At 67.9% G+C, this 113,527-nt stretch carries 100 protein-coding genes and 1 pseudogene (1 of these 101 cut by a window edge); 50 read left to right on the forward strand and 51 right to left on the reverse strand.

Translation table 11 applies throughout. The annotated features are described in order from the left end of the window. Window positions 1–33: 33 nt before the first annotated feature. Window positions 34–237 carry a hypothetical protein gene (locus CBM2588_RS27125; protein WP_115665100.1) on the reverse strand — a complete coding sequence of 68 codons (204 nt, stop codon included), beginning with the start codon at window positions 235–237 and terminating at the stop codon, window positions 34–36. A 308-nt stretch (window positions 238–545) separates the two neighbouring features. On the opposite strand from CBM2588_RS27125, the gene flhC reads away from it, so the two are divergent. From flhC to CBM2588_RS27140, 3 genes are all read left to right on the forward strand, one after another. Further along, entirely contained in the window at window positions 546–1,157 is a 612-nt protein-coding gene (gene flhC / locus CBM2588_RS27130; protein WP_439897468.1) for a flagellar transcriptional regulator FlhC, read from the forward strand. 113 nt (window positions 1,158–1,270) lie between these two features. Further along, window positions 1,271–1,651 (forward strand): hypothetical protein, encoded by a 381-nt coding sequence (locus tag CBM2588_RS27135; RefSeq protein ID WP_115683349.1) that lies wholly within the window; start codon window positions 1,271–1,273, stop codon window positions 1,649–1,651. Window positions 1,652–1,934: 283 nt separating this feature from the next. Continuing rightward, on the forward strand, window positions 1,935–2,813 hold the full coding sequence (locus CBM2588_RS27140) for a lipid A biosynthesis lauroyl acyltransferase (RefSeq protein WP_115683350.1): 879 nt from the start codon (window positions 1,935–1,937) through the stop codon (window positions 2,811–2,813). A 5-nt stretch (window positions 2,814–2,818) separates the two neighbouring features. Here the strand turns inward: CBM2588_RS27140 and CBM2588_RS27145 are convergent, their stop codons facing one another. Further along, a complete protein-coding gene (locus tag CBM2588_RS27145) occupies window positions 2,819–3,655 on the reverse strand; it encodes an IclR family transcriptional regulator (protein ID WP_115683351.1) in 837 nt (278 codons plus the stop codon). A 109-nt stretch (window positions 3,656–3,764) separates the two neighbouring features. Between CBM2588_RS27145 and CBM2588_RS27150 the strand changes: the two genes are divergently transcribed. The 4 genes and pseudogenes from CBM2588_RS27150 to CBM2588_RS27165 all read left to right on the forward strand — a co-directional run bounded on the left by CBM2588_RS27150 (window position 3,765) and on the right by CBM2588_RS27165 (window position 7,988). After that, window positions 3,765–4,535, forward strand: coding sequence for an enoyl-CoA hydratase/isomerase family protein (locus tag CBM2588_RS27150; protein ID WP_115683352.1), 771 nt, complete (start codon window positions 3,765–3,767; stop codon window positions 4,533–4,535). 11 nt (window positions 4,536–4,546) lie between these two features. Beyond that, entirely contained in the window at window positions 4,547–5,737 is a 1,191-nt protein-coding gene (locus CBM2588_RS27155) for a CaiB/BaiF CoA transferase family protein (RefSeq protein ID WP_115683353.1), read from the forward strand. A gap of 20 nt (window positions 5,738–5,757) precedes the next feature. Further along, entirely contained in the window at window positions 5,758–6,924 is a 1,167-nt protein-coding gene (locus tag CBM2588_RS27160) for an acyl-CoA dehydrogenase family protein (RefSeq protein ID WP_115683354.1), read from the forward strand. A gap of 62 nt (window positions 6,925–6,986) precedes the next feature. Next, window positions 6,987–7,988: pseudogene (locus tag CBM2588_RS27165) on the forward strand (tripartite tricarboxylate transporter substrate binding protein). 9 nt (window positions 7,989–7,997) lie between these two features. On the opposite strand, the gene CBM2588_RS27170 reads toward CBM2588_RS27165, so the two are convergent. Further along, the gene (locus CBM2588_RS27170) at window positions 7,998–8,891 is read right to left on the reverse strand and encodes a LysR family transcriptional regulator (RefSeq protein WP_115683355.1); all 894 of its coding nucleotides are present in this window, start codon (window positions 8,889–8,891) and stop codon (window positions 7,998–8,000) included. A 133-nt stretch (window positions 8,892–9,024) separates the two neighbouring features. Between CBM2588_RS27170 and CBM2588_RS27175 the strand changes: the two genes are divergently transcribed. From CBM2588_RS27175 to CBM2588_RS27190, 4 genes are all read left to right on the forward strand, one after another. Beyond that, complete coding sequence (locus CBM2588_RS27175) at window positions 9,025–10,578, forward strand: acyl-CoA synthetase (RefSeq protein ID WP_115683356.1); 1,554 nt, start codon at window positions 9,025–9,027, stop codon at window positions 10,576–10,578. 27 nt (window positions 10,579–10,605) lie between these two features. Then, entirely contained in the window at window positions 10,606–11,787 is a 1,182-nt protein-coding gene (locus CBM2588_RS27180) for an acyl-CoA dehydrogenase family protein (protein WP_115683357.1), read from the forward strand. Between the two features lie 77 nt (window positions 11,788–11,864). Next, the gene (locus tag CBM2588_RS27185; RefSeq protein ID WP_115683358.1) at window positions 11,865–12,857 is read left to right on the forward strand and encodes a tripartite tricarboxylate transporter substrate binding protein; all 993 of its coding nucleotides are present in this window, start codon (window positions 11,865–11,867) and stop codon (window positions 12,855–12,857) included. 81 nt (window positions 12,858–12,938) lie between these two features. Further along, window positions 12,939–14,033, forward strand: a complete 1,095-nt coding sequence (locus CBM2588_RS27190; RefSeq protein ID WP_115683359.1) for a CaiB/BaiF CoA transferase family protein — start codon at window positions 12,939–12,941, stop codon at window positions 14,031–14,033. A 168-nt stretch (window positions 14,034–14,201) separates the two neighbouring features. On the opposite strand, the gene CBM2588_RS27195 is transcribed toward CBM2588_RS27190, so the two are convergent. Then, complete coding sequence (locus tag CBM2588_RS27195) at window positions 14,202–14,444, reverse strand: hypothetical protein (protein WP_010812795.1); 243 nt, start codon at window positions 14,442–14,444, stop codon at window positions 14,202–14,204. A gap of 190 nt (window positions 14,445–14,634) precedes the next feature. Here CBM2588_RS27195 and CBM2588_RS27200 point away from each other — a divergent pair, with 190 nt between their 5' ends. The 3 genes from CBM2588_RS27200 to CBM2588_RS27210 are packed head-to-tail and all read left to right on the forward strand — an operon-like array spanning window position 14,635 to window position 19,041. Further along, on the forward strand, window positions 14,635–15,600 hold the full coding sequence (locus CBM2588_RS27200) for an alpha/beta hydrolase (protein ID WP_115683360.1): 966 nt from the start codon (window positions 14,635–14,637) through the stop codon (window positions 15,598–15,600). 44 nt (window positions 15,601–15,644) lie between these two features. Then, a complete protein-coding gene (locus tag CBM2588_RS27205; protein ID WP_115683361.1) occupies window positions 15,645–17,753 on the forward strand; it encodes a penicillin-binding protein 1A in 2,109 nt (702 codons plus the stop codon). Window positions 17,754–17,787: 34 nt separating this feature from the next. Then, a complete protein-coding gene (locus CBM2588_RS27210; protein WP_115683362.1) occupies window positions 17,788–19,041 on the forward strand; it encodes an arsenic transporter in 1,254 nt (417 codons plus the stop codon). Window positions 19,042–19,051: 10 nt separating this feature from the next. On the opposite strand, the gene CBM2588_RS27215 is transcribed toward CBM2588_RS27210, so the two are convergent. Then, window positions 19,052–19,243, reverse strand: coding sequence for a hypothetical protein (locus CBM2588_RS27215; RefSeq protein ID WP_062803446.1), 192 nt, complete (start codon window positions 19,241–19,243; stop codon window positions 19,052–19,054). A 297-nt stretch (window positions 19,244–19,540) separates the two neighbouring features. On the opposite strand from CBM2588_RS27215, the gene folE reads away from it, so the two are divergent. Both folE and CBM2588_RS27225 read left to right on the forward strand, forming a co-directional pair. Beyond that, window positions 19,541–20,299, forward strand: coding sequence for a GTP cyclohydrolase I (folE, locus tag CBM2588_RS27220; protein ID WP_115683363.1), 759 nt, complete (start codon window positions 19,541–19,543; stop codon window positions 20,297–20,299). Window positions 20,300–20,350: 51 nt separating this feature from the next. Beyond that, window positions 20,351–20,794, forward strand: coding sequence for a BLUF domain-containing protein (locus CBM2588_RS27225; protein WP_115683364.1), 444 nt, complete (start codon window positions 20,351–20,353; stop codon window positions 20,792–20,794). A gap of 18 nt (window positions 20,795–20,812) precedes the next feature. Here CBM2588_RS27225 and CBM2588_RS27230 read toward each other — a convergent pair whose 3' ends face one another. Together CBM2588_RS27230 and CBM2588_RS27235 are read right to left on the reverse strand one after the other, a co-directional pair. Then, on the reverse strand, window positions 20,813–21,067 hold the full coding sequence (locus tag CBM2588_RS27230; RefSeq protein ID WP_115683753.1) for a hypothetical protein: 255 nt from the start codon (window positions 21,065–21,067) through the stop codon (window positions 20,813–20,815). A gap of 144 nt (window positions 21,068–21,211) precedes the next feature. Further along, a complete protein-coding gene (locus tag CBM2588_RS27235) occupies window positions 21,212–21,376 on the reverse strand; it encodes an FmdB family zinc ribbon protein (RefSeq protein ID WP_018008406.1) in 165 nt (54 codons plus the stop codon). 420 nt (window positions 21,377–21,796) lie between these two features. Between CBM2588_RS27235 and CBM2588_RS27240 the strand changes: the two genes are divergently transcribed. The 3 genes from CBM2588_RS27240 (at window position 21,797) to CBM2588_RS27250 (ending at window position 27,390) form a co-directional block, all read left to right on the forward strand. Beyond that, the gene (locus tag CBM2588_RS27240) at window positions 21,797–22,444 is read left to right on the forward strand and encodes a response regulator transcription factor (protein ID WP_115683365.1); all 648 of its coding nucleotides are present in this window, start codon (window positions 21,797–21,799) and stop codon (window positions 22,442–22,444) included. Window positions 22,445–22,455: 11 nt separating this feature from the next. Continuing rightward, window positions 22,456–25,860, forward strand: a complete 3,405-nt coding sequence (locus CBM2588_RS27245; protein ID WP_115683366.1) for an ATP-binding protein — start codon at window positions 22,456–22,458, stop codon at window positions 25,858–25,860. Between the two features lie 138 nt (window positions 25,861–25,998). Then, window positions 25,999–27,390 (forward strand): MFS transporter, encoded by a 1,392-nt coding sequence (locus CBM2588_RS27250; protein ID WP_115683367.1) that lies wholly within the window; start codon window positions 25,999–26,001, stop codon window positions 27,388–27,390. A 97-nt stretch (window positions 27,391–27,487) separates the two neighbouring features. On the opposite strand, the gene CBM2588_RS27255 is transcribed toward CBM2588_RS27250, so the two are convergent. From CBM2588_RS27255 to CBM2588_RS27265, 3 genes are all read right to left on the reverse strand, one after another. Continuing rightward, the gene (locus CBM2588_RS27255) at window positions 27,488–28,465 is read right to left on the reverse strand and encodes a Bug family tripartite tricarboxylate transporter substrate binding protein (protein ID WP_115683368.1); all 978 of its coding nucleotides are present in this window, start codon (window positions 28,463–28,465) and stop codon (window positions 27,488–27,490) included. Between the two features lie 95 nt (window positions 28,466–28,560). Then, complete coding sequence (locus tag CBM2588_RS27260; RefSeq protein ID WP_115683369.1) at window positions 28,561–29,373, reverse strand: SDR family oxidoreductase; 813 nt, start codon at window positions 29,371–29,373, stop codon at window positions 28,561–28,563. A 49-nt stretch (window positions 29,374–29,422) separates the two neighbouring features. Further along, on the reverse strand, window positions 29,423–30,352 hold the full coding sequence (locus CBM2588_RS27265) for an IclR family transcriptional regulator (RefSeq protein WP_115683754.1): 930 nt from the start codon (window positions 30,350–30,352) through the stop codon (window positions 29,423–29,425). Between the two features lie 462 nt (window positions 30,353–30,814). Between CBM2588_RS27265 and fdnG the strand changes: the two genes are divergently transcribed. The 5 genes from fdnG (at window position 30,815) to CBM2588_RS27290 (ending at window position 37,409) form a co-directional block, all read left to right on the forward strand. After that, window positions 30,815–33,904 (forward strand): formate dehydrogenase-N subunit alpha, encoded by a 3,090-nt coding sequence (fdnG, locus tag CBM2588_RS27270; protein ID WP_115683370.1) that lies wholly within the window; start codon window positions 30,815–30,817, stop codon window positions 33,902–33,904. Next, on the forward strand, window positions 33,901–34,791 hold the full coding sequence (fdxH, locus tag CBM2588_RS27275; protein WP_115683371.1) for a formate dehydrogenase subunit beta: 891 nt from the start codon (window positions 33,901–33,903) through the stop codon (window positions 34,789–34,791). Before fdnG ends, fdxH begins: the two co-directional genes overlap by 4 nt. Further along, window positions 34,788–35,453: a formate dehydrogenase subunit gamma gene (locus CBM2588_RS27280; RefSeq protein WP_197717976.1), complete on the forward strand. Its 666-nt coding sequence runs from the start codon at window positions 34,788–34,790 to the stop codon at window positions 35,451–35,453. Before fdxH ends, CBM2588_RS27280 begins: the two co-directional genes overlap by 4 nt. Then, a complete protein-coding gene (fdhE, locus tag CBM2588_RS27285) occupies window positions 35,450–36,313 on the forward strand; it encodes a formate dehydrogenase accessory protein FdhE (protein WP_231942291.1) in 864 nt (287 codons plus the stop codon). The genes CBM2588_RS27280 and fdhE overlap by 4 nt, the downstream gene beginning before the upstream one ends. A gap of 118 nt (window positions 36,314–36,431) precedes the next feature. After that, entirely contained in the window at window positions 36,432–37,409 is a 978-nt protein-coding gene (locus tag CBM2588_RS27290; protein ID WP_115683757.1) for a Dyp-type peroxidase, read from the forward strand. Between the two features lie 17 nt (window positions 37,410–37,426). Here the strand turns inward: CBM2588_RS27290 and CBM2588_RS27295 are convergent, their stop codons facing one another. The 15 genes from CBM2588_RS27295 to CBM2588_RS27365 form a co-directional block, all read right to left on the reverse strand. Further along, window positions 37,427–37,624: a hypothetical protein gene (locus CBM2588_RS27295; protein WP_115683372.1), complete on the reverse strand. Its 198-nt coding sequence runs from the start codon at window positions 37,622–37,624 to the stop codon at window positions 37,427–37,429. A gap of 43 nt (window positions 37,625–37,667) precedes the next feature. After that, on the reverse strand, window positions 37,668–40,442 hold the full coding sequence (locus tag CBM2588_RS27300) for an ATP-dependent Clp protease ATP-binding subunit (RefSeq protein ID WP_115683373.1): 2,775 nt from the start codon (window positions 40,440–40,442) through the stop codon (window positions 37,668–37,670). A 114-nt stretch (window positions 40,443–40,556) separates the two neighbouring features. Next, window positions 40,557–42,830 carry an FdhF/YdeP family oxidoreductase gene (locus CBM2588_RS27305; protein WP_115683374.1) on the reverse strand — a complete coding sequence of 758 codons (2,274 nt, stop codon included), beginning with the start codon at window positions 42,828–42,830 and terminating at the stop codon, window positions 40,557–40,559. Window positions 42,831–42,978: 148 nt separating this feature from the next. Beyond that, window positions 42,979–44,016 (reverse strand): class II fructose-bisphosphate aldolase, encoded by a 1,038-nt coding sequence (gene fba / locus CBM2588_RS27310; protein ID WP_115683375.1) that lies wholly within the window; start codon window positions 44,014–44,016, stop codon window positions 42,979–42,981. A gap of 38 nt (window positions 44,017–44,054) precedes the next feature. Beyond that, on the reverse strand, window positions 44,055–45,293 hold the full coding sequence (locus CBM2588_RS27315) for a phosphoglycerate kinase (RefSeq protein ID WP_115683376.1): 1,239 nt from the start codon (window positions 45,291–45,293) through the stop codon (window positions 44,055–44,057). Between the two features lie 9 nt (window positions 45,294–45,302). Next, window positions 45,303–46,313, reverse strand: coding sequence for a type I glyceraldehyde-3-phosphate dehydrogenase (gene gap / locus CBM2588_RS27320; RefSeq protein ID WP_115683377.1), 1,011 nt, complete (start codon window positions 46,311–46,313; stop codon window positions 45,303–45,305). A gap of 55 nt (window positions 46,314–46,368) precedes the next feature. Next, on the reverse strand, window positions 46,369–47,073 hold the full coding sequence (gph, locus tag CBM2588_RS27325; RefSeq protein ID WP_115683378.1) for a phosphoglycolate phosphatase: 705 nt from the start codon (window positions 47,071–47,073) through the stop codon (window positions 46,369–46,371). Next, window positions 47,073–49,094, reverse strand: coding sequence for a transketolase (tkt, locus tag CBM2588_RS27330; protein WP_115683379.1), 2,022 nt, complete (start codon window positions 49,092–49,094; stop codon window positions 47,073–47,075). The genes gph and tkt overlap by 1 nt, the downstream gene beginning before the upstream one ends. Window positions 49,095–49,103: 9 nt before the next feature. Then, on the reverse strand, window positions 49,104–49,982 hold the full coding sequence (locus tag CBM2588_RS27335) for a phosphoribulokinase (RefSeq protein WP_115683380.1): 879 nt from the start codon (window positions 49,980–49,982) through the stop codon (window positions 49,104–49,106). Between the two features lie 11 nt (window positions 49,983–49,993). Continuing rightward, window positions 49,994–51,088: a class 1 fructose-bisphosphatase gene (locus tag CBM2588_RS27340; protein WP_115683381.1), complete on the reverse strand. Its 1,095-nt coding sequence runs from the start codon at window positions 51,086–51,088 to the stop codon at window positions 49,994–49,996. 52 nt (window positions 51,089–51,140) lie between these two features. Beyond that, window positions 51,141–51,857 carry a ribulose-phosphate 3-epimerase gene (rpe, locus tag CBM2588_RS27345; RefSeq protein ID WP_115683382.1) on the reverse strand — a complete coding sequence of 239 codons (717 nt, stop codon included), beginning with the start codon at window positions 51,855–51,857 and terminating at the stop codon, window positions 51,141–51,143. Window position 51,858: 1 nt separating this feature from the next. Then, window positions 51,859–52,620, reverse strand: coding sequence for an HAD family hydrolase (locus tag CBM2588_RS27350; protein WP_115683383.1), 762 nt, complete (start codon window positions 52,618–52,620; stop codon window positions 51,859–51,861). 3 nt (window positions 52,621–52,623) lie between these two features. Further along, on the reverse strand, window positions 52,624–53,583 hold the full coding sequence (gene cbbX / locus CBM2588_RS27355) for a CbbX protein (protein ID WP_115683384.1): 960 nt from the start codon (window positions 53,581–53,583) through the stop codon (window positions 52,624–52,626). A 161-nt stretch (window positions 53,584–53,744) separates the two neighbouring features. Then, the gene (locus CBM2588_RS27360; RefSeq protein WP_115683385.1) at window positions 53,745–54,164 is read right to left on the reverse strand and encodes a ribulose bisphosphate carboxylase small subunit; all 420 of its coding nucleotides are present in this window, start codon (window positions 54,162–54,164) and stop codon (window positions 53,745–53,747) included. Window positions 54,165–54,212: 48 nt separating this feature from the next. Further along, entirely contained in the window at window positions 54,213–55,673 is a 1,461-nt protein-coding gene (locus CBM2588_RS27365; protein WP_115683386.1) for a form I ribulose bisphosphate carboxylase large subunit, read from the reverse strand. Window positions 55,674–55,841: 168 nt separating this feature from the next. On the opposite strand from CBM2588_RS27365, the gene CBM2588_RS27370 reads away from it, so the two are divergent. Further along, the gene (locus CBM2588_RS27370) at window positions 55,842–56,795 is read left to right on the forward strand and encodes a LysR family transcriptional regulator (protein WP_115683387.1); all 954 of its coding nucleotides are present in this window, start codon (window positions 55,842–55,844) and stop codon (window positions 56,793–56,795) included. Window positions 56,796–56,810: 15 nt separating this feature from the next. Then, window positions 56,811–57,152 carry a YciI family protein gene (locus tag CBM2588_RS27375; protein ID WP_172583675.1) on the forward strand — a complete coding sequence of 114 codons (342 nt, stop codon included), beginning with the start codon at window positions 56,811–56,813 and terminating at the stop codon, window positions 57,150–57,152. A gap of 156 nt (window positions 57,153–57,308) precedes the next feature. Here CBM2588_RS27375 and CBM2588_RS27380 read toward each other — a convergent pair whose 3' ends face one another. Further along, the gene (locus tag CBM2588_RS27380) at window positions 57,309–58,370 is read right to left on the reverse strand and encodes a VWA domain-containing protein (RefSeq protein ID WP_115683759.1); all 1,062 of its coding nucleotides are present in this window, start codon (window positions 58,368–58,370) and stop codon (window positions 57,309–57,311) included. 711 nt (window positions 58,371–59,081) lie between these two features. Then, window positions 59,082–60,050 (reverse strand): AraC family transcriptional regulator, encoded by a 969-nt coding sequence (locus tag CBM2588_RS27385; protein WP_115683388.1) that lies wholly within the window; start codon window positions 60,048–60,050, stop codon window positions 59,082–59,084. Window positions 60,051–60,239: 189 nt separating this feature from the next. Here CBM2588_RS27385 and CBM2588_RS27390 point away from each other — a divergent pair, with 189 nt between their 5' ends. The 8 genes from CBM2588_RS27390 to CBM2588_RS27425 all read left to right on the forward strand — a co-directional run bounded on the left by CBM2588_RS27390 (window position 60,240) and on the right by CBM2588_RS27425 (window position 67,845). Continuing rightward, on the forward strand, window positions 60,240–61,799 hold the full coding sequence (locus CBM2588_RS27390; RefSeq protein WP_115683389.1) for a long-chain-fatty-acid--CoA ligase: 1,560 nt from the start codon (window positions 60,240–60,242) through the stop codon (window positions 61,797–61,799). A gap of 26 nt (window positions 61,800–61,825) precedes the next feature. Continuing rightward, the gene (locus tag CBM2588_RS27395; RefSeq protein ID WP_115683390.1) at window positions 61,826–63,010 is read left to right on the forward strand and encodes a lipid-transfer protein; all 1,185 of its coding nucleotides are present in this window, start codon (window positions 61,826–61,828) and stop codon (window positions 63,008–63,010) included. Between the two features lie 2 nt (window positions 63,011–63,012). Then, window positions 63,013–63,453 carry a MaoC family dehydratase N-terminal domain-containing protein gene (locus CBM2588_RS27400; RefSeq protein ID WP_115683391.1) on the forward strand — a complete coding sequence of 147 codons (441 nt, stop codon included), beginning with the start codon at window positions 63,013–63,015 and terminating at the stop codon, window positions 63,451–63,453. Between the two features lie 9 nt (window positions 63,454–63,462). Then, the gene (locus tag CBM2588_RS27405; RefSeq protein WP_115683392.1) at window positions 63,463–63,882 is read left to right on the forward strand and encodes a MaoC family dehydratase; all 420 of its coding nucleotides are present in this window, start codon (window positions 63,463–63,465) and stop codon (window positions 63,880–63,882) included. Window positions 63,883–63,966: 84 nt separating this feature from the next. Continuing rightward, complete coding sequence (locus tag CBM2588_RS27410; protein ID WP_115683393.1) at window positions 63,967–64,797, forward strand: SDR family NAD(P)-dependent oxidoreductase; 831 nt, start codon at window positions 63,967–63,969, stop codon at window positions 64,795–64,797. Window positions 64,798–64,808: 11 nt separating this feature from the next. Beyond that, window positions 64,809–65,960, forward strand: a complete 1,152-nt coding sequence (locus CBM2588_RS27415; RefSeq protein ID WP_115683394.1) for an acyl-CoA dehydrogenase family protein — start codon at window positions 64,809–64,811, stop codon at window positions 65,958–65,960. Further along, a complete protein-coding gene (locus CBM2588_RS27420; protein ID WP_115683395.1) occupies window positions 65,957–66,991 on the forward strand; it encodes a CaiB/BaiF CoA transferase family protein in 1,035 nt (344 codons plus the stop codon). Before CBM2588_RS27415 ends, CBM2588_RS27420 begins: the two co-directional genes overlap by 4 nt. A 65-nt stretch (window positions 66,992–67,056) precedes the next feature. Next, window positions 67,057–67,845, forward strand: coding sequence for an enoyl-CoA hydratase/isomerase family protein (locus CBM2588_RS27425; RefSeq protein ID WP_115683396.1), 789 nt, complete (start codon window positions 67,057–67,059; stop codon window positions 67,843–67,845). 407 nt (window positions 67,846–68,252) lie between these two features. Here CBM2588_RS27425 and CBM2588_RS27430 read toward each other — a convergent pair whose 3' ends face one another. Together CBM2588_RS27430 and CBM2588_RS27435 are read right to left on the reverse strand one after the other, a co-directional pair. Beyond that, on the reverse strand, window positions 68,253–69,467 hold the full coding sequence (locus tag CBM2588_RS27430; protein WP_115683760.1) for a M20 aminoacylase family protein: 1,215 nt from the start codon (window positions 69,465–69,467) through the stop codon (window positions 68,253–68,255). A gap of 8 nt (window positions 69,468–69,475) precedes the next feature. Then, window positions 69,476–70,480, reverse strand: a complete 1,005-nt coding sequence (locus CBM2588_RS27435; protein WP_115683397.1) for a Bug family tripartite tricarboxylate transporter substrate binding protein — start codon at window positions 70,478–70,480, stop codon at window positions 69,476–69,478. Window positions 70,481–70,604: 124 nt separating this feature from the next. Here CBM2588_RS27435 and CBM2588_RS27440 point away from each other — a divergent pair, with 124 nt between their 5' ends. The 3 genes from CBM2588_RS27440 (at window position 70,605) to CBM2588_RS27450 (ending at window position 73,463) form a co-directional block, all read left to right on the forward strand. Next, on the forward strand, window positions 70,605–71,516 hold the full coding sequence (locus CBM2588_RS27440; RefSeq protein WP_115683398.1) for a LysR family transcriptional regulator: 912 nt from the start codon (window positions 70,605–70,607) through the stop codon (window positions 71,514–71,516). Window positions 71,517–71,870: 354 nt separating this feature from the next. Further along, complete coding sequence (locus tag CBM2588_RS27445; protein WP_115683399.1) at window positions 71,871–72,884, forward strand: 1-aminocyclopropane-1-carboxylate deaminase; 1,014 nt, start codon at window positions 71,871–71,873, stop codon at window positions 72,882–72,884. A 414-nt stretch (window positions 72,885–73,298) separates the two neighbouring features. Then, window positions 73,299–73,463, forward strand: a complete 165-nt coding sequence (locus CBM2588_RS27450) for a DUF1484 domain-containing protein (protein WP_231942292.1) — start codon at window positions 73,299–73,301, stop codon at window positions 73,461–73,463. 59 nt (window positions 73,464–73,522) lie between these two features. Here the strand turns inward: CBM2588_RS27450 and CBM2588_RS27455 are convergent, their stop codons facing one another. Together CBM2588_RS27455 and CBM2588_RS27460 are read right to left on the reverse strand one after the other, a co-directional pair. Further along, the gene (locus CBM2588_RS27455; protein ID WP_115683400.1) at window positions 73,523–75,571 is read right to left on the reverse strand and encodes a sensor histidine kinase; all 2,049 of its coding nucleotides are present in this window, start codon (window positions 75,569–75,571) and stop codon (window positions 73,523–73,525) included. Beyond that, entirely contained in the window at window positions 75,568–76,959 is a 1,392-nt protein-coding gene (locus CBM2588_RS27460; protein ID WP_115683401.1) for a sigma-54-dependent transcriptional regulator, read from the reverse strand. The genes CBM2588_RS27455 and CBM2588_RS27460 overlap by 4 nt, the downstream gene beginning before the upstream one ends. Window positions 76,960–77,447: 488 nt before the next feature. On the opposite strand from CBM2588_RS27460, the gene CBM2588_RS27465 reads away from it, so the two are divergent. From CBM2588_RS27465 to moaA, 9 genes are all read left to right on the forward strand, one after another. Next, window positions 77,448–78,875 (forward strand): L-lactate MFS transporter, encoded by a 1,428-nt coding sequence (locus CBM2588_RS27465; RefSeq protein ID WP_172583676.1) that lies wholly within the window; start codon window positions 77,448–77,450, stop codon window positions 78,873–78,875. Window positions 78,876–78,910: 35 nt separating this feature from the next. Next, entirely contained in the window at window positions 78,911–79,033 is a 123-nt protein-coding gene (locus CBM2588_RS31400) for an MFS transporter small subunit (RefSeq protein WP_258400839.1), read from the forward strand. 500 nt (window positions 79,034–79,533) lie between these two features. Next, window positions 79,534–80,988: a cytochrome ubiquinol oxidase subunit I gene (locus CBM2588_RS27470; RefSeq protein ID WP_115683402.1), complete on the forward strand. Its 1,455-nt coding sequence runs from the start codon at window positions 79,534–79,536 to the stop codon at window positions 80,986–80,988. A 13-nt stretch (window positions 80,989–81,001) separates the two neighbouring features. After that, on the forward strand, window positions 81,002–82,009 hold the full coding sequence (cydB, locus tag CBM2588_RS27475; RefSeq protein WP_115683762.1) for a cytochrome d ubiquinol oxidase subunit II: 1,008 nt from the start codon (window positions 81,002–81,004) through the stop codon (window positions 82,007–82,009). Then, window positions 82,009–82,158 carry a DUF2474 family protein gene (locus CBM2588_RS27480; protein WP_115683403.1) on the forward strand — a complete coding sequence of 50 codons (150 nt, stop codon included), beginning with the start codon at window positions 82,009–82,011 and terminating at the stop codon, window positions 82,156–82,158. The genes cydB and CBM2588_RS27480 overlap by 1 nt, the downstream gene beginning before the upstream one ends. A 4-nt stretch (window positions 82,159–82,162) precedes the next feature. Then, complete coding sequence (locus CBM2588_RS27485) at window positions 82,163–84,235, forward strand: FUSC family protein (RefSeq protein WP_439897469.1); 2,073 nt, start codon at window positions 82,163–82,165, stop codon at window positions 84,233–84,235. Next, window positions 84,222–84,434, forward strand: a complete 213-nt coding sequence (locus tag CBM2588_RS27490) for a DUF1656 domain-containing protein (RefSeq protein WP_115683405.1) — start codon at window positions 84,222–84,224, stop codon at window positions 84,432–84,434. Before CBM2588_RS27485 ends, CBM2588_RS27490 begins: the two co-directional genes overlap by 14 nt. Beyond that, entirely contained in the window at window positions 84,431–85,261 is an 831-nt protein-coding gene (locus tag CBM2588_RS27495) for an HlyD family efflux transporter periplasmic adaptor subunit (RefSeq protein WP_115683406.1), read from the forward strand. The genes CBM2588_RS27490 and CBM2588_RS27495 overlap by 4 nt, the downstream gene beginning before the upstream one ends. Before the next feature lie 111 nt (window positions 85,262–85,372). After that, window positions 85,373–86,485 (forward strand): GTP 3',8-cyclase MoaA, encoded by a 1,113-nt coding sequence (moaA, locus tag CBM2588_RS27500; RefSeq protein WP_115683407.1) that lies wholly within the window; start codon window positions 85,373–85,375, stop codon window positions 86,483–86,485. Window positions 86,486–86,511: 26 nt separating this feature from the next. On the opposite strand, the gene CBM2588_RS27505 is transcribed toward moaA, so the two are convergent. The 6 genes from CBM2588_RS27505 to CBM2588_RS27530 form a co-directional block, all read right to left on the reverse strand. Further along, entirely contained in the window at window positions 86,512–86,772 is a 261-nt protein-coding gene (locus CBM2588_RS27505) for a helix-turn-helix domain-containing protein (RefSeq protein ID WP_115683408.1), read from the reverse strand. Between the two features lies 1 nt (window position 86,773). Continuing rightward, window positions 86,774–88,219: a PLP-dependent aminotransferase family protein gene (locus CBM2588_RS27510; RefSeq protein ID WP_115683409.1), complete on the reverse strand. Its 1,446-nt coding sequence runs from the start codon at window positions 88,217–88,219 to the stop codon at window positions 86,774–86,776. Between the two features lie 71 nt (window positions 88,220–88,290). Next, window positions 88,291–89,502 (reverse strand): molybdopterin molybdotransferase MoeA, encoded by a 1,212-nt coding sequence (locus CBM2588_RS27515; protein ID WP_115683410.1) that lies wholly within the window; start codon window positions 89,500–89,502, stop codon window positions 88,291–88,293. Next, the gene (fdhD, locus tag CBM2588_RS27520) at window positions 89,496–90,341 is read right to left on the reverse strand and encodes a formate dehydrogenase accessory sulfurtransferase FdhD (protein WP_115683411.1); all 846 of its coding nucleotides are present in this window, start codon (window positions 90,339–90,341) and stop codon (window positions 89,496–89,498) included. Before fdhD ends, CBM2588_RS27515 begins: the two co-directional genes overlap by 7 nt. A gap of 129 nt (window positions 90,342–90,470) precedes the next feature. Next, window positions 90,471–92,801 (reverse strand): FdhF/YdeP family oxidoreductase, encoded by a 2,331-nt coding sequence (locus CBM2588_RS27525; protein ID WP_115683412.1) that lies wholly within the window; start codon window positions 92,799–92,801, stop codon window positions 90,471–90,473. 191 nt (window positions 92,802–92,992) lie between these two features. Beyond that, window positions 92,993–93,673, reverse strand: a complete 681-nt coding sequence (locus tag CBM2588_RS27530) for a carboxymuconolactone decarboxylase family protein (protein ID WP_231942293.1) — start codon at window positions 93,671–93,673, stop codon at window positions 92,993–92,995. Window positions 93,674–94,055: 382 nt separating this feature from the next. Between CBM2588_RS27530 and CBM2588_RS27535 the strand changes: the two genes are divergently transcribed. Then, a complete protein-coding gene (locus CBM2588_RS27535; RefSeq protein WP_231942294.1) occupies window positions 94,056–94,376 on the forward strand; it encodes a lactate/malate family dehydrogenase in 321 nt (106 codons plus the stop codon). Here CBM2588_RS27535 and CBM2588_RS27540 read toward each other — a convergent pair. After that, on the reverse strand, window positions 94,357–95,898 hold the full coding sequence (locus CBM2588_RS27540) for a transglycosylase SLT domain-containing protein (RefSeq protein WP_115683414.1): 1,542 nt from the start codon (window positions 95,896–95,898) through the stop codon (window positions 94,357–94,359). The two genes, CBM2588_RS27535 and CBM2588_RS27540, sit on opposite strands and share 20 nt — an antisense overlap. Window positions 95,899–96,063: 165 nt before the next feature. Here CBM2588_RS27540 and CBM2588_RS27545 point away from each other — a divergent pair, with 165 nt between their 5' ends. Next, window positions 96,064–96,615 (forward strand): GNAT family N-acetyltransferase, encoded by a 552-nt coding sequence (locus CBM2588_RS27545; protein ID WP_115683415.1) that lies wholly within the window; start codon window positions 96,064–96,066, stop codon window positions 96,613–96,615. 30 nt (window positions 96,616–96,645) lie between these two features. Here the strand turns inward: CBM2588_RS27545 and fabI are convergent, their stop codons facing one another. The 9 genes from fabI to CBM2588_RS27590 all read right to left on the reverse strand — a co-directional run bounded on the left by fabI (window position 96,646) and on the right by CBM2588_RS27590 (window position 107,418). After that, window positions 96,646–97,428 (reverse strand): enoyl-ACP reductase FabI, encoded by a 783-nt coding sequence (fabI, locus tag CBM2588_RS27550; protein WP_115683416.1) that lies wholly within the window; start codon window positions 97,426–97,428, stop codon window positions 96,646–96,648. 77 nt (window positions 97,429–97,505) lie between these two features. After that, entirely contained in the window at window positions 97,506–98,696 is a 1,191-nt protein-coding gene (locus CBM2588_RS27555; RefSeq protein WP_115683417.1) for an acetate/propionate family kinase, read from the reverse strand. Window positions 98,697–98,700: 4 nt separating this feature from the next. Beyond that, on the reverse strand, window positions 98,701–99,639 hold the full coding sequence (locus CBM2588_RS27560) for a phosphate acetyltransferase (protein WP_115683418.1): 939 nt from the start codon (window positions 99,637–99,639) through the stop codon (window positions 98,701–98,703). Between the two features lie 75 nt (window positions 99,640–99,714). After that, entirely contained in the window at window positions 99,715–102,030 is a 2,316-nt protein-coding gene (locus CBM2588_RS27565; protein ID WP_115683419.1) for a DUF3141 domain-containing protein, read from the reverse strand. A 396-nt stretch (window positions 102,031–102,426) separates the two neighbouring features. Continuing rightward, window positions 102,427–103,260, reverse strand: coding sequence for a poly(3-hydroxyalkanoate) depolymerase (gene phaZ / locus CBM2588_RS27570; protein WP_115683420.1), 834 nt, complete (start codon window positions 103,258–103,260; stop codon window positions 102,427–102,429). A 63-nt stretch (window positions 103,261–103,323) separates the two neighbouring features. Beyond that, window positions 103,324–103,764: a phasin family protein gene (locus CBM2588_RS27575; protein WP_115683421.1), complete on the reverse strand. Its 441-nt coding sequence runs from the start codon at window positions 103,762–103,764 to the stop codon at window positions 103,324–103,326. A gap of 84 nt (window positions 103,765–103,848) precedes the next feature. Further along, entirely contained in the window at window positions 103,849–105,558 is a 1,710-nt protein-coding gene (locus CBM2588_RS27580; RefSeq protein ID WP_115683763.1) for an alpha/beta fold hydrolase, read from the reverse strand. Between the two features lie 125 nt (window positions 105,559–105,683). Continuing rightward, complete coding sequence (locus CBM2588_RS27585) at window positions 105,684–106,148, reverse strand: MaoC family dehydratase (protein WP_115683422.1); 465 nt, start codon at window positions 106,146–106,148, stop codon at window positions 105,684–105,686. 250 nt (window positions 106,149–106,398) lie between these two features. Beyond that, the gene (locus tag CBM2588_RS27590) at window positions 106,399–107,418 is read right to left on the reverse strand and encodes an AraC family transcriptional regulator (protein WP_115683423.1); all 1,020 of its coding nucleotides are present in this window, start codon (window positions 107,416–107,418) and stop codon (window positions 106,399–106,401) included. A gap of 248 nt (window positions 107,419–107,666) precedes the next feature. Between CBM2588_RS27590 and CBM2588_RS27595 the strand changes: the two genes are divergently transcribed. Beyond that, complete coding sequence (locus CBM2588_RS27595; protein ID WP_231942295.1) at window positions 107,667–108,425, forward strand: DsbA family oxidoreductase; 759 nt, start codon at window positions 107,667–107,669, stop codon at window positions 108,423–108,425. Window positions 108,426–108,525: 100 nt separating this feature from the next. Here CBM2588_RS27595 and CBM2588_RS27600 read toward each other — a convergent pair whose 3' ends face one another. Further along, window positions 108,526–110,277, reverse strand: a complete 1,752-nt coding sequence (locus CBM2588_RS27600) for a SulP family inorganic anion transporter (RefSeq protein ID WP_115683425.1) — start codon at window positions 110,275–110,277, stop codon at window positions 108,526–108,528. A gap of 221 nt (window positions 110,278–110,498) precedes the next feature. Between CBM2588_RS27600 and CBM2588_RS27605 the strand changes: the two genes are divergently transcribed. Continuing rightward, window positions 110,499–110,846, forward strand: coding sequence for a hypothetical protein (locus tag CBM2588_RS27605; RefSeq protein WP_115683426.1), 348 nt, complete (start codon window positions 110,499–110,501; stop codon window positions 110,844–110,846). Between the two features lie 46 nt (window positions 110,847–110,892). On the opposite strand, the gene CBM2588_RS27610 is transcribed toward CBM2588_RS27605, so the two are convergent. The 3 genes in view from CBM2588_RS27610 to CBM2588_RS27620 are tightly spaced (at most 18 nt apart) and all read right to left on the reverse strand, a layout consistent with a single transcriptional unit that may run on beyond the window. Further along, window positions 110,893–111,303 (reverse strand): hypothetical protein, encoded by a 411-nt coding sequence (locus CBM2588_RS27610; protein ID WP_231942296.1) that lies wholly within the window; start codon window positions 111,301–111,303, stop codon window positions 110,893–110,895. Further along, the gene (locus CBM2588_RS27615; protein ID WP_115683427.1) at window positions 111,300–112,217 is read right to left on the reverse strand and encodes a DUF2950 domain-containing protein; all 918 of its coding nucleotides are present in this window, start codon (window positions 112,215–112,217) and stop codon (window positions 111,300–111,302) included. Before CBM2588_RS27615 ends, CBM2588_RS27610 begins: the two co-directional genes overlap by 4 nt. A gap of 18 nt (window positions 112,218–112,235) precedes the next feature. Next, window positions 112,236–113,527, reverse strand: the 3' portion of a protein-coding gene (locus CBM2588_RS27620) for a DUF3300 domain-containing protein (RefSeq protein WP_115683428.1). Its footprint extends 43 nt past the window's final position; 1,292 of the gene's 1,335 nt are visible here — the last part of the coding sequence; its start codon lies beyond the right edge, outside the window — the gene reads right to left on this strand; its stop codon occupies window positions 112,236–112,238.

Raw genomic sequence — 113,527 nt, forward strand, 5'->3', positions numbered from 1 at the left:
GGATTGCCGCGGGATTGCCTCTGGGTTACCTCGTCATGCGGCCAGGGGAGCGAGGCCGCGCGGGGCATCGTCCTCGTCTTCATGCACGATCAGCACCACACCGCGCCGCTTTGCCGCGGCCATGCCGATGTTGACGGCGACGTCGCGGTCGTCGCATTGGACCAGGCCCTTGCGCGCGCTTTCGACCGTCAGTTCCCAGCCCTGAGCGGTCTGCCTGATCAGGAAGTTTGCAGCCATGGGTTGCTCCCTGTCGTTGGTGTTCTTGCAGCGTAGCCGATGGGCAGAACCGTTAAATCGGCGTCTGTCCGATAGCTTGTGGGCGCTTCTCCTACAGTCGTCCCGGATGGCATGCCGGACACCGGCAAATTGCGCCAACAACAGGCCCCGGCAAATTTGTGCTGTCGATCGTGGAATTGCGATTGTTGACAAGAATCACGGATATAAGCCGACTGCGATCGAAGAATCGTCCTCCATCACGCAAAGCCGGACCCGCGGGACGCAGGCGGACAACGCCGCACTGCGGCACGCCCCGGCAGGAGGAGACCATGGACGCAAACCCTGTCGCCGCCGTTGGCGGCCCCGGCGGGGCGGCTTCCCGCCCTGCACTTGTACCTGTACCGGCCCCCGCCCGCAAAAGCGTGCTGCACGACCTGGAGCAAACCCGGCTCGCGATCGAGATGATCGGCCTGGGGGCGCGCCTGCAGGTGCTGGAGGCGGAGGTGTCGCTGCCGCGCGAGCGGCTCACCCGCCTGTACAAGGAGCTTTGCGGGGCGTCGCCGCCCAAGGGGATGCTGCCGTTCTCGACCGACTGGTTCCTGAGCTGGCGCCCCAACGCCCATGCCTCGATGCTGCTCGGCGCCTACCGCTTCATGATCCGCGCCGGCCACCTGGACGGCATCCGTGCCACCCTGGCCGGCTTCCGCATGTATCGCGAGCACCTGAGCGCCACCGGCGAGACCGCCCAGCTCAGCTTTACCCGCGCCTGGATGCTGGTGCGCTTCTATGAGCGCGGCATGTTGCGGCTGGCGCGCTGCCAGTGCTGCCGCGGCGAGTTCGTGGTGTGCGCCCACGATGCACGCCAGCGCTACACCTGCGGCCTGTGCCTGCCGCCGGCACGCGCGGGCAAGTGCCGCAAATCCGGTCCCGCCGGCGCATGAACGCCGGTGCCGCACCGGCTCCATTGTCTGCTGCCGCACAGTCCGGCCACCCGCACCCTTCCATGATGGATGCACTCGACCACCCCGCCCCCGGCGCATCCGGAGCCTCGCCCATGTTCAAGATCCCCATGCTCGGCAAGATGCTCGGCACACCCGCGCCCGAGGCTGGCGGCAAGGCCCGCGCCGAACCGCCGCCCGCGCCGTCCGGCGCCGGCGCGCCGCGCAAGGGCATGCCGGAACAGCTTGCGCAGAACCTCAAGACCCAGGGCGACGCCATGATCCAGTACGGCGCCCGGCTGCTGGTGATGCGCGAGATGCTGTGCGCCATGGCGGTGGCGCTGCCGCCCGATGCACGCGCCGGCGCCCAGCGGCAGTTCCGGCAGCGCATCGACCAGTTGCTGTCGCTGACCGACGACCACGTGCTGCCGGCCGAATTCCACACGGCGCTGCTGGCCGAGGTCAATTACTATCTCGGCGAGCTGAAGCAACGCTGACGGCACAGGCTTGCGCATTGCCCGGCATCGGTTGCCGGTTTGATACGGGTCGTAACTGCCGTTCCGGGGCCCCCTGCCATCGTGCTACAGTGCGCCCTCAGCACAAAGCTGCGCAGCGACGCATAGCGCACTCCAGCGGCCCGCAACCGGGGCGCCGCCGCAGGGGCGGCGCGCCAGCGTAGCGCGCGCTTGCCGCTCGCCAACCCTTTGGCGCCGAACCATTGCCGCGCAGCCGCCTGTCCGCGGGTCCGCCCCGACCGCCGCTGCCGCCCCCAGGATCTTCATGACGCACCAGCTCCAGGCTGCGCTCACCATCGCAGCCTTCAAGCTCTTTGCCGCCTTGCCCTACGGCGTGACCGCCCGCCTCGGCGATGCCCTTGGCAAGCTGCTGTACCGCATCCCCAGCCGCCGCCGGCGCATCGTCCATACCAACCTGGCGCTGTGCTTCCCGGACATGGATCCGGGCGAGCGCGAGCGGCTGGCGCGCGACCACTTCGGCCATGTGCTGCGCAGCTACCTGGAGCGCGGCGTGCAGTGGTTCGGCAACGCCGAGCGGCTGGGCAAGCTGGTAGAGCTGGATTCGCGCATCGACCTGGCCTCGTGCGCGGAGCATCCGACCATCTTCATGGGCTTTCATTTCGTCGGCATCGAGGCCGGCTGCATGTTCTATTCGATGCGCCACCCGGTGGCGTCGCTGTACACGCGCATGTCGAGCCCGCTGCTGGAGCAGATCTCGCGCACCCAGCGCGGGCGCTTCGGCGCCGAGATGATCCCGCGCAACGGCAGCGGCAAGCAGGTGGTGCGCACGCTGCGCGCCGGCTGCCCGGTAATGCTGGCGGCAGACATGGACTTCGGCATCAACGATTCGGTGTTCGTGCCGTTCTTCGGCGTGCCGGCGTGCACGCTGACCTCGGCCTCGCGCCTGGCCAGCATGACCGGCGCGCGCGTGGTGCCGTTCACCACCGAAGTGCTGCCCGACTACCGCGGCTACCGGCTGCGCGTATTCGACCCGCTGGAGGGCTTTCCCTCCGGCAGCGTCGAAGAGGACTCGCGCCGCATGAACGCCTTCCTCGAAGCCCAGATCGCCACCATGCCGGAGCAGTATTACTGGATCCACCGGCGCTTCAAGAACCGCCCGGAAGGCATGCCGCCGGTGTACTGACGCGGCTAGCCGGCGGCGCGCCGCCAGGCTTGCTGGATCTCGGCCACCAGCCGCTCCAGCTGCGCGGCATAGCGGGCGTGGTCGCGGCGGCGCTCGGTGTCGTTGAACGGATAGCTGATATTCAGCCCGTACAGCTGCTGGTCCGGGCCGGAAAACGCCGCGCCCACGGCCAGCAGATGCCCCGGCTGGTAGGCCGCGGTGCAATGGCCGTGCCGCTGGGCCTGCGCGATGCCGCGCAGCACGCGCGCGCGCATGCCGGGCCAGGCCTCGCCCTGGCGGGCGGCGATACCGGCCAGCAGGTCCCTGCGCACCTCCTCCGGCTGCGCCGCCAGCCATGACAGGCCGATCGCCGTCAGCTCCATCGGCACGCGCGAGCCCGGCACCACGCGGCGCGTGCGCGACACGCTGTCGCGGCTATGCCGGATCGACGCCAGGTACACCATCTCTAGCTGGTCCCCCACCGCCAGTCCCACGTTGACCTTGCCGGCCTCGGCCACCTTGCGCATCAGCGGCAGCGCAATCTCCGGCGCGCGGCTGGACTGGTGGAAGGCATCCGCCAGGCTCAGCACCACCGGCGCCAGCCGGTAGGCGCGCTCGTTGACGTCGTAGCGCAGGAAGCCGGCATCGACCAGCGAGCGCGTCAGCCGGCTCACGGTCGGGCGCGGCAGGCCGGTGCGCGCGGCCAGTTCCGCGTTGGTCAGGCTGGTGGTGCCGACGCGGAAGGCACGCAGCAGCACCAGCCCGCGCTCCAGCGACTGGCTGCCCGCGGTGTCCCGGGTAAAGCGGCCGGTCCGATGGGTCACGCTGCGCGTGGAGTCAAGCGGCCGGATGGCGTCAGGCATCGTTGGCAATTTCAGTAAGTGAAATTCGAGTATAGCGGTGCGGCGGCACGGCGCGAATACTGTGGGCACGCGGCCCCGAGCCGGCCGACCACAGAGGAGCACCCCCCGCATGTCATCCGATGCCGAGATCCATGTCACCCGCGACGGCCACGTGGCCCGCGTGGTGCTGTCCCGCCCGCCGCACAACTTTGTCGATGCCGAGGTGATGCGGCGCCTGGCCGATACCCTGCTGGCCCTGGACGACGACCACCACTGCCGCGCGATCGTGCTGGCCTCGGGCGTCGGCGCGTTCTGCGCCGGCGCCGACTTCAGCGGCGCGGGCCAGGGCGAAGTCGCCACCGACCCCGCCGCCTTCTACGTGCATGCGATGAAGCTGTACCGCAACCGCAAGCCCATCGTCGCCGCGGTCGCGGGCGCCGCCATCGGCGCGGGGCTGGGGCTGGCGCTGGTGGCGGATTTCCGCGTGACCTGCGCCGAGGCCCGCTTCAGCGCCAACTTCAACCGGCTCGGCTTCCACCCCGGCTTCGGCCTGAGCCTGACGCTGCCGCGCCTGGTGGGCGAGCAGCAGGCAGCGCTGCTGTTCTACACCGGCCGGCGCATCACCGGGACCGAGGCGGTCAGCATCGGCCTGGCCGACGAACTGGTCGCAAAAGACGAGGTCGATGCCCGTGCCATGGCGCTGGCGCAGGAGATCGCTGCCTCGGCCCCGCTCGCGGTGGAAACCACGCGCGCCACGCTGCGCGACGGCCTGGCCGAGCGCATTGCCGAGGTCAACCAGCGCGAGCTGGCGATCCAGCGCGGACAGTTCCGCAGCGAGGATTTCCGCGAGGGCGTCGCCGCCATGGCCGCGCGCCGCGCCCCCGTGTTCCAGCGCCGTTGAAGGAGAGATCAATGAGCGAAGCAGACAAGCGCGCGGCACCCGCCGGCCCGCTCGACGGCATCCGCGTGCTCGACCTGACCGCCGTCGTGCTCGGCCCGCTGGCGACGCAGGTGCTGGCGGACTTCGGTGCCGACGTGATCAAGGTCGAAGGCCCCGAAGGCGACCTGATGCGCGCCAATGGCGTGTCGCAGCATGCCGGCATGAGCTCGATCTACCTGGCGCTGAACCGCAACAAGCGCTCGGTGGTGCTCGACCTGAAGACCGCCGAGGGCGCGGCGGCGCTGCGCGGCCTGATCGCCACCGCCGACGTGCTGGTGCACAACATGCGCGTTGCCGCGATCGAGCGGCTGGGCTTCGGCTATGCCGAGGTGGCGCGCATCAACCCGCGCATCGTCTACTGCCTGGCCACCGGCTTCGGCCAGGACGGCCCGCACCGCGACAAGCCCGCCTTCGACGACATCATCCAGGCCGGCTGCGGCCTGGTCGCGCTGGGCTGCGCCGGCGGCGAGCGCCCGCAATACGTGCCCAGCCTGCTCGCCGACAAGACCACCGGGCTGGCGCTGGCCAATGCCGTGCTGGCCGCGCTGCTGTACCGCGAGCGCCACGGCGTGGGCCAGATGGTCGAGGTGCCGATGCTGGAAACCATGACCGCCTTCGTGATGACCGAGCATCTGGGCGGCCTGACCTTCGACCCGCCACCGGCCGGCGCCGGCTACGCCCGCCTGCTGCAAGGCGGGCGGCGCCCCGCGCCGACCCGCGACGGCTGGATCTGCGCGCTGCCCTACACCGAACGCCACTGGCAGGCCTTCTTCCGCGCGGTGGGCCGCGACGACCTGGCCGAGCGCTACCACGTGGGCGACCGCGCGCAGCGCAACGCCAATATCCGCGCGCTGTACGGCCACCTGGCCGAACTGACGCCGGCACGCACCACGGGCGAATGGATGCAGCTGTTCGAGTCGCTCGACATTCCGGCCACGCCGATCTACGGCCTCGATGCCCTGGCCGACCATCCGCACCTGCAAGCGGTCGGCCTGTTCCAGCCAACGCACCACCCTACCGAAGGCCCCCTGCGCGAACTGCGCCCGGCCGCGCGCTTCTCGGCCACGCCGCTGTCGCTGCGCCGCCATGCGCCGGCGCTGGGCGAGCACACCGAGGAGGTCCTGCGCGAACTGGCCATGGCGCAGGATGCGCGGCAGTCATAACGAATCAGGAGAAGACCGTCATGAACTTTGAACTGGACGAAGAACACCGGATGCTCAAGGACCTGGTCGCGCGTTTCGTGCGCGAGCAGCTGATCCCGCTGGAACCCACGGTGCTGGCGCGCGAAGCCGCCGGCGGCCAGACGGCGCTGCTGCCGGAAGAGCAGGCACGCCTGGACGCGATGTCGCGCGAACTGGGCCTGTGGGGCCTGGACGCCCCCGCCGAGCTGGGCGGCTCCGCCCTGCCGACGGTGGCGATGGTGGGCGTCAACGAAGAACTGGGCAAGACCATCACCCCCTATGACCTGCCGCCGGATTCGCCCAACCTGCGCATGCTGATGCTGACCGCGAGCGCGGCCCAGCGCGAGCGCTACCTGGCGCCGTATGCCCGCGGCGAGACCGTGTCGGCCATCGCCATCTCGGAACCGGGCGCCGGCGGCGATCCGGCCATGATGGCCACGCGCGCCGAACGCGATGGCGACCACTGGGTGCTGAACGGGCGCAAGATCTGGATCAGCCGCGCGGCGCGCGCCGACTGGACCATCGTCATGGCCGTGACCGACAAGGCCCGTGGCGCGCGCGGCGGCATCTCCGCCTTTATCGTCGAGCGCGGCACGCCCGGCCTGCGGGTCGAGCGGCGCATCCCGATGATCGGCGGCGCCTCGACTTATGAAGTGGTGCTGGAAGACTGCCGCATCCCCGCCACGCAACTGCTCGGCGCCGAGGGGCAAGGCTTCGCGCCGATGCAGGCGCGGCTGTCGACGCGCCGCGTGCAGATGGCGGCGTGGTGCATCGGGCGCGCCCAGCGCGCGCTCGACATGATCTGCGAATACGCACCGCAGCGGCAGACCTTCGGCGCGCCGCTGGCGCAGCGCCAGGCGATCCAGTGGTGGGTGGCCGACGCCGCCACGCGCATCCACGCCTGCCGGCTGATGACCTACGAAGCCGCCACCCGCATCGACGCCGGAGACGAAGCCCGCACGCAGGTGTCGATGATCAAGGTGTTCGCCACCGAAATGGCCTGGGACGTGATCGACCAGGCCATGCAGACCTTCGGCGCGATGGGCATGACCAAGGAGCTGCCGCTGCAGCAGATGGCCAACGAGACCCGGCTGATGCGCATCTACGAAGGTCCCAGCGAAGTGCATCGCTGGGTCATTGCGCGCGACCTGCTCGGCCTGCGCCGCTAGGCCCGCATCGATCCCTTGCACCGGCGGAGACACGCCGGACATGCCACCATCAGGAGACCACCATGCAACAGCCTTTCCATTCCCGGCGCCGCTTCCTCGGGCTCTTTCCGGCCGCGCTGGCGCTGCTCGGCGCGGCCGCGCTGCCGGCGGCGCGCGCCGCCGATGCCGACGCCTTCCCGGCGCGGCCGATCCGCTTCATCGTGCCCTTCCCGTCGGGCAGCGGCACCGATACCACCGCGCGCATGTTCGCCAAGAAGATCGGCGAGCTGACCGGCCAGGGCGTGGTGGTGGAAAGCAAGCCCGGCGGCAACGGCTTTATCGGCGTGCAGACCGCGCTGAATGCGCCGGCCGACGGCTACACCGTCTTTATCGGCAGCAATTCCACGCTGTCGACCAACGCGGCCACCTTCCGCAAGCTGCCGTATGACCCGTTGACGGACTTTGCGCCAATCACGCTGCTGTCGCGCGGGCCGTGCGTGATCATCGTGCCGGCCGGCTCGCCCTACCGCACGCTGGCCGAGCTGCTGGACGACGCGCGCAAGCGTCCCGGCGCGCTCAACTACGGCACGGGCTCGATCTCGTACACGCTGTATTCGGAATGGCTCAACGAGCTGGCCCGCATCAAGACCACGGCGGTGCCGTACAAGGGCGCCGGCGATGCCATCAATGGCGTGATGGCGGCCAATGTCGATTTCGCCGTGGTCGATGCCACCGGCGCGATCGAGCTGGCCCGCGGCGGCAAGGTGCGCGCGCTGGCCTACACCGCGCCGCAGCGCTCGCCGCTGCTGCCGGACGTACCGTCCATTGTCGAAGCCGGCCTGCCGGACTTCCTTGCCTACAACTAGGTCGCGGCAGCGGTCTCGGCCAGGACGCCGCCGGCGCTGGTGAAGCGGCTGCAGGACCTGTTCACGCAGGCCGGCAATGCCCCGGACGTGCGCGAGTACTACACGCGCCAGTCGACCAAACTGATCCTGTCGTCGCCGGCCGAGATGCGGCAATACCAGAAGGACGAGATCGAGCGCTGGAAGCGGCTTGCGGCCGTGGCCAAGATCCCGCTGCAGTAATCGCGCCCCCTAGCCGCTGTGCTCGCGCAGCAGCACCGTCAGGCGCTGGGCCAGCGGCGACAGGTAGGCGCCTGCGCGCGTGACCACGCCGATGCGCCGGCGCAGGTCGAGCTCTTCCACACCCAGCGGTAGCACGCGCAGCCCGCGCTGCATGGCCTCGCCGCCGGCATTCGCGATACTCAGCATCTGCGTGCCCTGCATCAGCGCGAACAGCGAACTGCTGCCGAAGTCGATCTCGATGCGCGGCTGCGGCTCCGGCAGGCCGCGCTGGCGGAACGCCGCGTCGACCTGCTGGCGCAGCGTGATATGCCGTTCGGGCAGCAGCCATTCCTGCTCGGCGAGGTCGGCCAGGCGCAGCTTGCGCCGCCGCAGCAGCGCGTGGCCCTGGTCCGCCACCACCACCAGCCGGTCGTCGAACAGCGGCTGCACCGCGAAAGTGTCCGCCAGCGCGCCGGACGGGGTCGGCGCCACCGCCATGTCCACTTCCCCGGCCGCCAGCAGATCCAGCAGGTCGCGCGCCAGCCGGCGGCGCAGCCGCAACCGCGCCACCGGCCGCTCGCGCACCAGCTGCTGGCACGCGCCCAGGATCACATCGCCCGGGATCGACGGTGAATAGCCTACGCGCAGGATGCCCTGCTCGCCGGTGCGGATGCCCAGCATCTCCTTGATGCCGTCCTGGTACTCCAGCTGGATGCGCCGCGCGCGCTCGAGGAAGCGGGTGCCGGCGTAGGTGGCGGCGATGCCGTTGGCGGTGCGCTCGAACAGCGGCAGCCCCGCCTGCGCTTCCACCCGTTGCACCGCCTTGGTCAGCGCCGGCTGGCTGATCCCCAGCGCCTCGGCGGCCCGCCCGATGCCGCCGTGCGCCGCCACGGCGAGGATGTATTCGATATCCCGCGTCTCCATTGCCTCACATTCCCGACGGTTATGGCTTTATAGCCAATACCTCATTGTGGTGATGCCCGCCATCTTACAGACTACAGCGCACGAGCACACCACCGAGCGTGCAGCAAGATCATTCAGCCTACACGGAGACAGCATGGGTTTCGCGTATTTCCTGCGCCGCGCCGCGCGTTACTGGGGCGACCAGCCCGCCATCCTCTACCAGGACCAGGTGGTGACCTATCGCCAGCTCGACGAACGCTCGACGCGGCTGGCCAATGCGCTGCTGGCGCTGGGCCTGCGCCCCGGCGACCGCGTCGCGGTGCAGTCGCGCAACCGGCCCGAGCTGGTCGAACTGGAATGCGCGCTGTACAAGGCCGGCCTGGTCAAGGCCGCGCTCAACCCGCGCTTTACCGCGGCCGAGGCCAGCGACGTAGTCGACAACTGCACCCCGCGCGTGCTGATCGCAGGCCCCGGCTATACCGGCTACGACCGCGCCACGGCAGGCTTCGGCAGCATCGAGACCTTTATCGCCATCGGCGCGGCGCCCGCCGGCTACGTCGAATACGAGGCGCTGCTGGCCAACGCCGGCACCACCGCACCCGACATCACCCCGGCGGCCGACGACCTGGCCGTGCTGCATTTCTCGTCGGGCTCCACCGGCAAGATCAAGGCGGCCATGCAAAGCTACGGCAACCGCATCGCGGCGCTGCGCAAGATGGTGTCCGGCATGGACCGCCCCGCCCGCCCGGGCGACCGGCTGGCGCTGATCGGCCCGGTCACGCACGCCTCCGGCATGCTGATGCAGCCCTACCTGTATGTGGGCGCGACGCTGGTGCTGTTCGAAAAATTCGAGCCGGCGCACTTCCTGGCCGAAGTCGCGCGCCTGCGCATCACCCATGTGTTCATGGTGCCGGCCATGATCAACATGCTGCTGGCCGAGCCCACGCTGGCGCAGGCCGACCTGTCGAGCCTGAAGACGCTGGCCTACGGCGCTGCGCCGATGGCGCCGGCACGCATCCGCGAGGCCTGGGAGCGCATCGGCCCGATCCTGTCGCAGGGCTATGGCGCCAGCGAATCGACCTCCGGCGTCACGCGGCTGTCCACCAGCGACCATGCCGACGCCATTGCCAACCATCCCGAGCGCCTGGCCTCGTGCGGCCGCGCGCTGGGCGAGACCGAAGTGCGCGTGGTCGACGAGCACGGCAAGGAAGTGGCCGTGGGCGAGATCGGCGAACTGGTGATCCGCGGCGACGACGTATTCCACGGCTACTGGAACGAGCCCGCGCTGACGCGCGAGACCCTGGTCGACGGCTGGCTGCATACCGGCGACATGGCGCGCGTGGACGAGGCCGGCTATCTCTACCTGGTCGACCGCAAGAAGGACATGATCATCTCCGGCGGCTTCAACGTCTACCCGACCGAGGTCGAGGCCACGCTGTACCAGCACCCCGACGTGCTGGAGGCCTGCGTCATCAGCGTGCCGGACGACACCTGGGGCGAAAGCGTCAAGGCCGTGGTCACGCTGCGCCCCGGCCGCGAGGCCACCGCGCAGCAGCTGATCGCGCACTGCCGCGAGCGCATCGCCGACTACAAGTCGCCGCGCTCGGTCGACTTTGTCGCCGAGCTGCCCAAGAACGCCAGCGGCAAGCTGGCCCGCAAGATCGTGCGCGAACGCTACTGGCAAGGCGTCGGACGCCGCGTCAACTGAAGCCGGAAAGGCACCGAGGAAACCGCCATGTTCGACCACCTGACCAACCCCGTCCTGCTGGAAACCCGTGCCGGCATCCGCCGCTTTATCGACGAAGAGCTGCGCCCGCTCGAACAGGAGCTCGGCCTGGGTTCCGAGGACCCGTGGCCGCGCGAGACCCTGCGCCAGGTCTGGCGCCGCTCCAGCGAGCTGGGCTTTTACGCCGCCTGCCTGCCCACCGCGCTCGGCGGCAAGGGCCTGAACATCCAGGAACAATGCGCGCTCAAGGCCGACCTGGCCGCGAGCGGCTCGACCCTGGCCGCGCACGTGCTGGGCGACCTGGGCGGCCCGCCGCGCGTCGGCAACATGCTGAAGTACGCCACGCCCGAGCAGCTCGAGCGGTATTTCAAGCCGGTGATCCGAGGCGAGAAGTCGACCTGCTTCGCGCTGACGGAAACGCATTCGGGCTCCGATGCGCAAAGCATCAAGACCGCTGCCGTGGCCGACGGCGATGAGCTGGTCATCAACGGCGGCAAGCACTACATTAGCGGCGCGCCCTTCGCCGACTTCGCCATCGTCATGTGCGTAACCGACGCCACCGCCACGCCGCCGGCCATCACCGCGGTGCTGGTCGACCTGGACCTGCCCGGCGTAACCGTGACCAACGAATACGTGCCGATGTCCGGCCAGCATATCGATGGCGATATCCGCTTCGACAATGTGCGCGTGCCGCGCGCCAACGTCTTCGGCGGCGAGGGCAACGGCTTCAAGCTGGGCATGTCGCGCATCAACGTGAACCGCCTGCTGCACTGCCCCAGCATGCTGGGGCTGGCCATGCGGGCGTATCAATCATCGGTGGAATATGCCGGCCAGCGCCGCCAGTTCGGCGGCCCGATCGCGCGCTTCCAGGCGATCCAGCACATGCTGGCCGACATGGCAGCGGCGCTGTGGGCCTGCGAAAGCATGATCGCGCACACCGCGGCGCTGGCCGACGCCGGCGCCGACCTGCGCATGAAGGCCGCGGCGTGCAAGCTGTTCGTCTCGGAGCGCTGCTTCGAGGTGGCCGACAAGGCCGTGCAGATCCACGGCAATGTCGGCGTCACGCGCGGCCATCCGGTCGAGCAGACCTTCCGCAAGCTGCGCATGTTCCGCATCTTCACCGGCACCAGCGAGATCCAGCGCAACACCATCGCGCGGGCTATCCTGGAACCGCTGCAGCAGAAAGCCTGACCGTGCCGGCGGCGCGGTCGCCGCCAGCATCCGGTTCCCGGCCACAGCACAATACGACAAGACCACGGAGACCAAGCATGAACCGCCGAAACTGGCTTGCCACCGCCGGCGCCGCCGCGCTGGGCAGCCTGCTGCTGCCGGCCCGCGCCGCCAGCGCCGCATCCCCCTACCCCACCCGCCCGATCCGCCTGATCGTGCCGTTTATCGCCGGCAGCACGCCGGACAACACCGCGCGCACGCTGTCGGCAGAGCTGGGCAAGAAGCTCGGCCAGCCGCTGGTGGTCGAGAACATGCCCGGCGCCGGCGGCATCATCGGCGCCGGCGCGCTGCGCCGCGCCGCGCCCGATGGCTACACGCTCGGCATCCTGGCCAACTCGCACGTCATCAACGTGCACATGTACCGCAAGATGCCGTACGACCCAACCCAGGACTTCACGCCGATCACGGCGTTGTCGGGCGGGCCGTCGGCGCTGGTGGTGCCCATGTCCTCGCCCTACAAGACCGCGGCCGAGCTGGTCGCGGCGATGAAGAAGGAGCCGGGCAAGTTGAACTACGGCTCCGGCGGTAAGGGCAGCATCGCCCATCTGGCGGTGGAGACCATGCTGCACCAGACCGGCTGCGACGCGGTGCATATTCCCTACAAGGGCGCGCCGGAGATCCTCACCTCGATGCTGACCGGCCAGACCCAGTTCGGCATGCCGGTGCTGGGCACGGCGACCCAGTACGTGCGCAACAACCAGGTCAGGGTGCTGGCCGTCACCGCTGCCGCGCGTTCGCCCTACTTCCCCGACGTGCCGACCATGGCCGAAGCGCTGCCGCCTGGCTTTGTCATCGACAACTGGAGCGGCCTGTTCGCGCCGGCCAACTTCCCGGCCGAGCTGGCGCAGAAGCTGCACGCCGCGGTGCGCGCGCTGCAAACCGCCGGCGTGTTCGACGCCCAGCTCAAGGCCAATGCCGGCGAGCTGCGCCGCAGCGCGTCGCCGGCGCAGTTCGGCACCATGGTGGCCAGCGACAACGCGCGCTATGGCGACCTGATGAAGTCGATCGGCATGACCGGCGACCTGGGCTGATACAGCTGGCCTGCTCCCTGCGCCGCACGCCACGCCGCGCATGCGGCGCTTGTGTTTTCTCCTTTTCCCCTGAGGCTCCGCATGAAGCCAGCATGGTCTTGCCTGAACGACGTCACCATCCTCGACGTCAGCCAGTTGCTGCCCGGCCCGCACGCCTGCAGCCTGCTGCGCCAGCTTGGCGCGGAGGTGATCAAGGTCGAGCCGCCCGGCAGCGGCGACACCGCGCGCCAGCTGGGCGCGCATGTGTATGCGCAGTTCAATCGCGGCAAGCGCTCGGTGGCGCTGGACCTGAAATCGGACGCCGGCCGCGCCGCGTTCCTGGACCTGGTGCGTGATGCCGACGCCGTGGTCGAAGGCTTCCGCCCCGGCGTGATGGCGCGCCTGGGCTTGGGCTACGAGGCGCTGGCGGCGGTCAATCCGGCCATCGTGCTGTGTTCGGTCTCAGGCTTCGGCCAGACCGGACCGTACGCCAGCCACGCCGGGCATGACCTGAACTACCTGGCGCTGGCCGGGTACTGGGCCACGCCGGTACAGGTCCACGATGCAGTCTCGCGCCCGCGCGTGCGGGTGTCGGATTACGCAGCGTCGGGCTATGCGGCGTTATCGCTGGCCGTGGCGATCATGAGCGCGCGGCAGCACGGACAGGGGCAGCATCTCGATGTGTCGATCCACGATGCCGTGCTGTCGTGGACCGCCCCTGGTGCGTGGACTGCGCGCGCACACGAGGATTGCCCCCGGGCCTCACCCACCGTGATGCCGGAAAACGATTTGTTCGAAACCCGCGACGGGCGGCACCTGGCGCTCGGCATCCTCGAGAACAAGTTCTGGGACAACCTGTGCGCGGCGCTGGGCGACGCGTTCCCCGCGCTGCGCGATCCGCGCTTGGCCACGCGCGCCGGGCGCGGTGGGCACAAGGTGGAGGTCAATGACCTGCTGGCGGCGGTGTTCCGCACGCGCGACCTGGCGGAATGGGAGGGCTTCTTTGCACCGCTGGATATCCCGTTCTCGCCGGTGCTGGGTGCTGGCGAGTTGTTCGAGGATGCGCATGTGCGGGCGCGGGGGGTGGTGCGGCAGCTTGAGGGCGGGATTGCGGTGAGTTTTCCGGTGAAGTTTTCGTTGGGCTTGCCGGAGGGGGACGATTTTGTGGCGGAGGTTGGGCAACACAATCCGCGGTAGCGGCGTCACGCCGTTCCGCTCATGATCGTCATTCCCGCGAAGGCGGGAACGACGGTCGTGATGCTTTTCCGCCGAGGGCCGCCGCCGCGTACTACGCAGCCTGCCAGGCCGATGCGGGCCCAAAAGCCCAAAAGCTCAAAAGGCCCTGCGGCCCTGCGGCCCTGCGGCTCAGCGTTTCTCGTCGAGCAGGTCGTTCAGGATCTCGTCGAAGGTCGCCTGCGCGTCCTCCAGCGCCTGCAGTGCCGCGTCGAAGGTCTGCAGCGCCAGTTTCGACGGCTTGCCGCTGCCCTGCGGCGGATAGTGGGCCTGCAGCGCCGTGAAGGCGACCTGCACCTGCCGCGTGGCCGCAACCACGCGTTCCATGGCCTGCGCCTCTTCGGCGCGGTATTGCTCGTGTTTCTGTTCGCTCATGCCGGTTGGCTCCCTGAAGGCGCGTCGTCTCGGTGGGGTGCGCGCGCCCGAATGAGGCATATCGTACAAGAACTGCGCGGGCCGGCTTGCGCCGCGGCCACGCCGCCGGCAAAAATAAGGTAGGCTGCGCGGCTGGGCGGCAAGGCCGGCGCACACGCGCCACGCCTGGCCGCGGCCACTGACGAATGCCATGCCATTGACCACCCGCCGCGCGCTGGCGGCCGCGCTGATGACCGCCAGCGGCTTCGCCTGCTACTGGACCTACCTGACGCTGAACCAGGACCGGCTGCTGTTCGACGCGCGCCGGCGGCCGCCGCGCGACCTGCCCGACGGCATCATCGGCTATTCGCACCTGATTCCCGGCGGCGTGGTGCGCGGCTATATCTACCACGCGCCCGGCGACACCGTGCGCGACCTGCTGTTCTACCTGCCCGGCCGCGGCGAGGATGTGCTGGAAACGCTGCAGTACGCGCGCTGGCTGCCTGCCGGCATGGGCTTCGCCACCTACGATTACCGCGGCCTGGGCCACTCCGACGGGCGCCCGTCCGAGGGCGCCGCGGTGGCCGACGCCAGCCAGTTCCTGCTGCATGTGCGGCGCGTGTTCCCCGACACCCGCGTGCATGTGGTGGGCCGCAGCCTGGGCACCGGCGTGGCGATCCAGCTGGCCGACCTGCAGGATTTCGAGAGCCTGCAGCTGATCACCCCCTACGACTCGCTGCTCGAGCTGGTGCGCAAGCGCTTTCCGCTGGTGCCGCTGCGCCAGTTGATGCGCCACCACTTCGACTCGATCTCGCATTGCAAAAAGGTCGTGCAGAGCACCAAGGTGCTGCTGGCCGCCACCGACGAAGTGGTGCCGCACGCCTGCTCCGAACGGCTGATGGCGGCCTGGCCCGGCCCGGTGGCGCTGCAGACCGTGCCGGATACCGATCACTTCACCATCATCGAACGCGAGGAAACCTGGTTGTCGCTTTGCGACTTCGCGCGCCAGCACAGCCAGGCGCGCCTGCGCATGGCCGCGGTCCAGGCCGGGCCTCAGCCGGTGGAGCCAGGGCCACCGGCCCGGCCGGCACCGCAGGCCGCGCCAGCGGCGCCCGCACCGCAGCCGGTCGACCATGACGAGCTGGGCAATCCGCTGCCGCTGGCGGCCAACCGCTGAGCCGGCCGCCGGGTCGGTCAGTTGCAGCGGGTAAAATGCGGCCCATGAAAAAATTCGCAGTCAAGGCAGGCGGCGCCGCACTGGCGCTGGCTGCGGCCGGTGCCTTGCTGGCCGGTTTTGCCGCCGTGGTCAGCCTGCGGCAGCTTCCCCCCGTCGATGCGCTGCGCGACTACCGGCCCGATGTGCCGCTGCGCATCTACACCAGCGACAACGTCCAGATCGGCGAGTTCGGCAGCGAGCACCGCGAGTTCATTCCCTTCGAGCAGATCCCGAGGCAAATGGTGCAGGCTCTGCTCGCGGCCGAGGACGACCAGTTCTACCAGCACCAGGGCATCGACATCCCCGGCGTGTTCCGCGCCGCGCTGGCCAACCTCGGCCAGGGCTACGCCCAGGGCGCTTCCACCATCACCATGCAGGTGGCGCGCGCCTTCTACCTGTCGCGCGAGAAGACGCTGGCGCGCAAATGGTACGAGATGCTGCTGGCCTGGCGCATCGACCACGCGCTGCCCAAGGACCGCATCCTGGAGCTGTACATGAACCAGGTCTACCTGGGCGAGCATGCCTATGGCTTCGGCAGCGCCGCGCATGCGTACTTCGGCAAGCCGCTGGCGGCGCTGTCGCTGGCCGAGGCCGCAATGCTGGCGGGCCTGCCGAAGGCGCCTTCGGCGGTGAACCCGGTGGTCAATTTCGCGCGCGCCAAGCGGCGCCAGGAGTATGTGCTGGGGCGCATGCTGGCGCTGGGCATGATCAGCCAGGACGATTACCGCGAAGCCCGCGCCGCGCGCCTGGCCATCAGCGACGACAGCCCCGGCAGCTTTGCCGGCCATGCGGAGTACGTCGCCGAGCTGGCGCGCCAGCTCGCGCGCGAGCGCTTCGGCGACGACGCCTACACGCGCGGCCTCAATGTCTACACCACGGTGTCGTCGGTGCGCCAGACCCTGGCCTACGATGCCGTGCACGGCGGGCTGGAGCGCTACGCCCGCCGCCACCGCAAGTTCGTCAAGGACCTGTCGCAAGGGCCGCAGGCCGCCCTGGTGTCGCTCGACACCGGCACCGGCGCGATCGAGGCCATGGTCGGCGGCGCCGATTTCGCCGCCAGCCGCTTCAACCACGCCACCCAGGCGCTGCGCCAGCCGGGCTCGACCTTCAAGCCCTTCGTCTATGCCGCGGCGCTGGAGCGCGGCGTGTCGCCCGGCACGCTGATCAACGACGCGCCGCTGCCGGCTGGTTCGCGCTGGCAGCCGTCCAACGACGACGGGCGCTTTGTCGGCCCGATCAGCGTGCGCCAGGCGCTGGCCGAATCGCGCAACCTGCCGGCGATCCGCACGCTGCAGGCGATCGGCATCCCCTATGCGGTGGAATTCGCCAGCCGCTTCGGCTTCTCGCCCAGGCGGCTGCCACGCTACCTGCCGCTGGCGCTGGGCTCCGGCACCACCTCGCCGCTGCGCCTGGCCGCGGCCTATGGCGTATTCGCCAACGGCGGCCACCGCGTCGAGCCCTACCTGATCGAGCGCATCACCGACAGCGACGGCAAGGTGCTGTTCAGCGCCGCGCAGGACGCTGAGGAACGCCCCGCGCCGCCGCCCGTGATCAGCGCGCGCAACGCCTTCGTGATGGACAGCCTGCTGCGCAGCGTGGTCGACACCGGCACCGGCACCGGCGTGCGCCGCTACCTGCGCCGCCACGACGTGGCCGGCAAGACCGGCACCACCAACGACTCGGTCGACGGCTGGTTCGCCGGCTATGGCGGCGGCGTGGTCACGGTGGCGTGGATGGGCTATGACGACAACCGCAGCCTGGGCGAGCATGAGTTCGGCGCCACCACCGCGCTGCCGGTGTGGGCCGCCTACATGGAGGGCCGCCTGGCCGGCGTGCCGGAGGCCGACATGCAGGCGCCCGCCGGCCTCGTGCAGGCGGGCGGCGACTGGATGTACGCAGAGAATGCCGACGGCAGCCAGGGCAGCGCCGCTATCGGCTTCCCGCCGCCGGCGCCCGCCACGGCGCCAGCCAGCCAGCCGTTGACGGATCCGGTCGCAAGCAACCTCGACGGCACCTCGCAGGCGTCGCCGGCGGCTCCGGCGACACCCACTCCCGTCACCAGCGCGGCGCCAGCCGCCGCCACGCCGGCAGCGCCTGCCGAGAATCCGCTGTAAACTCCCGGCTTTCCCGATTTCCGTCCCGTACCCGATGTCCAGCCACAGCCCGCTGCTGATCTGGTCGGTCGCCGCGCTGACCACCGCTGGCGTCCTGTTCCGCCCCTTCCGCCTGCCCGAAGCCTTCTGGGCTGCCGGCGGCGCCCTGCTGCTGTGCGCCACCGGCCTGATGGCGCTGCCCGAGGCCTTCGCCGCGGTGCTGCGCGGCTACGACGTGTACCTGTTCCTGGCCGGCATGATGCTGATCTCGGAACTGGCCCGCAAGACCGGGCTGTTCGACCACGTTGCCGCGCTCGCCGTGCGCCTGGCGCGCGGCTCGGCGCCGCGGCTGTTTTTGCTGGTGTACGGCTTCGGCACGCTGGTGACGGCGTTCATGTCCAATGACGCCACCGCCGTGGTGCTGACGCCCGCAGTGCTGGCCGCGACCCGTGCCGCACGCGTGCGCCAGCCGCTGCCCTACCTGTACGCCTGCGCCTTTATCGCCAACGCGGCCAGCTTCGTGCTGCCGATCTCCAACCCGGCCAACCTGGTGATCTTCGGCGAGCGCATGCCGCCGCTGGCCGGATGGCTGGCCAGCTTCGCCCTGCCGTCGCTGGCCGCGATCCTGGCCACGCTGGCGGCGCTGTGGTGGACCCAGCGCGCGGCGCTGGCCGAACCCATCGCCCATGACGTGCCGGTGCCGCCGCTGTCGCGGCAAGCGTGGCTGAGCGCGCTCGGCATCGTGCTGACGGGGCTGGTGCTGCTGGTGGCCTCGCTGCGCGGCAACGCGCTGGGCTGGCCCACCTGCGCCGCGGGCGTGGCCACGCTGCTGCTGGTTTGCGCTACCCGGCGCGAACTGCTGTGGCCGACGCTGCGCGAGGTGTCGTGGAGCGTGCTGCCGATGGTGGCCGGCCTGTTCGTGCTGGTGGCGGCGCTGGAGCAGACCGCGGTGATTCGCCATCTTGCCGACGCGGTCGCGGCGGCCTCGCGCGACGGCGGCGCGCTGGCACTGCTGGGCGTTGGCGCGGTGGTGGCGCTGGCGGGCAATGTCGTCAACAACCTCCCGGCCGGACTGATCGGGGCTTCGGCGCTGGCGGCGGGGCAAGCCTCGCACGCGGTCAGCGGCGCGGTATTGGTCGGCATCGACCTGGGCCCCAACCTCTCGGTCACCGGCTCGCTCGCCACGCTGCTGTGGCTTACTGCGCTGCGGCGCGAGGGGCATATGGTCAGCGCCGGCCAGTTCCTGCGCGTGGGCGCGGTGGTGATGCCGGCGGCCATGCTGCCGGCACTGGCGCTGCTGCTGCTTTAGGCGGTCGGCCTCAGCCGCTGGCGGGAACCTGCGCCGCGGGACTGCGCGGCGCCGGCGACAATGGCCGGCGCAGTCCGCCCGCGCCGTGGCGCACGGCACTGGCATGGTGTTCCGCGACACCGGTTTCCACCGGCGTGGCCGGTACCGGCACTGTCACCACATGGAGCAACATCAGGCTGCTGCACGGAAAGGCGATCGGCATGATGAGGTGGATCCCGACAAAGCGTCAGGCCGCGCTTGGCCGCGGCCGGGTGCCGGCAGCCTGCAATGGGCTGCCTGGGTGTTATGCGGACATTATGTGGGCTTGTCGGCGCCCTGCGTGGCGGGCTTGAGCGATGTCACGAACTCTTCATGGAAAGCCCTTTCGTTGTGGCGTATCCGGCCCACCGGGACCTCGTTTTCCTGCTACCGCGCGGGTTGTGAGGCCACGGCATCTGCCATATAGTGAATCCGGCACACACCCGCTGCGCAGCCATTCACGTCATCACCAACCCAATCCATGAACAGCAAGGACGCAGCGCACCGCGCAAAGGACAGCAACGCCGACGAAAGGGTCGGCGAAAAGGCCGGTCACGCCGCCGCCAGTGTCTCGGCCCGCATCCGCGCGCGGCTGGAAGCCGCGCAGGAGCGCTTCCACGCCAACGACAATATCGCCCGCTATATCGAGCCGGGTGAAATGGAGCAGCTTCAGGCCGAGGTTCAGGCCCGGCTGCAGGACGTGCTGCGGGCACTGGTGATCGACGTCGACAACGACCACAACACGCAGGAAACCGCGCGCCGCGTGGCCAAGATGTACCTGAAGGAAATTTTCGCCGGCCGCTATGCCAAGGCCCCGCCGGTGACGGAATTCCCCAACGTCGGCCAGCTCAATGAACTGATGATCGTGGGCCCGCTGCGCGTGCGCAGCGCCTGCTCGCACCACCTGTGCCCGATCATCGGCAAGCTGTGGATCGGGGTGATGCCGAACCAGCATTCCAACCTGATCGGGCTGTCCAAGTACGCTCGGCTGGCCGAATGGATCATGTGCCGTCCGCAGATCCAGGAAGAGGCGGTGGCGCAGGTGGCCGACCTGCTGCAGGAAAAGATGAGTCCCGACGGCCTCGCCATCGTGATGGAGGCCGAGCACTTCTGCATGCACTGGCGCGGCGTGCGCGACACCGACGCCAAGATGACCAACAGCGTGATGCGCGGCTCGTTCCTGAAGGACGACAGCCTGCGCCGCGAATTCCTCACGCTGCTGAACAATAACCGGGGCTGACCGTCCGGGCCCTGCCGCCACACGGAGCGCCATTACCGGAGCGCCACGACCATGCTAGTCCGCCTGCTCTATGCCAGCCGTGCCCGCCAGGCCATCGATGCCGCCCTGCTCGATGCCATCCTGGCCGCCAGCCTGGAACGCAATCCGCGCCACGGCATCACCGGCGTGCTGTGCCATGGCAACGGCATCTTCCTGCAGGCGCTGGAGGGCGACCGGCAGGAGGTCTCGCAGCTGTTCCAGTCGATCGCGCGCGATCCGCGCCACCACGACGTGACCCTGCTGCATTTCGAGGAAACCTGCACGCGCGACTTTGCCGGCTGGGCGATGGGGCAGGTCAATGCGGCGCGGCTCAATACCGCCACCCTGCTCAAGTTCTCCGCGCGCGCCGAGCTCGATCCCTACCGCACCGGCGGCGGGGCCTCGCTGGCGCTGCTCAAGGAGCTGATCGCCGGCGCCTCGGTGGTGTCGCGCACCGGCGAGCGCGGACGGCACTGAGCCGCGCCGGCGGCGCCGCTACACCGTGATCGGCCCGTACAGGCCGCACTCGAGGTCGCTCTCGAACTCTTCCATCCATGACGTGCCGGCGCCGGCTTCATAGACGCTGGTCTTGTCGGTGCCGACGCGGCGCACGCTGACGCGGCGCGCGCCGTCGCCGTCGTGGTCGTCGGTAATATCGAACATCTCCGCCGCCAGCCCGACATGCCTGCACGCGTCCAGGACCTGCTGCTGCTCGTCGGCGGGAAATTCAGTGAACGGTCTCGTTGCCATGGCATCCTCCGTCAAGGTTGAGATCGCCGCTTGCGCGCAGCGCGAACGCGCGTGGCACCGCAGGCGCCACGCATAAAGCAGCACGCGCGCCGGCATCCGGCCGGCGGCGCGCGCGCACCCTCCTGGGATCTTGTTGTTAGAGACTCAGCTCTTGCGCTGGGTCACCGCCACGAACGGCGCCGGTGCGTGCTGCACGGACTGGCTGCCGCAATTCGGGCACGGTGGATGGGCAGAGGCATGTTCCGCGAGATGTTCGGTTTTTTCGAACACATGGCCGCACTTCTCGCAGCGGTATTGATAGACGGGCATGGCATTCCCCCACGCGGTGCACACGCCGCGGGGCGCGTGTCAGCTTCATTCTAGGACAGCGGTCCGTGCCGCCAAACGCCAAAATCCCGCTCCACCGGCATGTGCCTGGCGCGTGTGGCCGGCGATGTCGCCACGGCGGCACTTTGGCGTGCATTGATTTCCCGCAATGGCTGTATCGCAAGACAAGGGCCGGAGTGCTGCGCAAACCCGAGTCAAGCCGGCGCGGACTGCCGCTTATCTTCCAGAGATGTCATTGCATTGGCCGGATCCGGTCCTTTGCGCGATCCCACGGCATCCGCGAACTAGCCGAATTCCGATTCAGCGAGGCGCTGAATCTGGCCAGAATCCGAGTCTTGTGATGACGCCACCGCACGGCGCCCGCAGCCGCAACCCGGTTGCCGTCTCACCCGGAGATTGCCCATGAACGACCAAGTCCTGCGCGTTGCCCTGGCCGATGACCACCCGCTGGTGGTGGCCGCGCTGCGCGACTGCCTGCAGCGCAGCGCGCGCGTCCAGATCAGCGCCGAATGCCGCAACGGCACCGAGCTGCTCGGCACGCTGGCGCGGCACCCGGCCGATATCGCCATCACCGATTTCTGCATGGGCCAAGGCGATGCCTCGCTGGACGGCTTCAACCTGCTCAGCCGGCTGGCGCGGCGCCATCCGGCGACGCGGGTGGTGGTGATCAGCGCCCGCTCCAATGCCGCCATCGTCCGCCGCGCGATGAAGCTGGGCGTGCGCGGCTTCGTCAGCAAGGAGGATCCGCTCGAGGAAGTGGTGCGCGCCTGCGCCCACGCCGCGTTCGGCAGAGGCTGCTTCTGCTCGCCCGCGGTGCACGCGGTGCTGCAGCGCGCGGCGCTGCCCGGCACGCCCGCGCGGGAGCCGACCCAGCGCGAGCTCGAAGTCATCCGGCTCTATGCGCAGGGCGCGCAGCTGACCGAGATCGCCGCCAAGCTGGGCCGCTCGGTCAGCACCATCTCCAGCCAGAAGACCGTGGCCATGCGCAAGCTCGGGGTGCAGACCAATACCGGCCTGATCCGCTACGCCTATGAAAGCGGGTTGATCTGACCGCGCGGGCGATGCAGCAAGACCCCGACCGCACCCGCGACACCCTGGCCGGCACCTTCGACGCGCTGGCCGACCACGCCCGCCGGCAGCAGCACCTGTACTCGGTGACCATCGCCGCGCTGATCGCCATCGTGCTGTGCTCGGGCACGCTGCTGGCCGGGCTGGCGGCGGACCAGCACCTGGACTACCGGCGCAGCCAGGTCGCGCAGTATGTCGGCACGGTATCGCAGCGGCTGCATAACGAAGCCTCGTTCGTGCGCCGCACCGCGCTCAGCATCCGCTACCATCTGCGCGCCGCCATCGCGGCCCCGTCGCGCGACCCCGACGTCGAGGCCTTGCGCCGCACCGGCGCGGCTGGCGTCCATGTCGAGGCCGTGCGCAAGGACTACCATCTGCTGGCCGGCGACGCCACGCGCCAGGCCTGGGGCGCGAGGCTGCCGACCGAGTTCGCGCGGCTGCGCCAGGTCGCGCTGGCAGCGGTGGCCACGCAGCAGGCCTTCGACCTGGACCATGGCGCCTACGCGGTCTCGCTGGACGAGGACAGCGCGGTCGTGATCCGCCAGCCCGAAGCCGGCGCGCGCGCGCCGCTGGCGCTCGATCCGGCGCTGATCCCGCGCCTGCGCGCGCAGCTGACTGGCGCGCTGCTGGAGCGCACCGGCCACCCCGTGCCGGCGCGCGACCAGACCGTCTGGCTGGGGCCGCTGCGCGACCCCGTGGACGACAGCCCGATCATGGTCCTGGCCAGCGCCGCCTATGCCGGCGACTCGGCCACCATGCTGGTGGCCGCCTGCGTGCCGCTGCAGGCGTTCCTGGCCGGCCTGCCGCCGCCACAGGACCACGCCGGCCTGGCGCTGCTCAATGACGCGGACCGCCTGATCGACGTATGGCCGCATGCCGGCACGCTGACCTCGGCCAGCGCCCGCGACATCGCTGCGCGGGTCCGCGGCCTGCCGCACAACGCGCTGCGCCTGACACGCTCGGGCGTGGTGCTGGTGCAGCCGTTGCAGCCCGGCTTCGGCCTGCTGGTCTACCACCTGCCATACCGGCTGCTGTTCAACGCGCTGGCGGCCGAACTGGCGGTGATCGGCGCCGCCATGCTGCTGCTGACCGTTGCCATCGTGCTCGCGGCGCACTACTGGAGCCGGCACCTGCTGCGGCGCTCGCATGCCGAAGCGAGGCGCGCGCTGGAAAGCGAGCTGATGAACCAGGTGCTGGTCAGTGCCACGCCGGTCGGCCTGTGCATCGTGCGCCAGCACGACTACGCCGTGCTGGCCTGCAATCCGCTGGCGGCATCGCTGCTGCCGGCGCGGCCGCACGAACCGCTGCCGGCCGCGGTGGCCGGGGCGCTGGGGCGGCTGCCTTGCGGCGCCGGCGGCGGCCCTGCCTCGGTCTGCAGCGTCACCGTCGCGGCCGGGGAAGCGCCCGGCCCCGCCGCGGCGGCACCGCGCTTCCTGCAGGTCACCTATGCCCCGGCGCGCTACCGCGATGAAGCCGTGCTGTTCTGCGCGGTGCTGGACTGCACCGCGCAAGAGGCGCTGCAGCAGCAGCTGCGCTCCGCCCAGCAGGCCACCGAAGCGATGCTGCGGGTGCGTTCGACCTTCTTTGCCGCGATGAGCCACGAGATCCGTACGCCGCTGAACGCGCTGCTGGGCAACCTCGAACTGCTGGCACGCAGCGGCGGCATGGAGCCGCACGCGGCGCGGCTGCGCGCGCTGGAGACCGCCGCCGGATCGCTGCGCCGCATCGTCAACGATGTGCTGGACTTCTCCAAGATCGACGCGGGGCAGCTGGCGCTGGTCAATGCGCCATTCCGTCCCGTCGAAGCCCTGGAGAGCCTGGCGCTCGCCTATGCGCCCATGGTCGCGGGCCGCCCGCTGCGCTTCTGCCTGCAGCTGTCGCCGACGCTCGACACGGAAGTCGTGGGCGATCGCACGCGGCTGGTGCAGGTCTTCAACAACCTGCTGAACAACGCCTTCAAGTTCACCGCCAGCGGCCGCATCACGCTGAGCGGCGAGCTGCAGGCCGATGCGCATGGCATGCAGCGGCTGGTCTGCCGCGTCAGCGATTCCGGCATCGGCATGACACCAGCACTGGCGGCGCGCGTGTTCCAGCCGTTCGTGCAGGGCGATGCCGCTGCCGACAGCCGCTATGGCGGCACCGGGCTGGGGTTGTCGATCTGCGCCAGGCTGTGCGAGCTGATGGGAGGCAGCATCGTCGTCAACAGCGTGCCGGACGTTGGCAGCGCGTTCACGGTGTCGGTGCCGCTGGCGCCGGCCGATGCAGCGCCGCACGCGCCAGCGGCGGCGAGCGTGACGCACAGCGGCCGTGTGCTGGTGCTGTCGCAGGACCAACGCGCCGGCGCGTCGATCGAAGGATGGCTCAAGTCCGCGGGGTGGCACACCGAGGCGGTGGCCTCCATCGCCCTGGCGCAGGACAGCGTGCAGCGCAATGCGCCCGCTGCCGTGGTCGCGACCGAAGACTTTGCGCCAGCGGCGCTGGATGCGCTGCGCCAGTCCGCGCCGCTGGTGTGGCTGACGGCCGACGGTCCGCATCGCCCGCAGCAGCATGGCGCCGGCATGCTGGAGGCGTCGGCATTCAGCCATCGCGCGCTGCTCGACGCCGTGGCAGCCGCCACCGGCGCCACCCAGCAGGCGACCATCCCCATGCCCGCGGCCCCCACGCCCGCGCTGCCCGCGCTGCCCGCACCCGCGGCGGCGCCCCTGACCATCCTTGTCGCCGAGGACAACCCGCTGAACCAGTCCCTGGTCGCCGAGCAACTGCAGGCAATCGGCTGCCACCCCATCGTCACGGGCAACGGCAGGCAGGCACTGGCGGTGCTGGCGCGCACACGCGTCGACGCACTGCTGACCGACCTGCATATGCCGGAAATGGACGGCCACGCCTTGCTGCACGCCGTGCAGGCCAGGTATCCGGGCCTGCCAGTCATAGCCTTCAGCGCCGTGGCCTGCAGCGATCCCGAGCACGACTGGCGCCTGCGCGGGTTCTCCGGCTACCTGGCCAAGCCCGCCTCGCTGCAGGACCTGCAAGCCTGCCTGCGCGGCCTGCCTCGCGCCGCGACCGATGCCGCCGCCTGCGCGCAACCGCGCGACCCGGCCACCACAGGGGAGGCCCCGCGCCGCCGTTACGAAGACATGCTGCGCCGGCAGCTGCAGCAAGACCTGCCGGCACTGGCCCGCATCCTCGCGCAGCAGGACCCGGCCGGCCTGCGCCACTGGGTGCATGCCGCGGCAGGCGCCTTCATGATCGTGCGGCGCCAGTCCATCGTCAGGCAATGCCAGGACCTCGAGGCATTGTGCGAGGCGGCCCCAGGCTGGGCCCCGGCCATGGCCGAAGCGGCAGACATCCTTTACAAGCGGCTGCAGCGTTACGCGCTCGGCGCCGCGGCGGGGCCCTGACCGCCGACGGCAGCGCCTTACCACAATTGGCGGATTTGCGAGCAGCCGCACGCGCGACCATAATGGCAACGCCGCGCCGTGGCCCGCCTGGCCGATCCGATCCGACCCGGGCGCGGCATTGTCTCCAATGTCTCCCCCATGCCGCCAGAACAAGGCCTGCCCCAGCCCCAGCGCACCTGGGCCATCCTCACCGTTTTCTTCGGCCTGATCATGGCCGTGCTCGACGGCTCGATCGCCAATATCGCGCTGCCGTCGATCTCGCGCGAACTGCAGGCCGATCCCGCCAGCACCATCTGGGTCGTCAACGCCTACCAGCTGACGGTGACCGTATGCCTGCTGCCGCTGTCGTCGCTGGGAGACATCCTGGGCTACAAGCGGGTCTACCGCGCGGGGCTGGCGACCTTCCTGGTGGGGTCGCTGCTGTGCGCGCTGTCGGTCAACCTGCCGATGCTGGTGGCCGCGCGCGTGCTGCAGGGCATCGGCGGCGCCGGCATCATGAGCGTCAACACCGCGCTGGTGCGCTTTATCTACCCGCCCACGCGGCTGGGCCGCGGCATCGGACTCAATGCGCTGGTGGTGGGCGTGACCATCGCGGTGGGGCCATCGCTGGGCGCGCTGATCCTGGCGGTGGCCAGCTGGCCCTGGCTGTTCGCGGTCAATGTTCCGGTGGCCATCGCCGCGCTGGCGCTGAGCCGTACCGCGCTGCCGAACACGCCGCCGCAGCCGCGCGGGTTCGACTACCCCAGCGCGCTGCTGTCGGCGCTGGTGTTCGGCATGTTTATCCTGAGCGTCGACGGCCTCGGCCATCCCGGCTGGCGCCTGGCCGGCTGCGCGGGCGTGGCGCTCGCGGTGGGGCTGGGCTGGCTGCTGGTGCGGCGCCAGCGCGGCCGCGCCGCGCCGCTGGTGCCGGTCGACCTGTTTGCCAGCCGCGCCTTTGCGCTGGCGGTGGGGACTTCGTTCTGCTCGTTCATGACGCAGATGCTGTCCTTTATCGCGCTGCCGTTCTTTCTCGAATACCAGCTCGGCCGCTCGCTGCAGGAGACCGGCCTGCTGATCACGCCGTGGCCGCTGATGGTGGCGGTGATGGCGGCGGTTTCGGGCCGGCTGTCGGACCGCTATCCGGCCAGCATCCTCGCCGGCATCGGGCTGGTCATGCTGGGCGGCGGACTGGTCGGCCTGGCCACGCTGGGCCCCGACGCCGGCAGCTTCGACATCGCCTGGCGCATGGCCATGTGCGGCACCGGCTTCGGCTTCTTCCAGTCCCCCAACAACCGCGCCATGATCGGCGCCACCCCGCCGGAGCGCAGCGGCGGCGCCAGCGGCGCGCAGGCCACCACGCGACTGCTGGGGCAGACCACCGGCACGGCGCTGGTGGCGCTGCTGTTCAGCTTGTCGCCGGACAGCGCGGCGCGCATGGCGTTGTATGTGGCGGCGGCGGTGGCGGCGGTGGGGGCGATGATCAGCCTGAGCCGGTTGCGCGATCCCGGAGGAGAGACGGCGGTGCGGGAGGCGGTGGAGCCGGATGCGTAGATGGGAATGCGCTGAGACGCGGCCGGTTTGCTCCCCTCTCCCGCTTGCGCGAGAGGGAGTACACCAGCAGTAGCTGGAAAGCCGGTGGCAAACGGTGTTACTCCGCCTTCGCCCCCGACTCCTTCACCACCCTCGCCCACTTGGCGATTTCCTGGCGCTGATAGGCCGCCAGCTTTTCCGGCGTGCCCAGCACCGGGTCAAGTCCCAGCGTCTTCAGCTTCGCCTGCACCTCGGGCAGCGTGAAGATGCGGTTGAGCTCGGCATTCAGTTTGGCCACCACCTCCTTCGGCGTATTCGCCGGCGCGAACACCGCGAACCAGGAATCCGCCTCGAAGCCCGGCAGGCCCTGCTCGGCCAGCGTCGGGATATCCGGCGCCGAGGCCGAGCGCTTCGCGCTGGTGATGCCGAGTGCGCGCAGCTTGCCCTCGCGCACCACGGGCAGGGCCGAGGGCAGGTTGTCGAACATCATGGTGATATGGCCGCCGAGCAGGTCGGGAATGGCCATGGCGCGGCCCTTGTAGGGAACGTGCGTGATCTTGACGCCCGCCATCGTATTGAACATTTCCCCGGCCACATGCGGCGAGGTGCCGATGCCTGGCGTGCCGAAGGTCAGGCCGCCGGGCCGGGCCTTGGCCAGCGCGATCAGCTCCGCCACGTTCTTCGCCGGCACGCCGGGATTGACCACCAGCACGTTGGGCGTCGAGGCGATCAGGATCACCGGCGTGAAGTCCTTGACCATGTCGTACGGCATCTTGCTGTACAGCGCGCCGTTGATCGAATGCGTGCCGACGGTGCCGAGCGCCAGCGTATGGCCGTCGGCCGGCGCGTGGGCCACGGCCTCGGCGCCGATATTGCCGCCGGCGCCGGGCTTGTTGTCGACCACCACCGGCTGGCCCCAGGCGGGCGAGATTTTCTCCGAGACGATGCGCGCCAGCGTGTCTGGCGCGCCGCCGGTGGGAAAGCCCACCACGATGCGGATGGGCTTGGCGGGATAGCCCTGTGCCTGCGCGGCAGCGGGGCCGGTCAGGACGGATACGGCAAGCACTGCCGCCGCGGCAACGGTACCGAAACGCATGGGATGTCCTCCGGTTGCGCGCGGCTGCGTGGCCGCGCGCATTGTGAAGGCGGCGGCAATGCCGCCGCCGGAACCTGCCAGGCTGCCCGCCCCTTTCAGACCGCGATGCCGCCGAACTCCTGCATCACCTTGTCATGCAGGCGGCGCATGCCGCGCAGCCAGCGGTCATAGTCCTGGCCCTTGCGCCGATAGTACTCAAGCACTTCGGGGTGCGGCAAGATCAGGAAGCGCTCGTCGGCCACGCCCTCCAGCGTCACCGCGGCGACATGCTCGGCGGTGACCGAGCCTTCCTGCAGGAAGCCCTTGCGCTGGCCGTTCTCGCCGAACAGCATGTTGGTCTGCACCCCCTGCGGGCAGATGCAGCTGACCTTGATGCCGCGCTCGCCGTAGGTGATCGACAGCCACTCGGCAAAGCCGATGGCGGCATGCTTGGTCACCGCATACGGTGCCGAGCCGATCTGCGACAGCAAGCCCGCCGCCGACACCGTGTTGACGAAGTAGCCGTCGCCGCGCTCCAGCATCTGCGGCAGCACCGCCTTTGCCGCATGGATGTGCGCCATCACGTTGATTTCCCAGATGCGCTGCCAGTCGCCGGCGCTGGCGTCCAGGCCCTTGCGCAGGATGATGCCGGCGTTGGAACAGAAAATATCGACCTGGCCGAAGCGCTGCGTGGCCAGGTCGGCCAGCCCCTGCACCGCGGCCGCGTCGGCGACGTCGACGGGCTGGGCGAACACCTGGCAGGCGGGCGCGACGGCCTGGACCTCGGCCGCCACCGCGGCGGCGCCGGCCGCGTTCAGGTCAGCCACGGCCACGCCGCGCGCGCCGGCCTGCGCAAAGGCCAGCGCCAGCGCGCGGCCGATGCCGGTGGCCGCGCCAGTCACCACGACGGTCTTGTTGCGTACTTCCATGGGTGGTCTCCTCGTTGAATTCGAATGCCGGCATCTGCGGCCGGACGCATCAGGCCCGCTTCGCCGCGTCGGGATCGGGCCCCGGTTCTGGCTGCGCCGAGGCAAAGCGCGCGGTCGCGCGCGCACCGCCCGGCTGCCACAGCCGCGCCTGCAGGGTCTGCGCCAGCTCGCGCACGCGCGGCCCCAGGTTGGCTTCCAGGATTTCCGGCGACAGCCGCGCCGCGGCGCCGCCGATATTCAACGCCAGCACCTCGCTGCTGCCCGCCAGCCGCAGCGGCGCGGCCGCGCCGCTGACGGTGCGGTCCCACTCCGCATGCGCGACGCAGAAGCCGCGCCGCTCATGGTCACGCAGCGCACGCTCCACGCCCGCGCGCACCGCCGGCCAGCGCGCGCCGTAGTGCCGCGCCAGCTCCGCCAGCGCGCCCTCGCGGTGATCCGCATCCAGACCCGCCAGCCATGCCCGCCCGATCGCCGAGGTGGCCATCGGCAGCCGCGCGCCCGGCGCCAGCCGGATCACCAGCGCGCCGCGCGGCTGGCAGCTTTCCAGGTAGACCATGGCATGGCGGTCCGGCATGGCCAGCGCCACCGTGCAATCCGTCGCAAACGCCAGCGACTGCATCAGCGGCTGCGCGATCTCGCGGATGCCGGCGCCCCCGACATAGCGGTGCCCCAGCACCATCGCGCCCTGCCCCAGCCGGTACTTTTCCGTCGCCTCGATATAAGTCAGGTAGCCGAGCGTGGCCAGCGTATAGGTCAGCCGCGACACCGTCGGCCGCGGAATGCCGGTGCGCCGCGACAGCTCCGCGTTGCCCAGGTAATCGTCCTGCGGCCCGAACGCGCGCAGCAGCTCCATGCCGCGCGCCAGCGCCGTGACGAAATTGCGGTCATCGGCACAGCCATTGCCCCCCGGCACGTCGGCCGGCACCAGGATGTGCGCGGCATCGGGCGGCGGCGTGGGAATGGTGGTGGTGCGTCTCATGGGCAGCGGTTCGGGCAGGCCCATTAGATTGCAGCAAAGGCGGCGGCCGCAGGGGCGCTATGTAGGGAAAGCATGTGCCCTAGAAACGGTGTTCATGGACACCATTCGACAGGCCGGCGCCTGTCACATCTGTGGCGCCAGAGGCGTCACTTAACGGATTGCTTATGGGCTGGCAAAGAATCGCTGAATTGTCCTTCGGTTGGCACGCGGATATCTTTGCGCAAACGGCGCGGATCATGCCGGCAACGCTGCCCGTCGCGGCAACGCTGACCCGACGCCCGGAGACGACCTGACACGCTGCCCCAAGGCGGCAATTCCCATCAAGGATGGCTCTCACCGCCACTGCGCCCACCCCGCGCAGCGGGCCTGCGCGCGCGTTCATTCCTTGTCGGACATAAAAAAGGCGGAGACCCCCGGCCTGTTCATCCGCGGGCCGGCGGAAAAAATGACGATGAGACCACGATGACTACACCCACCAGCATTGGACGCCGGCGGTTCCTCAAGATCCTTGGCGCCGGTTCGTTCGCCGCTTCGGCCGCGGCACTGGGCATGGCGCCGGCATGGGCGCAAACCCCGGCGGGCGTGCGCCCCTACAAGCTGCTGCGCGCCAAGGAGACGCGCAACAATTGCACCTATTGCTCGGTCGGGTGCGGCCTGCTGATGTATTCGCTGGGGGATGGTGCCAGGAACGCAAAGCCACGCATCTTCCACATCGAGGGCGATCCCGACCATCCGGTCAGCCGCGGCTCGCTGTGTCCCAAGGGAGCGGGGCTGCTCGACATCGTCCATTCGAAAAACCGGCTGCTGTACCCGGAATACCGTGCGCCGGGGTCGAAGGAATGGGTGCGCATCAGCTGGGACGACGCGACCCGGCGCATCGCGCGCCTGCTCAAGGACGACCGCGACCGGCACTTCATCGCGCGCAACGAGAAGGGCCAGCTGGTGAACCGCTGGCTCAGTTCGGGCATGCTCGCCTCGTCGGCGGCGTCCAACGAAACCGGCGTGCTCGACTTCAAGTTTGCCCGCTCGCTGGGCATGCTGGCGCTGGACTGCCAGGCACGGCTGTGCCACGCGCCCACGGTATCCGCACTGGGCCCGTCGTTCGGGCGCGGCGCGATGACCAACCACTGGGTGGACATCAAGAACGCCGATGTCGTCATGATCATGGGCGGCAACCCCGCCGAGGCGCATCCCGTCGGCTTCAAGTGGGTGATCGAAGCCAAGATCAAGAACAGGGCCAGGGTCATCGTCGTCGATCCGCGCTTCAATCGCACGGCCGCGGTGGCCGACATCTTCTCGCCGATCCGCGCGGGCTCGGATACGGCCTTCCTGATGGGCCTGGTCAACTGGCTGCTGCAGCACGACAAGATCCAGCACGACTACGTGCGAGCGTACACCAACGCAGCGCTGATCGTGCGCGAGGATTTCGGCTTCGACGAGGGGCTGTTCTCGGGCTTCGATGCCGAAACCAGGCGCTACGACAAGTCGTCGTGGACCTATGAACTCGACGGCGCGGGCAACGCCCGGCGCGATCCGTCGATGCGCCATCCCCGCTGCGTGCTGAGCCTGCTGAAGCAGCACGTATCGCGCTACACGCCGGAGAAGGTCGAGCAGATCACCGGCGTGAAGCAGGCCGACTTCCTGCGGATCGCCGAGATCGTGGGCACGTGCGCGGCGCGGGACAAGACCCTGACGTGGCTGTATGCGCTGGGCTGGACGCACCACACCGGCGGCGCGCAGATCATCCGCGGCGCGGCGATGATCCAGCTGCTGCTGGGCAATGTCGGCATGGCCGGCGGCGGCGTGAACGCGCTGCGCGGGCACTCGAATATCCAGGGCTATACCGACCTGGGCCTGCTGTCGGTACGGCTGCCGGGCTATATGGACCTGCCCACGGACGGACAGCAGACCCTGAAGAAGTACCTGGCCGATGCCACGCCCAGGGCGCTGCTGCCCGACCAGGTCAACTACTGGAAGAACCTGCCCAAGTTCTTCGTCTCGCTGCAGAAAAACCTGTTCGGCAAGCATGCCACGGCGCAGAACGACTGGGCTTACGACCTGCTGCCGAAGTGGGACCGCAGCTACGACATGCTGGCGTACTTCGACCTGATGTACGAAGGCAAGGTCAACGGCTATATCGTCCAGGGCTTCAACCCGCTGGCGGCGATGCCGGACAAGAACAAGTCCTCCGCCGCGCTGTCGAAACTGAAGTTCCTGGTGGTGATCGACCCGCTGGTGACCGAGACCTCCAACTTCTGGCGCAACGAGGGCAAGTTCAACGACGTCAGGACCGAGGAGATCATGACCGAGGTGTTCCGGCTGCCGTCGAGCTGTTTCGCCGAAGAGGACGGCACCGTGGTCAATTCGGGTCGCTGGCTGCAATGGCACTACGCCGGCCAGCAGCCGCCGGGCGAGGCGCGCCACGACCCCGCCATCCTCGCCGGCATCATGATGGAGCTGCGCCGGCTGTACCAGACCGAAGGCGGCGCGTGTCCCGAGCAGGTACTGCACATGACCTGGGACGCCGACACCTATCACGATCCCCACCACCCGCATCCCGAGGAAATGGCCAAGGAGGCCAACGGCTACGCGCTGGCGGACGTTTTCGACGAGCGCGGCAACAAAATCCTGCGCAAGGGCCAGCTGCTGGATTCGTTCGCGCAGCTGCGGGACGACGGCACCACCTCGAGCTACTGCTGGATCTTCGCCGGCTCCTGGACCGAGGCCGGCAACCAGATGGCCAGGCGCGACAACACCGACACCGGGCTCGGCAATACGCCCGGCTGGGCCTGGTCCTGGCCCGCCAACCGCCGCATCCTCTACAACCGCGCCTCGATGGACGAGATGGGGAAGCCCTGGGACCCCAGGCGCCAGATCCTGCATTGGAACGGCCAGCAATGGACGGGCGCCGACGTGCCGGATTTTCCGCTGACCGCGGCGCCCGGCACACCCGTTGGGCCGTTCATCATGCTGCCCGAAGGCGTGGGCCGGCTGTTCTCCGCCGGCGGCATGATCGACGGCCCCTTCCCCGAGCACTACGAGCCGGTGGAGAGCCCGATCGCAAACAACCCGCTGCATGCCAGGGTCACCCACAACCCGACCGCGCGCATCTTCCAGAACGATGCGCAGCGGCTGGGCAACCGCACCGATTTCCCTTATGTCGCCACGACCTATTCGGTGACCGAGCTGTTCCGCCACTGGACCAAGCATTCGCACCTGAACGCCATGCTGCAGCCCGAGCAGTTCGTCGAGATCGGCGAGAAGCTTGCCGCCGACAAGGGCATTGCCCATGGCGATACGGTCAGGATCACCACCCGGCGCGGCTATATCACGGCCAAGGCCGTGGTGACCAAGCGCATGCGCACGCTGCAGGTGGCGGGGCAAGCCGTCGAGCAGGTCGGCATCCCCTGCCACTGGGGCTTCGAAGGCGCGACCCGCAAAGGCTATCTCGCCAACACCCTGGCGCCCGGCGTGGGCGACGCCAATTCGCAAACGCCGGAATTCAAGGCATTCCTCGTCAATATTGAAAAGATGGCCGGAGCCCGGGCATGAACTCGCAGAACATCATCCGCCGCTCGGCCTCGTCCGAGCTGACGCCGGCGCCGCGCATCCGCGACCACCAGATGGAAGTGGCCAAGCTGATCGACGTGTCGATCTGCATCGGCTGCAAGGCGTGCCAGGTCGCCTGCAACGAATGGAACGACCTGCGCGGCGACGTGCAGGAAAACGTCGGCATCTACGACAATCCGCGCGACCTGTCGCCCAATACCTGGACCCTGATGCGCTTCACCGAGCATGAGGACCAGGCCGGCAAGCTGGAATGGCTGATCCGCAAGGACGGCTGCATGCATTGCGAGGATCCCGGCTGCCTGAAAGCCTGTCCCGCGCCCGGCGCCATCGTGCAGTATGCGAACGGCATCGTCGATTTCCAGTCCGACCTGTGCATCGGCTGCGGCTATTGCGTCGCCGGCTGCCCGTTCGACGTGCCGCGCATCTCGAAGCTGGACAACAAGGCCTACAAATGCACGCTGTGCTCCGACCGCGTCGCGGTCGGACAGGAGCCGGCCTGCGTCAAGACCTGCCCCACCGGCGCCATCGCGTTCGGCTCGAAGGCAGAGATGCAGTCGCTTGGCGCGGAGCGCGTGGCCGAGCTGAACGAGCGCGGCTATGCCAATGCCGGCGTGTATGACCCGGCGGGGGTCGGCGGCACCCACGTGATGTACGTGCTGCAGCATGCCGACGATGCCGAGCGCTACGCGGGCCTGCCGAAGGACCCCGAGATCAGCGCGCTGGTGTCGGGCTGGAAAGATGGCCTCAAACCCGGCGCCGCGATCGTCGGCGCGGCGGCGGTCGTCGGCATGGCCGCGCATTTCATGGCGGTCGGGCCGAACACCACCGACACCGGCCACGACGGCGCGGCAAATGGAGACGCCAAATGATGCCCCACGACGACAGGATCCTGCGCACGAAATTCTCCGAACGGCTGTGCCACTGGGCGGTCGTGCTGTGCTTCTTCCTTGCGGCCGTGTCGGGCATTTCATGGTTCTTCCCGAGCGTGAGCTGGATGAGCGGCCTGCTGGGCACGCCGCAGCTGGCGCGGCTGCTGCATCCGTTCCTCGGCATCGCGGTATTCGCGGGGCTTTGCTATATGTTCGCGCGCTTCGTGGGTTACAACCTGCCGGCCCGCACTGACGCGATCTGGTTTCGCCGCATCCGCGACGTGCTGATGAACCGGCATGGTGGCGAACCGCTGAAGATCGGCAAGTACAACGCCGGCCAGAAGGTGCTGTTCTGGCTGATCATGGCTTCGATACTGGTCCTGCTGGTGTCCGGGCTGGTCATGTGGCGCGCGTATTTCGCCGAATTTTTCCCGGTTGTTGTGCTGCGCCTGGCGATCCTGGTCCATGCCGTGGCCGGGATCGGGCTGATTCTGCTGATCCTCGGGCATATCTATCTGGCGCTCTGGGTGCGCGGCTCGATCACCGGCATGGTGACGGGCTACGTCTCGCGCGCGTGGGCCAGGCAACACCATGACCGGTGGCATGGCGAACTGGAAGCGAAAGACGCGCAGGCGGCAAGCGCAAGGGGGCATGGGCAATGAACCCGCATCCGAAAATGCAGGGGGCGCTGCCGCCGGATGAGGCATCGCGGCATTTCACGCCGCTGATCCAGCCCGACCTGTTCCAGCTTTACAGCCGGCGCGCCGCGCGCCTGCATGCGCTGGCCGAAGGCCACGACCATGCCGCTTACCTGCACTGGGCCGCCCGCGTGACCGAGGCGCAGGCAACCGTGCTGCCCGACGCCGGCGCATGCGGGCCGCTGGCAGCCGGCGCGATTGCGCATGCGGGGCGTTGCATTGCCCTGCTCGACCGTCTGATCGAGCGGCTTGCGCATGACATTCCCGCGCCGGCCGCACCCCATCTCGCGGCACTGCGCGGCCTGGCCGCGGCCGAACGTCTGGCGGCCGCGCAGGCGCTGGCCGCGGGCCGCTTCGACGCCGTGCCGGCGGCGATCGCACCATTGCTCTGGGCCGCGCTGTCGCTGCAATGCGCCACCGCCGCGCGCGCGGCGCCGGTGCCCGCCGACGGCACCGCCGAGCCGCCGGCCTGCCCGGTGTGCGGCACCGCCCCGGTGGCAAGCCTGATCCAGACCGGCGCGCACCACGGCATGCGCTACCTGCATTGCCCGCTGTGCGAAAGCGCGTGGCACATGGTGCGGGCCAAATGCAGCAACTGCGGCTCCGCCGCCGACCTGGACTACTTCAGCTTCGACACCGCCGAAGCCACGGTGCGCGCCGAAAGCTGCGGCGTGTGCCGCGGTTATCTGAAGGTGGTATCACTGGAGCGGGATCCGCATGCCGAAGCAGTGGCGGATGATCTGGCCACGCTGGCGCTGGACGACGCCGTGGCCGCAGAAGGCTTTCAACGTACCGGGTTCAATCCGTTCGCGTTGCCCGGATGAGACGGCGCGCGCAAGGGGCGATACCGCCCGGGACAAGCCAGGCAGTTCGTGTACCCTTGCGTGTGGAATTCCCCCGCTTGCGCCCAAACGGACTGGCCTGAACCACCTATTGTTTCCGATGCCCACCACTCCTCCCGAATCCCAGGCGGTTTCAACCGCCGTCACCCGCAGCGCGATATTCCTCGTAGCGACGCTCGCCGATGGCGACGACCACGCCGCCACCGTGCGCGCATGGTGTGCCGACGTTGCCGCGGTGGTGCGCGCCGTCGGCCATCGCGTGCCGGATGGCAACCTGTCCTGTGTCTGCGGCTTCGGATCGCAGGCGTGGGACCGGCTCTTCGGCGCGCCCCGACCGGCCGCGCTGCATCCGTTCCGCGAGTTCGGCGCCGGCGAGCGCATGGCCCCGGCAACGCCGGGCGACCTGCTGTTGCACATCCGTGCCGAATCGATGGACCTTTGCTTCGAACTGGCCACGCAACTGCTCGGCAAGCTTGGGAACGCGGTCCGGGTGGTCGATGAAGTGCACGGCTTCCGCAACTTCGACATGCGCGCGATGATCGGCTTCGTCGATGGCACCGAGAATCCGAGCGGCCGCGAAGCCGTCGACTTTACCGTGATCGGAGAGGAAGACGCGGGTTTCGCGGGCGGCAGCTACGTCATCGTGCAGAAGTACCTGCACGACATGGCCGGGTGGAACGCGCTGCCGGTCGAGAGGCAGGAGTTGATCATCGGCCGCAAGAAGCTGTCGGACATTGAACTGGACGCCAGCGTCAAGCCGTCGAACTCACACAGTTCGCTGACCACGCTCGACGACGACGGGCAGGAAGTGAAGATCCTGCGCAACAACATGATGTTTGGCCGGCCCGGCGCGGGCGAGTTCGGCACCTACTTTATCGCTTATGCCCGTTCGCCGGCACCGATCGAACAGATGCTCGAAAACATGTTCGTGGGCCGGCCGCCCGGCAACTACGACCGGCTGCTCGATTTCAGCCGGGCTGTCACCGGGGGCCTGTTCTTTGTCCCGTCGGCTGACCTGCTGGAAGCGCTGGCTGACCGCAGCGGTCCCACCGCTGGTGGCGCCCGTCCAACCGCCTGACCACGCGCACGCCGTGATTACCCGCCCAGCTCCTGGAACGCGTGACCGTTGGCATCCAGCGCTTTCAGGGCATCGGGCCGCAGTTCGGTCTCGCCGACTGTCCCTTCAAGCTGCCACTGCTTTGCATCGGCAAGATCGGGCAGCCCCGCACCCTTGCGCACATAGAGTCCCAGCGTCGGTTTGCGCAGATTGATGTAAAAGTCGAACTGCTGCATTGTAAGCTCCTGCTCAAGTTGCCTGGATCGTTGTCTGCAGCGCTCACGCCGCGGCGTCACCGGCAGCCACGGCGCCATCCGCCTTCCCGCGCGAGGCTGCCCTGGCGCTTGCCTTGCCGCTCCTGGGCTTGCGTGCCGCTTCCAGCTTGCGGAAGCTCGCCGCGTTGCGGTCCTTGTCGTAGCCGACCGCGACACGGTCTCCGGATGACAGCTTGTCGCCCAGGATCTCCCGGGCCAGCGTGGTCTCGACTTGCTGGCGGATCTGCCGGCGCAGCTCGCGCGCACCGAACTCCGGCTGGTAGCCCACCTCCACCAGGTGATCGACCAGCGCCGCATCGAATGTGACCGTGATGTCTTGCGCGGCGGCGGTGCGCGCCACCCGCTCGAGTTGGATCTGCACGATCGCGCGGATGTTCTCGCGCGAGAGCGCATGGAACACAATGATGTCATCGATGCGATTGAGGAACTCGGGCCGGAAATGTCCCTTCAGCACCTTCATCAGCGCCGAGCGCAGCGCCTTGTCGTCCATGCGGGATGCATCAGGCTTCTCGAGGTTCTCCATGATGATCGGTGCGCCCAGGTTGCTGGTGGCGATGATGACGGTGTTGCTGAAATCGACCACGCGGCCCTTGCCGTCGGTCAGGCGGCCGTCGTCGAACACCTGCAGCAACACGTTGTACACGTCGGGGTGGGCCTTCTCGATCTCGTCCAGCAGGATCACGCTGTAGGGCTTGCGCCGGACCCGCTCGGTCAGTTGCCCGCCCTCTTCATAGCCGACGTAGCCCGGGGGCGCGCCAATCAGCCGTGCCACCGCATGGCGCTCCATGTACTCGGACATGTCGATGCGGATGATGGCCTGCTCGTCGCCGAACACGGTTTCCGCGAGCGCCTTGGCCAGCTCGGTCTTGCCCACGCCAGTCGGCCCGAGGAAGAGAAAGGTCGCAATCGGCCGGTTGGCATGGCCGAGCCCCGCGCGCCACAGGCGCACCGCGTCGCTCACCGCGACCACCGCGTCGTCCTGCCCGACGATGCGCTCGCGCAGCCGCTCCTCCATCTTCAGCAGCTTCTGGCGTTCCTCCTGCGTGAGGTCGGCCACCGGGATGCCGGTCAGGCGCGACACCACCTCGGCAATGGCCGCGACCGTGACTTCCAGCGTCTCCGAGCCGGTCTTGCGCTGCCAGGCCTCCGTCAGCTCTTCGAGCCGCTTTTGCTTGTCGGTGATGCGGTCCTCGAAGGCCTTGGCTTCGTCAAAGCGCTTGCGCGACGCGGCATAGTCCTGCTCGCGCTTGAGCTGCGTGATCTCCGCCTCCAGTTCCTGGAGGTCGGCTGGCCGCGAGGTCGAACCGATGCGCACGCGCGCCGCGGCCTGGTCGATCAGGTCGATGGCCTTGTCTGGCAGGAAGCGCGACGTGATGTAGCGGTCCGACATTTCTGCCGCGGCCACGAATGCATCGTCGGCAAAGGTGACCTGGTGGTGCGCCTCGAGCTTGTCGCGCAGGCCGCGCAGGATGACGATGGTCTGCTCCACGGTGGGCTCCGGCACCAGCACCGGCTGGAAGCGCCGTTCCAGCGCCGCGTCTTTCTCGATGTACTTCTGGTATTCGTTCAGCGTGGTCGCGCCGATCAGGCTCAGTTCGCCGCGCGCCAGCGCGGGCTTGAGCACGTCGGCGATGTCCAGGCCGCCCTCGCCGCCGCCCTGTCCCGCGCCAACGATGGTGTGCAGTTCGTCGATAAACAGGATCAGCTCATCGTTCCTGGCAGTGACCTCATCGATCAGCTGCTTGGCACGTTCCTCGAACTCGCCCCGGTACTTCGCCCCCGCCACCATGGCATTGAGGTTGATCTCGACCAGGCGTTTTCCGCGCAGCACTTCAGGCACGTCGCCGTTGACGATGCGCTGCGCCAGCCCCTCGACAATGGCGGTCTTGCCCACGCCGGGCTCGCCGATCAGCACCGGGTTATTCTTTTTGCGCCGCGCCAGCACCTCGATCGTGTTCTCGATCTCCTGCGCCCGGCCGAGCACCGGGTCAAGCTTGCCCTGCCGCGCGATCGCCGTCAGGTCGCGCCCGAACTTGTCCAGCGTGGGCGTGCCCGTTGGCGTGTCGACGCGCCCATCCTCCGCGCCCTTGCCCACCACCTTCACCACCTTCTGGCGCAGCGCCTCAGGCGTGACGCCGTACTTCCTCAGCAGCGTCCCGGCGATACTGTCGGGCACCGAGGCCAGCCCGATCAGCAGGTGCTCCGGGCCAACATAGGAATGCCCCAGATCGCGCGACGCCTGGAACGCATACTGGAACGCCTTCTTCAGGCGCGGCGAGATCGTCATCCGGTCGACCGCGGCGTCCGGCGCGGCGCTGCCGGTTTGCGCATGCGCGTCGATATAGCCGCGCAGGTCTTGCGGCGATAGCTTGAGCTCCTTGAGCAGCGCAACGCAGACATCGGTATCGGACAGCACATAGAGCAGGTGCTCGGTGTCGAGTTCATTGCGCCGCAGCTCATGGGCCTTTTCCGCCGCGCGCTGCAGCAACTCCAGCGTCTGTTCGCTGAAGGCGTCGGTCACGTCGACGGATTCACGCGGTACTTCGGCCGCGAAGCCGCCCTGCGCCTCGTCGTCCGCGCCATTGCCGAGGCCGCCGAAGAAGCGCGACAGGCCGCCCCCGCCCAGCAGCGAATCGAACGGGTTGAGCATGTCCTGGTGGCGCAGCAGCTGCCGGTAGTCGTAGTCGCAAATTGACATGGACTTGCGCTGGCCGTCCTGAACCACCGTCACGCGCGCCACGGCCGGGCGCGCATTGCAGATTTCACATAGGGTCGGCATGATGGGCTTTCCTCCACAGACAGGTCGCGTTCAGCGTCAACGAAATGCCGCGGCACGCCGCCTGCGCGGCTTGCAACGGCGCGTGGAATCAAGGAAAAGAGGCGTGACGTGCCATTACGTCACCGTCGAGCGCAGCACGCGCACCGGCACGGACTTGTAGGACGGCGTGCCGCTGTCCTCATCGATGTAGTCAAGCGGCACCAGCCGGTTGGCCTCCGGGTAGTAGGCGGCGACCGAGCCCGGCGCAATCTCGTACTCGATCGCGGTCAGTTTGTCGAACCGCAGTTGCCGGCCCGCTGCAATGGTCTCGATATCGACCAGGTCGCCATGTTCCAGGCCGCGCGCAGCCAGGTCGGCCGCGTTCATGAACAGCACATCGCGGCGCCCGAACACGCCCCGGTAGCGGTCATCCATGGCATAGATGGTGGTGTTGTACTGGTCATGGCTGCGGATCGTCACCAGCCGCAGCACATCGTGGGCCTGGACCTGTTTGTCTTCCTGCAGTCCCTTGAACACGTAGAACTCCGCCTTTCCCGACGGTGTTTCCCATCTGCGTTCGGTGGGCGGCAACGGCATGCGGAATCCGCCAGGCACGCGCACGCGCGTGTTGAAGTCGTCGAAGCCCGGCACGGTCTGCTCGATCAGGTCGCGGATCCGGTCATAGTCGGCAACCAGCTCCAGCCACGGAACCCTGCTGTCCGGCAGGGTTGCGGTGGCAATGCCCGCAACGATGGCCGGCTCCGAGCGCAGCAACGCGGATGCCGGCGTGAGCTTGCCGGCCGAGGCATGAACCATCGACATCGAATCCTCCACCGTGACCGATTGCGGCCCGGTTTCCTGCACATCCAGTTCCGTGCGGCCGAGGCAGGGCAGCAGGTAGGTCTCCCTGGCCACCAGCAGGTGCGTGCGATTGAGCTTGGTGCCGACATGGACGCTCAGGTCAAGCTTGCCCATGGCAGGGAAGCACTGGTCCGGATCAGGCAGCGCGACCGCGAAGTTTCCTCCCAGGCAAAACAGCGCCCTGGCGCTGCCGTCGATCATCGCCTGCATGGCCCGGACGGCATCGTGCCCGTGCGCCGCCGGCGGACGGAAGCCGAACGTGTCGGCGAGCCGCTGCAGGAAATCCGCAGAGGGCTTCTCGGTGATGCCGACGGTCCGGTTGCCCTGCACGTTGGAGTGGCCGCGCAAGGGACAGATGCCGGCGCCGGGCTTGCCGAAGTTGCCGCGCAGCATCAGCAGGTCGCACAGCAGGCGGACATTGGCCGTGCCTTCGTTGTGCTGCGTCACGCCCATGCCATAGGTGACGATGGTGGCGTTCGACTTCGCATAGGCCGCCGCGACCCGTTCCAGGTCGGCACGCGCAAGGCCGCTGGTCTGTTCGACATCCGCCCATTCGGTCGCCGCCAGGTCCTCCGCCAGCGCTGCAAAGCCCTCGGTGTGGCCGGCAATGAAGTCGTGGTCCAGCACGTTGCCCTGGCTGGCTTCCAGCTCCAGCAGCGCCTTCATGACCCCCTTGATGGCGGCGGCATCACCCCCGGCCCGCACCAGGAAGTACGACGACGCGATCCGGGTGGAGCCGTAGGTCGCCATCTCCAGCATGTTCTGCGGGTCGGCGAAGCGCTCGAGCGCGCGTTCGCGCAACGGGTTGAACACCAGGATCGGCACGTTGCGCCGCGATGCCTCGTGCAGCGTTCCCATCATGCGGGGATGGTTGGTGCCGGGGTTGTGCCCGATCGAGATGATCAGCTCGCACTGGTCAAAGTCGTCCAGCGACACGGTGCCCTTGCCGATGCCGATCGAGCGCGGCAGGCCGATGCTGGTGGGCTCGTGGCACATGTTCGAGCAATCAGGGAAATTGTTGGTGCCGTACTCCCGCGCGAACAGCTGGTACAGGTATGCGGCCTCGTTGGAGGCTCGGCCGGACGTATAGAACTCGACCTGATCCGGCGCCAGGCCGCGCAGGATTTCGCCGATGCGGGCGAACGCAGCTTCCCACTCCACCGGCCTGAAGGTATCGGTGGCGCGGTCGTAGACGAGCGGATGCGTCAGGCGGCCCTGGTCTTCCAGTTCGAAATCGGTGCGGTTCAGCAGTGCCGACACCGTGTTGGCCGCGAAGAATTCCGGCGTCACGCGCTTGGTCGTGGCTTCCCAGGTGACGGCCTTGGCGCCGTTTTCGCAGAACTGGAAGGTCGACCGGTGCTCCTTGTCGGGCCACGCGCAGCCGGGACAGTCGAAACCGTCGGGCTGGTTGGTGCGCAGCAGCGTGATCGGGGCCTTGACGGTATCCATCTGCAGCCGGATCGCCGTGGCGGTTGCCTTCAGCGCTCCCCAGCCTCCGGCGGGGCCGTCGTATTTGCGAATACCGGGTACATCGCGTAGCTTGGCCATGATTGCTCCTTGTGCCGCGCCGAAGGGGGCGGCGTTGCGGTGGATCACGCGCGTTACTGTTACCGCTTGCTGCTGGTGTGCTCCCCTCTCCCGCAAGCGGGAGAGGGGAGCCTATGCGTGGGTCCGTGGCACTCCGCGGCGAGCACCGTTAGCGGTAGAGCCCCGCCATCCTCTCCATCGCCACGGGCTTGATGCGCGCCGCCTGTCCGGCGCAGCCGAAGGCCTCGAAGCGCAACTTGACCACGCCCCGTGCCCCCTTCTTCGCCGCCAGCAACGCCTTGCGCGGATCGAACTCGCTGCGGTCTTCGGCCAGCGACTTGCGGATGGCGCCGGTCATGGCCAGGCGGATGTCGGTGTCGATATTCACCTTGCGCACGCCGTTCCGGATGCCGCGCAGGATCTCGTCGACCGGCACGCCGTAGGTCTCCTTGATGTCGCCGCCGTACTGGCGGATGATTTCCAGCCATTCCTGCGGCACCGAGCTGGAGCCGTGCATGACCAGATGGGTATCGGGAATCTGCTCGTGGATCGCACGGATGCGGTCGATCGCCAGGATGTCGCCGGTGGGCTGGCGCGAGAACTTGTAGGCGCCGTGGCTGGTGCCGATGGCAATGGCGAGCGCGTCCACGCCGGTGCGGGCGACGAAGTCGCGCGCCTGCGCCGGGTCGGTCAGCATCATGTCGTGCGACAGCGTGCCCGCCGCGCCGACGCCGTCTTCCTCGCCCGCCTGGCCGGTTTCCAGCGAACCGAGGCAGCCCAGTTCGCCCTCCACCGAGACGCCGACCGCATGCGCCATCTCGCACACGCGCCGCGTGACGTCGACGTTGTAGTCGTAGTCGGACGGCGTCTTCATGTCCTCGCGCAGCGAGCCATCCATCATCACGCTGGTAAAGCCCGAGCGGATCGACGCCTGGCACACCGCCGGGCTGGAGCCGTGGTCCTGGTGCAGCACGATGGGAATGTCCGGATGCGTCTCGGCGGCGGCCAGCACCATATGGCGCAGGTAGGCCTCGCCCGCATATTTGCGGGCACCGGCCGAGGCCTGCAGGATCACCGGGCTGTCGGTTTCCTCCGCCGCCTCCATGATCGCGTGGATCTGTTCCAGGTTGTTGACGTTGAAGGCCGGCACGCCGTAGCCGAACTCTCCCGCGTGGTCGAGCAGCTGGCGCAGGGATATGAGTGCCATGATGAGTCTCCTTGGCTTGATGCGGATTGGGTGAGCGATCAGGCGGCCGCACGTTGCGCCAGCACGGCCAGTGCGGGCAGCGTCTTGCCTTCCAGGAATTCCAGGAACGCGCCGCCGCCGGTGGAGATGTAGCCCACGCGGTCGGCAATGCCGTACCTGGCGATGGCGGCCAGCGTGTCGCCGCCGCCGGCGATCGAGAACGCCTTCGACTCGGCGATGGCCTGCGCCAGCACCTTGGTGCCGTTGCCGAACTGGTCGAACTCGAACACGCCCACCGGGCCGTTCCAGACGATGGTGCCGGCGGCCTTCAGTTGCTCGGCCAGCAGCGCGGCGGTCTTGGGGCCAATGTCGAGGATCATGTCGTCGTCGGCCACGTCCTTGACGTCCTTGACGGTGGCCGTAGCGGTGGCGCTGAATTCCTTGGCGCAAACCACGTCGACGGGGATGGGCACCGAGGCGCCGCGCCTGGCCATGATGTCGATGATGGCCCTGGCGTCGCCGACCAGGTCGGCTTCGGCCAGCGACTTGCCGATCTTCAGGCCGGCGGCCAGCATGAAGGTGTTGGCGATGCCGCCGCCGACGATCAGGTTGTCGACCTTGTCGGCCAGCGACTTCAGGATGGTCAGCTTGGTCGAGACCTTGGAGCCGGCCACGATCGCCACCAGCGGGCGCGCCGGCTGGCCCAGCGCCTTGCCCAGCGCGTCGATCTCCGCGGCCAGCAGCGGGCCGGCGCAGGCGATCGGCGCGTATTTGGCGATGCCGTGGGTGGTGGCTTCGGCGCGGTGCGCGGTGCCGAAGGCGTCGTTAACGTAGACATCGCACAGCCGCGCCATCTTCTGCGCCAGTTCGTCGCTGTTCCTCTTCTCACCCTGGTTCATGCGGCAGTTTTCCAGCAGCACCACCTGGCCGGGCGGCACCTGAAAGCCGCCCTCGATCCAGCCGGACAGCAGCGGCACCTGGCGGCTCAGCAGTTCCGACAGGCGGCGCCCCACCGGCGCCAGGCTGTGGCGCGGGTCGGGCTGCCCTTCCTCGGGCCGGCCCAGGTGCGAGGTGACCATCACCGCGGCGCCCGCCTGCAGGCAGGCCGCGATGGCGGGCACCGAAGCGCGGATACGGGTGTCGTCGGTAATCTGTCCGGCGGCGTCCTGCGGGACGTTGAGGTCGGCGCGGATAAAGACGCGCTTGCCGGCCAGCCCGCCGTTGGCGAGCAGCGCGGCCAGCGTGTGCGGCGCCGGGGATTGCGGTAGCGCGTGCGCAGCATGGGATTCGCTCATCATGGCCTCCTGCTAGCGGGCACTGGCCAGCGCCACCGCGGTATCCAGCATGCGGTTGGAGAAGCCCCATTCGTTGTCGTACCAGGCCGATACCTTGACCAGCGTGCCGTTGACCTTGGTCAGGGTGGCGTCGAAGATGGACGAGGCCGGGTTGTGGTTGAAATCCACCGAGACCAGCGGCGCCGCGTTGTAGTCGAGGATGCCCTTGAGCTCGCCCTGCGCCGCGGCCTGCAGGATGCCGTTCACTTGCTCGACGGTGGTGGGCCGCGCGGCGACGAAGGACAGGTCGACCAGCGACACATTGATGGTCGGCACGCGCACCGCAAAGCCATCCAGCCGCCCGTCCAGCTCCGGCAGCACCAGCCCCACCGCCGCGGCGGCGCCGGTCTTGGTGGGGATCATCGACATGGTGGCCGAGCGCGCGCGGCGCAGGTCTTCGTGGTAGACGTCGGTCAGCACCTGGTCGTTGGTATAGGCATGCACGGTGGTCATCAGGCCGTTCACCACGCCCAGCTTTTCATGCAGCGGCTTGACCAGCGGCGCCAGGCAGTTGGTGGTGCACGAGGCGTTGGAGATGACCGTGTCGGTCGCCTTGAGCACGTGGTGGTTCACGCCATAGACGATGGTGGCATCGACGTCCTTGCCGCCGGGGGCGGAAATGATCACCTTCTTCGCGCCGCCCTTCAGGTGGGCCGAGGCCTTGTCCTTGGTGGTGAAGAGGCCGGTGCACTCCATCACCACATCCACGCCCAGCTCGCCCCACGGCAACTCCGCCGGGTTGCGCTGGGCCAGCACGCGGATGCGGTCGCCGTTGACGCGGAAGGCATCGCCATCGACCGCGACCTCGCCAGGAAAGCGCCCGTGAACGGTGTCGTACTGGGTCAGGTGGGCGTTGGTCGCGGCGTTGCCGAGGTCGTTGATGGCGACGATCTCGATGTCGTGCCGCTTGCCGCCTTCATAGTGGGCGCGCAGCACATTGCGGCCGATGCGGCCATAGCCATTGATGGCAACCTTGATAGTCATGCTGTCTCCATGTCGTTGTCTTGAATCCTTGCCTGCGTGGCGCGCTGGCGCCGGATCAGGCCGCCGGTGCGAGCCAGGCAGGCGTCAGCAGCGCCGGCAATGCCTCGAACGAATCGACCAGCGCATCGGCGCCGAGCGCCGCTGGCCCACCGGGGCCGGCGTAGCCATAGCGCACCAGGCAGACCGGCATGCCTGCCGCGCGAGCCGCCTGCACGTCCACCGGTGAATCCCCCACCAGCACGCCATGCGCGGGATCGACGTCGAGCAGGCGGCAGGCATGGCGCAGCGGTTCGGGATCGGGCTTCATCTGCGCAATCGAATCGCCGGCGACCAGCACTTCCAGGTAGGCGGCCAGGCCGGTCATGGCCAGCAGCGGCACCGCCAGCGCGCGCGGCTTGTTGGTGACGCATGCCAGGCGATAGCCCTCGCGCCGGAGCGCGGCGAGGCCGTTCTCCACGCCCGGAAACACGGTGCCGAGACGGCCGTTGGTGCCGGCATAGTGGCGATGGAACAGCGCCACCGCGTCGGCAGCGTCGATGCGCGTGGCGAGTTGCGCGGTGTCCAGCACACGCCGCACCAGGTTGGGCACGCCGCGGCCGATAAAGCCGGCCACGGTGTCGAACGGCAGCGGCGGGCTGCCGAGATCGGCCAACATGAGGCTGGCGGCGCCGACGATGTCCGGCGCGCTGTCGACCAGCGTGCCATCCAGGTCGATCAGCACCGCGGTGCAGGGCAGGGCCTGGGGGATAGGGGCAGCCATCACGCGTCCTCCAGAACGGCCAGTGCGGCCGCGGCGACATGCTCCGGGGTCAGGCCGAAATGCTGGTACAGCGCCTCGGCGGGCGCCGACTCGCCAAAGGTATCGAGGCCCAGCGCCCTGCCCCGCTCGCCCACCACCGCGCGCCAGAACCAGGTGCTGCCGGCTTCGATGCTGACGCGCGGCACGCCTGGCGGCAGCACCGTGTCGCGGTACGCCGCGTCCTGTGCGTAGAACAGTTCGACGCAGGGCATCGACACCACGCGCGCGGCGATGCCGGCATCGGCCAGCTGCGCGGCCGCGCGCATGGCGATCTCCACTTCGGAGCCGGTGGCGACCAGCACCACGCGTGGTGCCGGCGCCCCCGCCGCATCACGCAATACGTAGCCGCCGCGCGCGATGGCGTCGCGCTGAGCCGCATCGCGCGCGAATGGCGTCAGTGCCTGGCGCGACAGCACCAGGCAGGTCGGACCGTCCTCGCGCCGCAGCGCGGCCAGCCACGCGCAGGCGGTTTCGGCGCCGTCGCATGGGCGCCAGACCCGGTTGTTGGGAATCAGCCGCAGGCTGGCGGCGTGCTCCACCGGCTGGTGCGTGGGGCCGTCCTCGCCCAGGCCGATGGAGTCATGGGTCAGCACGTGGACCACGCGCAGGCGCATCAGCGCGGCCATGCGGATGGCGTTGCGCGAGTAGTCCGAAAAAGTCATGAAGGTGCCGCCGTAGGGAATCAGCCCCCCATGCAGCGCAATGCCGTTCATCACCGCGGCCATGCCGAACTCGCGCACGCCGTAGCTGACGTAGTTACCGTGGCCGGCATGGTTGACCCAGACCGAGGCCTTGACGTTGGTCAGGTTGGAGCCGGTCAGGTCGGCCGAGCCGCCCAGCAGCTCGGGCAAGGCGGGGGTCAGCGCCTCCAGGCACAGTTGCGAGGCCTTGCGCGTGGCGATCTTGTCTTGCAGCGGCGATGGCGCATCCAGCAGCGCCAGCAGCTGCGCATCGAAGCCCTCGGGCAGGCGGCCCTGCACGCGCCGCACGACCGCATCGGCCAGTTCCGGGTAGGCGGCGCAATAGCCGGCGAAGCGCGCCTCCCATTCGGCCTCGCGCGCGGCGCCTTGCGCGCGCGCATCCCAGGCATCGGCTACATCGGCCGGCACCGTGAACGGTGGCGCTTCCCAGCCCAGCGCCGCGCGCATCGCGGCGATTTCGGCCGCGCCCAGCGGCGCGCCATGCACATCGTGGCCGCCGGCCTTGGCCGGTGCGCCCTGGCCGATCACGGTGCGGCAGCAGATCAGCGTGGGCCGGTCGCGCTCGGCCTTGGCCGCATGCAGCGCGGCGTCGATGGCGTGCGCATCGTGCCCGTCGACGCCGGCGATCACATGCCAGCCGTAGGCAGCAAAGCGCTGCGGGGTGTCGTCGGCAAACCAGGCAACCACGTCGCCGTCGATGGAAATGCCGTTGTCGTCGTACAGGCAGATCAGCTTGCCCAGCCCGAGCGTCCCCGCCAGCGAGGCGGCCTCGTGGCTGAGCCCTTCCATCAGGCAGCCATCGCCGAGGAACACATAGGTGTGATGATCGACGATGTCGAAGCCGGGCCGGTTGAAGGTGGCGGCCAGCAGCTTTTCCGCCAACGCCATGCCGACGGCATTGGCCAGCCCCTGCCCCAGCGGTCCCGTGGTGGTCTCGATGCCCGGCGTCACGCCCACCTCCGGATGGCCCGGCGTGATCGCGTGCAGCTGGCGGAACTGGCGCAGCTGCGCCATCGGCACGTCATAGCCGCTCAGGTGCAGCAGCGCATACAGCAGCATGGAGGCATGGCCGTTGGACAGCACGAAGCGGTCGCGGTCGGGCCAGGCCGGGTTGGCCGGGTTGTGGCGCAGGTGGCGTCGCCACAGCACTTCGGCCATCTCCGCCATGCCCATCGGTGCGCCTGGGTGGCCGGACCCGGCCTGCTCCACCGCGTCGGCGGCAAGAAAGCGCAGCGCGGTGGCGCAGCGCGCCGCGGAGTCGATGCGTTCGGGTGCGTTCATTCCGGCTCCTTACTGGGTGGCGCGCTTGCGGCGTTCCATCATGCGCAGCACGAAGGGCGTGAAGATCAGCTGCATGGCCAGTTCCATCTTGCCGCCCGGGACCACGATGGTGTTGGCGCGCGACATGAAGGAGTCGTGGATCATGCTCAGCAGGTACTGGAAATCGATGCCCTTGGGGTTGGCAAAGCGGATCACCACCATGCTTTCATCGGGCGCGGGAATCTCGCGTGCGATAAAGGGGTTGGAGGTGTCCACGCACGGCACCCGCTGGAAATTCACATGCGTGCGCGAGAACTGCGGGCAGATGTAGTTCACGTAGTCCGGCATGCGGCGCAGAATGGTGTCGGTCACGGCCTCGGTCGAGTAGCCGCGCTGCTTCTTGTCGCGCCACAGCTTCTGGATCCACTCCAGGTTAATCACCGGCACCACGCCGATCAGCAGGTTGGGATACCGCGCGATATTGACCTCGTCGGTAACCACGCCGCCGTGCAAGCCCTCGTAGAACAGCAGGTCGGTGTCGTCCGGCAACGGCTCCCATGGGGTGAAGGTGCCGGGTTCCTGCCCGAACGGCGCCGCTTCCTCGGGGCTGTGCAGGTAGTGCCGGTGCATGCCGGTGCCGGTTTCCGAATAGGAACGGAACAGGCCTTCCAGCTCGCTGAACAGGTTGTTCTCTTCGCCGAAGTGGCTGAAGTTCATGTTGCCGGTGCGCTCGGCCTCGGCCATCTTGATCTTCATCTCGGCGCGGTCGTAGCGGTGGAAGCTGTCGCCCTCGATTACCACCGACTTCACGCCCTCGCGCCGGAAGATGTTTTCGAAGGTACGGGTCACCGAGGTGGTGCCTGCGCCGGAAGAGCCGGTGATGGCGATGATGGGATAACGTTCTGACATGGCCAGGTGCCTCAGGCGGACGCGCGGAACAGGCTGCGCTCGTTGAACAGGGGATTGGGAAGATCGGGGTCGGTCTGCTCGTTGTGGTAGCGCTCGATCCGCTCCACTTCATGGCGCGAACCGAAGATCACGCCGATGCGCTGGTGCAGCGCGCCGGGCGCCACCGACATCAGCGCCTGGCGGCCGGTGCTGGCACGCCCGCCGGCCTGCTCCATCAGGAACGCGATCGGGTTGGCTTCATAGAGCAGGCGCAGTCGTCCCGGCCTGGCCGGATCCTTGGTGTCGCGCGGGTACATGAAGACGCCGCCGCGCATCAGGATGCGGTGCGCCTCGGCCACCATCGAGGCGATCCACCGCATGTTGAAATCCTTGCCCCGCGGCCCGGTCTGGCCGGCCAGGCACTCCGATACGTATTGCCTGATGGGCGCCTCCCAGAAGCGGCTGTTGGACGCGTTGATGGCGAATTCCCGGGTATCGGCGGGCACGCGCAGGTCCGGATGGGTCAGGAAGAACTCGCCCAGGTTGGGATCCAGCGTGAAGCCATTGACGCCGTTGCCCACCGTCAGCACCAGCATGGTGGTGGGGCCATAGAGCGCGTAGCCCGCCGCCACCTGCGCCGTGCCGGGCTGCAGGAAGGCCTGCTCGGTGACGTCGGTGGTGCCCTCCGGCGCGCGCAGTACCGAGAAGATGCTGCCCACCGAGACATTGACGTCGATGTTGGATGAGCCATCGAGCGGATCGAACACCAGCAGGTACTTGCCGCGCGGGTAGTGCGCCGGGATCTGGTACGGTGCCTCCATTTCTTCCGAGGCCATGCCGGCGAGGTACCCGCCCCATTCGTTGACGCGCAGGAAGGTGTCGTTGCTGAGCACGTCGAGCTTCTGCTGGACCTCGCCTTGCACGTTGATGGCTGCGCCGGCCGCGTCCGGGCCGCCGGCCCTGCCGTGCAGGCCGCCCAGCGCGCCGAAGGCCACGGCGCGCGCGATCTCCTTGCAGGCCATGGCGACATTGAGGATCAGGCCGTTGAAGCCGCCGCTGGCGTCCGGGTAGCGGCGGCGCTGCTCGATCAGGAACTGCGTCAGGGTCATCCTTTGCACTTCAGGCATGACAAGTCTCCTCTGGATTGGCTATGTGTTCTTGTGGGGTGCCGCATGCCCGCTACGTGGCGGCGGCCTCGCGCAGGCGCCGCAGGATGCCCGCGTAGCCGCCATCGACATCCGGCGCGCCGAAGACGGCGCTGCCGGCGACGAAGGTGTCGGCGCCCGCGCGCGCGATCGCGCCGATGTTGTCGGCCTTGACGCCGCCATCGACCTCCAGCCAGACCTCGCGCCCGCCGGCCGCCTGCTGCCGGTCGATGCGTGCGCGCACCTGGCGCACCTTGTCGAGCACGCCGGGGATGAAGGCCTGGCCACCGAAGCCCGGATTCACGCTCATCAGCAGCACCAGGTCCAGCTGCGCCAGCGTGTGGTCCAGCCAGCCCAGCGGCGTGGCCGGGTTGAGCACCAGCCCGGCCCTGCAGCCGTGGTCGCGGATCAGCGCGATGGTGCGGTCCACATGGCGGCTCGCCTCCGGATGGAAACTGATGATCCCCGCGCCGGCCCGGGCAAACAGCGGGATCAGCGCGTCCACCGGCTCCACCATCAGGTGCACGTCGATGGGAACCGAGACCAGCGGCCGGATCGCCTCGCACACCATCGGCCCGATGGTCAGGTTGGGCACGTAGTGGTTGTCCATCACGTCGAAGTGGATCAGGTCCGCGCCGCCGGCCTCGACCGCGCACACCTCTTCGCCCAGCCGCGCGAAGTCGGCCGACAGGATCGACGGGGCCAGGCGGACCGCGCGCGGGCCGCTGTCTTGCTGGTGGGTGGCGGTCATGTCAGGCAGCCTTGAACAGGGTGCCGCGATGCCAGGCGCGCAGCGCGGCCAGGTCGGCCCAGCGGTGCGCCGCTCCCGGCAGCGGCGCAAGCGGCTGCGCCGGGTCGCCCAGGTGCGGCAGCACCAGCAGCGCGCCGTCGAAACGGTCGTGGCCGGTGTAGGCCGTGGGCGTGACCACGGTGGCAATGCCGGCCGCCTGCGCGGCGCGCAGCCCGTTTTCCGAATCCTCGATCGCCAGGCACTCAGCCGCTTCCAGGCCAAGCCGCTCCAGCACTGCCAGGTAGACGTCCGGCGCGGGCTTCTTGACCGCGGTCGTGCCGGCATCGCAGATGGCGGCGAAGCGCGCGCGCCAGTCCGCACCCAGCGGCGTGCGCAGCAGCACGTCCAGGTTGGCCGGCGTGGTGGTGGTGGCAATGGCGATGGGCACGCCGGCGCGGCCGGCCTCGTCGATCAGCCGCGCAATCCCGGGGCGCAGCGGCAGCTGGCCGCTGCCGACCAGTTCGGCGTAGTGGCGGGTCTTGACGGCATGCACCGCGTCGATCGTTTCCCCGACCTTGCAGCCGCGCGCCTCTTCCGGGTCGACCATGCGCCAGTAGTGCAGCAGCCGCTCCTTTCCCCCTGCCACCCTGAGCAGGCGCGTGTAGAGGGCTTCGTCCCAGCACCAGTCCAGGCCGACTTCGGCAAAGGCGGCATTGAAGGCCCGCAGGTGCGCGCTCTCGGTATCGGCAAGGGTGCCGTCGACATCGAAGATCAGGGCTTTCATGGTCTACTCCGCGGCCGCAGCCTGCGCAAACACGCGGCTGGCAAGCAGGTCCGCGGCGGTGATGGTGGTCAGGGCACGGTCGTCCACCGCGATGCCAGGCTGGCCCAGCAGGCGCGAGGCATGGCGCAGCCGCGCGCGGTCCAGCGCATTGCGCACGCTGCGGGCGTTGGCGAAATGCGGCTGCGCCATGCGGCGGGCCAGGTAGTCGGCAAACACGGCCCGGCTGTCGTCGTCCAACTGGTACTGCATCTCGTCCAGCATCAGTTCGGCGATGCGGCGCAGCTCGTCGAGCTGGTAGTCGGGAAAGTCGATATGGTGCGCAACGCGCGACGACATGCCCGGGTTGGACTCGAAGAAGCGGTCCATGCGGTCCTTGTAGCCGGCCAGGATCACCACCAGGTCTTCGCGGTGGTTCTCCATCACCTGCAGCAGGATCTCGATCGCCTCCTGCCCATAGTCGCGCTCGTTCTCCGGGCGGTAGAGGTAGTAGGCCTCGTCGATGAAGAGCACCCCGCCCATGGCCTTCTTCAGGATCTCCTTGGTCTTGGGCGCGGTATGGCCGATGTACTGGCCGACCAGGTCGTCGCGGGTCACCGCCACCAGGTGGCCGCGCCGCACGTAGCCCAGCTGGTGCAGGATCTGCGCCATGCGCATGGCCACGGTGGTCTTGCCGGTGCCGGGATTGCCGGTGAAGCACATGTGCAGGCTGGGCGCGCCCGCGCTGAAGCCGCGCGCGGCGCGCAGCTTGTCCACCAGCAGCAAGGCGGCGATATCGCGGATGCGCGCTTTCACCGGCTTCAGCCCGATCAGCTCGCGGTCGAGCTGGGCCAGCAGTTCGGTGATGCCCGAGCTGGCCAGCGATTCGGCGAGAGATCCCGGCACGGCTGCGGGCGCGGCTGGGGGCGCGGCTGGGGGCAATATGCCAGCCGACTGCAGCGGCGCAGTGGTTTCGGGTGCGGACATGACGGCTCCCTGAAAGTCAATCGATTCAATCGGTTCTCGGAATTCGAGGCGAAGCGTCCCCCCGGCGCGCGGTGATCAGGCCGCGCGGCCGCGGGCGTGCAGCGTCAGGAAATCACTGGCGGCAGCGCCGTGGCGGCGCTGCGCGGCTCAGCCGGGGCCGCTCAGTAGCGGCTGCCCTCGGGCCGGGCCTGCACGGCGTAGCTCTCGATCGAGTAGCGCAGCGTGCGGCCGGGCTCTTCCTGCCGCACCAGGCGGAAGCCCGGCTCGTCGGCGGGACGATTGACGATGAACGACATCACCACCGATTCCACCGTATGCGTCGAGTCGAACGCCGTGACGCGGATGTAGTGGTTGGGAAAGGTGTTGCGCGCGTTGTTGATCTCCAGCAGGATGCCGGCGGCATCGCGCAGGTCGAACATCGGCAGCCCGAACATCTCCCAGTAGGTGTTGCGCGGATGCGGGTCGTCGGTGTACTCGATGCCGACCGCCCAGCCCTTGTTCAGGCAGTATTCGAGCTGCCTGGTGATCTGCTCGTCGGTCAGTTCGGGCAGGAAAGAAAAGGTGCCTTGAGTGATACGCATGATGTCCTCTCGTTCTGTGGTGTTCGCGGTGGTGGCATCCAGCCAGGGTCAGGCCGCCGTGGCGGTGGGCACGAAGTCCGAGGTATCGGTCGGCGTGTAGTTGAAGGTGATGTCGCCCCAGGTGTCCAGCGCGGCGCGCAGCGGCCCGCACCAGCGCGCGGCATCGCGCAGGATCTCCGGCCCTTCGTTGAGGATGTCGCGCCCCTCGTTGCGCGCCAGCACCATTGCCTCCAGCGCGACCCGGTTGGCGGTGGCGCCGGCCTGGATGCCTTGCGGGTGGCCGATGGTGCCGCCGCCGAACTGCAGCACCACGTCGTCGCCGAACAGGCTGATCAGCTGGTGCATCTGGCCGGCGTGGATGCCGCCCGAGGCCACCGGCATCACCTTGCGCAGCGAGGCCCAGTCCTGGTCGAAGAACAGCCCGCGGGTCAGGTCGGTATGGGTGTATGCATCGCGGCAGACGTTGTAGTAGCCCTGCACGGTCAGCGGATCCCCTTCCAGCTTGCCCACCGCGGTGCCGGTGTGCATGTGATCCACGCCGGCCAGGCGCAGCCACTTGGCGATCACGCGGAACGACACGCCGTGGTTCTTCTGGCGCGTGTAGGTGCCGTGGCCCGCGCGGTGCAGGTGCAGGATCATGTCGTTCTGGCGGCACCAGTTGCTCATCGACTGGATGCAGGTCCAGCCCACGATCAGGTCGACCATGATGATGACCGAGCCCAGAGACTTGGCGAACTCCGCGCGCCGGTACATCTCTTCCATGGTGCCGGCGGTCACGTTGAGGTAGCTGCCCTTGACCTCGCCGGTGGCGGCCGAGGCCTTGTTGACCGCATCCATCACGAACAGGAAGCGGTCGCGCCAGTGCATGAAGGGCTGGGAGTTGATGTTCTCGTCGTCCTTCATGAAGTCCAGCCCGCCCTTCAGGCCTTCGTACACCACGCGGCCATAGTTGCGGCCCGACAGGCCGAGCTTGGGCTTGGTGGTGGCGCCCAGCAACGGGCGGCCGAACTTGTCCAGGCGCTCGCGCTCGACGATGATGCCGGTCGACGGGCCGGCGAAGGTCTTCACATAGGCTACCGGGAAGCGCATGTCTTCCAGCCGCGCCGCCTTGATCGGCTTGAAGCTGAACACGTTGCCGATGATCGAGGCGGTCAGGTTGGCGATCGAGCCTTCCTCGAACAGCGACAGGTCATAGGCCACGTAGCAGAAGAACTGCTCCGGGTTGTTCGGCACCGGATCGACCCGGTAGGCCTTGGCGCGGTACATGTCGCACGCGGTCAGGCGATCGGTCCACACCACCGTCCAGGTGGCGGTGGAGGATTCGCCGGCCACCGCTGCAGCGGCCTCGACCGGGTCCACGCCATCCTGCGGCGTGATGCGGAACAGCGCCAGCAGGTCGGTGTCCTTGGGCTCGTAGTCCGCGTCCCAGTACCCCATTTCCTTGTACTTCATGACGCCGGCGTCATAGCGCTTGCGCGGCTTGGCCTGGACCGGTTCTGGTGCGTTCATGCTTGTCTCCTTGCGTGGTTGAGCGTTCGTGGCTGCTGCGTTGATGCAAAGATATAAGCGCCCCTCTATAAGGTAAATTCAGATATTCTTAGTCACTGCATAAGCTATCCCTTAAGTGCGAACCAGACCGCACATCAAGGGACCGTCCAAAAGCCGCCCCCACTGCCCATGTCCTTCCTGCGCGCCCTCACCCTTCGCCAGCTGCAGATCTTCGTCACCGTGGCCAGGCACGCCAGCTTCGTGCGCGCGGCCGAAGAGCTGCACCTGACCCAGCCCGCGGTGTCGATGCAGGTCAAGCAACTGGAATCCGTGGTGGGGCTGGCGCTGTTCGAGCGCGTCGGCCGGCAACTGACGCTGACCGAACCCGGAGACCGCCTGCTGCACCATGCGCTGCGCATCCTGGGCGAGGTCAAGGACGCCGAGGAAGGACTGCAGGCAGTCAAGGACGTCGACCGCGGCTCCATCACGATCGGCCTGATCAGCACCGCGAAGTACTTCGCGCCCAAGCTGCTGGCCGGCTTCACCGCGCTGCACCCGGGCGTGGAACTGCGCATCGCCGAAGGCAATCGCGAAACCCTGCTGCAGCTGCTGCAGGACAACGCCATCGACCTCGCCCTGATGGGCCGCCCGCCGCGCGAGCTGGACGCCGTCTCCGAACCCATCGCCGCGCATCCGCACGTACTGGTGGCCTCGCCACGGCACCCGCTGCACGACGCCGCGCAGTTCGATTTGCAGGAGCTGCGGCACGAAACCTTCCTGCTGCGGGAACCCGGCTCAGGCACCCGCACCGTCGCCGAATACATGTTCCGCGACCACCTGTTCACGCCGGCCAAGGTGATCACCCTCGGCAGCAACGAGACCATCAAGCAGGCGGTGATGGCGGGCATGGGTATCAGCCTGCTGTCTCTGCACACCATGGCGCTGGAGCTGCGCACCGGCGAAATCGCGCTGCTGGACGTGACCGGCACGCCGATCGAGCGCATCTGGCATGTCGCGCATATGGCGAGCAAGCGGTTATCGCCGGCGGGGGAAAGTTGCCGGGCTTATTTGCTGGAGCATGCGGCGGAGTTTTTGGGGAAGGAGTTTAGTGGCTTGTTGGCGAGGAGGCGTGGGGGGCGGTGACGGTCATGCCATTCGATGACGAAATACCTGATCTCCTTTCCCGCAACGGCGATGAAAGTTCCCGCCGAGGAACTCGCCGCCGTGGGCGAAGCTGCGCGCGAGGTCATACGCGAGGCGAAGGCTGCAGGCGTTTACGTGTTCGGTGGCGGTATCAGCGCGGATGTCGCACCGCTCATGGTCGCCGCAGACGGCACCGTCACAAGCGGAACCTATCCCCAGACGAAGGAGTTCGACGGGGGCTTTTGTGTCCTGCAGCTCCCGTCGCGCGAAGCCGCTATCGTGTGGGCTACCAAGATCGCCAAGGCTTGCCGCTGCTCGCAGGAACTCCGCGAGTTTGGGGATGATCCTGAGAGTTGAGGGCGGAGTCGGTCCAACTGCGATCGAGCTGGGCTTTGCGCGTTGAACGGAAGCTTTGTGACAAAGCGAAGGGCAGCAGCAATACAGTGTTTACCGCCTCCCTTCGGCTCCCCTACCCGCTCCAAAAATACGTGCGACGACTGACTTTCGTTATGGTCACCGTCGGAACCACAGCAATGACAGGCTACAAGCAGCGATCAGCAGCACAACTGAGGTCCCGGCCAGCAAAGAACTGATTTCGGTCTCCCTGCGTTCGAGCGCGAAACGGGCGCTAAGCTGCCGATATACCCGTGTCAGATCCGCGGCCGAGCCGGCCAGGAAGTACTCGCCAGCAGTCAGCGTCGCGACCGCGAGCAAAGTCGGCTCATCCAGTTGTGTGAAGGAGGACTGGCTCGACTCTGCCTGGCCGTGCGGGGTACCGTAGCCTACGGTATAGACGCGAACCCCACGCTGGGCAGCCATGCGCGCGGCGTCTAGCGGATCTGGCCCAGTGGTCCGGCGACCATCGCTGAGCAGGATTACCACGCCGTGCCGATAAGAGCCGGGCATCGTCGGTGGCTGTTCCAGTTCGCGCTTGCGAACGGCGTCCGCCGCAGCAGCTTCGGACTTCGTTCTTCCACCAGGTCCCGGAGCCAAGGTCTCGCCGCGGAAAAGGATAGCTTCGAGGTCGATGCCATCATCGTCGGGAAACAATACCGCCAGGGCCTGGATCAGTCCGCTGCCTGTTGCCGTGCCGTGTTGGAGTTGGAAGCGATCGATCGCATCGAGCATATCCTGACGGTTGTCGGTTGGAGGCTGCACTACGGTGGCCGTGGCGGCAAACGAGACAATGCCCAGGCGCACGCTTGCAGGCAGTCCGATGACAAGATCTCGTGCGGCCTGCTGCGCGGCACTGATCCGACTGGGCGCCACGTCGGTTGAATTCATGCTGAGGGAGGTATCGACAGCCAGTACCACTGTGATGATGTCTGACGGCAGGGTGATGGTCGCGGCAGGACGGGCGCATGCCAGGAGGGCCGCACCCAACGCCAAGAGAAAAAGCAGCGGCGGGATGTGACGCCGAAGGCGTAGGCTGTGCCCCAACGCGGCGCGCGGCAGAGCAAGACTGGCATACAACAGAGCAGCTTTCTTGCGTCGTGCCATCAGGTAGACATAGGCACCTGCTAGCAAAGGGAGAAAGCACAACAGCCAGAGCAATTGCGGCCAGAGAAACTGCATGCCGTACTCCATGGCGCGTTGATAAAGCGATGATACTGCAGGCTTATGCGCCAGGTGCAATGAGCATGTTTGCCGATCGGCAACGGTAAAATGCGCACGAAAAGAAACTAACCGCACACGGAGTCCCGGCCTCTCCCCTACGGCGTCATCACGCCTGCCGCGCCATCGGCCTAGCTGTGTCGGTGCTGGCCTGCTCAGCCGTGCTTGTTGATACAGACAATGGACGCGACGCGTTCCAGCGCTTCCATCTCGGCGAGGATGCGGCGCCTTCCACGAGGTAGCTTTCACCCTCCGGCGTCTGGCTGATGCGACGCGTGGTCCGGTTATGCACGGCAGACCGATGATCCGACGGCTGAGTCCGGCCAGTTTCGGCCGTCCACCTTTGCAACGGCCAACGGCTGAACTGACAGAAAAGAGCCGTTTGGCGTGGCTTGAGTCCGGTAGGCGACCTCTCCCCCCTCGAGATCGGAGACACGAAAAAGCTGGTTTGAGCGATGACTGCCCCAATTTTGGCGACACTCATAAGCCCCTGCTGCTTCACTTATGCTCCCGCGCACGCACGGCTGGCGCTCCATTATTTTGAATCGCCCGACTACACATATCGTATCAAGCTGTCTTTGCGACAACCGATTGCCCCAATCGCCCGGTCATGCATTGGCCCACGCCAACCGGCAAATGGAAACGCGGATTCCGTATATTCCAGCCTGCTCTTCAGAGGCTGACTTGAGCTTTGCGATACGACCCCGGCGCACTGCCCGTCCAGCCCTTGAAGGCGCGCTGGAACGCGGCACTATCGGCGAATCCCAACTCCTGCGCCAATTCTGCGAGTGACACCGAACTGGTGTTGAGACGAACAATTGCAATATCTCGCCGCAGCTCGTCCTTCAGCGTTTGAAACGAGGTTCCCTCCATGGCCAACCGCCGTTGCAGGGTTGCCGTCGACATGTGCAATGCGCTGGCGGACTCCGCGAGGTCCGGCCAAGTGGGCTGCGTAAGTTGCAAATATGCGCGTACGCGTGAACTCGCCACGTCACGGTCGGTTCGCGGGACAACGATATTGGCCTGTGCATCGGCCAGGAATGCGCGCAGCGCAGCTTCGTCCCGTCGCACGGGACTGAGCAGCCATGTTGCTTCGAACCAAAACGCTGTCTGACCCCGCCCGAACTCCAGATGGGCCGGAAAGATCTTGCCGTAGCTGCCGGCGTGAGGCGGGTTATCAAAAGCAAAGTCAAAGCGTGCAGCAGGCAAACGGCCACCCGCGAGCCAGGCGATAAGGCGCCAAAAAACGCGGACCAGCATCTCATGCAGGAAGACCGGCTGCTCGCTCAATGAGCGGCTGAAGCGCAAGCCAACGCCGGCGAGCTCGCCCTCGCGGCGCGACTCCAGGACAACATCGTCCTGCAGCAACCAGAAGGTCTGCGACACGCGGCGGATGGCGGAGTCGAGGCTGCGTGCGCCCAACGCGGAACGTGCCATCAGGGCAAAGCTACCCGGCTTCAGCGGCCGCGACAGAAAGCCGAGGCACTCGTCTTCACGCCGCTCTATCAATAGCCGAAAGAGTGCCACGTACTGGGCAGCGGTGATGCGGGCGCCTGCATGTTCAAGCAGTTCCGACGGGATCCCGGCGTCCGCCAGAAAACTCTCGATAGGTTCTCCGCGTGCCTGCACACCGGCAAGCATGCCACGCACAAAGGCGACTGGGACGGTAATGGGAGCTTTAAGCGTCACTGGAGGCAGGCGTCATGGATTGAGGTCTTCTGCCATCCAATCGATGGAATGTGCGATTGCTGGCCGAAGCGTGCGTTTCTAACATGAGCCCCACAAACAAAGCAATTGCTCCGCATCGTCGCGGGCAGGACGGAGACAACCATGTACCTTACGCAAGCGTTGCATCGTGCAGTGCAGCAAAAGCCCGACCATATTGCCGTGCGGTTCGGTGACCGGCAGCAGACCTTCCGCCAGTTCGCCGACCGTGTGGCGCGCTTAGCTGGGGCGCTGCAAGGACTGGGCATGCAGCACGGCGATCGCGTCGCCATGCTGGCCCTGAACTCCGACCGCTATCTTGAGTATCAGATGGGGGTGCCGTGGGGCGGCGGTGTCCTAAATCCGTGCAACACGCGCTGGTCCGCTTCGGAGATCCTGTACTCGCTGAACGATTCCGGTTCGACCATCCTGATTGTGGATGAGACCTTTCGCACGCTCGCCGAGACGATCCAGGGCGACGCGGCCGCGTTGCGTGAAGTGATCTACTGCGGGGATTGTGACGTACCGGCTGGAATGCACGGATACGAAGCCTTGCTGGCAAAGGCCCAGCCGGTGGGCGATGCCGTGCGCCGTGATGAGGACCTGGCCGGTATCTTTTACACGGGCGGGACGACCGGTTTCCCCAAGGGCGTCATGCTGAGCCACGGCAATCTCCTTAGTTCTGGCCTGGCTTTGCGTGCTGAAGGGATGGCCACCCCTGGCGGCACATATTTGCATGCCGCGCCGATGTTCCACCTCGCCGACATGGGTCTGGCGATGCCACACTGGATCGAAGGCAACACGCACTCCGTGATCGCGGCGTTCTCACCGGAACTGGTGCTCGATACGCTGGAGCGCGACCGTGTGACACACCTGCTTCTGGTGCCGACCATGATCCAGATGCTGGTCGACCACCCGGCGATGCGGCAGCCGCGCGACCTGAGCGCACTCCATACCATCATCTACGGAGCTTCACCGATTTCCGAGGCGGTGCTCGAACGCGCGATGACGGCACTGCCCGGGGTGAGCTTCGTGCAAGCCTACGGGATGACAGAATTGTCGCCGCTAGCGACCATTGTTCCCTCCTCTTATCACACGCCAGAAGCCCGCGAGCTCGGCAAGTCACGGTCGGCCGGCCGCGCGAGCTATTGCACCGAAGTGCGGATCGTGGACCCCGAAGATCAGGAAGTGCCGCGCGGCACCGTAGGCGAGGTCATCGTGCGTGGCCCGAACGTGATGCAGGGCTACTGGAACAAGCCAGAACAGACAGCGGAAGCGCTACGCAACGGCTGGATGCACACCGGGGACGGCGGCTACATGGACGATGATGGCTTCATCTTCATCGTCGATCGTTTGAAGGACATGATCATCAGCGGCGGCGAAAACGTCTATTCGGCCGAGGTCGAGAACGCCATTGCCATGCACAGCGCGGTGGCCGCCTGCGCCGTCATCGGCATCCCCAACGCAGCGTGGGGCGAAGCCGTCCACGCCGTCGTGGTGCGCAAGCCGGATGCATCCGTGACCGCCGAAGAACTGATTGCCCACTGCAAGACGCTGATCGCCGGCTACAAGTGTCCGCGCAGTGTCCATTTCCGGGACAGCCTGCCATTGTCGGGCGCCGGCAAGATCCTCAAGACGGAGTTGCGCAAGCCCTATTGGGACAGCCAGATTCGCAAAGTCAGCTAACCACAATCCAACCGCAAGGAACCACCATGACCTCATCCGTGATCGTAGCCGGCGTCGGCATGATTCCCTTCACCAAGCCGGGGGCCAGCGAACCCTACCCGGTGATGGCCGCGAAAGCCATCCGCGCCGCACTCACCAACGCGGGCGTCGAATACGACAAGGTTCAGCAGGCCTATGCTGGCTATGTCTACGGCGATTCCACTGCCGGCCAGCGTGGGCTCTACGAAGTTGGCATGACGGGCATCCCAGTGGTCAACGTCAACAACAATTGCTCGACGGGGTCGACCGCGTTGTACCTGGCGCGCCAGGCGGTCTCCAGCGGCGCCGTCGATTGCGCCCTTGCCTTCGGCTTCGAGCAGATGACGCCCGGTGCACTGGGCTCGGTGTTTGACGATCGGCCGAGCCCGTTCGAGCGGTTCGATGCCGTTACCGCCGAACTGATTGACGTTCCCGGGATACCGTTCGCCCTTCGCTACTTTGGCGGCGCCGGCCTGGCGCATATGGAGGAGTTCGGCACAAGGCTCGAGACCTTCGCCAAGATTCGCGCCAAGGCCAGCCGGCATGCAGCTAACAATCCGTTGGCATTGCTCCGGACGGTGGTCACGGAGGACGACGTGATGGCATCGCCCATGATCTGGCCCGGCGTGATGACCAAGCTGATGGCCTGCCCACCGACCTGCGGTGCGGCAGCAGCGCTGCTAGTCTCGGAAGCATTCGCCAAGAAGCACGGCCTGGACGCGAGCGTTCGCATCCGCGCCCAGGCCATGACCACCGACACACCGCCTGCTTTCGAGGCGCGCGATATGCGCGAGGTGGTGGGCTTCAGCATGACACGCGACGCGGCCCGGCAAGTTTATGAAGCGGCCGCCGCCGGACCGGAAGACATCGGCGTGGTGGAATTGCATGATTGCTTCGCCCACAACGAGCTGATTACCTATGAGGCGCTCGGGCTGTGCCCGGTGGGTGGCGCCGAGAAGTTCGTGTCCGATGGCGACAACACCTATGGCGGCCAAATCGTGACCAACCCGTCGGGCGGGCTGCTCTCCAAGGGCCACCCGCTTGGTGCGACCGGGCTGGCGCAATGTACGGAGCTGGTCGAGCAATTGCGCGGGCAGGCCGGTGCACGGCAGGTCGAGGGCCTCCGGCTGGCGCTGCAGCACAACCTGGGCCTCGGTGGCGCGTGCGTCGTCACCCTGTACGAGAGGGTCTGATCATGATCGACAAGAAATGGATTGGCCATGAAGTCGGCAGCTCGGTGCTGCCGATCGAGCGCGGCCGGCTGAAGTTTTTCGCCAAGGCAATCGGCGAGACCAACCCGATCTACACCGACCCGGCTGCCGCCCACGACGCCGGTTATGCCGACCTGCCGGCGCCACCCACATTCCTGTTCGCTGCGGAGCTGGACTCGGGTGCCATGTTCGGTCTACTCGACCTGCTCGGCGTGCCGCATGCCAAGGTCTTGCATGGCGAGGAGAGCTTCGAGTATTTCGGCCCCGTCGTCGCAGGGGACACCGTGACGGTCAGCTCCAACGTCAAGGACATCTACGACAAGAAAGGCGGCGCGTTGGAATTCATCGAAGTCGAGTCGAAAGTGGTTAACCAGCGCGGCGAACACGTGGCCCGGATGCGCTCGCTGACCGTGGTACGCAACTGAAGGACCCCAATGACAACCCTCTGCTTTGACTCGGTGCAGGTTGGCGACATCCTGCCGTCCGAGAGCCTGCCCCCCGTGAACCGCCACATGCTGGCGCTCTTTGCCGGCGCGTCCGGTGACCACCATCCGATCCACATCGACCTTGACTACGCGCGCCGGGCCGGCATGCCGGACGTGTTCGCCCACGGCATGCTGGGCATGGCCTGGCTGGGCCGCTTGCTGACCGGCTGGGCGCCGCAGTCGCAACTGCGCCGGTTCGACGCCCGCTTCCAGGGTATCACCCACCTCGGCCATGCCATTTGCTGCAGTGGCCGGGTGGTCGAAAAGCTTGAAGTGAACGGCGAGCGCTGCGTGCGTGTCGAGGTGCAGAGCGCCAACCAGTTCGGACAAACCAGGATTGCAGGCGAGGCGCTGGTCGCGCTGCCCTGAACCGCGAAATCACGAAATCACGAAATCACGAAATCACGAAATCACGAAATCACGAAATCACGAAATCGAAAAGGAGACTAACCCATGACTCGCAAACTGGAAGGCAAAGTTGTCCTTATTACCGGTTCCGGCCGCGGCATCGGCCGCTCCATCGCGCTCAAGCTGGCCAGTGAAGGCGCCCGACTCGTTATCAATGATCTGGACAAGGAGCCAGCCCAGGAGGTGGTGGAAACCATTCGCGCCGCCGGCGGGCAGGCTGTAGCCTGCGTCGGCAGCGTCACCGTGCCGGACTTCGCCGAGCGCTTCGTCGGTACGGCGGTGAGCGAATACAAAGGCCTGGACATCATCGTCAACAATGCAGGCTATACCTGGGACAACGTGATCCAGAAGATGACCGACGAGCAGTGGTACGCCATGCTCGACTGCCACCTCACGGCGCCGTTCCGCATTCTGCGTGCCGCGCAGCCCGTGATCCGCGGCCTGTCCAAGGCTGAAGGCGAGGCCGGCCAACGCGTGGTACGCAAGGTGGTCAATATCTCGTCCGTCGCTGGCCTGTTCGGCAATGCCGGGCAAGCAAATTACTCCGCTGCCAAGGCCGGCATCATCGGCATGACGCAGACACTCGCCAAGGAGTGGGGACGCATGAATGTCACCGTGAACTGCGTGGCATATGGCCTGATCAAGACCCGCCTGACCGGGAGTGCAGCCGGCGAATCCACAGCCAATATCGAAGGCCGTGAGATCAAGGTCGGCGTGAACCCTGACTTGCTGGCCGCGATGGAGCGCGGCATCCCGCTGGGACGTGGCGGCACGCCGGACGAAGCAGCCGGCGCCGTGTACCTGTTCTGCATCCCGGAATCGGACTACGTGAGTGGCCAGACGCTTCTGTGCAGCGGCGGCCTGACCGGCATCTGAGGAGACTAGCGATGCTGCCGCAACTGTACCGCCATCGTTGGATGGATGAGGAAATCGAGGCCTTCCGCGAGCAGGTGCGCCGCTACGTGGCCGGCGAACTGGCGCCGAACTTGGACGGGTGGCGCCGCCAGAGCTACATCCCGCGCGAAGTCTGGCATGCTTTCGGGCAGATGGGCTTCCTGCTGCCCGAGATCGAGGAAGCCTATGGTGGCGCCGGCGCGAGCCTGGCCTACCAACTGGTGGTACAGGACGAGCTGGCCAGGGCCGAAGTGCCCGCCACCACAGCCGTCCACAGCATCGCCACGCACTACATCTTGGACTATGGCACGCCAGAGCAGAAAGAGCGCTGGCTACCGAAGCTGGTCAGCGGCGAGATGCTGGCCGGCATCGCCATGACCGAACCCGGCTGCGGCTCGGACCTTCAGGCGCTGCGCACGCGCGCGCGCCGCGACGGCGGCGAGTACGTCATCGACGGTGCCAAGACCTTCATTACCAACGGCTTCACCGCCAACTTGCTGGTGGTGGCGGTACGAACGGGTGAGGCGGGTAGCCGGGGGGTGTCGCTGATCGTGCTGGAGACCGAGGATCTGCCGGGATTCCGCGTTGGCCGCCGGCTCGAAAAGCTTGGCCAGCACGCCTCCGATACCGCCGAGTTGTCATTCGATGGCGTGCGGGTTCCCGCCGATCGCCTGCTTGGCGAGACGGAAGGACGGGGCTTCGCGCAACTCATGAGCCAGCTTCCGTACGAGCGCATGCTGCTCGCCGTGCCAGCGGCGGCCGTGATCGAGCGTGCTGTCGAACTGACGCTGGAGTACACCCAGCAGCGCAAGGCATTTGGCCAATCGCTGTACGACTTCCAGAACACGCGCTTCAAGCTGGCCGAGTGTGCCACGTTGGCGCATGTGGTGCGCACATTCGTCAATGACTGCATCCAGCGTCTTCTCGATGGCCAGCTCGACGAATCGGCGGCCTACATGGCCAAGTGGTGGTGTACCGAGCAGCAAGGCAAGGTCACCGATGAATGCCTGCAGCTTTTCGGCGGCTACGGCTACGTGACCGAGTACCCGATTGCGAGGCTGTACGCCGACGCGCGGGTGCAGCGCATTTACGGCGGTGCGAACGAGATCATGAAGGAACTGATTGCACGGAGGCTGCCCGCATGAAGCAGCCGCTGACTGGGATTCGCGTCATTGAGTTTGAAGGAATCGGACCCGGCCCATTGGCCGGCCGGATGCTGGCCGACATGGGGGCGCAGGTCACTGTCATCGCGCGGCCGCAAAAGGGCGCAGTGAACGAACGCATTGGCGGTTCGGCGGACAATCCCCTGCGGCGCGGCAAGGCCGTCGTGATGCTCGACCTCAAGCAGTCTGCCGACGTGGCCAAGGCGATGGCGCTGGTTGCAGAGGCTGACGCACTGGTCGAAGGCAACCGTCCCGGCGTGATGGAGAAGCTGGGCCTGGGTCCGGCTAATTGCGCTGCGTTTAACCCTCGGCTGGTTTATGGCCGCATGACCGGCTGGGGGCAATCCGGGCCCCTGGCGCAAGCCGCCGGCCACGACTTGAATTACGTGGCGCTGACCGGCCTGCTTTCGCTGTCGGCGCGCGACGGCCAGGCGCCCATCGTGCCACCGACCGTCGTCGGCGACGCCGCTGGCGCGTTGGGGTTGGCCTTTGGCATGGCTTGCGCGTTGTTGGACGCGCGCGCCAGCGGCCAAGGGCGCGTAGTGGACGGCGCCATCGTTGATGTACTGGCGATGCTCGGCACCATTGTGCAATGGGTACGCGCCAGCGGGCAACTGGATGGGCCGACTCCCAGCCCGTTCCACGACTCGCCGTTCTATGATGTCTACCGCTGTGCCGACGGGGGCTTCATCACGCTTGGCCCGCTGGAGCCCCAGTTCTACGCGCTGCTGCTGGACAAGCTCGCCCTTGCGGATGTGGACCCGGCCGCGCAGTATGACGTGCGTGCCTGGCCCGCGTTGAAGGCTCGGTTTTCGACGCTGTTCGCCAGCCGTTCGCGCGCCCACTGGTGCGCGCTGCTTGAGGGCAGCGATGCATGCTTCGCGCCTGTCCTGAGCCTGTCCGAGGCGGCCGCGCACCCACACAATGCGGCGCGTGGCATCTATGGCATTGGCGCAGACGGGGCCCTGCACGTTGCCGCCGCGCCGCGCTTTCTACCCTTGTCGGTGAACTAATTGACGAAGCGCGGCGGCGCGCGAATGCTCACCAGACTGGATACAAGACAAAGATGGACAATCCAATGCATCAATCTGATGGAATTGCCTGGGGCGTAGCCGAGAACATCGGCCGGATCGTGCTGAAGCGGCAAGAGCACGCAAACACCATCTCACGCGCTGCATCCCGCGCGCTGGTGGGGGCGATCGACAGTATTCTGGAGCAGCAGCCGCGCGTCGTGTTGCTCGCGGCGGAAGGCCGCATTTTCTGTGCCGGCGGGGATATTGACGAATTCGTGGCCGCGGGCCCGGCCCTGGACGCGCTCGTGGACGATATTCTAGCTCCACTGCATCCAGCGTTGTACCGTCTGGCGACGGCGCCGTTGCCGGTCGTCGCAGCGGTGAACGGGCCTCTCGGGGGGGCTGGCATCGGGCTGGCACTGTGTGCCGACTTCGTGCTGGCAGCGGAATCGGTGAAACTGCGCACCGGTTACGCAGCAATAGGGCTGTCGCCCGACCTCGGCGCTTCCTACTTCCTGGCCCGCCGCGTTGGCGCTGTGCGGGCCCAACAGTGGTTTATGCTCAGCGAAACGATCGACGCGCAACGCTGCCTCACACATGGCGTGGTAGATGCGCTGTACCCTGATGCCGAGCTTGCCGGTGCGGCGGAGAATCTTGCGCTGCGCCTGGCGCAGGCCGCGACCGCGTCATTGGGCGGCATCAAGACCTTGTGCAGCGGCCTGCCTGCCCGTGACTTGCAGGCACACCTTGCACTTGAGCATCAGTTACTCACAGCCCGGGCCGGTGGCACTGATGCACAGGAAGGCGTGCGGGCCTTTGTAGAGCGGCGTGCGCCACGATTCACCGGGGATTGATGCTTCTGCTGCGTCGACCTTCGCTGCTTGGTCTAGAAAAGTTGAGGGTTTCTGCTGCCTCACTGATCCCGGCCTTGATCGACCTGCTTCGTCGCGTCCTGCGTCCAGCCGAATGCCCCGGTCCATCACATCACGGAAGCTAACTAAAGTATGCCCGGATTGCAGAGTTGCCTCTGACGTTTGCCGAGTGCCAATGATCGAATTGAGTTCGATTGCGGGCGGCCACGCCGGGCCGAGGCGAATGGCCCTTTTTCGGCCAGCGCGGACGTTCGATCTGGCACCGCCAATGGCTGATAAGGGTCGATTCCGGCCTTCGACCATCTCTTGTCCTCGGACCAAGTGCGTGCCCATCTCGCCGAACTGCTCAGAACGAGGCGCAAACCTTGAGCGTCCCACACTCGGCTAGCCTAGGCACTTGTCCGGGCGTGCGCCGCGTGGCCCGGCCATGGCTGGTCCACCAGAAAGCGCTCGCATAGCAGCGCCCAGTACGCCGCGCCCACCGGAATATTCGCGTCGTTGAAGTCATAGCCTGGGTTGTGCACCATGCAGCCGCCCTCGTCCCCCTCGCCATTGCCAATCCACAGGTAGCAACCAGGCACCGCGTCGAGCATGAAGGCGAAGTCCTCGCTCGCCGCGATCGGCGGTGCCTGGCAGTTGACGTGAGCGGGCCCCAGCAGTTCCAGCGCAACCTGGCCAGCAAACGCCGTTTCCGCCGGCGTGTTCACCAGCACCGGATAACCGCGCTCGTAGTCGATCTGCGCCGCCACGCCGTAGCTTTGCGCCTGAGCAGTGGCCAGTTCGCAGATGCGCTGCTCGACCCGATCGCGTACCTGGCGATCCAGCGCGCGCACACTCAGCCTGAGCACGGCCTGCGCAGGGATGATGTTGGAAACGGTGCCCGCCTGGAAAGCGCCCACCGTGATCACCGCCGTTTGCAGCGGATCGACATTGCGCGCCACGATGGTCTGCAAGGCCATCACGATCGAAGCGCCGGCCACAACCGGATCGGCCGCGTTGTGCGGGAACGCCGCATGGCCGCCGATGCCTGTAAGCGTGATGGTCACGTTGTCGGCCGAAGCCTGCGCCGCGCCCTGGCGCATCAGCAGCCGGCCCGGCGCCGAGCCGGGGACGTTGTGCATGGCGAAGATAGCATCGCAAGGGTACTTGTCGAATAGCCCCGCTTCCATCATCCGCCTGGCCCCACCCAGGCCCTCCTCCGCCGGCTGGAAGACCAGGTTCAGCGTGCCGCTGAAATTACCATGCAGTGCGAGATGCCTGGCCGCGCAAAGCAGCATGGCGGTATGCCCGTCGTGCCCGCAGGCATGCATTACGCCGGGATGGCAGCTGGCATAGGGCAGCCCGGTGGCTTCGGCCATCGGCAGCGCGTCCATGTCGGCGCGGATGCCGAGACTGCGGCTGCCGCTGCCGCGCCGCAGCCGGCCAACGACGCCGGTGGTGCCGAGCCCGCGTTCCACCTCGTAGCCCCATTCGGCGAGCAGGCGGGCCACGATCTCGCTGGTGCGGTGCTCCTCGAAGCCGAGTTCCGGATGGCGATGGATGTCGCGGCGGATGGCAACGAACGCTTCCGTGCTGTCCCGCAGCGCTGCCAGGAGGGGATGCATGGCGTCCTTCATTGCGGCTGCAGGCCGATGGCACGGGCGATGCCGCGGTACTGGTCGATGCTCTGCTGGTAGGCCTTCTGGCTTTCCGCCAGCGATGCCGGACGGGATGCGGGCAGGTTCGCGGCATCCAGGCTGGCACGTACCGCGGGGTCGGCCAGCGTCTGCGCCAGCGCCTTGTGCAGCGCCTGCACGACCGGCTCGGCGGTGTCCTTCTTCACGAAGACGCCGGCCCAGGTCGAGTAGTTGAAGCCGCGTAGCGCCCTGCTTTCATTGACGCTCGGCACGGACCTGACCGCGTCGAGCCGCGTGGGTGACAGCACCGCCAGCATCCTGACCTGGCCGGTTCGCATGCGCTCGATGTCGGGCTTGCCGAACGGCGAGATAAAGATATCGACGATGCCGCCCACCAGGTCCTGGATCACGGGCGCGCCGCCCTTGTAGGGCACGTGCGTCATCGGCGCGCCGATGGTCTGCGACAGGTGCGCCCCGAGCAGGTGGTAGAGCGAGCCGATGCCGACGCTGGCATAGGTCAGCGGCTTGCCCGCGCGGGCCGCCTGCGCGGCATGGGCCGCGAGTTCATCGACATCCTTCACCGGCAGGTCCTTGCGCACCAGGATGGCCAGGTCGACCGCGCCGACCATGTGTACCAGCCGGAAGTCCTCGCTCTTGTACTTGATGGCGGCATTCGCCAGCGGCGTCGTGATCAGTTCGCCGGGGCCGGCCTGCAACAGCAGGTGCCCATCGGCCGGCGCATGCAGGACCTTCTGCGCGGCGATCGCGCCGCCGGCCCCGCCCAGGTTCTCGACGATGACCGGCTGGCCCAACTGCCGGCCCAGCGGTGCATTGAGGTTGCGGGCGACCACGTCCGACAGCCCGCCCGCCGGGAACGGCACCAGCACCGTGACGGGCCGCTCGGGATAGGCGTAGGCCGGCGCCAGGCCCACGCACAGCAGGCCGGCCACCGCGCCGCGCCGCAGCCGGCGGGCAATGTTCTGGAATCGGATTCGGGTCATGGCAGTCTCCTCGCGCCTTGCGTCGCTTTGTGTGTTGTGCGAAGGATCGTAGCGGCCAGCCTGCTATGTGTCCAATGCATTACTCGTCTAAAATTTATTCATAAAACTCATTCACGAGGCATCGATGCACCTCAAGCACCTGCGGCACCTGCTCATGGTCGCGGACGCGGAATCGTTCAGCCGCGCCGCGCAACGGCTGCACCTGACCCAGTCGGCGCTAAGCCGCAGCATCCAGGCGCTGGAGGACGAGCTCGGCGGCAAGCTGATCGACCGCCATGGCCGGCGCAATGTACTGACCCCGCTGGGCGAACTGATCGCCGAGCGGGCCCGGCGCATGCTGTTCGAGGAAGCCGAGCTGCATCGCAGCGTCGAACTGTTCCACCGCCATCACCTCGGCGCCATCCGTGTCGGGCTGGGCGCGGGCCCCGGCGCGGTGCTGATGACGCCGTTTCTGCGCCACATGGCCATGCATCACCCCGGGATCCAGGCGGCGGTGTCACTCGGCACTTCCGACGCGCTGATGATCCAGCTGCGCCAGCGCACGCTGGACGCGGTGATCGTCGAGGTCACCAGCGTGGCGCCGGCCACCGATCTGCGCCACGAACTGCTGGCGCAGCTTCAGGGCCGCTTCATCTGCCGCGCGGGCCATCCGTTGCTGCTGCAGGCCGCCGCCGGCGAGGCCGTGACCTTCGACGATGTCATGCGCTATCCGCTGGCGTCAGCTCCGCTGAGCCCGGAAGTCGCGCGCGGGCTGGTAAAGCGCTTCGGCCCGCGCGCCGACCCAGAGCATTGCCTGAGCCTGCGCTGCGAGAACGTGCGCAGCCTGGTGGAGGCCGTGCTGGTTTCGGACGCGATCCTGTTCAGCATCGTCGCGGCGGTGCGGACGGAAATCGCCGAAGGGAAGCTGTGCCAACTTGCGACCACGCCGGCGGTCGACGACGGCCCCCGCTATGCGTTCTTCACGCTGGCGGGCCGGACCGAGGCGCCGAGCATGGCGCTGTTCCGGCGCTTCGTGGACGAGCACCTGCACGACTGACGGGGGGCTTTGAGATTTGAAAGTGTTACCGGCGAGAGCCTTTCCGAGTGGCTTTCGATGCCATCCGTTGGCACGTCCGGTTTGCGCGGCCGTTCAGGCGCTATCACTTGCCGAATGCTGCGTGGCAGCAGCGTCTCAGTTCGGCCATGCGGCGTCGTTCGACCGCCTATGGACTGAGACGCTCAGCCGACCGCCAATTGGAAACAGCCAGTCGGCCACCGACTATGCAGGTCGAATCATCGGCCATCGCTGCCACTCTATGTGACGAAGATAGGCCGGTGTAGCCCCAAGCCCTTCCATGAATCTCCTAATCTAGAGTCAATCTTCCCCCCATTCTTCAACAGGGAGTTCGCCATGGCGCTTGATCTCGAAAATCGCTTCGGCCGCATCTCGCTTGGCTTCTTCCCATCGCCGATTCATCGGCTCAATCGCCTGTCCGATGTGCTCGGCATTTCGGTGTGGGCAAAGCGCGACGATGTGTCGTCCGGGCTCGCGTTTGGCGGCAACAAGATTCGCAAGCTTGAGTGGCTCGCCGCTGACGCAGTGAAACAAGGCGCCGACACGCTCGTTTCCATCGGCAACATTCAGTCGAATCACACGCGCCAGGTTGCGGCCGTCGCGGCGGTGCTCGGCATGCGCTGCCGGCTAGTGCAGGAGGAGTGGACACACTGGGACGATCCGGTCTACGACAAGGTCGGCAATATCTTGCTGTCGCGGCTGATGGGCGCCGAGACGCTGCTGGAGGGAGAGGGCTACTCGACCGAGGTGAAGGAGACGTGGTCGCGCGCCCTCGAGCAGGTGCACCGGGAAGGCGGCAAGCCTTACGCGATTCCGGCGGGTGCATCCGATCATCGCCTTGGTGGCCTCGGCTATGCGAACTTCACCGATGAACTCGCGCGTCAGGAACAGGAAATGGGCGTATTCTTCGACACCGTGATCACCGCGACCTGCACCGGCTCGACACAGGGCGGCATGGTCGCAGGCTTCAAAGCGCAGGACAGACCACGCCGCCTGATTGGCATCGATACCGCATGCAACGAGGCGATGACGCGCCGCGCCGTGGCGAAGAGCGCGCGACAGACGGCGGAACTGATCGGCATCGGCAAGCCAATCGACGACGCCGACGTGATCGTCGATCCTCGTTTCGCGGGTCCGGACTATGGCCTGCCCGACGATCGGACGATCGATGCGATCCGCACGGCAGCGCGGCTTGAAGCGATGCTCACCGATCCGGTGTACGAGGGCAAATCGATGGCGGGCCTGATCGCGATGGCGAAGGCGGGTGAGATTCCGAAGGGAACGAACGTGCTGTACGTGCATCTGGGCGGCGCGCCCGCTCTCAACGCGTATCACAAGGCGTTCGCATGATCGGCTTGCACAAGATCGTATGAGCCCCGCGATCACTCAGTCATTCGAACGTCGAGTCTCGCCATGACTCCCATAGCGCGCCTGCCTTGTTCCCACCACACCAACTTCAAGTACTTGGCCGCCTTCATTGCGAATCGTCTGATCGCCATCCCCCACCGAGAAGGCAAAACTAAGCCCATCACCGAAACAACGGTGATCGGGCGTCGCAACCCGCTATTCTCTCTGACGGATGGTCGCTCAGGCGACCATCCCACACGCACGCGCGCGTCGCTTCACTATGGCGGGCCGGGTGGGGCAGCCGATAAGGCTGGCCGGTGTTCGTCAGAGAGCCGGTATTGCGACCCCCGCCGTCAGGCCCGCCACCCTCTTCCGATTGCGTCAGGCGGGTCTCCCAACCTTCTTCAGGAGAACGCAATGCAAGAGAAAACCCATCCGCAGCACGAAACCATTTTCATTGGCATACCGGCAGAAACCCTGGAATCGCTCGACCGCGTCCAGGCCGGCATGGGTAGCGTCCTGTCGCTGCTGGAAATTGAAAGCGAACGCTCGGAAGGCTGCCACGCGTCCATTGCCTGCTGACGATGATCAAGATGCAGCTTGATCAGGTGGCAGAGGCGCTGAGCCCCGAGGTTGAGGCGTCATGACACCTGCTGATCCGGCTCAGCCCCGGCTCCGTCCTCGCGCAGCCAGACGATAAATTCCGCGCCCTGCCCGACCGTACTTTCCACGGTAATGCGGCCACCATAACGCTCGACCAGCGCGTAGCTGATGGACAGGCCGAGCCCGGTCCCCTTCTGCTTCTTGGTGGTGAAAAACGGATTGAACAGGTTGGGCAGGTCTTCCGCGCGGATGCCGCGGCCGGTGTCGCGCACATGCAATGTCACGCCGTGCCCGTCCCAGTCGCGCGTGGCCAGCGTCAGGGTGCCACCTTCAGGCATGGCATGGATGGCATTGGTCAGCAGGTTGACGATGACCTGCTGCAGTTCGCTGCGGCTGATGAGCACCTGGCGCGTGGCGGTGAAGGCCAGTTCGACGCGGATGGCCGCGTCCTTCAGCATATGCCGGACCAGGTCGACGCAGCCGCCCGCAACCTCGCCCACGTCCAGGCGCTCGGTATTGCCGGCGTATGCCTCGGGCCGGACAAACTGCAGCAGCCGGTTGGTCAGCAAGTAGATGCGCCGAACCTGCTCGTCGATCAGGCGCAATTCATGCCGGACCGGCTCCGCCGCCGGGCCGAGGATATCGCGGGCCACGTCGAGGTTGCCCTGGATCACCGCGATCGGATTGTTGATTTCATGGGCCACGCCAGCGGTCAACTGCCCGGCAAGCGCGAGCTTTTCCGAGGTAATCAGTTGCTGCCGGGTTGCGCGCAGCACGGCGTTCGCATCTTCCAGCTCGCGGGTCCGCTCGGCAACCTTGCGGTCGAGCGCGTCGCCCCAGTCCCTGAGTTCGGCATTGCGCTGCTGCAGGTCCGACAGCAGCTGATCGAACTGGCGGGCCAGCTGGCCCAGTTCATCCTCGCTGCGCACCGGGCCGACGCGCGCATCATCGTTTCCAGCCTTGAGCGCGCGCATGGTGCCGACCATGCGCGTCATCGGCGTGAATACGCGCCTGGCCCACAGCAGCGAGAACAGCGCGCCCGCCACGGCCAGCAGCACGAACAGGCTAACCAGCACGCCCAGCGCCAGGTTCTTGGCCTGGCTGATGGGCCTGGCCAGGTAGCCGACGTAGAGCATGCCGATGCGCTGGCCCCGGCTGTCGACGATGGGCTCATAGGCGCTCATGTAGCGGTCGTTGACGACGAAGGCCAGGTCCAGCCATTTTTCGCCGCGCAGCAGCACCTGGTCGCGCACCTCGCGCGAGACGCGCGTGCCCAGGGCGCGCTCGCCATGGAACAGCCGCACGTTGGTGGCGATGCGGGTGTCGTCCAGGAACAGGGTCGCGGTGCCCTGGCTGCCGCGGGGCAGGGATTCTGGCTGGTAGACCAGGGCGTTGATGGTGTCGATAAAGCCGAGGTTGTGGTTGAGCAGCGTGCCGCCGTGCAGGACGGCCACCAGCTTGCCCGCGGCATCGAACACCGGCGCCGCCGCGTGCACCACCATGCCGCGGGTTTCGATGGTGCGGTCGGTCGGCGCCGCATTGGCGGTGGCGCGCAGCGTGACCGGGGCGCGCCGGGCAAGGTCGGCGGAAACGGCGGCCAGCTGCGCGGCGGACCAGGCGTCGGTGGCGGCATCGGCGCGACCAGCCGCGGCGCTTTCCACCACGCGCCAGGCGGCATAGCCGGTATCCGCTGCGCCAGCCGGCGCAGCGGCAAGCAGCCGCCCGTTGGGATCGAGCAATTGCAGGAAATCAAGGCCGTGCGTGCGCCGCGCCTCCGCCAGGATGGCGGGCATGGTGCTGCCACGGCCAAGCGCGTCCACCAGCCCGTGCGACCGGGCCTCCTGCAGAACCCGGTCCTTCACGCCGCCGACCATGTGCTCGAAATACTCGTGGGCGACCAGCAGGTCGCTGTTGACCTTGTAGGCCAGCAACGCCTGGAAGGTGCGGTTGCCCCACAGCGCCATCAGCAGCAGCAACGCGACCAGCGCCACCAGCAAGGGCGCAATCACGATCGACACCAGTTTGGCGCGCAGCGACGCGCGATAGCGGCGCACCAGCGCCCAGCCGCGCGGCTCGCGCGTGGTCAAGGACGCAGCCCCCACTGCAGGCACTTGCGGTCCAGCGTGCGCCGCGAGATGCCGAGCCGGCGCGCCGCTTCGGCGCGGTTGCCGCCCTCGGACGCCAGCACCTGCAGGATGTGCCGGCGCTCCACCGATTCCAGCAGCACGGCGTCGTCTGCCGGTGCATGGTCATCGGCTGCCGCGTGCGCGGCTGGCGCGGGTTCGCCATGCGCCAGTAGCTCGACCGGGTATTCGCCGAGGATCAGGGCCCGCTCCACCAGGTTGCGCAGCTCGCGCGCATTGCCCGGCCAGTCATAGGCCTGGAGCAGGCGCACCAGCGACGGCGACAGCGGCACCACGGGCAGCCCCAGCTGGGCCGACAGCTGCTCCGAGAAATGCCCGGCCAGCGGCACGATGTCTTCCGGCCGCGTGCGCAGCGGCGGAATCGCGATCGAGACCACGTCGAGCCGGTAATACAGATCCTGGCGAAAGCGCCCGGCCGCCACCTCCTGGACCAGGCTGCGGTTGCAGGCCGCGACGATGCGCACGTCCACCACCATCTCGCGCTCGGTGCCGAGCGGACGGATGCGCCGGTCTTCGATCACCCGCAGCAGCTTGGCCTGCATCGGCAGCGGCAGTTCTGAGATCTCGTCCAGGAACAGCGTGCCGCCGTCGGCATAGAGGAACAGGCCATGGCGCGCGCCCGCGGCGCCGGTGAAGGCGCCGCGGGCGTGGCCGAACAGCTCGCTTTCGATCAGCTCCGGCGCCATCGCGCCGCAGTTCAGCGGCACGAACTGGCCCTGCCGTCCGCTCAGGCGGTGCAGCTCGCGCGCCACCACTTCCTTGCCGGTGCCGGACTCGCCCGTGACCAGTACCGTCGATGGCATCGGCGCGACGCGCGCGACCAGCGCCATCACCTTGCGCATGGCCTCGGAGTTGCCGACCACATGCTTGTGGATGGTGTACTGGTCCAGCTCGCGGCGCAGCAGGTAGTTCTCGCGCGCCAGGCGCGCGCGGTCGAAGCAGCGCCGGATCGCGTTGAGCATCTGGTCGACGCGGAACGGCTTGACGATGAAGTCCGCCGCGCCCGAGCGCAACGCCTCGATGGCGGTCTCCATGTCGGCGAAGGCGGTCATCAGGATCACGTCGGCGGGGTTGCCGGCGGCTCGCAGCGCCTTGAGCCATTCCACGCCGCTGGCGCCCGGCAACGCCACGTCGAGGAGGATCAGGTCGACATGGCGCTGCTCCAGCAGCGCCGCGCCGGCTTCGGCGCTGTCTGCGGTCAGCACGGCATCGACCTTGCCTTCCAGCGCGCGCGACAGGAACGAACGCATGCCGGCCTCGTCGTCCACCACCAGGATGGTGCGGCGCTGCCAGTGGTCGGTATCGGCCGCATTGCTTTGTCGTTCGCTCATCACTTTGGTTGTTGCGGGGCAGAGAGGCCGGGAAGGCCATGCACGTTCGCACGTGCCAGCTTGATTTCCAGTCACCGGTGGTTGTCGTGCCCGCGAAAGCGGGGGCCCAGTGACTCTGGTCCCCCTTAGGGGGACTTCAAGACGCTGGAGTCCCGCCTGCGCGGGAATGACGGTGGCGTTTGATGTTTCGGTGGCCCTAACGTTTCCGGGTAGGGAGAGAGTCTAGCGACAGTCGGCACCACCGCTGTATTGGGAGTTAAACCGAGCCCGAGCCGGCCAACCCGCAGCGGATGGACATTTTGGCCGGGACACCGGGCCGGCGCGCGGACATTTTGTCCAACGCATCGCGCCCGCTAGCGGGCCATTCGGCGTCATGCGTTGACGGCAAAGGGCCTGGGCCTTGGGCACAGGACTTGCTGGACGACGCGCTCCAGCCCGCCGCGCCCCGCGCAACAAGAGGCTGCCACTTCCAGGTAGGAGACAACTTCATGCCATATCCCGCGCCAGCGCAGACGCCCTCGCCCACCCCGCGCATCCCCGCCAACACGAGCACCGCGCGGCCCTCGCGCTTCTCCAAGGAGGCCATCATCGCCCGGCCCGGCTTCAACCGCTGGATGGTGCCCCCGGCCGCGCTGGCGGTGCATCTGTGCATCGGCCAGGCCTACGCCTTCTCGGTGTTCAACGAGCCGCTGACCCGCATCCTCGGCGTCACGCAATCCGCGCCCGGCGACTGGCAGCTGACCACGCTGGGCTGGGTGTTCTCGCTGGCAATCTTCTTCCTCGGCATCTCGGCCGCGTTTGCCGGCAAGTGGCTGGAGACGGTCGGCCCGCGGCGCACCATGTTCACCGCGGCCTGCTGTTTCGGCGGCGGCTTCGTGGTCTCGGCGCTCGGCATCTGGCTGCACCAGATCTGGCTGCTCTACCTGGGCTACGGCGTATTGGGGGGCATCGGCCTGGGGTTGGGCTACGTCTCGCCGGTGTCGACGCTGATCCGCTGGTTCCCGGACCGGCGCGGCATGGCCACGGGGATGGCGATCATGGGCTTCGGCGGCGGCGCGATGATCGGCGCGCCACTGTCGGTGGCGCTGATGAACCATTTCAAGAGCGCCACCAGCGCGGGGGTGGCGGAGACCTTCCTGGTGATGGGCGTGATCTACTTCATCTCGATGTCGATCGGCGCGCTCGCGATTCGCATCCCAGCCCCGGGATGGACCCCGCCTGGCTACGTCCCCCCGGCCAGGCCGAGCAAGATGGTGACGCACGCCAACGTGCATATCGACCAGGCCCTGAAGACGCCGCAGTTCTACCTGCTGTGGCTGATCCTGTTCCTCAATATCACGGCGGGCATCGGCGTGCTGGGCCAGGCCGCTGTGATGATCCAGGAAACTTTCAAGGGCACCATCACCGCCGCGGCCGCGGCGGGCTTTGTCGGCCTGCTCAGCATCGGCAACATGACCGGACGCTTCCTGTGGAGCTCCGCCAGCGACTACTTCGGCCGCAAGCTTACCTACGCCATCTTCTTCGCCTTCGGCGCGGCGCTCTACATGGCGGTGCCGGCGGTGGGCGCATCCGGCAACGTGGCCCTGTTCGTGGCCTGCTACTTCCTGATCCTGACCATGTATGGCGGCGGCTTCAGCACCATCCCGGCCTACCTGGCGGACATGTTCGGCACCGCCTACGTCGGCGGCATCCATGGCCGCCTGCTGACCGCCTGGGCCGCCGCGGGCATTGCCGGGCCGGCGCTGGTCAACTACATCCGCGAGTACAAGCTCGCGCTAGGGGTGCCGAGGTCAGAGGTCTATGTCGATACCCTGCACATCATGGCCGGCCTGCTGGTGGTGGGCTTCGCATGCAACCTGCTGATGCGGCCCGTACATGCGCGGCATCATCTGCGCGAAGCCGCCGGCGCGGCTTGAGCGGCTTCCCCTCATCTATCGCACGGAGATTCGCCATGCAAGACGATCGCACCTTCGGCAAGGCCCTGCTGTTGTTCGCGTTCTGGGCTTATGTATTGATTCCGCTCGGCACCGGCATCTGGTCCACCCTGGGCAAGGCGCTGGCGCTGTTCAGCTGAGCGCAATGGACACTGCCGATTGGGTACTCCCTCTCCCTCTGGGAGAGGGCTGGGGTGAGGGCCGGGGTCGCAACGAAGTCGACGCGTTGGCATAGCGACGTCCTGCCCTCGCCCCCGCCCACCGTTGCTAACTGCTTGATTCCGCTAGTACCACCGAAGCATCAAATTCCACCGTCATTCCCGCGCAGGCGGGAATCCAGCGTCTTTGAGGTCCCCGAAGGGGGACAAAAAGCCACTGGGTCCCCGCCTGCGCGGGGACGACAACCATCGGTGACTGGCAAGAAGCCGGCACGTGCAAACGTGCGGGGGTCTCTCCCGCACGCGGGAGAGGGGAGAAAACAGTCGGGATTCGTGGGCCCTCAACTCTCAGCCTCGACAACTGAGCTTGCACAGATCCCCAAAAACTGTATCCCTGCCAGCCACGCCGTCATCCCTACCCTTGTCCGTAGTGTCGCGCGACATGCCGTCGTGCCGGCGGCAACCCCACGGAGAGCACATCGATGCACGGACTCACAGCGCTGGACCTTGCCCGGATCCAGTTCGGATTCACGGTTTCCTTTCATATCCTGTTTCCCGCCATCACCATCGGGCTGGCGTGTTTCCTGGCCTTCCTGGAAGCGCGCTGGCTCTACACCAAAGACCCGGTGTACCGGTCCCTGTACCAGTTCTGGATCAAGATCTTCGCGCTGAACTTCGGCATGGGCGTCGTTTCCGGCCTGGTCATGGCCTATGAATTCGGCACCAACTGGTCCGGCTTCTCGCAGTTCGCCGGCAGCATCACCGGCCCGCTGCTGACCTACGAAGTGCTGACGGCATTCTTCCTGGAAGCCGGCTTCCTCGGCGTGATGCTGTTTGGCTGGAACCGCGTCGGGCCGGGGCTTCACTTCTTCGCGACCGTGATGGTGGCGCTGGGCACGCTGATCTCGTCGACCTGGATCCTGGCCTCCAACAGCTGGATGCATACGCCGGCCGGCTACGTCGTCGTCGCCGGCAAGGTGGTGCCGACCGACTGGCTCGAGGTGATCTTCAACCCGTCGTTCCCTTACCGCCTCGCGCACATGGTGATTGCGGCGCTGCTGTCCACGGCGCTGTTCGTGGCGGCGGCGTCGGCCTGGCAGCTGCTGCATGGCCGCGCCGTTCCCGCCGCGCGCAAGATGCTGTCGATGGCGCTGTGGATGGTGCTGGTGGCCGCGCCGCTGCAAGCGGTGGTGGGCGACGCGCATGGGCTTAACACGCTGGCGCACCAGCCCGCCAAGATCGCGGCGATGGAGGGGCACTGGAATACCGCGCCCAGCGGCGACAAGGGCGGCTTCCCGCTGATCGTCTTCGGCATTCCCGACATGGAGCGCGAGGAAACCCGCTACGCCATCGAGATCCCGCGCCTGGGCAGCCTGATCCTGACGCACAGCCTGGACGGCCAGATCCGCGGGCTCAAGGACTTCCCGAAAGCGGACCGTCCCAACGCCACCGTGGTGTTCTTCACCTTCCGCGCCATGGTTGGCCTGGGCGTGGCGATGATCCTGTTCGGCCTGCTCGGCTGGATCCTGCGCCGCAATGGCGCGGTGTACCGCTCGCGCGCGTTCCTGCGTCTGGCGGTGGCGATGGGGCCCACCGGCCTGATCGCATTGCTGGCGGGCTGGATGACCACGGAGATCGGGCGCCAGCCATGGGTGGTCTATGGACTGCTGCGCACCCACGATGCCGTGTCCGCGCATCAGGCGGGGCCGGTGGCGCTGTCGCTGGCGCTGTTCGTGGTGGTCTATTTCGTCTGCTTCGGCGTGGGCATCCGCTACATGCTCAGGCTGGCCTGCGCCGGCCCGGCGCCGGATACGCACCACCCGCACCCCCATCCGGACGACCGGCCGTCCTACGGCCCCGGCAGCGTCGTTCCCGCCGCCCTCGCCGCCGCTTCCACTCCCAACGCGATGGCCCCGCACGGCCGCCGCGAATCCTGAACAGGTGATCGACATGGGTATCAACCTTCCCGTTATCTGGGCTGCGCTGATCTTCTTCGGCGTGATGATGTACGTCATCATGGACGGATTCGACCTCGGCATCGGCATCCTCTTCCCCTTCGTCGGCGACCGCCATGACCGCGACGTGATGATGAATACGGTCGCGCCGGTGTGGGACGGCAACGAAACCTGGCTGGTTCTGGGCGGCGCGGCGCTGCTGGGCGCCTTCCCGCTGGCGTATTCGGTGCTGCTTAGCGCCTTCTACCTGCCGCTGGTGTTCATGCTGCTGGGGCTGATCTTCCGCGGCGTCGCCTTCGAATTCCGCTTCAAGGCCAGCGACCGCAGCCGCCCGTACTGGGACGCCGCGTTCACCTGGGGCTCGGTGGTCGCTGCCTTCTTCCAGGGCGTGACGCTGGGCGCCTATATCGACGGCATCGCCATGGACGGCACCACCTTCAGCGGCGGCGCGCTCGACTGGCTGGCGCCGTTTCCGCTGTTCTGCGGCGTTGGCGTGGTGATCACTTACGCGTTCCTCGGCGTCACCTGGCTCATCATGAAGACCGAGGGCCGGCTGCAGTGGACCATGCTGCGCGTGACCAACGTACTGACCGGCGTGATGCTGGCGATGGTGGGCTTGGTCAGCATCTGGACGCCGCTGACCCACCCGGAGATCGCGCAGCGCTGGTTTGCGCTGCCCAACCTGCTGTTCTTCCTGCCGGTGCCGCTGCTGGTGCTGGGCTCGGCCTGGGGCATCTACCGGTCGCTGCGCCGGCAGCCCAATGTGTCGCCGTTCCTGTATGCGCTGCTGATGGTCTTCATGGGCTATACCGGGCTGGCCATCAGCATCTGGCCCAACATCATCCCGCCGTCGGTCTCGATCTTCGATGCCTCGTCGCCGCCGCAAAGCCAGGGCTTCGCGCTGGTCGGCACGCTCTTCATCGTGCCGATCATCCTGGCCTACACCTCGTGGTCGTACTACGTGTTCCGCGGCAAGGTCCGGCGCGGCGAGGGGTACCACTGATGGCCAGGACTCCGCATAAGACGCCGAGCGCACCACTGGCGACCCGCCTCGGCTGGCTGCTGGCGCTGTGGCTGGCCGGGGTCGGCACGGTGTTCGCCTGCGCCAGCCTGATGAAGCTGCTGATGCGCGCCGCGGGCCTCGCGCACTGACGCCATGTCCGCTTCCCGCCCACTTTCTCCCGTCACGCCACGGCCACGCCCTGCCGGGATGGCCGGCGCGCTCGCCGCGGCGTGGGCGGGCGCTCCCGATCTTGCGCCCTGGCTGCATTCCCTCAAGGTGTTCGGCGCGGCGATGCTGGCGCTCGGCACGGCGCTGGCGCTGGGCCTGCCGCGGCCCTACTGGGCCATGGCGACGGTCTACCTGGTGTCCAGCCCGCTCGCCGGCGCGACGCATGCCAAGGGCGCCTACCGCGTCGTCGGCACGCTGCTGGGGGCCATCGGCGCGGTGGCGCTGGTGCCCTGTCTGGTCGACCAGCCCGTGCTGCTGATGGCGGCGATCGCCTGCTGGACCGGCACCCTGCTCTACCTGTCCTTGCTGGAGCCGGCACCGCGCAACTACATCTGCCTGCTGGCCGCCTATACGCTGCCGATCGTCGCGCTGCCGACCGTGACCCACCCCGGCACGGTGTTCGACGTCGCGCTGACGCGGATCGAGGAGATCGTGATCGGCATCGTCTGCGCCAGCGTGGTCAGCGCGGTGGTGTTCCCATCGCGCACCGCGCCGGCGCTGGCCGCGCGCGCGGCGGCATGGATGGAGCACGCCTCGCGCTGGAGCGCCGACATGCTGGCCGGCCGCGCCAGCGCGGGGCAACGCCACGACAGCTTCAGCACGCTCGCCGCCGATATCCTCGCGCTGGAAACCCAGATGGCCCAGCTCGCCTATGAATCCGGCAACGCGCAGACGCTGCGGCGCGCACGCGCGCTGCACCAGCGCATGACCGCGATGCTGCCACTGGTGCTGGCGCTGGCCGATGCCGCGGACGCGTTGCGCCGGCATCGCCCCGGCATGCCGGAGCACGTCGCGCAGCGCCTGCGCGCCATGCTGGACTGGATCGCCGGTGCGGCCGGCGCGTCGCGCCCGCCGCCGTCGTGGTACCCGGCGTGCACGGCGCCGACCGCGCCCCCCGACTGGCACGCGCGGCTGGTCGCGGCGACCTTCGACTACCTCGATGAACTGGGCGACCTCTGGCAGGACTGCCGCCTGCTGCAGGCCAGCCTGCGCCAGCGCGGCAGCGAGCCCGCGGCGCTGCGTTACCGCGTGGAGCCGGCCGGCCAGGCGCGGCATCATGACCACGCGCAGCTATTGTTCCGCGCCGCCACGGCGGGCTCGGCGACGCTGGTGGCCGGCCTGCTGTGGATGGCATCCGGCTGGGTGGACGGCGCCGTGCCGGTCGGCCTGGCGGCGCTGGCCAGCTGCTTCATCGCCTGCACGCCCGAGCCGCGGCTGGTGGCTGGCCGCGTGATCGCGTGGAGCGTGGCCTGCGCGCTGCTGTCCTGGTACTACCAGTTCGTGGTGCTGCAGCTGGCCCATGACTTCGGCTCGCTCGCCGCGCTGCTGTTCGGGCCTTACCTGGTGATCGGCGCGATGACCACGCAGCCGCGCTTCGCGTTGTTCGGCGTGCTGCTGGCCGTGACCGCGGCGTCATTCCCGGGGCCGCAGAACCTGGGAACGGCGAGTTTTTCCGGCATTTTCAACGGCAGCCTGGCAAGCCTGGCGGCACTGGTGTTCGCCGCGCTGTGGGCGGTGCTGATGCAGCCGTTTGGCCAGCAGCTGGTGGCATACCGGCTGGCGCGCGCCAACTGGAACGAGATCGCGCTGGCCGCCCATCCGCGCGCGCCGGTCAATAGCGCGCGGCTGCGCGGCCGCCTGCTGGACCGCCTGCTGCGCCAGTGGCCGCCGCTGACGCGCCGCAACCATGCCAGCCATGAGCAGGCGGCCAATGCGCTGGCCGACTTCCTGGTCGAAGTTGCCGTGCTGGCGCTGCGGCGCGCCACGGATCGCGCAGTCGCCCGCGTGCTTGCCGGGGTCGCGCGGCACTACCGCCACTGCGCGCGTGCCGGCCATGCCATCCCGCCCGCGCCGGCGCTGGCTGCGCAGATCGACGCGGCCTTCGCGGCGCTGGCCACGTCCGCGCACGGCAGCTCCCGCTCCACGCTGACGGCGCTCGCCACGCTGCGCCTCGCTCTCTATCCCCATGACCAGGAAAGACGCCATGCACGCCACTGAGTTCGACCTGTATGGCGTGTTCGTGCCCGCCACCGTGGTGTGGATGCTGGCCGCGTTCGCGGTCACCGCCGCACTGCGTGCCGTGCTGGTCCGGGTCGGCTTCTACCGCATCGTGTGGCACCGGTCCTTGTTCAACCTCTCGCTGTACATCCTCGTATTGGGCGCCATCGTCGCGCTCGTCTGGCAGGCCCCATCATGATTCGCAAGCTCTCGCTGCTCGTCCCGGTTGCTGTGACCCTGGCCGCGGTGGCCGCCGCGGCGATGACCGCCTGGCACCTCTGGCAGTACTACACCGCGGCGCCTTGGACCCGCGACGGCCACGTGCGCGCCGCGGTGATCCAGGTCGCGCCCGATGTCTCGGGTCCCGTCACGGCGGTGCTGATCGGCGACAACGCGCGGGTGCAACGCGGCCAGGTGCTGTTCGAGGTGGATCCGGAGCGCTTCCGCCTGCGCCTTAGGCAGGCGCAGGCCGAAGCCGCGTCGGCACGCGCGGCGCTGGCGCTGGCGCGGCGGCTCCGCAACGCGGCCGCCGTAGCCGCCGTAGCTGCCGCACAGGCGCGCCTCGACCAGGCCCGGGCCGCGGTCGACATCGCCGCGCTGGACCTGACGCGTTGCCGCGTCACCAGCCCGGTCGACGGCCAGGTCAGTGACCGCCTGCCGCGCGCCGGCGACTTCGCCACCCGCGGCAAGCCGGCCCTGTCGGTGGTGGCAAGCGGCTCGCAATACGTCGAGGGCTATTTCGAGGAGACCAAGCTGCCCGCGATCCGGATCGGCAGCGCCGCCGACGTGCATGTCATGGGGCAGCGCGCGCCGCTGCACGGACAGGTGCAGAGCATCGCGCCCGGCATCGAGGACCAGGACCGCGCACTCGGCCCGAACCTGCTGCCGAGCGTCAACCCGACCTTCAACTGGGTGCGGCTGGCGCAGCGGATACCGGTGCGCATCGCGCTCGATCCGGTCCCGGAAGGCGTCCAGCTGATTGCCGGCCAGACCGCCACGGTACGCATCCGCGAGCCGCACCCCTGACGCCGCGGCGCTCGGGCCGCAACTGTTCTGCTTGCACGCCGGCCCCTTTGTACGCCTGCGGCGCGGTCGCCGGCGCCTACGATGGACCGCATACGCTTATGGAGACTCCCCATGCAAGCAGCGCCTGTGCAAGCCTTGCCGGCCACGTCCGGCCATCCCGCCGCCGTGCCGGGCCCCGTCACGCCCGCCGTGCTCGACCAGCTTGGTCGCCCGCTGCGCGACCTGCGCCTGTCGGTGATCGACCAGTGCAATTTCCGCTGCACCTACTGCATGCCCAAGTCGCGCTTCGGGCGCGACTATCCGTTCCTCACGCCCGCGCAACGCCTATCCGATGACGAGCTGCTGCGCATCGTGCGCGCCTTTGTCGGCCTGGGCGTCGGGAAGGTGCGCCTGACCGGCGGCGAGCCGCTGCTGCGCAAGGGCATCGAGTCACTGGTCGAACGGATTGCCGCGATGCGCACGCGCGAGGGGAAGCCGGTGGCTGTGGCGATGACCACCAACGGCAGCCTGCTGGCGCGCAAGGCCCGCGCACTGCGCGACGCGGGGCTGGACCGGGTCACGGTCAGCCTCGACAGCCTGGACGACGGCATCTTCCGCGCCATGAACGATGTGGAAGTTCCGGTCGGCCGCGTGCTGGAGGGCATCGACGCAGCCCGCGCCGCCGGCCTGGCCCCGGTCAAGGTCAACTGCGTGGTCGAGCGCGGCACCAATGACGGCCAGGTGCTGCCGCTGGTCGAACACTTTCGCGGCAGCGGCGTCACGCTGCGCTTTATCGAGTATATGGACGTGGAAGGTCCCAGCGGCTGGTCGCAAGCGCGCGTAGTGCCGTCGGAGGAATTGCGCGCCACGATCGAGCGCGCGCATGCGCTGCTGCCGCTCGCCAGGCGCGCTGGCGAGACCGCCAGCAATTTCTTGCTGGCCGATGGCAGCCTGAAGCTGGGCTTTATCTCGAGCGTGTCGCAGCCGTTCTGCGGCGATTGCACCCGCGCCCGCGTGTCGGTCGATGGCCGGCTGCACCTGTGCCTGTTTGCCATCCGGTCGGTCGACCTGCGCCAGCATCTGGGCGCCGCATGCCCGGAGCAAGACCTGGCGCAGGCGATCCGGCAGGCATGGCAGGCCCGCGGCGACCGTTACTCGGAGCTGCGCGCCGGAATACGCGCGGAAAGGTTTGCCAGCGGCAAACGGCAATATCCCACGGTACGCATGTCGCTGGTGGGGGGCTGAGCCGCGGCCCCGGAGCTGGCACGCTGTCAAGCTTCGGGGAAAACCTGTGCGGCGAGCTCGGCGCCGGCCGGGGTCAGGCTCGCATGGCCGCGACCCGCTTCGTCGATCGACATGTCGGCCAGTCCGGCCGCCTGCAGCTGCGTCAGCACGCGCCGCAGCACGCTCATCGGCAGGCCGGAACGCTTGGCGATCCGGGCAAGCGACCAGGGGCCGCCGCCGTCGCGGCCGGCCTGGCACAGCACCTGGAGCACCGCAACGATGGCGGGATCGATGTCGGCGTCCTGCATGCTAGCGTTCATCCTCACTTTGCTCGCGGCTGCGCGCCAGCAGGTGCTGCGCGATCTTGCCCAGCGTCTGCACGGCAGATTCGATGCCGGGCGACCATTCCCCGCTGTAATTCAGCCGGATGCAGTGCCGATAGGTCGCGCCCGGCGCAAACATATGCCCCGGCGCCACGGTGATGCGGTGCTCCAGCGCGGCGTGGTACATCTCCATCGCGTCGATGCCCGCGGGCAGCTGCACCCACAGCACGTAGCCCCCGGCCGGTTGCGAGGTGGTGGTGCCATCGGGGAAGAACCGGCGCACCGTGGCCGCCATGATGCTGGCCTGCTGCGCATAGGCCTTGCGCACGCGCCGCAGGTGGAAATCGTAGCCGTCGTTCTTCAGGAACTCGGCGATCGCCAGTTGCGGAATCGCCGGCGTGGTCAGCGTATTGAGGAACTTGAGCCGTTCCACCGCCTCGCGGTAGCGCCCCGGCAGCGCCCAGCCGATGCGGTAGGCATTGGTCAGGGTCTTGGAGAACGAGGAGCAATGCAACACGATGCCGGCCTCGTCATAGGCCTTCAATGAACTGGGATGGGCCTCGCCGTAATAAAGTTCGCCGTAGACGTCGTTCTCGATGACCGGTATGTCCTTCGCGGTCAGCATCGCCACCAGCGCGCGCTTGTTCTGGTCCGGCATCTGGAAGCCGAGCGGGTTCTGGAAGTTGGGCATCACCATGCAGGCGGCCACGCCCTTTTCATCGATCAGCCGCGCCAGCGCATCGATGTCGATGCCATCGGCGGGATCGGTCGCCACCTCGATGGCGCGCATGCCCAGCCGTTCGATGGCATGGAGCATGGCGTAGTAGGTCGGTGACTCCACCGCGATGGTATCGCCGGGCCTGGCCACCGCCTGCAGGCACAGGTTGATCGCCTCGGTCGCGCCGATGGTGACGATGACCTCGTTCGGGTCGATGGCGTAGCCGTTCTCGAGATAGCGGCGCGAGATCTGCCGGATCAGCTCGGGGCTGCCGGGCGGCAGGTCGTCCAGCATGGTCCACTTGGCATAGCGGCGCGCGATATTGTTGGCGTACTGGTTGATGCGCTGCCACGGGAACAGCGAAGGATCCGGATAGGGAGAGCCCAGCGGCACGGCCTCGTCCGAACGGATCGAGCGCAGCGTCGACAGCACCAGCGCGCTGACATCCACCGCCGAAGGCTTGGCGCTGGGCCGCGACGGGCGCAGCGCGGCCACCGGCTCGCCCGCCCGCGCGCGCACGAAGTAGCCGGACTGCGGCCGGCTTTCGATGATGCCGCGGCTCTCCAGCAGCACGTAGGCGCGGATCACGGTGGTAATGCTCATGCGGTGGTGCTGGCTGGTCTGCCGCACCGAGGGAATCCGCTCGCCGGGCAGCAGCACGCCCTGTTGCACCAGGGCCTCGATATCCGCAGCCAGCTTTTCATAGAGTTTCACGCCGCGCTCCCCTTGCTTGCCGTCCCCTGCGGCCCCGGCCCGCTGCCTGCTCCGGCCACGCGCCGCCGGCATCAGCTGAGCCAACGCTGGAGATCATAGTACGGCAGCGGCACGTTTTGCAGGGATCCGGCGCATTGGGGTTCCACCCGCACAAAGCCGCACGCCTGGCCGAGCGCGGATACGGACGCCGCGCCCTGCTGTGCATTGACCTGCACGAAGCTGTCGCGCCCCCCGAAATTGCCGATCTCGCCCACGCGCCAGAAGGCATCGCCGCGGTGCGGTCGCGTTCCGGCCAATGCCGCCCTGACCCGGCCGACTGGCGGAAATAGCTCCGACCGTCCTTGCAGGCGGCGCAGCAAGGGCGTCACCAGCAGCGCGAAGGTGGCATAGGCGGCAGCGGGATTACCCGGCAGGCACACCACGGGCTTGCCGCGCAGGCGCCCGACCGTGACCGGCTTGCCGGGCTTCATGTTGACGCCCCGGCAAAGCAGTTCGCCACCGGCGGAAGCCAGCGCCGCCGCCACCAGGTCGCGCTGCCCGACCGAGGCCCCGCCGGTGACCAGCACCAGGTCGGCGGCGCCGGCCAGCTCGCGCAGCATGTCGTGCAGCGCGCGCTCGTCGTCGCGCACGTGGCGGTGGCAGCTCACCACCGCGCCCATCGCCTGCACCAGCGATTCCAGCATGGGGCCGTTGACGTCATGCACCTGGTACACATCGCGCGGCTCGTCGTGCGCGGCGACCTCGTCGCCTGAGGTCAGGATCGCCACCTCGACCAGCCGGCAGACCTCGGCCTCGGCCACGCCCTGCGATGCCAGCGCGGCAATATGGCCGGCATGCAGCAGCGTGCCGGCCGACAGCAGCAGGTCGCCCCGGCGCGCATCCTCGCCCTGGCGGCGGATATGCTGGCCGGGCAGCGGCGCCCGCGCGCACACCATACCCTGGTAAGTCTCGTCGGCATCCTCCAGCGCGACCACGGCATCGGCGCCGGGCGGGATCACGCCACCGGTGTAGATGCGGATGGCATGGCCGGGCAGCAGCGGCTGCGGCTGGGTGCCGGCATAGACCACCTGCTGCAGCGGCAGGCAGGCATCGGCGCGGCAGTCCGCGCAGCGCACCGCATAGCCATCCATGGCGCTGCGGTCGGCCGCCGGCGTGTCGATCACCGCGGCCACGTCGCGGGCCAGCACGCGGCCGGTCAGCAGGCCCAGCCACACGGTCTCGGTCTCGCGCACCGGCTGCGCGCACATTGCGAAGACGGCCTGGGCCTCGTCGAAGTTCAGCATGCCGCGTCTCCGCGTGTGCCTTGCATAGACGCACTGGTGTAGTCGACGTAGCCGTCCTGCCGGCAGAAGCTGAGCAGGCGCACACCGGCCTGCTCGGCGATGCGGATGGCCAGCGCGGTCGGCGCCGAGATCGTCGCCAGCATCTGGATGTTCATGCGCGCGACCTTGCGCACCAGTTCATAGCTGGCGCGGCTGGACAGCAGCACGAAACCGTCCGCCATGTCCACGCGCTGCAGCGCCAGGTGGCCGATCAGCTTGTCCAGGCCATTGTGGCGGCCGACATCTTCGAACACATGGAGGATCTCGCCGCCGGCATCGCACCAGGCCGCGGCATGGACGCCGCCGGTGGCCTGCATCAGCCGCTGGTGCGACGGCAGCGCGGCGACGGCGCGCTCGATCATGGCGCGCGACGGCACGATCGGGGCAGCCGGCTCGGGCATGCGCGCCGGCTCCAGGTCCAGCAGCGCGATGCTTTCGAGGCCGCACACGCCGCAGCCGGTGCGTCCGGCCAGTGCGCGCCGGCGCGCGCGCATGGTGGCGAAGGCGTGCTCGCTGATCTCCATCTGCACTTCGGCGGCGTGCGCATGCATGCGCACCTCGAGATCGTGGATCTCGGCGTTGCGTGCGACGATGCCCTCGGTCAGCGAGAAGCCGACCGCGAAGGCCTCGAGGTCCAGCGGCGTGCACATCATCACCGCATGCGAGATGCCGTTGTACACCAGCGCCACCGGCAGCTCCTCGGCGACGTTGTCGGTGGCCGGCTGGGTCACGCGGCGCTTGTGCCGCACGATGTCACGCGTTTCAAAGCCGGTGTGTCCGGCCAGTTCGGTGGATTCCATCTGGAGTCTCTTGAAGAATATTGATGCAGCCTTGCACGCGCGTGGCTCCTCCCCTCTCCCGCGCAGCGGGAGAGGGAAGCGCTCATCAGGGGTCGTGGCTAGCCTTCGTCGCAGCGGTGCACGGGAAGATCAGCGTGCCACCACTTCGGGCTGGTGCCGTGACGGCGTCAGCAGCACCGGCACCGACTTGGAGGTGGGCGTGCCGCAGCCATCGCCGGTGCTCTCCAGCGGCACCAGGGGATTGGTCTCGGGGTAGTACGCCCCGACGCACCCTTGCGGGATGTCGTATTCGACCAGCACGAAGTCCTCGACCCGGCGTTGTACGCCGTCGTCCCAGACGCTGGTGATGTCGACGTGCTGCCCCGCCTCCAGGCCCAGCCGCGCCAGGTCCGCGGCATTGATAAAGACCACCCGGCGCAGGCCGAACACCCCGCGGTAGCGGTCGTCCAGGCCATAGATCGTGGTGTTGTACTGGTCGTGCGAGCGGGTGGTCATCATCACCATCAGCCGGTCGCCATACTGCTGGCGCGCACGGTTGATGGGGGTGTCCTTGTCGATGCGGTTGACCAGGAACTGGGCCTTGCCCGATGGCGTATGCCAGACCCGGTGGCACGCCGGCGGGGTCAGGTGGAAGCCGCCCGGCACCGCCACGCGCTCGTTATAGCTGTCGAAGCCGTCGATCACCTGCTCGATGGCATCGCGGATGCGGGCGTAGTCCTGCGCATACCAGAGCCAGTCGATCGTCTCCGAGCCCAGCGTGGCTGCCGCCATGCGCGCGACGATGGCGATCTCCGACAACAGGTGCGGCGATGCCGGCGCGTTCATGCCGAAGGAGATATGGACCATGCAGACCGAGTCCTCGACCGTCACGCCCTGCGCCACGCCGTCCTGCTGGTCGATCTCGGTGCGGCCCAGCGTCGGCAGGATCAGGGCTTCCTTGCCGTGCACCAGGTGGCTGCGGTTGAGCTTGGTGGCAATGTGCACAGTCAGGTCGCACTGGCGCAGCGCCGCGAAGGTGCGCGGCGTATCCGGCGTGGCGGTGGAGAAGTTGCCGCCCAGCCCGACAAAGACCTTGACCTTGCCCGCCAGCATCGCCGAGATGGTGTGCACCACGTCATAGCCATGCTGGCGCGGCGGCTCGAAACCGAAGGCGGCCTGCAGGCGATCGAGGAATTCCGGCTCGGGCTTCTCTTCGATCCCCACCGTGCGGTCGCCCTGCACGTTGGAATGGCCGCGCACCGGCAGCAGCCCGGCACCCGGGCGGCCGATATTGCCGCGCATCATCATCAGGTTGGACAGGATCTGCACCGTCGGCACCGAATGCTTGTGTTGCGTCAGCCCCATGCCCCAGCAGGCGATCACGCGCTTGCCGCGCGCATAGACCTGCGTGAGCGCGTCGATATCCTGCTGCGGCACGCCCGACTCGGCAACGATGTCGGCCCAGCTTTCGGCACGCAGGTCATCGACAAAGTCGCTGAAGCCGACGGTGTGCTCGCGCACGAAGTCCACGTCGATCAGGCGCTCGCGGCCGTGACGGATGGCCTCGTCGTCCAGCTCGACCAGGCGCTTGGCCATGCCCTTGATCAGCGCAAAGTCGCCGCCCAGCCGGGGCTGCACGAACATCGACGCGATCCTGGTGCTGGACCCGGTCAGCATCTCCACCGGGTGCTGCGGGCTGGTGAAGCGCTCCACGCCGCGCTCGCGCAGCGGATTGATCGACACGATGGTGGCGCCGCGCCGCGCGCATTCGCGCAGTTCGCCCAGCATGCGCGGATGGTTGGTGGCCGCGTTGTGGCCGAACAGCAGGATAGTGTCGGCATGCTCGAAGTCATCCAGCACCACGGTGGCCTTGCCCACGCCGATGGTCTGCGGCAGGCCACGGCTAGTGGCCTCGTGGCACATATTGGAGCAATCGGGAAAGTTGTTGGTGCCATAGGCGCGCACGAACAGCTGGTACAGGAACGCGGCCTCGTTGCTGGCGCGGCCCGAGGTATAGAACGCGGCCTGGTTCGGATCCGGCAACGCGCGCAGGTGGCGCGCGATGAGCGCAAAGGCCTCGTCCCAGGCGATCGGCCGGTACTTGTCGGTCTGCGCATCGTAGGCCATCGGCTGCGTCAGGCGCCCGTGCTGCTCCAGCTCATAGTCCGTCTGCGCCATCAGCGACGTCACCGTGTGCTGCGCGAAAAACTCCGGGGTCACGCGCATGCTGGTCGACTCGGCCGCCACCGCCTTGACGCCGTTTTCGCAGAACTCGAAGGTCGAGGCATGCTGCCGGTCCGGCCAGGCACAGCCGGGGCAGTCGAAGCCGTCGGCCTGGTTCTGCTTGAACAGCATCTTGTAGTTGCCGCCGGCCACCTTCTCCTTGATCAGGTTGATGGCAACGTACTTCAGCGCGCCCCAGCCGGCGGCGGGATGGGTATAGGGGGCGATGTGGCCTGTTTCAGGCTTGGGGGTGCTCATTGGCTTGGTGTCCTGTAACGGGGCGCCGCCCGGCCCGTCCTGTCTTGCGAAGCCAGGACGGCCGGAGCGTTGCGGTGACACCAGAGTAGATTTCCGGCGGCCAGGCCGGTGTGTACAAAGCGGAGGGCGGGCAGGGAGTACAGTTTTGTGGTGTGCCCCGAAGCCGCCGCGACGCAGCCGCGGCAAGCGTTCTACTTCGCGCCAGGGGCAGTGGCCAGATGCCGCGCCAGGGCTTCGCCGGCCCTTCGGGCGCTGTCGGCATCCACGCGTTCGGCAAGTACGCGGGTAAGCTGCCGCAGTTGAGCGGCCGTGAGGCCGACGTTCAGGCTGATACGCATGTGCGCCTGCAGTTGCGACTCGGCGCCGGGCAGCGCCGACAGCATGCCGAGCGTGGCCAGTTCGCGGCTTTGCCAGTCGAGGTTGTCGCGCTCGAAGATATCGCCGAACAAGTGGGTCTTCAGGTAGTCATCGATGGCCGGGGCGAAGTCAAACAACGCGCCCTTGACCGGCGCGCCGGACAAGCGAGTCTGGTTGGCCGTTCCCGCGGCCAGCAGCGCGTCGCCCTGCGGCGGGGGGCGGCTGGGCAAGGCGCCGGCTGCGTCCCGGATGCCGCGCTGCCTGCGCCCTTCCACCACCTTCATCAGTTCGGCCAGCGCATTGAGGCTACGCGGAAAGCCGGCGTAGGCGTATAGCTGCACCAGGATTTCCTTCGCCTCATTGACCGTCAGGCCGGCATTCAGCCCCTGGTTCAAGGCGCCGTTCAGCCTGGCGATGTCGCCTGCGGCACCCAGCGCGCCGATCGGCACGATGGCCTGCTGGCGCGCGGTCAGGGTTTCAGCTGGGCTAGGTGCGGCTGCTGGCGTGCTGGCCATGTTGCGGGACTCCTGCGCTGCCGGGGCAGCATGGCTCGCGGCGACAAGGCCCCAGCCGATAACCAGTGCGATCACGCCGGTCCGCAAACCCCGGCGCAGCCTAGCGGGCGTTGTATTGCGCATCGGTGACCTTCTCCATCCATGTGCCATGGCCTGCGTCGGCAAGCAAGCTGCCAAAGCAAGCAGCGCACTGGCGAGCAGCTGCGGCGCCCGGCGCTGCAAAGGGGTCCAGGGAGGAAATCGACGCGTTGTCATCCGCTGCATCTTCGCGGATTCATGCCGGACTGAGTAGCAAATGGATGCTTAAAGGCTTTATAAGCCGGGCTAATCAATGGCCGCGCGCCGACTGGCTGATACGCGGGACGAATTAGAGCTCCCGTGAGTGCGCGGACCGGCTGGGAACGACCTGGCCCATGCCGCGGCGTTCTGGGGGCACAATCGCTTCCACGCTGGTGAATACGAAGACGCCCGCGACGCAGATATCATCGTGATAACGGCCGGCGTCGGTGTGAAACCGGGCCAGACACGCCTGGACCTGGCCAAGACGAATGCGGAAGTCGCGCTCGAAATTGTCGATCGGGTGGCCGGGCTCGCACCCAATGCAATTTACGTCATTGCCGCCAACCCCTGCGACGTTCTTGCCGCTGTCGTATTTGACCGCCTCCATGGTTTGGCTGCCGCCGCTATTTCTGCACCTGCCTGAGCGCGCGCTCGCGCGACGCCTGCATGTCCTGCATCAGCCGGTACGCCGCGTAGTACTTGAAGATATTGCGCACATAGGTGGTGGTCTCGATGCCGATCTTCTCCGCCACCACGATCTCGACGTTGTTGAACCACTTGTCGGGATCCAGTCCGCGCGCCGCCGCTTCCTTGCGCATCTTGGCGATATTTCCCGGCCCGGCGTTATAGCTGGCGAAGGCGAACAGCGGCCGGTCCGCTTCCGAGAAATGCGCGTCGGGAAAGTATTTCGTCATCAGCCGGTCCATGTACTTGGCGCCGGCGTGGACGTTGGCCTCGGCCATCCGGATATTGCCGACATTCAGTTCCTTGCCGGTGGCTGGCATGATCTGCATGATGCCGACCGCCCCCACATGGCTGCGCGCCTCCTGGTTCAGCTGTGATTCCTGGAAACCCTGCGCGGCCAGCATCAGCGGGTCGAAGCCATAGTCCTTGCCGTACTTTTCGAAGAAGGCGATGGTCTGCTGGAAGCGCTTGTACTCGGCATCGTCCGTATTGTTCTTGATCTGCTTGATGCGCAGCATGGTCTGCTTTAGCCGGTACTCCGCTCCGCCCTGCTTCTTGACGACATTGAGGTAGAAGTCCTCGATTGCCTGCCGCAGTTGCGGGCTGTTCTTGCGGTAGGCCCAGCCGGTATAGCTACCTTCGCGCACGGCCAGGTCTTCGCGCACCTTGATGTTCGGCAGGATCTGCGCCCACGTCGCGGCCTTCCAGTCATCGACCACCAGGATCTGCAGCACGCCCGCGTTGAGCATCTCGAGCGCGTCTTCGTCCTCGAGCGCGTCGGGCAGCATGACCAGCTTGACCGGCGCCTTGCCGGCGCGGCGCAGGCCGTCGTTCAGCACGGTCAGGCTTTCGAAATAACTGCTGGCGCGACGGACATGCACGGTCTTTCCGGCGAGATCGTCGAGGCGCTGCAACGGTGGTGCCTTTGGCCCCGTGACCACCAGCTCGCGCACCGGCTTGCGGTCGCGCGGCGCGGTGAAGTCCACCTGCCTGAGCCTGCTTTCGGTTTCGGTGAGGTTGCCGGCGGCGATATCGCCAAGTCCCGCCATCAGGTCGGGCAGCAGCCGGTCGCGCGTGGTCGGGATGATGATGATGGTCAGCGGGCGCTTGCCGAGCTGGTCGGCGTATTTCTTGTTCAGGTAGCGCTCGAAGTCGCGCACCAGCTCGGCGGTCAGTCCGCGCTCGCGGCCCTTGTCGCTGAAGTAAAGCGTGCGGCTGTACGGCACCAGCACGCGAATGACGCGGCTCTTGAGCATCACGTCGAAGTCGCCGGTACGGGGCTTGTTGGCAAGGTTCAGGCCGCGCGGCTTGGCGGGAGTGGCCTGGCCGGTCGCGGGGGTAGCGGCAGGGGACGACGCTGGCGGATTTGGCGATGGCGGAGCTTGCTGGGCTGCGGCAGAGGGTCCGCAAAGGCTGAGCGCGCCCATCAGGCCGTACAGAAGAAGGCCTGCCAGCCAACGCGAAGGGCGGACAGCGGACATGGCGGGATCGCAAGCCGCGCAAGCAAGCGCGCGGTTTGCCCATATGGAGTCTAGGCATGAAATGGGGAGTTGCAAGCGGGTGCCGGCACCGGCATTGCGCATCAACTACTATGAACTGGATCTGCCCAGGTTATTCCCTGCTCACCTCATCTATCTTCACTGCCCATGCAAGAGTGCGATCCGGCAAACGTATTTGCACCATTCAACGTCACCGTGCGCGACGGTCGCGAGCTCCTGGTGCGGGAGATCGGCGAACGTGACAAGGCCGGCCTGCTGGCCGCGTTCAACCAGCTGTCCGCCGATGCGCGGTATACCCGCTTCATGGCGGCCATGCGGCAACTGCCGGAGGCCATGCTCGAGCAGGCGACGCATCCGTCGCCGGAGCGCGAGTTTGCCCTGGTGGCGATCGCCACGGAGAACGACGCGCCCGCCATCGTCGGCGGTGCCCGCTATGCTGCCGCACCGGGCAGCGACGCTTGCGAGTTCGCCGTGACGGTCAGCGACGACTGGCATGGGCTCGGCCTCGCCAGCCAGTTGCTGCGGGTATTGATCGATGTTGCCAGGCGCCGCGGCTATCGGCGCATGGACGGCTATGTGCTGTCGTCGAATACCGCCATGCGGCGCCTGGCGAAGCGCCTGGGATTTGCCGACACACCATGCCCCGACGACGCCACGCTACGTGTCGTCACGCTGGCGTTGCAGGCCAGCGGGCAATAGCCGGCGCGGGCGCCCGGTCACAGCCGGCGCTCAGGCCATGATGTTGACGCCGCCATCGACATACAGGGTTTCGCCCGACAGCCGCCGGGCGTACGGCGTGGCCAGGAACGCGCAGGTGTAGCCCACGTCCATGATGTCGACCAGTTCGCCGAGCGGCGCGCGCTGCACCGCGTCGGCGAGCATCAGGTCGAAATCCTTCAGGCCCGATGCGGCGCGGGTCTGGAGCGGCCCGGGCGAGATCGCATGCACGCGGATACCCTGCGGGCCAAGCTCGTACGCCAGGTAGCGCGACACCGCCTCGAGCGCCGCTTTCACGGGTCCCATGACGTTATAGTTCGGCACCACCTTGTTGGCGCCGTGATAGCTCATGGTGAACATCGTGCCGCCATCGCGCATCAGCGGCGCCGCCAGCCGGGCCATGCGTATGAAGGAATGGCAGGATACGTCCATGGCCCGGGCGAAGCCTTCCGCCGAACAATTGAGCAGGCCGCCCTGCAGGTCGTCCTTCGGGGCCCAGGCCACCGAATGCAACAGGATATCGAGCTTTCCCCACTGGTCCCGGATCCGCGTGAACAGCGCATCCATTTCCGCCTCGCTGGTCACATCCAGCGGAAGGAAGATCGGGGCGGAAAGTTCCTGTGCCACCGGCTCGACATATTGACGGGCTTTTTCGCCGGCATAGGTGATGGCAACTTCCGCGCCCAGTTCGTGGAAGGCCCTGGCGCAACCGTAGGCTATGGAATGCGTGTTCGCAATCCCGCAGACGAGTGCCCTGGTATTGGCGAGAATCGGCTGTCTGTTCTCGGGTGTCATGTCGCGTCCCCTGAAGGTTCATTGCTGACGCGGCGCCCATCGCGCCCTGTCGGTCCACTGCTCTGCCGGTGCGGCGGTCATGGCGCGGGCGTTGCGATGATCTCCCGGGTATGCCTGGCGATCATCAACTCCTCGTCGGTCGGGATGACCCAGACGGGTACCTTGCCCGATACCTCGCTGATCCGCGGCCCGTTACGCGCATTGGCCGCGGCATCGATGCTTACGCCCAGCCATGCCGCCTGCCGGCACACGCGCTCGCGAACCGGTGCCGCATGCTCGCCGATGCCCGCGGTAAATACCAGCGCGTCCAGTCCTTGCGCGGCCGCGGCGAGCGAGCCAAGCTCGCGCGCGATGCGGTACGTGTACACCTCGACCGCAAAGCGGGCACGCGCGTCGTCGCTGGCAAGCAGTGCGCGCATATCGCTCGACACGCCGGACATGCCGAGCAACCCCGACCTGCGGTAGATCAGGTCCTCGATGGCCCCGGCATCCATGCCGAGCTCGCCGATCAGGTACAGGATCACACCCGGATCCAGGCTGCCGCAGCGCGTTCCCATGGGCAGCCCGTCCACGGCGGTGAAGCCCATGGTGCTGGCCACGCTGCGCCCCGCCACCAGTGCGCACATGCTGCTGCCATTGCCGAGATGGGCGACGACGGTGCGGCCCGCGGCCGCGGCGGCGTCGATGCGCGGCAGGACGCTGGCAATGTACTCGTAGGACAATCCATGGAAGCCATAGCGCCTGACGCCGCGGCCGGTAATTTCCACCGGCAGCGCGAACGCCTGCGCCGCTTCCGGCTGCGCACGGTGGAAGGCGGTGTCGAAACACGCCACTTGCGGCAAGGCCGGACGCCGCTGCGCGAGAATGCGGATGGCTTTGAGATTGTGCGGCTGGTGCAGCGGCGCGAGCGGGCAAAGCGTGTCGAGCTCCGCCAGCAGCGCCTCGGTCACCCTTGCCGGCTGCGTGAAGCGCACGCCGCCGTGCACCACCCGGTGCCCCACCGCGGCGAGCGTATGCCCTTCCCCATGGCCGCGCAGGAAATCCGCCAGGTAGGCGATAGCGCCTTCGTGCCCGAGCTGGGTGCCGGCATCCCACTGCCTGGCTTCGACTTCGGCGCCGGCCGCATCGGCCGCGCGAAACGCCGGAGCGGTGTAAAGCCCTTCGATGCTGCCGCGCAGTACCAGCCTCAGTGCGTTGTCATGGACATCGTAGGCGCGGTACTTGAGGCTTGACGAGCCCGCGTTCAGGACCAGGATGATCTCTGCCATGACGTCACCCCGCCACCTGGGTGGACTCTCGCCGCGCCTTGGCGACCAGGGCAGCCACCGCGCACGACGCCAGCCGCGTCGTCACCGTGTCGGCGCGGCTGGTCAGGATGATGGGCACGCGCGCGCCCAGCACGATGCCGGCGGCATCCGCGCCGGCAAGGAACGTCAGGCTCTTGGCGAGCATGTTGCCGGCGTCCAGGTCGGGCACCAGCAAGACGTTGGCGCGCCCGGCCACCGGCGAATCGATCTTCTTGATGCGTGCCGCATCCAGGTTGATGGCATTGTCCAGCGCCAGCGGGCCGTCGACCACCGCGCCGGTGATCTGGTGGCGGTCGACCATCTTGCACAGCGCGGCGGCTTCGATGGTGGATGGCACCTTGGGATTGATGGTCTCCATGGCCGACAGGATCGCCACGCGGACCTCCTTCAGTTGCAGGGCGTGGGCCAGGTCGATCGCGTTCTGGAGGATATCGGCCTTTTCGGACAGGGTCGGGGCGATATTGACCGCGGCGTCGGTCACGATCAACGCGTCCTCGTGCCCGGGCACGTCCATCACGAAGCAGTGGCTGATGCGCCGGGCGGTGCGCAGGCCGCTGTCGCCCGCGACCACCGCCCCCATCAGCTCGTCGGTGTGCAGGCTGCCCTTCATGATGGCCTCGGCCTTGCCTTCGCGCACCAGTTGCACCGCGGCCGCCGCCGCCGCGTGGCTGTGCGGCGCATCGACGATCGGGTACGCGCCGACGTCGATGCCGCTGGCACGCGCGGCGTCCTCGATGCGGCTGCGCGGCCCGACCAGGATCGGCGCGATCAGGCCCATGCGGGCCGCCTCGGCTGCGCCTTCCAGCGATGCGTGATCGCATGGATGCGCCACCGCGGTCGGGGTGGGCGGGATGGTCTTGCAATAGTCGATCAGCCGCTGGTACTTCTCATGTCTGGCGTTCACGGCAGGCTCCTGCTCTGGTTTCAGCGTGGTCGGCGGGCGGCGCTGGGTCCGCACGTGGTCTCGTACCGCATCGCCCTAGGATGCACGGGTGAGCGATGCGCCACCGGCGCGGCCGCGCTCGGGTTTCGGCGCCAGCACCGCGCGGATCCGCCCCAGCATCGCAGCCTGCTCCGCCGTGGGGCTGGTGCCAAGCAGGCGCTCGTCGGTACGCAGTTTTTCGGCCAGCGCATGCAGCCGCTGACGGTCGGCCTGGTGCCTGAGCAAGGCCGGCAGCGTCTCCAGCGCCTGCTCGGGCGCGTACCGGGTGATCAGCTCCTGCTGGCCCCGGGTCTTGCGCCAGGCGTCAGGGGGCAGTTCCGGCAGGAAGTCCGCGTAGTCCGTCACCAGCTCCTTGCGCAGCTCCAGCCGGGACAGCGGCAAGGGCTCGCCCTTGCGATTGAGCAGGCAGGCCAGCCGGGCAATCGCCTCGGTGTATCCGCCCTCGCCGACCGAGGCCAGCGCGGCCCTGACTTCCGGCGGTTCCTGCGGCGCCATGGCTGCCGGCGCGGAAGGCTTGTCCAGCGACAGGAACGAGAACAGGTTGGCGTACAGGTTGAAGAACGACGCCTCCGTCATCGCGTCACGCACGGCGCGGTAAGCGTCGAGGCCGGCACTGAGCATTTCCGCCCCCGCCTGTTCCTGCTGCCTCAGCGGATGGTCATCCGCCATGGCCTGGCGGTTCGCCCTGACCGCCTCGGCCGCGGGCTTGAGCCAGGCCATCCAGGGATTCAGGTCCGACAACGCCCAGTTCTGCACCCGCAGCGGATGGAACTCGCGCAGCATCCGTGCCGACGCCTCGTTCGACATGGCCTGGACGAACGGTTGCGCGAACAGTTCATAGGCGCGCTGGTTGAAGTCCGACAGCGCGGCAACGGCCTCGAACGGTTTCTCGTCGGCCCGCTCGAAGCGGTTGAGCCGGCCGGCGAGCTCCTCCAGCGAATGTTCCTCGAACTCGACCTCGTATTCGATGCCATCGCCGCGCTTGTGTTCGTGGATGACCATGCCGTAGAGGCCCGGGGGCAGCAGTTCGATGCTCTTCAGCACCGAAACGATCTGCGTATGCTCCTTCTTTGCGACCTTGCCGGAGACGAAGATGCCAAGATGGCCCACGCTCCGGTGCATCATCCCGACGATGACCTGGCCGCGCGCCTTGATTTCGTCGGTACTGCCATAGACGTCAACGACCCAGTTGAAGGCCTGCTGCGGCGGCGTGATGTTGTCGCCCATCGATGCAAACAGGACGATCGGCGCCCGGATCTCGCGCAGGTCGAAGCCCTTGCCGCCTGCCGCCTTGACGTCGCCGCTCCACAGCTTGTTGCCGACGAACAGGTTGCGCGTGATCCATTCGATCTCCTCGCGGTTCATCAGGTAGTAGCCGCCCCACCAGCGCTCGAACTCGAGGAAGCGCGGCGGCTCGGTGTCGGCCTTGCGGTACAGGTTGTAGTACTTGTCCCACAGGCTGTTGGCCGGGTTCAGGTTCTCAAAGTTCTGCACCAGCCAGGCGCCGTCGAACTTGCCGTTGCCGAGGTCCGCCGTAAGCGATGCCAGCCAGGTGCCGCCCAGCAGGCCGCCGGAATAGCGCATCGGGTTGTCGCCCTCGCCCGCGCTCCAGGCACCGCTCCAGTACGACATCGGCGCACCGTTGATGACGATCGGGCCGGTGTCGTCCGGATCCGATGCACCGAGCATCATCGCGGCCCAGCCCCCCTGGCAATTGCCGATGATGGCCGGCTTGGCGCTGTCCGGATGCAGGGCGCGTACCTTGCGGATGAACTGTTGCTCCGCCTCGCATACGTCGAGCAGCGTCTGCCCCGGCTCCGGGTCACGGAAGAAGATAACAAAGTAGACCGGGTGGCCGGCACGCATCGCCACGCCCACCTGCGAATCGTCCTTGAACCCGCCGATACCCGGGCCGTGCCCGGCACGCGGATCGATGATGACATAGGGGCGGCGGCTGTCATCGATGGTCACGCCTTCGGGCGGCGTGATTTTCAGCAGCGCGTAGTTGACTGGCCGCGCGAACTGGCGGCCATCCATCACGGTTTCGTAGTCGAAGTGCAGGACCGGCTTGAGGCCGTGCGTAGCGTTTTCCACAAAGTGGTTGCCCCGCTCCCTGAGCGTGTCCCAGAACAGGATGGCACGCTGCATGCTGTCGACCGCGTAGGCATAGCCGTTCATCGGATCGAGGCCGGCGGCCCACTTCGCCGGCGCGGGGGCCGCGCTGTCCTCGCCCATGGCCTGCTGCACACGATGTATATAGGCCTCCTGCGCGTTCCTCAGCCGCTTTTGCAGCACGACGCCCGTCTTGACGCCCACTTCACGCGCGTGAGCCAGTTGCTTGCCTGCATCCATGCCGTCCTCCGCCAGGAATCCTGCAATATCAATTGCCTATGGTGGATACCCCCCCCTTCAGCCTGCCCGGGTTGTCCCGCCATACCCTGGACCGGCCCCGTGGGATGTACCCCGGGCGTACATATTCTTGCTCTGACCAACTTTAATGGGAGCCGGTCCCGCGACAGAGATGAAATTTTTCCAAATGCGAGATAAGTAAAACCGCCCACCCGCCAGGGTGATGCCCAGCTCACGAATCGCAGCATGCGCCCCCCATCCGGGGTAATGCCGTTCAGTTAAGTCATCAAACACTACCGTCATTCCCGCCTACGCGGGAACGACAGTGGTTAACTGAACGGCATTACCCCCATCCGGGGGCCGTGCTGCGTGCGTCAAGGCGTGCGCTGAAGCGGTTGACTATGCGCGCAGGAAGCGGCCGATGGTTCTGGCCGCGCTGTCGGCGCCGGTCACAAGAAAGAGGTGGCCGTCGTCGACCAGCTGCAGCGCCGCGTGGGGAATGGCCGCGGCCAGGATCCTGGCATTGACCGGCGGCACGATCGGGTCGTCGGTCCCGTGCATCACCAGCGTAGGCTGCTTCAGCGCGCCCAGCCAGGGCAGGCTGCTCCAGCCCCAGGCCGCCAGCAGCTGGTAGAGGTAGCCGCGTCCGCGCGGCGGCTGCATGTGCCGGCCGTGCTGGTCGAGCCATGCGGGGTCATGGCGCACGGCGCCGCCATACAGGTCGGCGCCAACGCGGCGCAGGTACTGCGGGTCGGTATAGCGGCGCAGGCCGATCATCTTGGTCAGCACTGACAGCCTGCCGGGCACCATGATGACGCCGGGCGAGGTCGCCGCCAGGACCAGGCGCCTGCAACGGTGGGCCTGAAGCCGGGCAAACTCCTGCGCCAGCGCTCCGCCCCACGACACCCCCAGCGCATCGACCTGGCCATCGTAGCCAAGGCGCGACAGCAGCCGGTCGGCCAGCACGCAGAGACTGGAGAAGCGGTAAGGCATCAGCGGCGCGGGCGAGCCGCCCACGCCGGGAACGTCGAAGAGAATCACTTCGATGTCGGGCAGTGCGTCGACAAAGGGCCTGAGCAGTTCGAAGTTGGCGCCGATGCCGTTGAAGACCAGCAGCGGCGGGCCGGCGTCCCGGCCCGGCCGGATGCCGGCCCGCAGTACCTGGCCGTCCAGATCCACGGTCCGGACCTGGAGCTTGTGGCCGGCTTGCGTGCCGGCATTGATGGTTGTCATCGGTTCGTCCTGGAGACGTTGGCGCGCGGGCATGGCCGGCGCGCCGGCCTTGCCCGCCTGCGTTCATGCCTTGGGGCGCAGGATGCCCTTGACCTCCTCGACGTTCTCCGCGATGCGCCGGCCGACCGTGGCGATGCTGTCCGCCTGGGTCTTGTAGAGGGTATCGCTCAGGCCGCGCAGGCCGGCCACGGCCTTGTGCAGCGAGCGCGGCAGCGCTTGCGCCACCGTGGCGGAAGCCTTGCCCTCGGCGGGCTGGCCGCCGCGCGCCAGCGCCTGCAGGTCGGCGGCGGTGTCGCACAGGTACTCGGCCTGCAGGCGCACCACCGATTGCAGGCCGCTCAGCAGCGTGATGTTGATGCTGGCCAGCGCCTCGATGTCCTTGCGGCGCGACTCGAGGATCGCGGCCGGGTCAAGGCGATTGTGCCGGACGAAGTCAAGCAGCTTGCGGTGCGGGGCCTGGGACGCCTGCCGGGCGGCGGCGTCAGCGGTGTTGGTCGATTCCATCTGGGTGTCTCCTCACGGTTGGGTTGCAAAAATCGAAACTGGGGTTGGCCGCTGCGGCATGGGCCGGCGCCCATGGGCTGCGCATCACGCTTCGGTCACATAGCGTCCGGGCGCATCGCCACAGGGTGCGAATTGCGCGCTGCCGGGAACGTCGGGCGCGCGGCGCTTTGGTCCCGAGCGCGCCTGCAGCCACTGGCTCCAGTGTTCCCACCACGAGTCCTGCACGGCGGTCGCGTCGTCAAGCCAGGCCTGCGGATCGGCGGCCGGCGCGCCGCCACGGAAGAACTTCGCCTTCGGGTTGCCGGGGGGATTGACCAGGCTCTGCACGTGGCCGCTGGAACTCAGCACGAACTCGGTGCGCCCGCCAAAGGCGCGCATCGACCGGTAAACCGCCTTCCATGGCGTGATGTGGTCGGTCATGCCGGCCAGCACATACTTGTCGCAGGTCACGTCCGACAGCGTGATGGCGTGGCCCAGCACGTGCAGCGTGCGCGGCGTGGCGAGCTGGTTCAGCGTGAGCATGTCGAGGAACTGGCCGTGCAGGCCGGCGGGCAGCCGCGTGGTGTCGTTGTTCCAGTAGAGGACATCGAAGGCCGGCGGCGCATTGCCGAGCAGGTAGTTGTTGACCCAGTAATTCCACACCAGGTCGTTGGGCCGCAGCCAGGCAAAAATGCGTCCCAGCGCCGCGCCGTCGAGCACGCCGAGCGCCTGGCTGCCCTGCCGCGCTGCGGTGACGGCCTCGGGCGTGCTGAACAGCCCGAGCTGCGACTGCGCATCGAGTCCGAACACCGATACCATCAGCGTCGCGGCATGCACCAGCTTTTCGCCGCTGGCGGCGCAATAACCCATCAGCGCCGCCATGGTCATCGCACCCGAGCAGGCGCCATGCAGGTTGACGTCGGCACTGCCGGTGATGTCGCGGATCGCCCCGATCGCCTCGATCAGCGCGCTGACATAGGTATCCAGGTTCCAGTCGCGCTGCGCCGCGGTGGGATTGCGCCAGCTGACGATGAATACCTGCAGCTCCCGCGCCAACAGGTACTCCACCATGCTCTTGCCGGGGGCCAGGTCGAACACATAGAACTTGTTGACCTGCGGCGGCACGATCAGCTGCGGCCGCGCATGCACGCGGGCCGTGGACGGCGCGTACTGGATCAGTTCCAGCAGTTCGTTGCGGAACACCACCGCGCCCGGCGTCGTCGCCAGGTTCCGGCCGACGCTGAAGGCTTCCTTGTCCACCTGGGCCGGCATGCCGCCGTTGCCCAGGGTATCGGCGACCAGGTTGGCCAGCCCGCTGACCAGGTTCATCCCGCACGACTCCACCGTCTTTCTCAGCGCGGCGGGGTTGCCCAGCAGGGTATTGGTCGGGGCCAGCGCATCGATCACCAGCTCGGTGAAGTACTGCGCGCGGTGCTTGCTGCGCGCGTCCATCACCGAGCGCCGCACCAGGCCGCCCAACGCGTCTCGCCAGGCCTGGTAGCCCTGCAGCGACATCCGGTACAACGGGTTGTCGCGCCAGGCGGCATCGCCAAAGCGCCGGTCCCGCGCCGACGGCAACGGCGCCGAACCATCCAGGACGCTGACGAGATCGTGCGCCAATTGCGCCTGCTGCTCGAGCACGAGCACCGGCTCCTGTACGCACTGGGCGCCGATCTGCTGCGCGGCGCTGACGAAGTCCTCCGGCCTCAGGCCGACGAATGGATTGGGACCGGCCAGCGCCGGGTTCGCGTCGATGGCTTCGACGGCTTCGACGGCTTCGACGGCTTCGATGGCCCCGGCCGCGGTGGCGGCCATCACCGTCGCGGCCTGCCGGTTCCTGCCGGCTTTGCTGGCCGGCGCGCGCGCCCTGGATGCGGTTGTCATGTTGCTGCTCCTGCCTCTGCCTTGTTTTCTGCCCTGTTCCGGTGTCGTGTCCCGCTTCATGCCATCACAAGCGCGAGGGCTTCCGCCACCATTGCCGGCCTGGCTTCACCCTCGACTTCCATCGTGTTCTCCATGCGCAACAGCACGCGGCCGTCGCCCTTGTCATCGACGGCCAGCAGCCTGACGCGGTTGCGCACGCGCCCGCCTGCCCTGACCGGCGCCAGGAAGCGGGTCTTCTCCAGGCCGTAGTTCACCGCGGCGCGCGCGTCGCCCGGCACCACGCCCATGCCGGTCAGCTTTCCCGCCAGCAGCGACAGCGTCAGGTAGCCATGGGCGATGGTGCCGCCGAACGGGCTTTCCTTGCGGGCGCGCTCGACGTCAACGTGGATCCACTGGCGGTCCTCCGTGCATTCCGCGAACGCGTCGATGCGCGCCTGGTCCACTTCCATCCACTCGGACACGCCGAGTTCCTTGCCGACGAACGCGCAGAGCGTTGCCATGCTGTAGCCTTCGATTGCCATATGTCCCCTCGCTTGATTCGGTGCCGCGCGTTGGCCCGCGCGGATCTGATGCCGGCATCGTAGTGGCGGCGCCCGCCAGGGCGGCTACCAAATCCGGCCCAATCGCTGACAAAACCTGCCGCTTTGCGGGCGTGTGCCGCGGCAGCCGCGCAATGCGCACGCAAAGCCGCCCGTGATGGCGGAAACGGTCAGTCGCCGGCCGGCGTTGCCGGCACATTGCCTGGCTGAGATATGCAGCTGTGATACGCGGCTACGGCGCGCGGCGGTAGGCATTCGGCGTGCTCCCGGTCCAGTGGCGAAAGGCACGATGGAACGCGGTGGGATTGTCGAAGCCCACGTCGAAGGCAATGGCCGCGATCGGATCCGCCGAGCGCGTCAGGCGCTGAATGGCGATATCGCGCCGGACATCGTCCTTGATGGCCTGGAAGGTGGTGCCTTCCGCGGCAAGGCGGCGGCACAGCGTTCGCACCGAACAATGCAGCGCCAGCGCCGCGGCCTCGATCGTGGGTGGTTCCGGCAGGCGCTCGGCCACGTACTGCCGCACGCGATGACAGGTCATCTGCTCGTCGAACGAGACAAAGATCCAGTCCTCGGGTGCGCGCGCCAGGAATTTCTCCAGATCCGGCTTGCGTTGGCGCACCGGCATGTCGAGGTAAGCCGCGTCAAAGATCATGCGGGTCCGCTGGCAGCCGAAATGCACCGGACCGGGAAACAGGTAGAGATGGTCGCTGGCCAGCGGCGGCCGGCCGGATGGCAGTTCCACCGCCTGCAGCGGAATCTCCTTGCGGACCAGCCACGACGTGACGCCATGCACCAGCTTCAGCATCAGTTCGCGGCCCAGCATGCTCACGGCGGGCGACGCCGGATACTCCATCAGCTCCACATAGCCCGAAGCCCCATCGCGCCGCGACTCGACGCGGAAATCGTCGAGGATCAGGTGGAAGAACTGCCCGAACCGGTGCAGCGCCACTTCCAGCCTTGGCGCATCCAGCAAGCTCAGGCACAGGTACTTGAGCGTGCCATTGCGCAGCGGGCGGCTGAAGATGCCCGGCATTTCATCGTCGTGTTCGTGCGCGAGCAGCCGGTACAACGTGGCGAACTGCTCTTGCGTCACGCGCGCCGCCGGCTCCGCCAGCAGTTCGGCCGCAATGCCGGAGCGCTCCGCCAGCCGCGCGATCGCCATGGGGTCGGCGCCGCAAAGAAAGCCGTTGACGACGGAGATGGGGACGGTAGGAGACAAGGCGTTCACGCTAGCGCGCCGGCAATGCATGCCGCGGGAAAGAGGTCGGCGCATTCTGCGGCGGCCCCCAGCGAACGCGCAAGCTGCCAGTGGCTTGCCGGACATCGTGTTTTCCCTGCCTGTCACGAAATGTCAATTGATCGTCCCGAATCGTCAAAATTTCGTCGGACCATTGGACCAAACTCCGTGCTCACCGCAGACGGCAACAAAAGCCGCCGGACCGCGCCGCCGGAGACCCGGCAGGCGCGCGCACCGATGACATGATCAGGAGCCAACGCATGCAATACCCCGACAATTCCCCACACCCCGACAACGGTTCCAGGCCCCAGTCGTTTGCCTCGGATCAACCGGCGACACTTTCGGTCGAGGCCTATTTCGACCTGATCTGCCCCTGGTGCCTGATCGGCAAGAAGCACCTGGAAACCGCCATCGATTGGCTTGGCCGCGAGCGCCCGGACGTCGCCGTGCAGGTGGCGTGGCGTTCTTATCCGCTGATTCCCACGACCCCGCCTGCCGGCCTGCCGTACCGCGAGTTCTACCTGGCGCGGCTGGGCAGCCCGGAGGCCGTGGCGATGCGACAGGCGCAAGTGCGTGCCGCGGCAAAGGATGCCGGACTCACGCTGGCACTGGAGCGCATCGAAACCTTCCCGAACACGCTGCTGGCCCACCGGCTGGTGCGCCATGCGCGCCAGCAGGCGGGCGCTGGCGTGGCTGGCTTGCTGATCGAAGAACTGTTCCAGCGCTACTTCATACGCGCCGAAAATATCGGCGACCCGCGGGTACTGCGGCAGGCCGCGGCTTCGTGCGGCATCGCCTTGCCGGAGCATGCCGACAGCACCGGCGCGCATGACCTGGACTGGCTGCCATCGGTGCACGGCCCGCTCGACCCGCCGGCGCGCCCCGGTCTCGGGGTTCCCTGTTTTGTGTTCAACGGCACGCACAGCGTGTCGGGTGCGCGGCCGCCCGAGGTGCTGCTCCAAACCATGCACCAGGCGCTGGCACGTGCCAAACGGCGCGCCACGTTGGCGGCCGGCTAAGGACTTGAGCGCTGGCCGCAAGGCCACGGCCCGATAAACCCTCCCGCCCTAATACGACAACCGGAAAAAACGGCGCACCTCGTTGCCGAACCGCCGCGGCTCACCCCGCGCCGGCCGCAGGCGCCCTGCCCTTGCCGACGTAGTCATCCACCGCGCCGCCGACGGTGGCGTGGAAGTTCTTCTCGCCGATCAGCTCCAGCAGCTCGAAGCGCTTCAGCTTGTCGCGCACCGGATCCTTCATCTCGGCCAGGTGCACCGCGATGCCACGCTCGTGCAGCGTCCGGATCAGTTCGCGCAGCATGTCGGCCGAGGTCACGTCCACGCTGGTGACGGGCTCGGCGGCCACCACCACGCGGCGCACCGGCGTGGGCGAGTCCTCCACCGCCTCCATGAGCCGCTCCTGGAACAGCTCGGCATTGGCAAAGAACAGCGGCGCATCCCAGCGGAACAGCAGCAGGCCGTCGATGCGTTTCGCATGCGGATAGCGTTGCACGTCATGATAGCCACGCAGCCCTTCGACACGGCCGAGCACGGCAAAATGCGGCCGCCAGCCATCCCACAGGAACTCGATCACGGCAATCACCACGGCCAGGCAGATGCCCGGTATCGCGCCAAACACCGCCACCGCGGCAAAGCACACCATGGACAGCCAGAACTCCCATTGCTGGATGCGATAGATGCGCCTGAGATCCGCAAACTCGAACAGGCCGAGCGCGGCGGCAATCACCACTGCGGCCAGCGCGCTGCTGGGCAGGTACTGCAGCAGGTTGGGCGCCACCAGCAGCAGCAGCGCCACGGCCAGCGCGCCGACCACGCCGGTCAGCTGCGTCTTCGCCCCGGCGGCCTCCGCCACCGGCGTGCGCGAGGCGCTGCTGCTGATCGGGAAGCCCTGGAAGAAGCCCGCGGCCAGGTTGGCGGCGCCCAGGCCCACCATCTCCTGGTTCGGGTCGACCCGGGTGTGGTAGCGCGCCGCATAGGTGCGCGACAGCACGCTGGTATCCGCGAACGCAATCAGCGCCACGGCGCAGCCGCCCAGCACGATCTTGACCAGGTCGGCGCCGCTGAGCCACGGCAGCGCCAGTTGCGGCAGGCCCTGCGGGATCGGGCCGAGCACCTTCACGCCGGCCCGGTCCAGGCCGAACACGCTTACCGCGATGGTGGCCAGGACCACCGCGATCAGGATGCCGGGCAGCCGTTCAAAGCGCTTGAGGAGCAGGATCAGCACCAGGCTGCCGGCGCCGACTGCAAAGCTGTACCAGTTGGTCTGGCCGTCCAGGATGGCCCGGCCCAGCGCCAGGATCTCGCGCAGCGGCCCGCCCTCGTCGACCGAGATGGCAAACAGCTTGGGCAACTGGCTGACCAGCACCGTCAGCGCGATGCCATTCATGTAGCCGTAGCGGATCGGCTTGGACAGCAGCTCGGTGATAAATCCCAGCCGCAGCAGCCCCATCACGATGCAGACCACGCCCGAGACCACCGCCATCATGCTGGCCGCGGCGATCGCGCGCGCGGGATCGCCAGCGGAGACCTGGATCACCACGGCGAGGATCGGCGCCGCCAGCGCGGAATCCGGCCCCAGCACCAGCACCCGGCTGGGACCGAACACGGCATAGACCAGCAATGGCACGACCGTGGCATACAGCCCGTACACGCCGGGCACGCCCGAGGCCTCGGCATAGGCAATGCCGACCGGCACGAGCATGGTGGTCAGCACCAGGCCGGCCGCCAGGTCGCGCGGCAACCACGCGGCCTGGTAGGTCCTGAGCATGGTCAGGCCGGGCAGCCAGCGCCACCAGCCAGGCTCGGGCCGTGCGCTGCGCTCGCCGGGCGGGGTAAGCGGTTCAGTCTGCATGGGGGCTGTCCTGGGTGAAGGCGCGCTGCCGCTTGCGTGGACTACAGGCGCCGGATGCGTGTCAGGGCTGTGCCGGACCAGGAGGCGCGTGCGCCGGCAACAAGGCACTGGCAATCCACGCCTTGGCACATATCATGGTTGTCGGGCCGGACGATCGGGCAATGGTGCTCGCGGCCCGCGGCACCGCCATGCGGCATTGCCGATCGCAACCGGGGTCTTTCATGCTGATCTCCAGACAATGCATGGCCGTGGCGCTGCTGGCGCTGGGCTGCACCGCCGCAAGCGCACAGCATGCCTCGACGCCGGATGCCGCCGGCGCCATCGCCGAGGCCGTGCAGGGCGGCGCCAGCCCCTACCGCCCGCCGGCTGCCGCCAGCGAAGACCCGGACCAGGCCAGGCGGGCCAAATGCGAAGCGCTGAAGGCGCAGTACAACGCCACCCCGAAACAGCGCTCCTACCAGTCTTCCGGCCCGGCCACGCAGACAGCCCAGGGACGCACGATCCCCAAGATCGAGCGCGACAAGTCCCGCAAGTCTTTGCAGGAAGCCTACCGGGCCAACTGCACGTAGCCGCGCCGCGGGCCGCGCGCGCGCCGGCGTGGCAAGGGAGGCCGGCTCAGCGCCCCATGCGCGCGTCATAGCTGCGCGAGATGCGCTGCATCAGGCCCGGGTCGTCAGGGTCGCCGCCGTCGAACTGCACCCGCACCGTGCCGTCGGCCTGGCGCCGAACGCTTGCCGACACCGGCCGGTTGTTGCGGCTGCCGGCGATGGTGCCGGCGGTTGCGTCCTGCACCCGGATCGTGACGCCCTGGTCTTGCAAGGCGCCGGCCGCGGCGTCAAAGGCGCGGTCGTAGCGCGTGGGCTGCGAGCCCGGGTAGGTGGTTGGCACCATCGCCACCGGCTCGACCGGGTAAGGGTAGGCGCACGCCGACAGCCACAGCACCACGCCAGCCGCGGCCACGACACCCGGCACAGCGCCCGCGCGCTTGATGGCACGCTTGATGGCCCCCCGTGTAGCGCACGTCATGGCGTCACCCGGCTCCAGCCGGGGCCGGGGTCGAACGACCGGATCTTCGCGGCCTGGGCCGCACTGTCGGGCCCGAGGTCGCGCTCGAACAGCTGGCCGTCGTGGCTGACCATAAAGCTCTGCACGCCGGTATCGCCGTACTTCACCGGCCAGGCCAGCACCGCAAACCCGCCGAAGAGCTTGCCGTTGACCACATAGTTGTAAGCGCCGCCGGGCGCATGCGGGCCCTGCGCGGTCAGCAGCTTGTAGTGGTAGCCATAGTAGCCCTGCCCCGCCTTGCCCTTGCCGGCCGTGAGGAAAGCCGCACCCAGCGGGCTGGGCGGCTCGCCGTCGCGCGTCGGGTAGTACAGGCCATCGCGCTTGCCGGCGGTGCTCGCCAGCTGGCCCGCATAGACCAGCACGCCGTCGCCGTCGTGGTCGGTCTGGGCATATTCGCGCTGGGCATCGTAGATCGCCAGCATGGTCTGCATCACCGCCAGCTCGTTACGCCCGACACGGCGCAGGCGCATCTCCTCGACCCCGGCGCGGGTATCGAACTGCCAGCCCCTGGCGCCCTTTACCAGCGGCACCGGCAGGGTCCAGCCGTCGTTGCCCACGGCGATGCGGGCGTGGCTGTCGTCGACCGGCTGGAGCGCGTGCGCGACCTGCCATTGCTCCAGGAAGCGTTGCCGGATTTCCGCGCCCACAGGCGGGATCAGCTGGCGAAAATCATTGCCCAGCAGCGCTTTCATGGCAGTGTCGTCCTGGCGGGCAACAGCGTCGCCGAAGGCGTTCATCGCTGCCTCGGCCGAACCGAAGGGCTTCTGCGCGCGCGCCGCCGGCCCGTACGCCATGGCAAGCACGAGGAACAGGCCGGGCAGCCAGCCCAGATACCGGACCGGATGGCGCAAGGCAAGCGCGAGAGGTGAGGTCATGATCGAGGCTCCCTGCACTTAGCGCCTGCCGCCGCGGCCACCGCCGCCAAAGCCGCCGCCGCCGCGGCCGCCACCACCGCCGCCGAAGCCGCCGCCACCGCGGTGCGCGCCGGCTGACTGCATGCTGGACCGGCCACGGTCGAAGTCGCGCTGCGAAGCAGCGCCACCGCCCACGCCCTGGAAGGCGTTGTCGCGCCCGCCTCCGCCCACGCCGCCGCGGGAGCGGTCGGAAGCCCCGGCGCGGTCGGAGACGCCGGCGCGGTCGGAGACGCCGGCGCGGTCGCCACCGCCGGGACGATCCGACAAGGCCGCGCGCTCGCCGCCGCCAGTACGCTCGAGACCGCCCGAGCGATCGCGCTGGCCACGATCGGCGACCTCGCCGCGGCCGCCGGCTCCGCCTTCGCGGCCCCGAAAATCATTGCGGCGGTCCGCGCCCGGCACATCGCGCGAGAATTTCTCGCGCGTGGCGTTGTCCCGGTAGGCCACGCCCTGGCGGTGGCTGGCGTCGTGCTGCCAGCGTCCGCCGGCCTGCACCTTGGTGCGGTCGAAATTGCGGTCGATATTGGTGGCGCGGTTGACGTTGATATTCACGTCGCCCCCGCCCCAGTTGCAATTGCCGAAGATGGCGCCGGCCGCGGCCAGCCCGACGCCCCAGGCAAGGCCGGTGGCCAGCGCCGCGCCCGGATAGTAGGCGGGATACGGCGGCCAGTAATACGGCGGGTAGGCCGGATAGCTCCAGGCCCCGTAGACCACCGTGGGGTTGTACGCCGGCACGTAGATCACCTGCGGGTCGGCCGGCTCGATGCGCACCACGCTCTGCGTGCCGGTGGCGCTGCTGGTGGCGGGCTCGACGATGACCGTCTGTTGCTCCGTGCTCTTGAGGTTGCCCGATTGCTGCGCCCGCGCGCGCAGGCGCTGCACCGCAGCAAGCACGTCCTTTTCCTGCGCCAGGAAGGCATCGCCCAGCTTCTGGGTCCAGTCGAGCTTGTCGTTCATGGGCTCGAGCGCCTGCGGGAATGCCACCAGGGACTTCACGCTGACATCCCATGGCTGGTCGGCCACCGCCTTGACCGCGGCATCGCCCTTGATGCCGGGATTGGCCTTGAGCCAGCGCGCCGCGTGAACGATCTCCAGTGGATAGGTGGAGGCCATCAGCACCTGCGACAGCACCGAATCCGGATACAGTGCGATCGGCGCGACCAGCGCCTCGATCTCCTCGGGCTTGAAGGCAGGGGTCTGTCCCTGGCCGCCCGCCGGCGCGCCCTGCGCGCCGGCGCCAGCTGCCACGGCCATCAGCGCCGCCAGCAGCC

It is taken from the genome of Cupriavidus taiwanensis, assembly GCF_900250075.1.
In the GTDB taxonomy this organism is placed as follows: domain Bacteria; phylum Pseudomonadota; class Gammaproteobacteria; order Burkholderiales; family Burkholderiaceae; genus Cupriavidus; species Cupriavidus taiwanensis_C.

Coding starts and splice junctions, on each gene's coding strand:
- CBM2588_RS27125 (WP_115665100.1), bottom strand. CDS start 237: ATGGCTGCAAACTTCCTGATCAGGCAGACCGCTCAGGGCTGGGAACTG.
- flhC (WP_439897468.1), top strand. CDS start 546: ATGGACGCAAACCCTGTCGCCGCCGTTGGCGGCCCCGGCGGGGCGGCT.
- CBM2588_RS27135 (WP_115683349.1), top strand. CDS start 1,271: ATGTTCAAGATCCCCATGCTCGGCAAGATGCTCGGCACACCCGCGCCC.
- CBM2588_RS27140 (WP_115683350.1), top strand. CDS start 1,935: ATGACGCACCAGCTCCAGGCTGCGCTCACCATCGCAGCCTTCAAGCTC.
- CBM2588_RS27145 (WP_115683351.1), bottom strand. CDS start 3,655: ATGCCTGACGCCATCCGGCCGCTTGACTCCACGCGCAGCGTGACCCAT.
- CBM2588_RS27150 (WP_115683352.1), top strand. CDS start 3,765: ATGTCATCCGATGCCGAGATCCATGTCACCCGCGACGGCCACGTGGCC.
- CBM2588_RS27155 (WP_115683353.1), top strand. CDS start 4,547: ATGAGCGAAGCAGACAAGCGCGCGGCACCCGCCGGCCCGCTCGACGGC.
- CBM2588_RS27160 (WP_115683354.1), top strand. CDS start 5,758: ATGAACTTTGAACTGGACGAAGAACACCGGATGCTCAAGGACCTGGTC.
- CBM2588_RS27170 (WP_115683355.1), bottom strand. CDS start 8,891: ATGGAGACGCGGGATATCGAATACATCCTCGCCGTGGCGGCGCACGGC.
- CBM2588_RS27175 (WP_115683356.1), top strand. CDS start 9,025: ATGGGTTTCGCGTATTTCCTGCGCCGCGCCGCGCGTTACTGGGGCGAC.
- CBM2588_RS27180 (WP_115683357.1), top strand. CDS start 10,606: ATGTTCGACCACCTGACCAACCCCGTCCTGCTGGAAACCCGTGCCGGC.
- CBM2588_RS27185 (WP_115683358.1), top strand. CDS start 11,865: ATGAACCGCCGAAACTGGCTTGCCACCGCCGGCGCCGCCGCGCTGGGC.
- CBM2588_RS27190 (WP_115683359.1), top strand. CDS start 12,939: ATGAAGCCAGCATGGTCTTGCCTGAACGACGTCACCATCCTCGACGTC.
- CBM2588_RS27195 (WP_010812795.1), bottom strand. CDS start 14,444: ATGAGCGAACAGAAACACGAGCAATACCGCGCCGAAGAGGCGCAGGCC.
- CBM2588_RS27200 (WP_115683360.1), top strand. CDS start 14,635: ATGCCATTGACCACCCGCCGCGCGCTGGCGGCCGCGCTGATGACCGCC.
- CBM2588_RS27205 (WP_115683361.1), top strand. CDS start 15,645: ATGAAAAAATTCGCAGTCAAGGCAGGCGGCGCCGCACTGGCGCTGGCT.
- CBM2588_RS27210 (WP_115683362.1), top strand. CDS start 17,788: ATGTCCAGCCACAGCCCGCTGCTGATCTGGTCGGTCGCCGCGCTGACC.
- CBM2588_RS27215 (WP_062803446.1), bottom strand. CDS start 19,243: ATGCCGATCGCCTTTCCGTGCAGCAGCCTGATGTTGCTCCATGTGGTG.
- folE (WP_115683363.1), top strand. CDS start 19,541: ATGAACAGCAAGGACGCAGCGCACCGCGCAAAGGACAGCAACGCCGAC.
- CBM2588_RS27225 (WP_115683364.1), top strand. CDS start 20,351: ATGCTAGTCCGCCTGCTCTATGCCAGCCGTGCCCGCCAGGCCATCGAT.
- CBM2588_RS27230 (WP_115683753.1), bottom strand. CDS start 21,067: ATGGCAACGAGACCGTTCACTGAATTTCCCGCCGACGAGCAGCAGCAG.
- CBM2588_RS27235 (WP_018008406.1), bottom strand. CDS start 21,376: ATGCCCGTCTATCAATACCGCTGCGAGAAGTGCGGCCATGTGTTCGAA.
- CBM2588_RS27240 (WP_115683365.1), top strand. CDS start 21,797: ATGAACGACCAAGTCCTGCGCGTTGCCCTGGCCGATGACCACCCGCTG.
- CBM2588_RS27245 (WP_115683366.1), top strand. CDS start 22,456: ATGCAGCAAGACCCCGACCGCACCCGCGACACCCTGGCCGGCACCTTC.
- CBM2588_RS27250 (WP_115683367.1), top strand. CDS start 25,999: ATGCCGCCAGAACAAGGCCTGCCCCAGCCCCAGCGCACCTGGGCCATC.
- CBM2588_RS27255 (WP_115683368.1), bottom strand. CDS start 28,465: ATGCGTTTCGGTACCGTTGCCGCGGCGGCAGTGCTTGCCGTATCCGTC.
- CBM2588_RS27260 (WP_115683369.1), bottom strand. CDS start 29,373: ATGGAAGTACGCAACAAGACCGTCGTGGTGACTGGCGCGGCCACCGGC.
- CBM2588_RS27265 (WP_115683754.1), bottom strand. CDS start 30,352: ATGAGACGCACCACCACCATTCCCACGCCGCCGCCCGATGCCGCGCAC.
- fdnG (WP_115683370.1), top strand. CDS start 30,815: ATGACTACACCCACCAGCATTGGACGCCGGCGGTTCCTCAAGATCCTT.
- fdxH (WP_115683371.1), top strand. CDS start 33,901: ATGAACTCGCAGAACATCATCCGCCGCTCGGCCTCGTCCGAGCTGACG.
- CBM2588_RS27280 (WP_197717976.1), top strand. CDS start 34,788: ATGATGCCCCACGACGACAGGATCCTGCGCACGAAATTCTCCGAACGG.
- fdhE (WP_231942291.1), top strand. CDS start 35,450: ATGAACCCGCATCCGAAAATGCAGGGGGCGCTGCCGCCGGATGAGGCA.
- CBM2588_RS27290 (WP_115683757.1), top strand. CDS start 36,432: ATGCCCACCACTCCTCCCGAATCCCAGGCGGTTTCAACCGCCGTCACC.
- CBM2588_RS27295 (WP_115683372.1), bottom strand. CDS start 37,624: ATGCAGCAGTTCGACTTTTACATCAATCTGCGCAAACCGACGCTGGGA.
- CBM2588_RS27300 (WP_115683373.1), bottom strand. CDS start 40,442: ATGCCGACCCTATGTGAAATCTGCAATGCGCGCCCGGCCGTGGCGCGC.
- CBM2588_RS27305 (WP_115683374.1), bottom strand. CDS start 42,830: ATGGCCAAGCTACGCGATGTACCCGGTATTCGCAAATACGACGGCCCC.
- fba (WP_115683375.1), bottom strand. CDS start 44,016: ATGGCACTCATATCCCTGCGCCAGCTGCTCGACCACGCGGGAGAGTTC.
- CBM2588_RS27315 (WP_115683376.1), bottom strand. CDS start 45,293: ATGATGAGCGAATCCCATGCTGCGCACGCGCTACCGCAATCCCCGGCG.
- gap (WP_115683377.1), bottom strand. CDS start 46,313: ATGACTATCAAGGTTGCCATCAATGGCTATGGCCGCATCGGCCGCAAT.
- gph (WP_115683378.1), bottom strand. CDS start 47,073: ATGGCTGCCCCTATCCCCCAGGCCCTGCCCTGCACCGCGGTGCTGATC.
- tkt (WP_115683379.1), bottom strand. CDS start 49,094: ATGAACGCACCCGAACGCATCGACTCCGCGGCGCGCTGCGCCACCGCG.
- CBM2588_RS27335 (WP_115683380.1), bottom strand. CDS start 49,982: ATGTCAGAACGTTATCCCATCATCGCCATCACCGGCTCTTCCGGCGCA.
- CBM2588_RS27340 (WP_115683381.1), bottom strand. CDS start 51,088: ATGCCTGAAGTGCAAAGGATGACCCTGACGCAGTTCCTGATCGAGCAG.
- rpe (WP_115683382.1), bottom strand. CDS start 51,857: ATGACCGCCACCCACCAGCAAGACAGCGGCCCGCGCGCGGTCCGCCTG.
- CBM2588_RS27350 (WP_115683383.1), bottom strand. CDS start 52,620: ATGAAAGCCCTGATCTTCGATGTCGACGGCACCCTTGCCGATACCGAG.
- cbbX (WP_115683384.1), bottom strand. CDS start 53,583: ATGTCCGCACCCGAAACCACTGCGCCGCTGCAGTCGGCTGGCATATTG.
- CBM2588_RS27360 (WP_115683385.1), bottom strand. CDS start 54,164: ATGCGTATCACTCAAGGCACCTTTTCTTTCCTGCCCGAACTGACCGAC.
- CBM2588_RS27365 (WP_115683386.1), bottom strand. CDS start 55,673: ATGAACGCACCAGAACCGGTCCAGGCCAAGCCGCGCAAGCGCTATGAC.
- CBM2588_RS27370 (WP_115683387.1), top strand. CDS start 55,842: ATGTCCTTCCTGCGCGCCCTCACCCTTCGCCAGCTGCAGATCTTCGTC.
- CBM2588_RS27375 (WP_172583675.1), top strand. CDS start 56,811: ATGACGAAATACCTGATCTCCTTTCCCGCAACGGCGATGAAAGTTCCC.
- CBM2588_RS27380 (WP_115683759.1), bottom strand. CDS start 58,370: ATGCAGTTTCTCTGGCCGCAATTGCTCTGGCTGTTGTGCTTTCTCCCT.
- CBM2588_RS27385 (WP_115683388.1), bottom strand. CDS start 60,050: ATGCTTGCCGGTGTGCAGGCACGCGGAGAACCTATCGAGAGTTTTCTG.
- CBM2588_RS27390 (WP_115683389.1), top strand. CDS start 60,240: ATGTACCTTACGCAAGCGTTGCATCGTGCAGTGCAGCAAAAGCCCGAC.
- CBM2588_RS27395 (WP_115683390.1), top strand. CDS start 61,826: ATGACCTCATCCGTGATCGTAGCCGGCGTCGGCATGATTCCCTTCACC.
- CBM2588_RS27400 (WP_115683391.1), top strand. CDS start 63,013: ATGATCGACAAGAAATGGATTGGCCATGAAGTCGGCAGCTCGGTGCTG.
- CBM2588_RS27405 (WP_115683392.1), top strand. CDS start 63,463: ATGACAACCCTCTGCTTTGACTCGGTGCAGGTTGGCGACATCCTGCCG.
- CBM2588_RS27410 (WP_115683393.1), top strand. CDS start 63,967: ATGACTCGCAAACTGGAAGGCAAAGTTGTCCTTATTACCGGTTCCGGC.
- CBM2588_RS27415 (WP_115683394.1), top strand. CDS start 64,809: ATGCTGCCGCAACTGTACCGCCATCGTTGGATGGATGAGGAAATCGAG.
- CBM2588_RS27420 (WP_115683395.1), top strand. CDS start 65,957: ATGAAGCAGCCGCTGACTGGGATTCGCGTCATTGAGTTTGAAGGAATC.
- CBM2588_RS27425 (WP_115683396.1), top strand. CDS start 67,057: ATGCATCAATCTGATGGAATTGCCTGGGGCGTAGCCGAGAACATCGGC.
- CBM2588_RS27430 (WP_115683760.1), bottom strand. CDS start 69,467: ATGCATCCCCTCCTGGCAGCGCTGCGGGACAGCACGGAAGCGTTCGTT.
- CBM2588_RS27435 (WP_115683397.1), bottom strand. CDS start 70,480: ATGACCCGAATCCGATTCCAGAACATTGCCCGCCGGCTGCGGCGCGGC.
- CBM2588_RS27440 (WP_115683398.1), top strand. CDS start 70,605: ATGCACCTCAAGCACCTGCGGCACCTGCTCATGGTCGCGGACGCGGAA.
- CBM2588_RS27445 (WP_115683399.1), top strand. CDS start 71,871: ATGGCGCTTGATCTCGAAAATCGCTTCGGCCGCATCTCGCTTGGCTTC.
- CBM2588_RS27450 (WP_231942292.1), top strand. CDS start 73,299: ATGCAAGAGAAAACCCATCCGCAGCACGAAACCATTTTCATTGGCATA.
- CBM2588_RS27460 (WP_115683401.1), bottom strand. CDS start 76,959: ATGAGCGAACGACAAAGCAATGCGGCCGATACCGACCACTGGCAGCGC.
- CBM2588_RS27465 (WP_172583676.1), top strand. CDS start 77,448: ATGCCATATCCCGCGCCAGCGCAGACGCCCTCGCCCACCCCGCGCATC.
- CBM2588_RS31400 (WP_258400839.1), top strand. CDS start 78,911: ATGCAAGACGATCGCACCTTCGGCAAGGCCCTGCTGTTGTTCGCGTTC.
- CBM2588_RS27470 (WP_115683402.1), top strand. CDS start 79,534: ATGCACGGACTCACAGCGCTGGACCTTGCCCGGATCCAGTTCGGATTC.
- cydB (WP_115683762.1), top strand. CDS start 81,002: ATGGGTATCAACCTTCCCGTTATCTGGGCTGCGCTGATCTTCTTCGGC.
- CBM2588_RS27480 (WP_115683403.1), top strand. CDS start 82,009: ATGGCCAGGACTCCGCATAAGACGCCGAGCGCACCACTGGCGACCCGC.
- CBM2588_RS27485 (WP_439897469.1), top strand. CDS start 82,163: ATGTCCGCTTCCCGCCCACTTTCTCCCGTCACGCCACGGCCACGCCCT.
- CBM2588_RS27490 (WP_115683405.1), top strand. CDS start 84,222: ATGCACGCCACTGAGTTCGACCTGTATGGCGTGTTCGTGCCCGCCACC.
- CBM2588_RS27495 (WP_115683406.1), top strand. CDS start 84,431: ATGATTCGCAAGCTCTCGCTGCTCGTCCCGGTTGCTGTGACCCTGGCC.
- moaA (WP_115683407.1), top strand. CDS start 85,373: ATGCAAGCAGCGCCTGTGCAAGCCTTGCCGGCCACGTCCGGCCATCCC.
- CBM2588_RS27505 (WP_115683408.1), bottom strand. CDS start 86,772: ATGCAGGACGCCGACATCGATCCCGCCATCGTTGCGGTGCTCCAGGTG.
- CBM2588_RS27515 (WP_115683410.1), bottom strand. CDS start 89,502: ATGCTGAACTTCGACGAGGCCCAGGCCGTCTTCGCAATGTGCGCGCAG.
- fdhD (WP_115683411.1), bottom strand. CDS start 90,341: ATGGAATCCACCGAACTGGCCGGACACACCGGCTTTGAAACGCGTGAC.
- CBM2588_RS27525 (WP_115683412.1), bottom strand. CDS start 92,801: ATGAGCACCCCCAAGCCTGAAACAGGCCACATCGCCCCCTATACCCAT.
- CBM2588_RS27530 (WP_231942293.1), bottom strand. CDS start 93,673: ATGGCCAGCACGCCAGCAGCCGCACCTAGCCCAGCTGAAACCCTGACC.
- CBM2588_RS27540 (WP_115683414.1), bottom strand. CDS start 95,898: ATGTCCGCTGTCCGCCCTTCGCGTTGGCTGGCAGGCCTTCTTCTGTAC.
- CBM2588_RS27545 (WP_115683415.1), top strand. CDS start 96,064: ATGCAAGAGTGCGATCCGGCAAACGTATTTGCACCATTCAACGTCACC.
- fabI (WP_115683416.1), bottom strand. CDS start 97,428: ATGACACCCGAGAACAGACAGCCGATTCTCGCCAATACCAGGGCACTC.
- CBM2588_RS27555 (WP_115683417.1), bottom strand. CDS start 98,696: ATGGCAGAGATCATCCTGGTCCTGAACGCGGGCTCGTCAAGCCTCAAG.
- CBM2588_RS27565 (WP_115683419.1), bottom strand. CDS start 102,030: ATGGATGCAGGCAAGCAACTGGCTCACGCGCGTGAAGTGGGCGTCAAG.
- phaZ (WP_115683420.1), bottom strand. CDS start 103,260: ATGACAACCATCAATGCCGGCACGCAAGCCGGCCACAAGCTCCAGGTC.
- CBM2588_RS27575 (WP_115683421.1), bottom strand. CDS start 103,764: ATGGAATCGACCAACACCGCTGACGCCGCCGCCCGGCAGGCGTCCCAG.
- CBM2588_RS27580 (WP_115683763.1), bottom strand. CDS start 105,558: ATGGCCGCCACCGCGGCCGGGGCCATCGAAGCCGTCGAAGCCGTCGAA.
- CBM2588_RS27585 (WP_115683422.1), bottom strand. CDS start 106,148: ATGGCAATCGAAGGCTACAGCATGGCAACGCTCTGCGCGTTCGTCGGC.
- CBM2588_RS27590 (WP_115683423.1), bottom strand. CDS start 107,418: ATGCATTGCCGGCGCGCTAGCGTGAACGCCTTGTCTCCTACCGTCCCC.
- CBM2588_RS27595 (WP_231942295.1), top strand. CDS start 107,667: ATGCAATACCCCGACAATTCCCCACACCCCGACAACGGTTCCAGGCCC.
- CBM2588_RS27600 (WP_115683425.1), bottom strand. CDS start 110,277: ATGCAGACTGAACCGCTTACCCCGCCCGGCGAGCGCAGCGCACGGCCC.
- CBM2588_RS27605 (WP_115683426.1), top strand. CDS start 110,499: ATGCTGATCTCCAGACAATGCATGGCCGTGGCGCTGCTGGCGCTGGGC.
- CBM2588_RS27610 (WP_231942296.1), bottom strand. CDS start 111,303: ATGACGTGCGCTACACGGGGGGCCATCAAGCGTGCCATCAAGCGCGCG.
- CBM2588_RS27615 (WP_115683427.1), bottom strand. CDS start 112,217: ATGACCTCACCTCTCGCGCTTGCCTTGCGCCATCCGGTCCGGTATCTG.